This is a genomic window from Streptomyces sp. NPDC030296 (assembly GCF_055572815.1).
In genome coordinates, this window is record NZ_JBVICQ010000001.1 from 726946 (window position 1) to 842288 (window position 115343).

The 115343-nt window shown below is 71.7% G+C and carries 82 protein-coding genes, 2 tRNA genes and 4 pseudogenes (1 of these 88 running past the window's edge); 22 read left to right on the forward strand and 66 right to left on the reverse strand.

Annotated elements, in window-relative coordinates; all coding sequences use genetic code 11:
- On the forward strand, positions 1-2807 hold a 2807-nt coding region (locus ACZ4Z3_RS03070), incomplete at its 5' end, for a transglycosylase domain-containing protein (protein ID WP_468499382.1).
- A 100-nt stretch (positions 2808-2907) separates the two neighbouring features.
- On the opposite strand, the gene ACZ4Z3_RS03075 is transcribed toward ACZ4Z3_RS03070, so the two are convergent.
- Positions 2908-3210 carry a GroES family chaperonin gene (locus ACZ4Z3_RS03075; protein WP_055513294.1) on the reverse strand — a complete coding sequence of 101 codons (303 nt, stop codon included), beginning with the start codon at positions 3208-3210 and terminating at the stop codon, positions 2908-2910.
- A 62-nt stretch (positions 3211-3272) separates the two neighbouring features.
- Positions 3273-3602, reverse strand: coding sequence for a DUF3618 domain-containing protein (locus ACZ4Z3_RS03080; protein WP_055513296.1), 330 nt, complete (start codon positions 3600-3602; stop codon positions 3273-3275).
- A 96-nt stretch (positions 3603-3698) separates the two neighbouring features.
- Between ACZ4Z3_RS03080 and bcp the strand changes: the two genes are divergently transcribed.
- Together bcp and ACZ4Z3_RS03090 are read left to right on the forward strand one after the other, a co-directional pair.
- Positions 3699-4166 carry a thioredoxin-dependent thiol peroxidase gene (gene bcp / locus ACZ4Z3_RS03085; protein ID WP_468499383.1) on the forward strand — a complete coding sequence of 156 codons (468 nt, stop codon included), beginning with the start codon at positions 3699-3701 and terminating at the stop codon, positions 4164-4166.
- A 254-nt stretch (positions 4167-4420) separates the two neighbouring features.
- A tRNA-Leu gene (locus ACZ4Z3_RS03090) sits at positions 4421-4504 on the forward strand.
- A 40-nt stretch (positions 4505-4544) separates the two neighbouring features.
- Here the strand turns inward: ACZ4Z3_RS03090 and rdgB are convergent.
- The 4 genes from rdgB to ACZ4Z3_RS03110 form a co-directional block, all read right to left on the reverse strand.
- Entirely contained in the window at positions 4545-5147 is a 603-nt protein-coding gene (rdgB, locus tag ACZ4Z3_RS03095; RefSeq protein ID WP_468499384.1) for an RdgB/HAM1 family non-canonical purine NTP pyrophosphatase, read from the reverse strand.
- A 47-nt stretch (positions 5148-5194) separates the two neighbouring features.
- Positions 5195-5593: a hypothetical protein gene (locus ACZ4Z3_RS03100; protein ID WP_468499385.1), complete on the reverse strand. Its 399-nt coding sequence runs from the start codon at positions 5591-5593 to the stop codon at positions 5195-5197.
- 175 nt (positions 5594-5768) lie between these two features.
- Positions 5769-6500, reverse strand: a complete 732-nt coding sequence (gene rph / locus ACZ4Z3_RS03105) for a ribonuclease PH (RefSeq protein ID WP_468499386.1) — start codon at positions 6498-6500, stop codon at positions 5769-5771.
- Positions 6501-6609: 109 nt separating this feature from the next.
- Positions 6610-6843 carry a PTS sugar transporter subunit IIB gene (locus ACZ4Z3_RS03110; protein WP_055543041.1) on the reverse strand — a complete coding sequence of 78 codons (234 nt, stop codon included), beginning with the start codon at positions 6841-6843 and terminating at the stop codon, positions 6610-6612.
- Positions 6844-7202: 359 nt separating this feature from the next.
- Between ACZ4Z3_RS03110 and ACZ4Z3_RS03115 the strand changes: the two genes are divergently transcribed.
- A complete protein-coding gene (locus ACZ4Z3_RS03115; protein ID WP_468499387.1) occupies positions 7203-8480 on the forward strand; it encodes a PTS transporter subunit EIIC in 1278 nt (425 codons plus the stop codon).
- A gap of 71 nt (positions 8481-8551) precedes the next feature.
- Here the strand turns inward: ACZ4Z3_RS03115 and ACZ4Z3_RS03120 are convergent, their stop codons facing one another.
- A complete protein-coding gene (locus ACZ4Z3_RS03120; RefSeq protein ID WP_468499388.1) occupies positions 8552-9304 on the reverse strand; it encodes an MBL fold metallo-hydrolase in 753 nt (250 codons plus the stop codon).
- Positions 9305-9655: 351 nt separating this feature from the next.
- Here ACZ4Z3_RS03120 and ACZ4Z3_RS03125 point away from each other — a divergent pair, with 351 nt between their 5' ends.
- Positions 9656-10150, forward strand: a complete 495-nt coding sequence (locus ACZ4Z3_RS03125) for a type II toxin-antitoxin system PemK/MazF family toxin (protein ID WP_468499389.1) — start codon at positions 9656-9658, stop codon at positions 10148-10150.
- Positions 10151-10309: 159 nt separating this feature from the next.
- Here ACZ4Z3_RS03125 and ACZ4Z3_RS03130 read toward each other — a convergent pair whose 3' ends face one another.
- The 7 genes from ACZ4Z3_RS03130 to clpS all read right to left on the reverse strand — a co-directional run bounded on the left by ACZ4Z3_RS03130 (position 10310) and on the right by clpS (position 15271).
- Positions 10310-11260: a PLP-dependent cysteine synthase family protein gene (locus ACZ4Z3_RS03130; protein ID WP_468499390.1), complete on the reverse strand. Its 951-nt coding sequence runs from the start codon at positions 11258-11260 to the stop codon at positions 10310-10312.
- A 16-nt stretch (positions 11261-11276) separates the two neighbouring features.
- Positions 11277-11555 carry a MoaD/ThiS family protein gene (locus ACZ4Z3_RS03135; RefSeq protein ID WP_055516984.1) on the reverse strand — a complete coding sequence of 93 codons (279 nt, stop codon included), beginning with the start codon at positions 11553-11555 and terminating at the stop codon, positions 11277-11279.
- Between the two features lie 116 nt (positions 11556-11671).
- Entirely contained in the window at positions 11672-11767 is a 96-nt protein-coding gene (locus ACZ4Z3_RS03140) for a putative leader peptide (protein ID WP_309474684.1), read from the reverse strand.
- A gap of 147 nt (positions 11768-11914) precedes the next feature.
- Positions 11915-12337, reverse strand: a complete 423-nt coding sequence (locus tag ACZ4Z3_RS03145; protein ID WP_099964791.1) for a M67 family metallopeptidase — start codon at positions 12335-12337, stop codon at positions 11915-11917.
- Positions 12338-12436: 99 nt separating this feature from the next.
- A complete protein-coding gene (locus ACZ4Z3_RS03150) occupies positions 12437-13882 on the reverse strand; it encodes an amino acid permease (RefSeq protein ID WP_468499391.1) in 1446 nt (481 codons plus the stop codon).
- 399 nt (positions 13883-14281) lie between these two features.
- Positions 14282-14884 carry a DUF2017 domain-containing protein gene (locus tag ACZ4Z3_RS03155; protein ID WP_468499392.1) on the reverse strand — a complete coding sequence of 201 codons (603 nt, stop codon included), beginning with the start codon at positions 14882-14884 and terminating at the stop codon, positions 14282-14284.
- Positions 14885-14953: 69 nt separating this feature from the next.
- Positions 14954-15271: an ATP-dependent Clp protease adapter ClpS gene (gene clpS / locus ACZ4Z3_RS03160; RefSeq protein WP_055520955.1), complete on the reverse strand. Its 318-nt coding sequence runs from the start codon at positions 15269-15271 to the stop codon at positions 14954-14956.
- A gap of 112 nt (positions 15272-15383) precedes the next feature.
- Here clpS and ACZ4Z3_RS03165 point away from each other — a divergent pair, with 112 nt between their 5' ends.
- Together ACZ4Z3_RS03165 and ACZ4Z3_RS03170 are read left to right on the forward strand one after the other, a co-directional pair.
- The gene (locus ACZ4Z3_RS03165; RefSeq protein ID WP_468499393.1) at positions 15384-16712 is read left to right on the forward strand and encodes a nicotinate phosphoribosyltransferase; all 1329 of its coding nucleotides are present in this window, start codon (positions 15384-15386) and stop codon (positions 16710-16712) included.
- A gap of 355 nt (positions 16713-17067) precedes the next feature.
- Entirely contained in the window at positions 17068-17655 is a 588-nt protein-coding gene (locus tag ACZ4Z3_RS03170; protein ID WP_468499394.1) for an isochorismatase family protein, read from the forward strand.
- A gap of 226 nt (positions 17656-17881) precedes the next feature.
- Here ACZ4Z3_RS03170 and ACZ4Z3_RS03175 read toward each other — a convergent pair whose 3' ends face one another.
- Together ACZ4Z3_RS03175 and ACZ4Z3_RS03180 are read right to left on the reverse strand one after the other, a co-directional pair.
- The gene (locus ACZ4Z3_RS03175) at positions 17882-18307 is read right to left on the reverse strand and encodes a hypothetical protein (RefSeq protein ID WP_468499395.1); all 426 of its coding nucleotides are present in this window, start codon (positions 18305-18307) and stop codon (positions 17882-17884) included.
- Positions 18308-18430: 123 nt separating this feature from the next.
- Positions 18431-20794 (reverse strand): immune inhibitor A domain-containing protein, encoded by a 2364-nt coding sequence (locus ACZ4Z3_RS03180; protein WP_468499396.1) that lies wholly within the window; start codon positions 20792-20794, stop codon positions 18431-18433.
- A gap of 454 nt (positions 20795-21248) precedes the next feature.
- Here ACZ4Z3_RS03180 and ACZ4Z3_RS03185 point away from each other — a divergent pair, with 454 nt between their 5' ends.
- The gene (locus tag ACZ4Z3_RS03185) at positions 21249-21548 is read left to right on the forward strand and encodes a hypothetical protein (protein ID WP_468499397.1); all 300 of its coding nucleotides are present in this window, start codon (positions 21249-21251) and stop codon (positions 21546-21548) included.
- A gap of 89 nt (positions 21549-21637) precedes the next feature.
- Here ACZ4Z3_RS03185 and ACZ4Z3_RS03190 read toward each other — a convergent pair whose 3' ends face one another.
- Complete coding sequence (locus ACZ4Z3_RS03190; RefSeq protein WP_468499398.1) at positions 21638-22321, reverse strand: RDD family protein; 684 nt, start codon at positions 22319-22321, stop codon at positions 21638-21640.
- 68 nt (positions 22322-22389) lie between these two features.
- Entirely contained in the window at positions 22390-24027 is a 1638-nt protein-coding gene (locus ACZ4Z3_RS03195; RefSeq protein ID WP_468499399.1) for an RDD family protein, read from the reverse strand.
- A gap of 255 nt (positions 24028-24282) precedes the next feature.
- Here ACZ4Z3_RS03195 and ACZ4Z3_RS03200 point away from each other — a divergent pair, with 255 nt between their 5' ends.
- Positions 24283-24696, forward strand: coding sequence for an SsgA family sporulation/cell division regulator (locus ACZ4Z3_RS03200; protein ID WP_468499400.1), 414 nt, complete (start codon positions 24283-24285; stop codon positions 24694-24696).
- A 10-nt stretch (positions 24697-24706) separates the two neighbouring features.
- Here ACZ4Z3_RS03200 and ACZ4Z3_RS03205 read toward each other — a convergent pair whose 3' ends face one another.
- Entirely contained in the window at positions 24707-26113 is a 1407-nt protein-coding gene (locus tag ACZ4Z3_RS03205; protein WP_468499401.1) for an FAD-binding oxidoreductase, read from the reverse strand.
- A 91-nt stretch (positions 26114-26204) separates the two neighbouring features.
- Between ACZ4Z3_RS03205 and ACZ4Z3_RS03210 the strand changes: the two genes are divergently transcribed.
- Complete coding sequence (locus ACZ4Z3_RS03210) at positions 26205-27782, forward strand: tetratricopeptide repeat protein (protein WP_468499402.1); 1578 nt, start codon at positions 26205-26207, stop codon at positions 27780-27782.
- A gap of 228 nt (positions 27783-28010) precedes the next feature.
- Here the strand turns inward: ACZ4Z3_RS03210 and hppD are convergent, their stop codons facing one another.
- Complete coding sequence (hppD, locus tag ACZ4Z3_RS03215; RefSeq protein ID WP_468499403.1) at positions 28011-29165, reverse strand: 4-hydroxyphenylpyruvate dioxygenase; 1155 nt, start codon at positions 29163-29165, stop codon at positions 28011-28013.
- A 123-nt stretch (positions 29166-29288) separates the two neighbouring features.
- Here hppD and ACZ4Z3_RS03220 point away from each other — a divergent pair, with 123 nt between their 5' ends.
- The 4 genes from ACZ4Z3_RS03220 to ACZ4Z3_RS03235 are packed head-to-tail and all read left to right on the forward strand — an operon-like array spanning position 29289 to position 32577.
- Positions 29289-29771, forward strand: coding sequence for an Lrp/AsnC family transcriptional regulator (locus tag ACZ4Z3_RS03220; protein WP_055520818.1), 483 nt, complete (start codon positions 29289-29291; stop codon positions 29769-29771).
- 19 nt (positions 29772-29790) lie between these two features.
- Positions 29791-30438 (forward strand): ABC transporter permease, encoded by a 648-nt coding sequence (locus tag ACZ4Z3_RS03225; protein WP_468499404.1) that lies wholly within the window; start codon positions 29791-29793, stop codon positions 30436-30438.
- A complete protein-coding gene (locus ACZ4Z3_RS03230) occupies positions 30431-31687 on the forward strand; it encodes an ABC transporter ATP-binding protein (protein WP_468499405.1) in 1257 nt (418 codons plus the stop codon). Before ACZ4Z3_RS03225 ends, ACZ4Z3_RS03230 begins: the two co-directional genes overlap by 8 nt.
- Complete coding sequence (locus ACZ4Z3_RS03235) at positions 31684-32577, forward strand: ABC transporter permease (RefSeq protein WP_468499406.1); 894 nt, start codon at positions 31684-31686, stop codon at positions 32575-32577. Before ACZ4Z3_RS03230 ends, ACZ4Z3_RS03235 begins: the two co-directional genes overlap by 4 nt.
- Before the next feature lie 69 nt (positions 32578-32646).
- Here ACZ4Z3_RS03235 and ACZ4Z3_RS03240 read toward each other — a convergent pair whose 3' ends face one another.
- Positions 32647-33447 carry a S16 family serine protease gene (locus ACZ4Z3_RS03240; RefSeq protein ID WP_468499407.1) on the reverse strand — a complete coding sequence of 267 codons (801 nt, stop codon included), beginning with the start codon at positions 33445-33447 and terminating at the stop codon, positions 32647-32649.
- A 72-nt stretch (positions 33448-33519) separates the two neighbouring features.
- Positions 33520-34038, reverse strand: a complete 519-nt coding sequence (locus ACZ4Z3_RS03245) for a MarR family winged helix-turn-helix transcriptional regulator (protein WP_468499408.1) — start codon at positions 34036-34038, stop codon at positions 33520-33522.
- Between the two features lie 57 nt (positions 34039-34095).
- Here ACZ4Z3_RS03245 and ACZ4Z3_RS03250 point away from each other — a divergent pair, with 57 nt between their 5' ends.
- Positions 34096-34959, forward strand: coding sequence for an alpha/beta fold hydrolase (locus tag ACZ4Z3_RS03250; protein ID WP_468499409.1), 864 nt, complete (start codon positions 34096-34098; stop codon positions 34957-34959).
- A 29-nt stretch (positions 34960-34988) separates the two neighbouring features.
- Here ACZ4Z3_RS03250 and ACZ4Z3_RS03255 read toward each other — a convergent pair whose 3' ends face one another.
- The 5 genes from ACZ4Z3_RS03255 to ACZ4Z3_RS03275 all read right to left on the reverse strand — a co-directional run bounded on the left by ACZ4Z3_RS03255 (position 34989) and on the right by ACZ4Z3_RS03275 (position 40169).
- Positions 34989-35630, reverse strand: a complete 642-nt coding sequence (locus tag ACZ4Z3_RS03255) for an IclR family transcriptional regulator (protein WP_055538604.1) — start codon at positions 35628-35630, stop codon at positions 34989-34991.
- A 404-nt stretch (positions 35631-36034) separates the two neighbouring features.
- Positions 36035-37819 carry a DEAD/DEAH box helicase gene (locus ACZ4Z3_RS03260; protein WP_468499410.1) on the reverse strand — a complete coding sequence of 595 codons (1785 nt, stop codon included), beginning with the start codon at positions 37817-37819 and terminating at the stop codon, positions 36035-36037.
- A gap of 232 nt (positions 37820-38051) precedes the next feature.
- The gene (locus ACZ4Z3_RS03265; protein WP_468499411.1) at positions 38052-38441 is read right to left on the reverse strand and encodes a type II toxin-antitoxin system death-on-curing family toxin; all 390 of its coding nucleotides are present in this window, start codon (positions 38439-38441) and stop codon (positions 38052-38054) included.
- The gene (locus tag ACZ4Z3_RS03270; RefSeq protein WP_016826066.1) at positions 38438-38638 is read right to left on the reverse strand and encodes a ribbon-helix-helix protein, CopG family; all 201 of its coding nucleotides are present in this window, start codon (positions 38636-38638) and stop codon (positions 38438-38440) included. Before ACZ4Z3_RS03270 ends, ACZ4Z3_RS03265 begins: the two co-directional genes overlap by 4 nt.
- Before the next feature lie 40 nt (positions 38639-38678).
- Positions 38679-40169, reverse strand: coding sequence for an MFS transporter (locus ACZ4Z3_RS03275; protein WP_468499412.1), 1491 nt, complete (start codon positions 40167-40169; stop codon positions 38679-38681).
- Positions 40170-40431: 262 nt separating this feature from the next.
- Between ACZ4Z3_RS03275 and ACZ4Z3_RS03280 the strand changes: the two genes are divergently transcribed.
- A tRNA-Cys gene (locus tag ACZ4Z3_RS03280) sits at positions 40432-40503 on the forward strand.
- A 95-nt stretch (positions 40504-40598) separates the two neighbouring features.
- Here the strand turns inward: ACZ4Z3_RS03280 and ACZ4Z3_RS03285 are convergent.
- From ACZ4Z3_RS03285 to ACZ4Z3_RS03330, 10 genes are all read right to left on the reverse strand, one after another.
- The gene (locus ACZ4Z3_RS03285; RefSeq protein ID WP_390951043.1) at positions 40599-41162 is read right to left on the reverse strand and encodes an SUKH-4 family immunity protein; all 564 of its coding nucleotides are present in this window, start codon (positions 41160-41162) and stop codon (positions 40599-40601) included.
- Between the two features lie 197 nt (positions 41163-41359).
- Positions 41360-43693, reverse strand: coding sequence for a xanthine dehydrogenase family protein molybdopterin-binding subunit (locus ACZ4Z3_RS03290; RefSeq protein ID WP_468499413.1), 2334 nt, complete (start codon positions 43691-43693; stop codon positions 41360-41362).
- Positions 43690-45579, reverse strand: coding sequence for a (2Fe-2S)-binding protein (locus ACZ4Z3_RS03295; RefSeq protein ID WP_468499414.1), 1890 nt, complete (start codon positions 45577-45579; stop codon positions 43690-43692). Before ACZ4Z3_RS03295 ends, ACZ4Z3_RS03290 begins: the two co-directional genes overlap by 4 nt.
- Positions 45576-46469, reverse strand: a complete 894-nt coding sequence (locus ACZ4Z3_RS03300) for an FAD binding domain-containing protein (RefSeq protein ID WP_055512741.1) — start codon at positions 46467-46469, stop codon at positions 45576-45578. Before ACZ4Z3_RS03300 ends, ACZ4Z3_RS03295 begins: the two co-directional genes overlap by 4 nt.
- Positions 46470-46861: 392 nt before the next feature.
- Positions 46862-48493: a beta-N-acetylhexosaminidase gene (locus tag ACZ4Z3_RS03305; protein ID WP_468499415.1), complete on the reverse strand. Its 1632-nt coding sequence runs from the start codon at positions 48491-48493 to the stop codon at positions 46862-46864.
- A gap of 1 nt (position 48494) precedes the next feature.
- Positions 48495-49346, reverse strand: a complete 852-nt coding sequence (locus tag ACZ4Z3_RS03310; protein WP_468499416.1) for a carbohydrate ABC transporter permease — start codon at positions 49344-49346, stop codon at positions 48495-48497.
- Complete coding sequence (locus ACZ4Z3_RS03315) at positions 49343-50263, reverse strand: carbohydrate ABC transporter permease (protein ID WP_468499537.1); 921 nt, start codon at positions 50261-50263, stop codon at positions 49343-49345. Before ACZ4Z3_RS03315 ends, ACZ4Z3_RS03310 begins: the two co-directional genes overlap by 4 nt.
- A 41-nt stretch (positions 50264-50304) precedes the next feature.
- Positions 50305-51606 (reverse strand): extracellular solute-binding protein, encoded by a 1302-nt coding sequence (locus ACZ4Z3_RS03320; protein ID WP_468499417.1) that lies wholly within the window; start codon positions 51604-51606, stop codon positions 50305-50307.
- Positions 51607-51945: 339 nt separating this feature from the next.
- Positions 51946-52230, reverse strand: coding sequence for a DUF3039 domain-containing protein (locus tag ACZ4Z3_RS03325; RefSeq protein WP_079054731.1), 285 nt, complete (start codon positions 52228-52230; stop codon positions 51946-51948).
- 29 nt (positions 52231-52259) lie between these two features.
- Positions 52260-52832 carry a YqgE/AlgH family protein gene (locus tag ACZ4Z3_RS03330; protein WP_055512729.1) on the reverse strand — a complete coding sequence of 191 codons (573 nt, stop codon included), beginning with the start codon at positions 52830-52832 and terminating at the stop codon, positions 52260-52262.
- Between the two features lie 312 nt (positions 52833-53144).
- Between ACZ4Z3_RS03330 and murA the strand changes: the two genes are divergently transcribed.
- A complete protein-coding gene (gene murA / locus ACZ4Z3_RS03335; protein WP_468499418.1) occupies positions 53145-54491 on the forward strand; it encodes a UDP-N-acetylglucosamine 1-carboxyvinyltransferase in 1347 nt (448 codons plus the stop codon).
- Between the two features lie 270 nt (positions 54492-54761).
- On the opposite strand, the gene ACZ4Z3_RS03340 is transcribed toward murA, so the two are convergent.
- The 10 genes from ACZ4Z3_RS03340 to ACZ4Z3_RS03385 form a co-directional block, all read right to left on the reverse strand.
- On the reverse strand, positions 54762-55043 hold the full coding sequence (locus ACZ4Z3_RS03340) for an HU family DNA-binding protein (protein ID WP_055512725.1): 282 nt from the start codon (positions 55041-55043) through the stop codon (positions 54762-54764).
- A gap of 318 nt (positions 55044-55361) precedes the next feature.
- Positions 55362-56777, reverse strand: coding sequence for an NAD-dependent malic enzyme (locus ACZ4Z3_RS03345; RefSeq protein ID WP_468499419.1), 1416 nt, complete (start codon positions 56775-56777; stop codon positions 55362-55364).
- Between the two features lie 376 nt (positions 56778-57153).
- Entirely contained in the window at positions 57154-59451 is a 2298-nt protein-coding gene (locus ACZ4Z3_RS03350) for a HelD family protein (protein ID WP_468499420.1), read from the reverse strand.
- Between the two features lie 116 nt (positions 59452-59567).
- The gene (locus tag ACZ4Z3_RS03355; protein WP_468499421.1) at positions 59568-60392 is read right to left on the reverse strand and encodes a zf-HC2 domain-containing protein; all 825 of its coding nucleotides are present in this window, start codon (positions 60390-60392) and stop codon (positions 59568-59570) included.
- On the reverse strand, positions 60389-60964 hold the full coding sequence (locus tag ACZ4Z3_RS03360) for a sigma-70 family RNA polymerase sigma factor (protein ID WP_468499422.1): 576 nt from the start codon (positions 60962-60964) through the stop codon (positions 60389-60391). The genes ACZ4Z3_RS03355 and ACZ4Z3_RS03360 overlap by 4 nt, the downstream gene beginning before the upstream one ends.
- 321 nt (positions 60965-61285) lie before the next feature.
- On the reverse strand, positions 61286-61870 hold the full coding sequence (locus ACZ4Z3_RS03365; protein WP_468499423.1) for a CGNR zinc finger domain-containing protein: 585 nt from the start codon (positions 61868-61870) through the stop codon (positions 61286-61288).
- Between the two features lie 301 nt (positions 61871-62171).
- A complete protein-coding gene (locus tag ACZ4Z3_RS03370; RefSeq protein WP_468499424.1) occupies positions 62172-63329 on the reverse strand; it encodes a uroporphyrinogen-III synthase in 1158 nt (385 codons plus the stop codon).
- 136 nt (positions 63330-63465) lie between these two features.
- Positions 63466-64848, reverse strand: coding sequence for a nitrate/nitrite transporter (locus ACZ4Z3_RS03375; RefSeq protein ID WP_468499425.1), 1383 nt, complete (start codon positions 64846-64848; stop codon positions 63466-63468).
- 181 nt (positions 64849-65029) lie between these two features.
- Positions 65030-66778 (reverse strand): fatty acyl-AMP ligase, encoded by a 1749-nt coding sequence (locus ACZ4Z3_RS03380; protein WP_468499426.1) that lies wholly within the window; start codon positions 66776-66778, stop codon positions 65030-65032.
- A 151-nt stretch (positions 66779-66929) separates the two neighbouring features.
- Positions 66930-69164, reverse strand: coding sequence for an MMPL family transporter (locus tag ACZ4Z3_RS03385; protein WP_468499427.1), 2235 nt, complete (start codon positions 69162-69164; stop codon positions 66930-66932).
- A gap of 308 nt (positions 69165-69472) precedes the next feature.
- On the opposite strand from ACZ4Z3_RS03385, the gene ACZ4Z3_RS03390 reads away from it, so the two are divergent.
- Positions 69473-70750, forward strand: coding sequence for an acyltransferase family protein (locus ACZ4Z3_RS03390; RefSeq protein WP_468499428.1), 1278 nt, complete (start codon positions 69473-69475; stop codon positions 70748-70750).
- Positions 70751-70827: 77 nt separating this feature from the next.
- Here ACZ4Z3_RS03390 and ACZ4Z3_RS03395 read toward each other — a convergent pair whose 3' ends face one another.
- Positions 70828-72465, reverse strand: coding sequence for a serine hydrolase domain-containing protein (locus ACZ4Z3_RS03395; RefSeq protein WP_468499429.1), 1638 nt, complete (start codon positions 72463-72465; stop codon positions 70828-70830).
- 193 nt (positions 72466-72658) lie between these two features.
- The gene (locus ACZ4Z3_RS03400) at positions 72659-73411 is read right to left on the reverse strand and encodes a TetR/AcrR family transcriptional regulator (protein WP_468499430.1); all 753 of its coding nucleotides are present in this window, start codon (positions 73409-73411) and stop codon (positions 72659-72661) included.
- 257 nt (positions 73412-73668) lie between these two features.
- On the opposite strand from ACZ4Z3_RS03400, the gene ACZ4Z3_RS03405 reads away from it, so the two are divergent.
- The gene (locus ACZ4Z3_RS03405; RefSeq protein WP_468499431.1) at positions 73669-75198 is read left to right on the forward strand and encodes an MFS transporter; all 1530 of its coding nucleotides are present in this window, start codon (positions 73669-73671) and stop codon (positions 75196-75198) included.
- Between the two features lie 179 nt (positions 75199-75377).
- On the opposite strand, the gene ACZ4Z3_RS03410 is transcribed toward ACZ4Z3_RS03405, so the two are convergent.
- From ACZ4Z3_RS03410 to ACZ4Z3_RS03485, 16 genes and pseudogenes are all read right to left on the reverse strand, one after another.
- Entirely contained in the window at positions 75378-76592 is a 1215-nt protein-coding gene (locus ACZ4Z3_RS03410) for an acetylornithine transaminase (RefSeq protein ID WP_468499432.1), read from the reverse strand.
- Positions 76589-77536, reverse strand: a complete 948-nt coding sequence (gene argB / locus ACZ4Z3_RS03415) for an acetylglutamate kinase (RefSeq protein ID WP_468499538.1) — start codon at positions 77534-77536, stop codon at positions 76589-76591. Before argB ends, ACZ4Z3_RS03410 begins: the two co-directional genes overlap by 4 nt.
- Positions 77537-77595: 59 nt before the next feature.
- The gene (gene argJ / locus ACZ4Z3_RS03420) at positions 77596-78747 is read right to left on the reverse strand and encodes a bifunctional glutamate N-acetyltransferase/amino-acid acetyltransferase ArgJ (protein WP_468499433.1); all 1152 of its coding nucleotides are present in this window, start codon (positions 78745-78747) and stop codon (positions 77596-77598) included.
- Positions 78744-79772, reverse strand: coding sequence for an N-acetyl-gamma-glutamyl-phosphate reductase (gene argC, locus ACZ4Z3_RS03425; RefSeq protein WP_468499434.1), 1029 nt, complete (start codon positions 79770-79772; stop codon positions 78744-78746). The genes argJ and argC overlap by 4 nt, the downstream gene beginning before the upstream one ends.
- A 194-nt stretch (positions 79773-79966) precedes the next feature.
- A complete protein-coding gene (locus tag ACZ4Z3_RS03430; protein WP_055541637.1) occupies positions 79967-80464 on the reverse strand; it encodes an AAA family ATPase in 498 nt (165 codons plus the stop codon).
- A 252-nt stretch (positions 80465-80716) separates the two neighbouring features.
- Positions 80717-81946 (reverse strand): cytochrome P450, encoded by a 1230-nt coding sequence (locus tag ACZ4Z3_RS03435; RefSeq protein ID WP_468499435.1) that lies wholly within the window; start codon positions 81944-81946, stop codon positions 80717-80719.
- A 419-nt stretch (positions 81947-82365) separates the two neighbouring features.
- On the reverse strand, positions 82366-83262 hold the full coding sequence (locus tag ACZ4Z3_RS03440; RefSeq protein WP_468499436.1) for a dimethylarginine dimethylaminohydrolase family protein: 897 nt from the start codon (positions 83260-83262) through the stop codon (positions 82366-82368).
- Entirely contained in the window at positions 83259-83474 is a 216-nt protein-coding gene (locus tag ACZ4Z3_RS03445; protein WP_055516485.1) for an MbtH family protein, read from the reverse strand. The genes ACZ4Z3_RS03440 and ACZ4Z3_RS03445 overlap by 4 nt, the downstream gene beginning before the upstream one ends.
- Positions 83475-83557: 83 nt before the next feature.
- The gene (locus ACZ4Z3_RS03450; protein ID WP_468499437.1) at positions 83558-84871 is read right to left on the reverse strand and encodes a lysine N(6)-hydroxylase/L-ornithine N(5)-oxygenase family protein; all 1314 of its coding nucleotides are present in this window, start codon (positions 84869-84871) and stop codon (positions 83558-83560) included.
- A gap of 83 nt (positions 84872-84954) precedes the next feature.
- The gene (locus ACZ4Z3_RS03455) at positions 84955-85650 is read right to left on the reverse strand and encodes an FMN-binding negative transcriptional regulator (RefSeq protein ID WP_055538566.1); all 696 of its coding nucleotides are present in this window, start codon (positions 85648-85650) and stop codon (positions 84955-84957) included.
- Positions 85651-85773: 123 nt separating this feature from the next.
- On the reverse strand, positions 85774-102108 hold the full coding sequence (locus ACZ4Z3_RS03460) for an amino acid adenylation domain-containing protein (protein ID WP_468499438.1): 16335 nt from the start codon (positions 102106-102108) through the stop codon (positions 85774-85776).
- 6 nt (positions 102109-102114) lie between these two features.
- Positions 102115-105801, reverse strand: a pseudogene (locus ACZ4Z3_RS03465) (amino acid adenylation domain-containing protein); the annotation flags it as partial.
- Positions 105802-105970: 169 nt separating this feature from the next.
- Positions 105971-106894 carry a condensation domain-containing protein gene (locus tag ACZ4Z3_RS03470; protein ID WP_468499439.1) on the reverse strand — a complete coding sequence of 308 codons (924 nt, stop codon included), beginning with the start codon at positions 106892-106894 and terminating at the stop codon, positions 105971-105973.
- A gap of 113 nt (positions 106895-107007) precedes the next feature.
- Positions 107008-111000: an SDR family NAD(P)-dependent oxidoreductase gene (locus tag ACZ4Z3_RS03475; RefSeq protein ID WP_468499440.1), complete on the reverse strand. Its 3993-nt coding sequence runs from the start codon at positions 110998-111000 to the stop codon at positions 107008-107010.
- Positions 110997-111824: a thioesterase II family protein gene (locus tag ACZ4Z3_RS03480; RefSeq protein ID WP_468499441.1), complete on the reverse strand. Its 828-nt coding sequence runs from the start codon at positions 111822-111824 to the stop codon at positions 110997-110999. Before ACZ4Z3_RS03480 ends, ACZ4Z3_RS03475 begins: the two co-directional genes overlap by 4 nt.
- Before the next feature lie 200 nt (positions 111825-112024).
- Positions 112025-113137, reverse strand: a complete 1113-nt coding sequence (locus tag ACZ4Z3_RS03485) for a ParB/RepB/Spo0J family partition protein (RefSeq protein ID WP_468499442.1) — start codon at positions 113135-113137, stop codon at positions 112025-112027.
- Positions 113138-113672: 535 nt separating this feature from the next.
- Between ACZ4Z3_RS03485 and ACZ4Z3_RS03490 the strand changes: the two are divergent.
- The 3 pseudogenes from ACZ4Z3_RS03490 to ACZ4Z3_RS03500 form a co-directional block, all read left to right on the forward strand.
- A pseudogene (locus ACZ4Z3_RS03490) lies at positions 113673-114140 on the forward strand (TetR family transcriptional regulator); the annotation flags it as partial.
- A 48-nt stretch (positions 114141-114188) separates the two neighbouring features.
- A pseudogene (locus tag ACZ4Z3_RS03495) lies at positions 114189-114426 on the forward strand (transposase); the annotation flags it as partial.
- A gap of 6 nt (positions 114427-114432) precedes the next feature.
- Positions 114433-114735: pseudogene (locus ACZ4Z3_RS03500) on the forward strand (SDR family NAD(P)-dependent oxidoreductase); the annotation flags it as partial.
- Positions 114736-114825: 90 nt separating this feature from the next.
- Here ACZ4Z3_RS03500 and ACZ4Z3_RS03505 read toward each other — a convergent pair.
- Positions 114826-115343, reverse strand: partial view of a TetR/AcrR family transcriptional regulator gene (locus tag ACZ4Z3_RS03505; protein WP_468499443.1) — the 3' portion only. 25 nt of this gene lie beyond the right edge of the window; 518 of the gene's 543 nt are visible here — the last part of the coding sequence; the start codon falls outside the window, past its right edge; it ends in the stop codon at positions 114826-114828.

Genomic DNA, 115343 nt, shown 5'->3' on the forward strand with positions numbered 1-115343 from the left:
AGTCCGGCTCGGCGAAGCCCGGCTCGGCGAAGCCCGGCTCGGCGAAGCCCGGCTCGGCGAAGCCCGGCTCGGCGAAGCCCGGCTCGGCGAAGCCCGGCTCGGCGAAGCCCGGCGGCAAGCCCGCCTCCACGGGCGGCGGCACGTCGGGCCCGGCGGCGGCCGGTGACGCCGAGATGACCATGACTCTGGGTGTCACGCGCGCGGGCGCGAAGCCCGGCGGCAAGCGGCCCGGCAGGCCCGGCGGCGCGGCGGCCGCCGGAGCGGCGGGGGCGGCCGGGGCGGCGGCAGCCGGTGGCGCGGCTTCGGCCGCGACCGGTGGCGCGGCGGCCGGCGGGATGCGTGCCGGGAAGGCCGGTGTCACGAGCGGCCTCGCGGCAGCCGGAGCCACCGGCGCGGGGGCCGGTGGGGGCGCGGCGACCGCCGTCGTACCCGCTGTCGCACCCGCCGACGTGCCCGACGTCACCCCGACCGGCGGCGGAAAGGGCAAGAAGCCGAAGCGGCCCAAACGGACCGGGTGGCGGCGGCTGTTCCCGACCTGGCGCATGGTGCTCGGCAGCTTCGTGATCGTGACCATGCTGATCATCGGCGCCTTCGTGCTGGGCTACAACCTGGTCCACATCCCGAAGCCGCAGGAGCTCGCGACCAAGCAGAGCAACGTCTACCTGTACGCGGACGGCACCCAGATCGCCCGCGACGGCGAGGTCAACCGCGAGAACGTGCCCCTGTCGAAGGTCTCCAAGGCCGCCCAGCACGCCGTACTGGCCGCCGAGGACCGCGACTTCTACTCCGAGCCGGCCATCGACCCCAAGGCGATGATCCGCGCCGCCTGGAACACCGCGAGCGGCAAGGGCAAGCAGTCCGGCTCGACGATCACCCAGCAGTACGTGAAGAACTACTACCTGGCGCAGGACCAGACCGTCACCCGCAAGGTGAAGGAGTTCTTCATCGCGATCAAGCTGGACCGCGAGGTCACCAAGGACGAGATCCTCGAGGGCTACCTCAACACCAGCTTCTTCGGCCGCAACGCCTACGGCATCCAGGCGGCGGCCCAGGCGTACTACGGCGTCGACGCCGACGAACTCACCCCCCAGCAGGGCGCCTATCTCGCCGCGCTCGTCAACGCGCCGAGCATGTACGACGTCGTCGCCCACCCGGAGAACAAGGCCGCGGCCGTCGCCCGCTGGAACTACGTCCTCGACGGCATGGTGAAGGAGGGCTGGCTCAAGCAGTCCGAGCGCGCCGGCATGAAGTTCGACATGCCGAAGCAGACCACCACGTCCACCGCCTTCTCCGGACAGCGCGGCTACCTGGTCGAGGCCATCAAGTCGTACCTCATCGAGCACAAGATCATCGACGAGGAGGCGCTGGAGAACGGCGGTGGCTACCGCATCACCACCACCATCCAGCCCAAGATGCAGGACGCGTTCATCAAGGCCGTCGACGACAACCTGATGGACAAGCTCGACAAGAAGAACCGCAAGGTCGACAACTACGTCCGCGCCGGCGGTGTCTCCATCGACCCGAAGACCGGCAAGGTCATCGCGATGTACGGCGGCATCGACTACCTCAAGCAGTACGTCAACAACGCCACCCGGCGTGACTACCAGGTCGGTTCGACGTTCAAGCCGTTCGTGTTCACCGCGGCCGTGGAGAACAACTCCAACAACCAGTCCGGCCAGGCGATCACCCCGAACACCATCTACGACGGTGCCAGCGAGCGCCCGGTCGTCGGCTGGCCCGGCGAGCGGTACGCCCCGGAGAACGAGGACTACGTCGACTACGGCAACATCACGGTCCGCCAGGCCACCGACAAGTCCGTGAACTCGGTGTACGCGCAGATGGCCGTCGACGTCGGCCCCGCGAAGGTCGAGAAGACCGCGATCGACCTGGGCGTGCCGAAGAACACCCCGGACATGAACCCGTACCCGTCGATCGCGCTGGGCACGGCGACCGCGAGCGTGCTCGACATGGCGGAGGCGTACGCCACCCTCGCCAACCACGGCCGGCACGGCACGTACACGATGATCGAGCGGATCACCAAGGACGGCTCGGAGATCAAGCTCCCCTCGGCGGACCCCCAGCAGGCCGTCAGCCGTCAGGCCGCCGACACCACCACCTCCGTCCTGCGGAGCGTGGTCCAGGGCGGTACGGCCACCGCCGCGCAGGCGTCCGGCCACCCGGCCGCCGGCAAGACCGGTACGGCCGAGGAGGACAAGGCGGCCTGGTTCGCCGGCTACACCCCGGACCTCGCCACCGTCGTCTCCGTGATGGGCCAGGACCCCAAGACGGGCGTCCACAAGCCGCTCTACGGCGCGATGGGCCTCCCGCGCATCAACGGCGGTGGGGCGCCCACGGAGATCTGGGCGCAGTTCACCAAGGCGGCCCTGAAGGGCAAGAAGGTCAAGGACTTCGACCTGGAGCTCCAGGAGGGCGCGGACGTGGTCGTGGTGCCCCCGAGCACCCCGCCGGACGAGCCCGGCGCCACCGGTGACGAGGACGACGGCGGCACCACGGGCGGCGAGGAGACCGCGGGCCAGACGGACGGCGGCGCCACGGGCGAACCCACCGACGGGGGCGCCACGACGGGCGGCGGCGACACGACGACGACCGGCGGCGGCGGAGAGACCACCGGCGGCGGACCCACGACCGGCGGCGGGACCGCCGACGGCGGCGCGGCCACCGGGGGCGGGGGCACCGCGGACGGCGGGGCCGCCACCGGAGGCGGGACGGACGGCGGCGGAACGACCGACGGCGGGGGCGGCGGCGGAGACATCGGAGGCGGGACGACGGAGGGGACGTTCCCCTGACGCCGGGAACGTGAGTGAAGCCGGGAGGGGGCTGGTGACGTGGTCACCAGCCCCCTCCCGTGTGTGGCGGGCCACCCGCCGGAGTGCGCTACGGGTCGCCCTACAGGTACAGGCCCGTGGAGTCCTCCGAGCCCTCGAACCGGTCCGCGGCCACGGCGTGCAGGTCGCGCTCGCGCATCAGGACGTACGCGACGCCCCTGACCTCGACCTCTGCCCGGTCCTCCGGGTCGAAGAGGACACGGTCGCCCGGCTCGACCGTCCGGACGTTCTGCCCGACCGCGACGACCTCGGCCCAGGCGAGCCGCCGGCCGACCGCCGCCGTCGCGGGAATCAGGATGCCGCCGCCCGAACGCCGCTCGCCCTCGGCGGTGTCCTGCCGCACGAGCACCCGGTCGTGCAGCATCCTGATGGGCAACTTGTCGTGTTGGCTCTTCTCGCTCACGACCCCGAACCTACCTGTCTTCGTCAGCCCCTGCGGCGTCGAGTGCCGAGGGCGAGCAGCCCCACGACGCCGACGAGGACGAGCGCCACCGGGACGATGCGCTCCAGCCGGGGCGCCCCGTCCTCGTCGACGAGCCGGCCCTTCGCGTCGCTGACCACCCGGTTGACCGAGACATAGGCCTTGCCGAGGGTGTGGTCGATGTTGGAGACGACCTTCGCCCGGGCGTCACCGACAATGGTCTTCGGGTGCACCCGGACGCCGATCTCGTCGAGCGTCTCCGCGAGGGTGTCGCGGCGGCGCTTGATGTCCGCCTCGATCTCGGCCGGGGTCCTGGTGTCCGAGGTGTCCGCCACCGCGCTGCCTCCCGCTGTCCGTCATTGACTGTTTGCGGACAGTCTGTCAGCTCCGCCGGGCCCCGAGGCGTCAGGGCCCACGGTTACGCTGGTCCGATGAGCGAGCGACTCCAGCCCGGGGACGTGGCCCCCGCCTTCACCCTCCCGGACGCCGACGGCAACGAGGTGTCCCTGTCCGACCACAAGGGCCGCAAGGTCATCGTCTACTTCTACCCGGCCGCCCTGACCCCCGGCTGCACGAAGCAGGCCTGCGACTTCACCGACAACCTGGACCTGCTGGCCGGCGCCGGGTACGACGTCATCGGCGTCTCCCCCGACAAGCCGGAGAAGCTGGCCAAGTTCCGCGAGAAGGAGTCCCTGAAGGTCACCCTCGTCGGCGACCCCGACAAGGCGGTCCTGGCGGCGTACGGCGCCTTCGGCGAGAAGAAGCTCTACGGCAAGGTCGTCACGGGCGTCATCCGCTCGACGATCGTCGTCGACGAGGAGGGCAAGGTCGAACGAGCCCTCTACAACGTGAAGGCGACCGGCCACGTAGCGAAGATCATCAAGGACCTGGGCATCTGACCCCACCCGCCCACCCGAGAACGGCTCGCCCCGGAACCCCGGGCACGAGCCGTTCCGCGCCCCATCACCTTGCAGATCGACCATGTCAACGGGAACTGGCGGGACAATCGCCGGGAGATCCTGCGCTACCTGTGCCCCAACTGCCATGCCCTGACGGAGACGTGGTGTCGCCAGAAGAGCGGAGTCCCCCTCGCAGGGCAGCCCGACAGCCCCGTACACTGAGGGCCGCCGGTCGAGCGCGATGACCGTTTTGGGCGGCCGTGATGGAATTGGCAGTCATGCTGGGTTTAGGTCCCAGTGGGTTCACACCCGTGTGGGTTCGAGTCCCACCGGCCGCACACACAGAGAGGGCCGCCCACCGGGCGGTCCTCTCTCGCGTCAGCCCAGCAGCTCCCTCACCACCGGTACCAGTGCCCTGAACGCCTTGCCGCGGTGGCTGATCGCGTTCTTTTCGGCGGCGGTCAGTTCGGCGCAGGTGCGGGTGTCGCCCTCCGGCTGGAGGATCGGGTCGTAGCCGAAGCCGTTCGTGCCGGTGGGGGTGTGGCGGAGTACGCCCCTCAGTCGGCCCTCCACGACGCGTTCCGTGCCGTCCGGCAGGGCGAGGGCGGCGGCGCAGGCGAAGTGGGCGCCGCGGTGCTCCTCGGCGATGTCCGAGAGCTGGGCGAGGAGGAGTTCGAGGTTGGCGCGGTCGTCGCCGTGCCGGCCGGCCCAGCGGGCGGAGAAGATGCCGGGGGCGCCGTGGAGGACGTCCACGCAGAGTCCGGAGTCGTCGGCGACGGCCGGGAGACCGGTGGCCTGCGCGAGTGCGTGCGCCTTCAGCAGGGCGTTCTCGGCGAAGGTGACGCCGGTCTCCTTGACGTCGGGGATGTCCGGGTAGGCGTCCGCGCCGACGAGGTCGTGGGGCAGACCTGCGTCGGCGAGGATCGCCTTCAGCTCGGTGATCTTTCCGGCGTTGCGGGTGGCGAGGATCAGGCGGGTCATGCCCTCAGTATCCCGGCCCTCGCCGGGCGCCGGTCACACGGCGGTGGTCAGGACGTGCAGACGTTCGTCAGTTCCTTGGCCGCGCCCGTGATCCCGCTGATGTCGGGGGTCGCGTCGCCGTTGTTGACGGAGGTCTGGACGTCCTCCACGGCCTTCTGGAGGTCGTCGACGGCCTTGTTGACGTCGGCGTTGTCGGTCTTGTCGCCGATCTCCTTGAGGTTCTCGTCGATGGAGTTGAGCGACTCCTCCAGCTGCGAGGGGTCGTTGGAGGCGTTCTCGACGGCCTGCTGGAGGTCGGACACGCTGTTGGCGATGGCCTCGGCGGTCTGGACGCAGTCCAGGGCCTTGTTCACGGCGTCGCAGCCGGTGGTGAGGCCGGCGGTCAGCGCGACGGCTGCAACGGCTCCGGCGATGGCGGTCGTACGACGTCGGCGGCTCACGGCCATGGAACGGTCCTCCTACTGGTTGCAGGCCTGACGGCCTCCGGTGGTGGTGCGGGTACGGCTTGCGCCGGTGTGGCCGGGCGCACGGTGGTGTGCCGTGCGCCCGTACTCCTAGGGACGCCGCCGGGTGCGCCGTGGTTGCGACCGACGGCCGGTCTTCTTGGGGTGCCCTTTACCTTTAGAGGACCGAGTCGAGCGCCTTGCCCTGGAGGGCGGCCAGGTCGGTGCAGCCGGCGACGGCGAGGTCCAGCAGGGCGTTGAGCTCCTCGCGGGCGAAGGGCTCGGCCTCGGCGGTGCCCTGGACCTCGACGAAGCGGCCGTCGCCGGTGCAGACGACGTTCATGTCGGTGTCCGCCTTGACGTCTTCCTCGTAGCAGAGGTCGAGCAGCGGGACACCGCCGACGATGCCCACGGAGACGGCGCTGACGGTGCCGGTCAGCGGGCGGCGGCCCGCCTTGACGAGCTTCTTGCGCTGGGCCCAGGCGACGGCGTCGGCCAGCGCCACGTACGCGCCGGTGATCGCCGCCGTGCGGGTGCCGCCGTCGGCCTGCAGCACGTCGCAGTCGAGGACGATGGTGTTCTCGCCGAGCGCCTTGTAGTCGATGACGGCGCGCAGGGAGCGGCCGATGAGGCGGGAGATCTCGTGGGTACGGCCGCCGATCTTGCCGCGTACGGACTCGCGGTCGCCGCGGGTGTTGGTGGAGCGGGGGAGCATGGAGTACTCGGCGGTGACCCAGCCCTCGCCGCTGCCCTTGCGCCAGCGCGGGACGCCCTCGGTGACGGAGGCGGTGCAGAAGACCTTGGTGTCGCCGAAGGAGATGAGGACGGAGCCCTCGGCGTGCTTGCTCCAGCCGCGTTCGATGGTGACAGGGCGGAGCTGTTCGGGCGTGCGGCCGTCGATTCGAGACATGGCGATGAGCCTAGCCGCAGTGGCGGAAGGGGCCGCTCCCGCATACGGAGGGCCCCTGCGCGTGGGCTGACGGGGGCCGGCGTTGGGCGGGTCCCGGATCAGCGGTGGATCACATCATGTCCTCGATCTCCGCGGCGATCGGGTCGGCGTCGGTGCCGATGACGACCTGCACGGCGGTGCCCATCTTGACGACGCCGTGGGCGCCGGCGGCCTTCAGGGCGGCCTCGTCCACGAGGGAGGGGTCGTGGACCTCGGTACGCAGCCGGGTGATGCAGCCCTCGATCTCGTCGATGTTGTCGAGGCCGCCGAGCCCGGCGACGATCTTCTCAGCCTTACTGGCCATGGCGATTCTCCCTGTTATACCTGATCTGGTCCGCTTTGCCGTGCGAGGTCGTTCGCGACTGGTCTACACCACCGAACGGGTCCCCGCCAAGCGGAGGACGCGGGCATCGCCCGCACGAAGGCCGAACGAAGGCCGAACGAAGCTCGCCCGACGGCCGGAAGAAGGCCGAGCGACGGCCGAACGAAGGCCGGACGAAGGTCGCACGACATCACGAAGGCATAAAACGGGAATCGCGGGTTCCTAGGCCCACCCCCAGCGTGCTACAACAGGTCTACACCACTGACTGGTGTAGACCTCTCCCGTGCTGCCCTCCCCCACACTCCCGTCCCTGGGCGGCGCCCTGCCTACTGGAGGAAGTTGTGACCACGGCCAGCGCCGCTCCCGCGGCCGCAGACAACAAGGGCCCGACCTGGGGCTCACGCACCATGGCTGTGCTGCAGCGCATCGGCCGCAGCCTGATGCTGCCGGTCGCCGTCCTGCCGGCCGCCGCGCTGCTCGTGCGGCTCGGCACCACGGACATGCTGGGCAGCGAGTCGCTCCCCGGTTTCATCACCAAGTTCGCGAGCTTCATGGCGGCCGGCGGCGGCGCCATCCTCGACAACATGCCGCTGTTGTTCGCCGTCGGTATCGCGATCGGCTTCGCCAAGAAGTCGGACGGCTCGACCGCGCTCGCCGCGGTCGTCGGCTACCTCGTCTTCCAGAAGGTGCTGGCCACCTTCACCGACTCCAACCTCCCCCAGGTGGCCACGGTCGTCGACGGCAAGGTCGTGATGGTGGACGCGGCGGTCAACGCCGGCGTCCTCGGCGGTGTGGTGATGGGTCTGGTCGTCGCCCTGCTCTACCAGCGCTTCTACCGCACCAAGCTGCCCGACTGGGCAGGCTTCTTCGGCGGCCGTCGCCTGGTGCCCATCCTGTCCGCCTTCGCGGGTCTGCTCATCGGCATCGTCTTCGGCTACATCTGGCCGGTCCTCGGTGCGGGTCTGCACCACTTCGGTGAGTGGCTGGTCGGTTCGGGCGCCGTCGGCGCTGGCATCTTCGGTGTCGCCAACCGCGCGCTGATCCCGATCGGCATGCACCACCTGCTGAACTCGTTCCCGTGGTTCCAGGCCGGTTCGTACGAGGGCAAGAGCGGTGACATCGCGCGCTTCCTCGCCGGTGACCCGACCGCCGGGCAGTTCATGACCGGCTTCTTCCCGATCATGATGTTCGGCCTGCCGGCCGTCTGTCTCGCGATCTACCACACGGCCCGCCCCGAGCGCCGCGCGGTCGTCGGCGGCATGATGTTCTCCCTCGCGCTGACCTCGTTCGTGACCGGTGTCACCGAGCCGATCGAGTTCACGTTCATGTTCATCGCACCCGTCCTGTACGCGGTCCACGCCGTACTCACGGGTATCTCCCTGGCCCTGACCTGGGCACTCGGCATGAAGGACGGCTTCGGCTTCTCGGCCGGCGTGATCGACTTCGGCCTCAACCTGGGCATCGCCACCAAGCCGTGGGCCCTGCTCCTGGTGGGCCTGTGCTTCGGCGTCGTCTACTACGTGGTCTTCCGGTTCGCGATCATCCGCTTCAACCTCCCGACGCCCGGCCGGGAGTCCGACGAGGAGCTGGCCGAGCTCCAGAAGGCGGAGGCCAAGTAGCACGCGGCACACGAGAGGCCCCCGGGGATCAGCGCGATCCTCCGGGGGCCTTCTCGTGCGTACGTGCGATGTCAGATCTCGTACGACGTCCGGGGCACGGCCAGCTCCACGGGGCCGTCGTACACGGCGCGGGCGTCGTCGAGGTTGACCCGGGGGTCCGTCCACGGCGGGATGTGGGTGAGCACGAGGCGGCGGGCGCCGGCGCGGGCCGCCGTCTCACCGGCCTCGCGGCCGTTGAGGTGCAGGTCCGGGATGTTCTCCTTGCCGTGGGTGAACGCGGCCTCGCACAGGAAGAGATCGGCGTCGCGGGCCAGTTCGTCCAGGGTGCCGGTGACACCGGTGTCCCCGGAGTACGTCAGGATCCGCCCGTCGTGTTCGATGCGGATGCCGTACGCCTCCACGGGGTGGGCGACCCGTTCGGTGTGGACGGTGAAGGGGCCGATGTCGAAGGTGCTCGGCTTGACCGTGTGGAAGTCGAAGACCTCGCTCATGGAGGAGGCGGAAGGGGTGTCGGCGTACGCCGTGGTCAGGCGCTGCTCGGTGCCCTCGGGGCCGTAGACCGGGATGGGGTCGCAGCGGCCGCCGTCGTGCCGGTAGTAGCGTGCGACGAAGTACGCGCACATGTCGATGCAGTGGTCGGCGTGCAGATGGCTGAGAAAGATCGCGTCGAGGTCGTAGAGACCGCAGTGGCGCTGCAGCTCGCCAAGGGCACCGTTGCCCATGTCGAGAAGCAGCCGGAAGCCGTCGGCCTCTACGAGGTAGCTCGAACAGGCCGATTCCGCGGAGGGGAACGACCCCGAGCAGCCGACGACGGTGAGCTTCATGAGAGCTGGAACCTCCGCGCTGGCGTGAAGTCGTGACAGTCGTGTTGGTCGGTCGTGTCTGTCGGTCGTGACGGACGAACGGGTCGCGCCGACCACGTTTTGCAGTCAGCGGGCTTGCGAAGAACGGACGGGGGTGCGACGAGTGGTGCGGTCCGTCGAGCGTAAGGCGCAAAAGGACGGGTCGCTCCTCCGCCAGGGGCCGTTGTGGGCGAACTCACCTGTGGTGTCACCGGTTCGGCTGGTGGTAGGGCCGTTGGGCCGCGCGTGAGCGGGGGTTGAAGGGGCGCTGAGGGGCGCGGGGGCGTGTGACAGGGCGGGCGTCGGTGGGGGTGCGCCGGTACGGTCGTCCCCATGGACATGTCCTGGTGGTTGGCGCTCGCGGCGGTGATGGCGCTCGCGCTCGTCGCGACGCTGGTCGACGGGTGGGGCCGGTCCCGCCGACCGGGCCGGCGGACGAGCGGTCCGAGGGGTCCGAGGGGGCGTACGCGTCCGCCCGGACGGCCCGGTGACCGGGCCGGCGCGCGGACCGGGCTGCCGCGGCCGCGGCCGTCGGAGATCTGGTGGGCGAGCGTGCCCTTCGAGGACGGGCCCGGGGGCAAGGACCGGCCCTGTCTCGTACTGGCGGTGCGGGGGGACCGGGCCCGAGTCGTCAAGATCACCAGTAAGTACCGCGACGCCCGGGTCGGGGTGATTCCGCTGCCCCCGGGTGCCGTCGGCGACGCGCGGGGCCGCCCCAGCTTCCTGGAGACGGAGGAGCTGAGGGACGTACCGGTACGGGACTTCCGCCGGAAGGCGGGGGTGGTGGACCCGGTTCTGTGGGACCAGGTACGGCACCTGTCCGGCTGACGTGTGCACATGCGTTCAGGCTGAAGGGCGGGCCGCAGGCCCGTTCCCTTCAGAGGCGCGGGGCGGTGACACATGGGGCCGCCGCGTGGGCGCGAACGGCCCCCGCGCACCCGCACCCGCCGACGAACCCCGCACCCCCGACCCACCGGGCGCCCGGCGCTAAGCCCAGAGCTGCCCCTGCAACGTCTCGATGGCCTCCTCCGTCGTCGCCGCCGTGTAGACGCCCGTCGACAGGTACTTCCACCCTCCGTCGGCCACCACGAACACGATGTCCGCGGACTCCCCCGCCTTCACCGCCTTCCGGCCGACCCCGATCGCCGCGTGCAGCGCCGCTCCCGTGGAGACGCCGGCGAAGATGCCCTCCTGCTGGAGCAGCTCGCGCGTGCGGGTCACCGCGTCGGCGGAGCCGACGGAGAAACGGGTGGTGAGGACGGACGCGTCGTACAGCTCCGGCACGAACCCCTCGTCGAGGTTGCGCAGGCCGTAGACGAGGTCGTCGTAGCGCGGCTCGGCGGCGACGATCTTGACGTCCGGCTTGTGCTCGCGCAGGTAGCGGCCCACGCCCATCAGCGTGCCCGTGGTGCCGAGGCCCGCGACGAAGTGGGTGACGGAGGGGAGGTCGGCGAGGATCTCCGGCCCCGTCGTGGCGTAGTGAGCGCCCGCGTTGTCGGGGTTGCCGTACTGGTAGAGCATCACCCAGTCGGGGTGCTCGGCGGAGAGCTCCTTGGCGACGCGCACGGCCGTGTTGGAGCCGCCCGCCGCCGGGGAGGAGATGATCTCCGCGCCCCACATGGCGAGCAGGTCACGCCGTTCCTGGGAGGTGTTCTCGGGCATGACGCAGACGATGCGGTAGCCCTTGAGCTTGGCCGCCATGGCCAGGGAGATGCCCGTGTTGCCCGAGGTGGGCTCCAGGATCGTGCAGCCCGGGGTCAGACGGCCGTCCTTCTCCGCCTGTTCGATCATGTGCAGGGCGGGGCGGTCCTTGACCGAGCCGGTGGGGTTGCGGTCCTCCAGCTTGGCCCAGATCCGGACGTCCTCGGACGGCGAGAGCCGCGGCAGGCGCACCAGAGGGGTGTTGCCCACCGCGGCCAGCGGGGAGTCGTAGCGCATGGGTGGTCAGCGGGCCTCAGGCCATGCCGCCGGCCACGGCCGGCAGGATCGTCACGTTGTCGCCGTCGGACAGCTTGGTGTTGATGCCCTCCAGGAAGCGCACGTCCTCGTCGTTGAGGTAGACGTTGACGAAGCGGCGCAGTTCGCCGCCGTCCACGATGCGGGCCTGGATGCCGGTGTGCCGGGTCTCGAGGTCGGCGAACAGGTCGGCGAGGGTGGTGCCGGCTCCCTCCACCGCCTTCTGACCGTCGGTGTACTGGCGGAGGATGGTGGGGATGCGGACCTCGATGGCCATGGTGTGCGGCTCCTGTCGGGAGTAGTCAGGTCGAGTGGGCGCGCGGCGGCGCGGAGTGCGGGGTCACACGGGTGAGGGCGCCGCGGCTCACGGCCGTACGGCGGCAGGGGTCGGCGTCAACAGATGGCGCTGGCAAGCCTGCACAGGTCGACGTGCAGCCGCGCCACGAGCAGTGCGCCCGGCGTCTTCTCGCTCACGTCGTCAAGAACCATGGACTCATCGTATCGATTCCCGGTCCGGGTCCCGGAATGTGATCCCACATGCCGGACGGATTCGGGCCGCTGGGTGAGACCGCACAGCTCAGCCGGACCGGCGGGGGGCGGGCGCCGGCGCGGAGCGCGGCCATACGTCGAAGGCTTTCAGTACGCCTCCACGATCTGGACCTCCTCCTCCGTCACCTCGCCCTCGACGATGCGGTACGAGCGGAACTGGAAGTCGCCGAGCCCGTCGGTGTCCGCGGTGGAGACGAGGACGTAGTGGGCACCCGGCTCGTTCGCGTAGGAGATGTCGGTGCGGGAGGGGTAGGCCTCGGTGGCCGTGTGGGAGTGGTAGATGACCACCGGCTCCTCGTCGCGGTCGTCCATCTCGCGGTAGAGCTTCAGCAGGTCGCCCGAGTCGAACTCGTAGAACGTGGGCGACATGGCCGCGTTCAGCATCGGGATGAAGCGCTCGGGGCGGTCCGAGCCGGCCGGGCCCGCGACGACGCCGCACGCCTCGTCCGGGTGGTCCTTGCGCGCGTGGGCGACGATCTGGTCGACGAGGGCCTGGGTGATGGTCAGCATGCTCGTCAGGATAAGCAGAGGGCCGCCGCGTACCGAAGGCTGGTACGCGGCGGCCCACATGCCGGGCAGGAGGCCGGTGGGCCTCCCTGGGCGGAGCGGTCAGCCGACCTTCTCCAGGTCCGGGTCGCGGCGGCCGGTGACCTCGGGGTTGCGGGACTTCAGCACCAGCCAGCCGACGCCGAGGGCGGCGGCCCAGCCGGCCATGACGTAGAGGCTGACGCGGGCCTCGTGGTCGTAGGCGATGAGGCCGGTGACGAAGAGGAGGAAGACGATGGCGATCCAGCTGCCCGTCGCGCCGCCCGGGGCGGGGAAGGAGGAGGCGGGCAGGCGGCCCGCGTCGACCGCGCGGCGGTAGCGGACGTGGCTGACCAGGATCATCAGCCAGGTCCAGATGCCGGCGCCGGTGGCGACGGAGACGACGTACTCGAAGGCCTTGTCGGGGACGACGTAGTTGAGGACCACGCCGATGCCCATGAAGAGCACGGAGACCCCGATGGCGAGCGCGGGCGTCTTGGTGACGGACAGCTTGTTGAAGGCCTTGGGTGCCTCACCGCTGTCGGCCAGGGTGCGCAGCATGCGGCCCGTGGAGTACATGCCGGAGTTGCAGGAGGACAGGGCCGCCGTCAGCACGACGAAGTTGACGATGCCGGCGCCGGCGGGGATGCCGATCACCGCGAAGGCCTTCACGAAGGGGCTCACGCCCGGCGCGAACTCGGTCCACTTCACCACGCAGAGGATGACGGTGAGGGCGCCGACGTAGAACAGCGCGATGCGCCAGGGCAGGGTGTTGATCGCCTTGGGGAGGGTCTTCTCCGGGTTCTCGGACTCACCGGCGGTGACGCCGACCAGCTCGACGGCGAGGTAGGCGAACATCACGCCCTGGAGGGTCATCAGGGAGGAGCCGATGCCCTTGGGGAAGAAGCCGTCGAAGGCCCACAGGTTGGAGACGGCGGCGGTGTCGCCGGCGGCGCTGAAGCCGAAGGTGAGGACACCGAGGCCGATCACGATCATGCCGATGATCGCAGTGACCTTGATCATCGAGAACCAGAACTCGATCTCGCCGAACAGCTTCACCGAGATCAGGTTGGCCACGAACAGGACGACCAGGAAGACCAGCGCCGAGACCCACTGCGGGACCTGCGGGAACCAGTAGTTGATGTAGATCGCGGCGGCGGTCAGTTCCGCCATTCCGGTGACGACCCACAGCAGCCAGTACGTCCAGCCGGTGAAGTAGCCGAAGAACGGGCCGAGGAACTCGCGGGAGTACTCCGCGAAGGAGCCCGAGACCGGGCGGTACAGGAGCAGCTCGCCGAGCGCCCGCATGATGAAGAAGATGATGACGCCGGCGACGGCGTACATCAGGATGAGGCTCGGTCCGGCCTTGGCGATGTTCGCACCGGCGTTGAGGAAGAGCCCGACGCCGATGGCGCCGCCGATCGCGATCATCTGGACCTGGCGGCTGCCGAGCCCGCGCTCGTACCCCTCTTCGGAGGCCTCGCCGCGCACGGCGTCCTTGCCGTTGTTGTCGACCTGAGCGGAGGTCATGTGTTGTGCGCCTTTCTCCACGCTGGGCCGATCCGAGTCGTTCGTCGACCCCGGATCGGGTTCCGATCCCCCCGGATGTGATGGAGCTGAGCTGGTTCGCTCGTGCCTGGCCGACGGTCGTCGGCTGGTGGCGCACCCGGTGGACAAGGGTGGTGTCCCCCGGGCGGTCGTGAAGATTTATCACGGCCGCAATCTTGATCGGCGAGGCGTTTTGTGGCACACAACACAGGAAGAAGCGGACAAAGAACCCCCCTGAGGGCATCCCTCACCGCTGTGGTGACACGATCGTTATCCGGATTTGAGTGTCCTCTGAGCGAACGCGAAGCCAACCCGGAAGGGCTCCGGAGGGAACCGTGAGTTCCGCCACCGGCGCCACCGGCACACCCGGCGGCCGGGCGCTCAGGGCATCAGCGTGGTGATCAGCGTCTCCTGGAGCCCGCCCAGCCACAGGTACGCCATCACCATCGGCTTGCGCGGGTCCTCGTCGGGCAGCCGGTAGAGGAGGTCGGTGTCCTCCTCGTCGACGACGTCGAGCCGGGACCCGATGGCGAGGCGCAGGTCGTTGAGGCAGCCGAGCCACCGGCGGGACTCGTCCGCGGACAGCTTGAGCACGGCCCCGCCCTCACCCGCCGCCGACAGCCCGTCGAGGGAGTGGATCACCGCGAGGGCGTTGTCCCGCTTGCCGGCCCGCAGGTCGTTCTCGGTGAAGCGCCGGAACTCGGAGGAGTACGCCCGCTGCTCCTCGGCCTCCTCGGCGGTCGGGGTGCCCTCGGGGTCGCTGTAGGCGTCGGGGAAGAGACGCCTGAGCACGGGGTCCTTGGGGGGCTCGCTCGGACCCTCGGCGAACAGCTCGGCGAGCGGGTCGTCGGGGGCGTCCTCGGCGGGGCCCGGACCGATCAGCTCCAGCAGCTGGACCGCGAGCGAACGGATGATGGAGATCTCGACCTCGTCGAGCGCGACGGCCGCGCCGCCGCCGGGAAGCGGTTCGAAGGTTCCTGGCATCGGGTAGGTCGTTCACTCCGGTCGTGTCGTGTCAGGCCGGGTCGTCCGGCCCGCGGCTGCCGCCCGTGGCTACTTCCGGTCCTGCTGGAGCGTGGCCCACAGACCGTAGCCGTGCATGGCCTGGACGTCGCGCTCCATCTCCTCGCGTGTTCCGCTGGAGACGACCGCGCGACCCTTGTGGTGGACGTCGAGCATGAGTTTGGTGGCCTTGTCCTTCGAGTACCCGAAATAGGCCTGGAAGACATAGGTCACGTAGCTCATGAGGTTCACCGGGTCGTTGTGGACGATCGTCACCCACGGCACGTCGGGCTCGGGTACGGCGAAGACCTCCTCCGCCGATTCGGTCTTCTCGATCTCCATGGGTGCGGCTGCCGTCACACGGCCCATGCTGCCACCACAGGGGGGTCCCCGCACAAACGGGGACCCGTGCGACGGAGGGTCCGTCAGAAAACGGACCCAGAAATCGTCAGATTGACGAGATGGGGGTACGATCCCTGCCATGAACACAGCGGACCTTGGTTTGCCGGTGGATGTCCCCTCGACCGCGCTCTTCACGGACCACTACGAACTCACGATGCTCCAGGCCGCCCTGAAGGCGGGTACGGCCGAGCGGCGGTCGGTGTTCGAGGTCTTCACGCGGCGGCTGCCCGAGGGGCGGCGGTACGGCGTCGTGGCCGGAACGGGCCGGGTGCTGGACGCGGTGGAGAACTTCCGCTTCGACCCCGGTGTCCTCGGCTTCCTGCGCGAGCGCTCCGTCGTCAACGCGGAGACCCTCGACTGGCTGGCGGGCTACCGCTTCAGCGGCGACGTCTGGGGCTACCCGGAGGGCGAGGTGTACTTCCCCGGCTCGCCGATCATGCGGGTCGAGGGCACCTTCGCGGAGTGCGTGCTCCTGGAGACCGTGATCCTGTCCATCCTCAACCACGACTCGGCGATCGCGGCCGCCGCCTCCCGGATGTCCAGCGCCGCCGGGGAACGCCCGCTGATCGAGATGGGCGCCCGGCGCACGCACGAGCTGGCCGCGGTGGCCGCCTCTCGCGCCGCGTACGTCGGCGGCTTCACCTCCACCTCCGACCTGGCCGCGGGCTTCCGCTACGGCATCCCGACCGTGGGCACCTCCGCCCACGCCTTCACCCTGCTGCACGACCGCGAGCGGGACGCCTTCCAGGCCCAGGTGGACTCCCTCGGCCGCGACACCACGCTGCTCGTCGACACCTACGACGTCACCGAGGCCGTACGGACGGCCGTGGACGTCGCCGGCCCGGAGCTGGGCGCGGTCCGCATCGACTCCGGTGACCTGCTGCTGGTGGCGCACCGGGTGCGGCAGCAGCTGGACGAGCTGGGGGCGACCGGCACCCGCATCATCGTGACCTCCGACCTCGACGAGTACGCGATCGCCTCGCTGGCGGCGGCGCCCGTGGACGCGTACGGGGTGGGCACCCAGCTGGTGACCGGCTCCGGGCACCCGACCGCCTCCATGGTCTACAAGCTGGTGGCGCGGGCGGAGTCCGCCGACCCCACGGCCCCGCTGGTGCCGGTGGCGAAGAAGTCCACCGGCGGCAAGACGTCCGTCGGGGGCCGCAAGTGGGCGGCCCGGCGCCTGGACGAGCACGGGGTCGCCGAGGCCGAGGTCATCGGCACCGGGCCCGTCCCGGCGGAGCTGGAGGAGCACCAGCTCCTGGTCCCGCTGGTCAAGGACGGCCGGGTCCTCGCCCGCGAGCCCCTGGACGTCGTACGGGACCGCCACGCGGCCGCCCGCGCGAGGTTGCCGCTGTCCGCGACCCAGCTGTCGCGCGGGGAGCCGGTCCTCCCCACGGAGTACGTCTGAGAGGCGTACGCCGGGAGTGCGTGCCGGTCCACGCGAGAACGAGCAGGCGCGGGCGCACGCGGGGAGCGGACCGGTGTGCGGCAAGCGGGGAGCCGGGGGCGGCGGGCGCACAGAGGGAGCGGACGGGTGCGGGGGCGCCCGATGTGCCCTGGTGTGAGCCGGTCAGCGCCCGCGTGCTCGGCCCGTGCCCCGGTCCACGCCTCGGACGAGCGCCGGACGCCCCCTCCCGAACACCTCCAGAAGTCTCTAGGCTCGGAAGTTCGTAGTCCCGCAGACCGGCCGGGCCCGCACGCTCCCCGCGTCAGAACCCACTCCACACCGACCCAGAGTCGAAGAGTCGAAGGACACCGACACCATGCGCCGCGCCTTGATCGTCGTTGACGTGCAGAACGACTTCTGCGAGGGGGGCAGCCTCGCGGTGGCCGGCGGTGCCGATGTGGCCGCCGCCATCACCGAGCTGATCGGCCAGGCGGCCGGCCCCGGCTACCGGCATGTGGTGGCCACCCGCGACCACCACATCGCCCCCGGCGGCCACTTCGCCGACAACCCGGACTACGTCCACTCCTGGCCGGCGCACTGCGTCGCCGGCACCGAGGGCGTCGGCTTCCACCCGAACTTCGCCCCCGCGATCGCCTCCGGCGCGGTCGACGCCGTCTTCGACAAGGGCGCGTACGCCGCCGCGTACAGCGGTTTCGAGGGCGCCGACGAGAACGGCGTCTCCCTGGCGGACTGGCTGCGCGCCCGCGACATCGACGAGGTCGACGTCGTCGGCATCGCCACCGACCACTGCGTGCGTGCCACCGCCCTGGACGCCGCGAGAGAGGGCTTCCGCACCCAGGTCCTGCTGGACCTGACAGCGGGCGTCGCCGAGGAGACGACGGAGCGGGCCCTGGAGGAGCTGCGCGAGGCCGGAGTGGAACTCACGGGCAAGCCGGTGGTCTGAGCCGCGCACGCCCCAGCGCCGACCCGCTCCCGGCAGCCGCCACCCGGCGCACCCACGGGCCTCGGCACAGTCGGCGCGCCCCGCTCCCGGCACCCGCCACCCGGCGCGCCACCGTCCTGAGACGTCACCAGGCTCCGACCCGGGACGTCACCCGGCGTGTCCCCCGGCGAGCGGCCGCGCCCGGCGACACCGCTCCGCGCAGACGCCCAGCAGACGCCATGCGCCCTCAGACGTGGGCCCGGGGCCTCCTCAGGAGGGCTCGGATGGGGTGCCAGAGTTCCGGGGTCGTGGACGTGGGGCAGACCGCCGACGTGCGCCATATGAGCCCGTCGGGGTGGTGCAGCACCGCCGTGATCTCGTCCGGCGTCGGAGGCGCCGCGTTGCCGCGGAGGTAGATCGCGCGCAGCCCCAGGTTGCGCAGCCGGGTGAGGGCGCGGGCCCGGTTCGCGGCCAGCACCAGCACCCGGACCGAGCCGTCGCCCGCCGGGGACACCCCGGGGAGCCCCCCGACGGGGGCCGGCAGGGGTCGTGCGGGCGCCTCGACCCGGGCGGTCGGACCGGCCGGGACGGGGTCCCGGGGCGCCGGTGCCGGCAGGTTCAGCGCGACGACGACATTGCCGTCCGGCAGTTTGCAGAAACCTCCTGCGGCCATGCAGGTCACACCCCCGTGCGCGTCAGTGTCAATAAGAAGGCCACAGCACGCACCTAAACACGTCCGGCCGCGACCCGCCAAGGGGGTCGCGGCCGGACATGGTCTGACCTGCGGAAATGCTGGTTACTTCACCGCGGGGCCGACCAGGAGCGAGATCGTGGAGCCGTCCTTGGCCTCCTTGACGATCTTGATCTTGGTGTTGGTGTCAGTGATCTTGACACCGCCCGTCGGGTTGGTCTCGTCGTAGTAGGTGTTGGTGTGGTCGTTGAACGTCGACACACCCTTCGACGACGGGATCTTGGTGAGCACGTCGGCCTTGTGCAGCGACAGGCCGTCGGTGCGGTACAGGCTGAACGGCGAGTCGTAGGACTGGATGCGGTTGCGCATCACCGTGCCGTCGGCCCACTTGAGCGCCTTCGGGTGGGAGTCGATCGGGAGGACCAGGCCGACACCCGGGTGGGTGCTGGTGTTGTTGTCCGCCTGCGAGGTGTCCCACTTCCAGATCAGCAGACCGTTCTGGTACGGGTAGTGCTCCACCCAGTCCGGACGCGTGGTCGAGAAGCCGAAGTTGTACGGGCCGACCTTGAGGGTCTTGTCGTACGAGACGTACTGGCGGTTCTCCGCGATGTAGTACTGGTCGTAGTCGTCCGTGATGGACGCGCCGATGCGGGAGAAGCCCTTCGTCGTCCAGGCCGCGTCCGTGCTCTCCGCGTTGTCGGTGAACAGGGCGCCGCCGTCGGCGACCACGGAGATGCGGTCGGCCGCGAAGCCCTTGGGGGCCACGCCGCCGTCCGTCTGGTAGCGGAAGCGCAGGTCGAACTTCTTGCCCGCGTAGGCGTCCAGCGAGTACGACAGCTTCTTGTACGTGCCGGAGGAACCGGTCAGGGCCGACTTGCCGCTGGCGTCCTTCGGGATCGCCGCGCCGTCCACCGTGCCGTCGATCGCGGTCCAGTTGGCGCCGCCGTCCGTCGACACCTCGGTGTAGAGGTAGTCGTACTCGGCCTCGATGTCGTACCAGCCGTCGAGGGTGAGCGCGGCCGACGACTTGCCCGTGAGGTCCACGGAACGGGTCAGCGTGTTGGAGAGGTTGTCACCGCTGCCGCTCCACCACTGGCCTGCGCCCTCGGCGGGCTCGACGATCTCGGTGGTGACCTTCTTCTTGGGCAGCTCGACCACGAGGGCCTGCTTGTCCCACGTGTTGTACGCGGCGAGGCCCAGCTTGTGCGTGGACTGCTTGCCGGCCTTGGCGGTGTCGAAGTTGAGCCAGCCCAGCTGCAGCTTGTCCCAGGCGGTCATGTCGCCGGGCAGGTCACCGATCTCGTTCTTGCCGGTGCCGAGCCAGGAACCGGACGACATCAGGGTCCAGAAGCCCGTGGAGTTGTCGCCGTTGCCGGTGGTGTCGTAGTGGTCCGGCAGACCGAGGTCGTGGCCGTACTCGTGGGCGAAGACACCGAGGCCGCCGTTCTCCGGCTGGATGGTGTAGTCGCCGACCCAGATGCCCGTGTCACCGATCCTGGCGCCGCCGAGCTTGTTGCCCTCGGGGCCGCTCACGCCGGCGTCGGTGCCGAACGCGTACCAGCGGTGGGCCCAGATGGCGTCCGTGCCCTGCGCGCCGCCGCCGGCGGACTCGTCCTCACCGGCGTGCACGATCTGGAAGTGGTCGATGTAGCCGTCGGGCTCGTTGAAGTTGCCGTCGGCGTCGAAGTCGTAACGGTCCCACTGGTCGTACTTGGCGACCTCGGCCTTGATCTGCGCGTCGGTGCGCCCTGCCGCCTTCTGCTGGGCGACCCAGGAGGTCAGACCGTCGCTGACGACGTTCCACACGCTGGTGCAGTTCGACTGGCCGCACTTGTTGTTGCCGTAGCGGGCCTCGTTGTAGGGCACCTTGACCCAGTCCGAGACCGTACCCTCGACCGAGTAGCGGCCCGAGGACTGCTTCTCGTAGTACTTCTTCATCGACTCGGTCTTCTTGCCGGTGCCGAAGTACATGTCCTGGAAGTGCTTGCGGTTGTAGTCCGCCTTCCAAGCCGTGGAGTTGTCCTTCTTGCGGTTCGGCTTGGCGATCTTGTTGTGCAGCGGGCCGGGCGTGCCGCCGTACCGGCTGTCGATCTGGTCGCCGAACTCGACGAGGATGGTGAAGATCTTGTCGGTCTTCTCGCGGCCGAGCTCGACGTACTTGCTCTGGCCCTTCTTGCTCTTGAGCTTCACGACCTTCGAACCGCCACGGTTCTTGACCGTGGCGTCGCCGGATATGACCTGCTTGAGAGCTTCCTCGCGCTGGGCCTCCTGAGTCTTGCTCATGGGGCCTTCGAGGTCATGGTCGTGCTCGCCGTGCCCGGCGTGGTCCGCCGGGTCGTGGCGGTTCGCGGCGGCCGCCGACTTGCCGTTCCCGTCCTGCGCCATCGCGTAGGTCGAGAAGGTGGCCGCGGCCGTCGCCATGGCGACGCTGATCGCCGCCGCCCTGAACGTCCAGGGTCTAGTGGTCACTTGAGGTCCTCCCCCGCGCCCGTCCGCGCGGAGGGGATGTCCTGGTCGTGGAGGAAGTCCGCGCGCGGTATACGCGTGTAGTCAAGTGACGACATTCGACTGGAGTTTCGAGAGAAAAAACAGATCTTGACTTGCACAGGTCAAGGCGCTAACGGCGTCCAGGGGAAGCGCTTGTTCGTTATGCGGACGTTATGTACCGCCGCCAACCGGCGCGCATATGCGTCCACTTCCTGGACTCCATGACTCGGTGCGCCCCCTGTGCCCCCATGCCCGTGGGTCAGGTCACGCTTACCCGTCGTTCCCCTCGGGCACCCTGGCGAATAGAGTCGATTGGCGGAGCGCCGGACGTCGGCGGAAGCCAAGCCGACAGCACTGCTTCACCTTTGATTCGTATCCGCAACCTCCCCTCAGCGCGAGAGGCACGGGGAGACCCCCACCCGAGGACACGATTGCCATGCCTCGTCCGACGACCGCACAGCTCGCCTACGGCTCCTGCACCGTGATCCTTTCCACCCTCGCCATGCTGCTGCTGTCACAGACGAGTTCCGGCGTGGGGATCGCGGTGATCGCCCTCTCCGCCCTCGCCCTGGGCCTGCTCGTCTCCCTGACCGTGCCGCTGCCCAAGCCGGCCGCGGCGAGGGCCTCCACCGTCACCGCCGGGAACCGGGTCAAGGCCCCGGCGACCGTTCCGGCGGGCGCGGCGCCCGAGCCGGTCCGGAAGCGGGAACCGGTGCACGAGCCGACGGCTTCCTGAACGTCTTTCGGCGCCTCATCGGGACGCCGCGCAGAAACATGACGGCGGGCCCGTGTTCCACGGACCCGCCGTTCCGCGTGTGAGTCCGCTCACTCCGTGCTGACCACCACCGTCTTGGCCGCCTTGTCGTGCAGGCCCTGCTTGAACGGCTTGTCGAAGAAGCTCCAGCCGCCCGCGATCGCCGTCCAGACGCAGGCGCAGCAGAAGGCGAAGGGGATCCACAGCACCGCCGCGCGCAGCAGCGAGGTCTGCGTCGAGGGCGTGTTGCCGTCGCTGAGGTTCGCCACCCGCAGCTTCATCACCCGCTTGCCGAGGGTCTGGCCGTTCCTGACCGTGAAGAACGTGTCGTACGCGATGTAGAGGACCGCGGCGAGCACTTCCTGCCCCACGGACCTGCTGAACTCGATGTCGTCGGTGTCGACGGTGTACTGGCTGATCCTGAACGCCCAGGCCAGCAGCCCCACGACGATGCCCACGAGGATCATGTCCATGAGCCGGGCGAGCACCCGCTTGCCGCTGTCGGCGAGCGGCGGCATCCCCAGGAGCGGGTCGTTGGGGAAGGCACCGCCGCCGTAGGGGTCGCCGCCGTAGGGTCCGCCACCGCCGTAGGGCGGCGGCTCGTTGCCGAACGGGGGCGGCTGGCTGCCGTACGGCGGCTCTCCGGGCGGAGTGCCGTGCGGGGGACCGCCGCCCTGGTCCGGCGGAGGCTGCTTCCTGAACGGGTCGTCGTCCGGGGACCGACCGGAGCCGAAGGGCGGCGGTTCACTGCTCATGGCCCGAGTCGACCGCGAACCCCTCGGCTCCGCATCCGGCACGGGGCCGTACGGAGTACGCGGTACGGCTACTCGCCGGCGACGAAGGTGTGGGCCGCCTTGTCGTGCCAGCACTGGCGCCACGGCTTGTCGATCACACACCACAGGACGCCGACGACACCGATGCCGAGCAGACCGGGGACGGTGTGGGCGAGCCAGCGGCGCAGGGACCCGCCGAACGACGGGGGCTCATGGCCCTCGATGTCCCGGACCTCCAGGCGGAGCAGCTTCTTGCCGAGGGTGCGGCCCCACTTGGCGGTGGGCAGCACCTCGTAGAGGGCGCTCACCACGAACAGGACGCCCAGGATGATGCCCAGGTACACCGAGGTCGTGCCGTCGAGCAGCCAGACGGTGACCTTCTCGCCGGAGAGCCTGGCCGCGTCGATCTTCCCGTCGATGTGGTCGAGCGCCTTGGTGCCGAACGGGACGGCGGCCACGGCGGTGACGGAACCGACGATCGCGCTGTCCACGAGGCGGGCCACCAGCCGCCGGCCGAGCCCGGCGGGGCGGGCCTCCGCCTGTCGTCGGGCGGCCGCCTGGAACGGGTCCTCCACCACCGGCTTCCAGGGGGCGACCGGCTGCTCGCCGTCCCCACCGGCCAGCCGGTGCACCTGCTGGGCCCAGGAGGGCTGACCGCCGCCGGACCCGACGGCCATGGGCGTGTCGGCCGACTGCCGGACAGCGGTGGGCTGCTGGGGCAGGCCGGGGACGGGCTGCCCGGTCGGCGGGGCCTGCGGCGTCTGCGCGAAGGACCCGCCGACCGCCGGTTGTTCCGGCTGCCGCGGGGGCGGGGCGGTCGGGGTGAAGGGGCCGGCGGGGGCGGCGGGGGCGGCGACCGCCGGGGACGCGGCGGGCGGCTGCGGGGTGGGGGCGGCCTGCGGGCCCTGCTGCGGTCCGGAGGGCACGGCGGTCGGGTCGGGGGGCGGCGGTGCGGCCGGTGCCGTCGCGGACGACGCCTGCGGGGCGAGCCCCAACGCCTGCTGGGCGGCGGCCTGCGCGCTGGTCAGCGGCGCGCCGAAGACACCCGGGGCCGGGCCCGCGCCCTGTGGACCCGCGCCCTGCGGTCCCGCTGCCGGGGAGTTCGTACGGAACGCCATGGTGCCGTCGGCCCGCGACGCCTCCGCGCCACCGCCCGCGCCGGTGTGGGGGCGGTGGAAGACCACCGTGCCCTCGGGCGCGCCGGTGTCGTCGTCCGCCGGTGGGATGGTCGCCGTGCCGTCCGTGCTCGCCGTGCGGCCCGACTCGGCGGCCGGGCCGGCGGCCTCCGCCGCGAGCGAGACCCGCGGGTCGGGGCCCTGGCCGGTCGGCGGGGGTGAACCCCAGGAGACCCGGCGGTCCTTGTCGCCGCCGAACCCGGTCTGCCGGGAGCGGTCGGCGCCCCACGCGGAGGCGGGTTCGGGGCGGTTGCCGTGCAGGGAGTCGGCGGCGGGACGGCCGGCGGGCCCGCCCGGCTCGGGGTCCTCGTCGAAGAAGTGCGGGCCCGTCTCCTCCACGGCCGGGGAACCGGGGGGCGGGGCGAGCGGTTCGCCGTCGGTGGGCGCCGGACGGCTCGTACCCGGCACCCAGGCGGCGCCGTTCCAGTACCGGACATATCCAGGAATGGAGGGGTCCGGGTAATACCCTTCGCGGGGCCTGTCGTCGCCGGGGGCCGGGGTTGGGGCGCTCATGTCCGTCGTCCCGTATCTGCTCGGGGGTGGAAGAGGGGGCATCCACATCTACCAGACGGGCGCAAGTCCCATGACCGCTGCCGCCGGACCCGACCCTTTCGGGCACGGGATCTGCTACGGGCCGGACCCGCGCCGAAGGGCGTGCGCACGCCCGTCGGGAAAAGTTCCGCGGACCCGCGTAATGAAGAAGGTCCCGCTCCCCTCTCACTCGTACGGGCCCGCATCCGGGCCCCGCACCGGAGAGGAATGACCACCATGAGGCACACCGTCGTGGAACGCGAGCTGGAGCTGCGGCTCGTCCTGTCGCCCGAGCAGGGCGTCCCCGTACCGGCCAAGCTGGGCTACCGCAGCGACGACCCGTACGCCGTCCACATCACCTTCCACATCAACTCCGACCGGCCCGTGCACTGGACGTTCGCGCGGGAGCTGCTGGTGGAGGGGGTGTTCCGGCCGTGCGGTGGCGGGGACGTCAGAGTGTGGCCGGCGAAGGTGTCGGGCCGCGGTGTGGTGCTGATGGCGCTCAGCTCGCCGGGCGGGGAGGCGCTCCTGGAGGCGCCGGCCTCCGCCGTGTCGGCCTGGCTGGAGCGCACCCTGCGGATCGTGCCGCCGGGCTCGGAGTTCGAGATGCTGCGGATCGACGACGGGCTGGCCGAACTGCTCGCCCAGTGAGGCGGCTGTCTCAGAACAGCTTGCCCGGGTTGAGGATGCCCAGCGGGTCGAAGACGGCCTTCACCGCCAGTTGCATCTCCATGCCCACCGGGCCGATCTCCCGCGCCAGCCACTCCTTCTTCAGGATGCCCACGCCGTGCTCGCCGGTGATGGTGCCGCCGAGCTCCAGGCCGAGGGCCATGATCTCGTCGAAGGACTCGCGGGCGCGCCGTGACTCGTCGGGGTCTGTCGCGTCGAAGCAGACGGTGGGGTGCGTGTTGCCGTCGCCGGCGTGCGCGCAGACCCCGATGGTCAGGTCGTACTTCTCGGCGATGCGCTCCACGCCGTCGAGCATGTCGCCGAGCCGGGAGCGGGGCACGCACACGTCGTCGATCATCGTCGTGCCCTTGACCGCCTCCAGCGCGGTCAGCGACATCCGCCGCGCCTGGAGCAGCAGTTCGGATTCGGCCGCGTCGTCCGCGGGGACGACCTGGGTGGCGCCCGCGGCCTCGCACAGCTCCGCCACCGCCGCGAGGTCGGCCGTGGGGTCGGGGGTGTCGAAGGCGGCGAGCAGCAGCGCCTCGGTGGTCTCCGGCAGGCCCATGTTGCCGAGGTCGTTGACGGCCTTCACCGTCGTACGGTCCATCAGTTCGAGCAGCGAGGGGACGTGCCCGCCGGCCATGATCCGGCACACCGCGTCGCACGCGGCGGCCGCCGACGCGAACTCCGCCGCCAGCACCAGCTGCTGGGGCGGCTGCGGCTTGAGGGCGAGGACCGCGCGGACGACGATGCCGAGCGAGCCCTCCGAGCCGACGAACAGCCGTGTGAGGTCGTACCCGGCGACGCCCTTCGCGGTGCGCCTGCCCGTCGACATCAGCCGGCCGTCGGCCAGCACGACGTCCAGGCCGAGGACGTACTCGGCGGTCACCCCGTACTTCACGCAGCACAGGCCGCCGGAGGCCGTGCCGATGTTGCCGCCGATGGTGCACATCTCCCAGCTGGAGGGGTCCGGCGGGTAGGCGAGTCCGTGTTCGCCGACCGCGCGGGAGAGGGCGGCGTTGACGACGCCCGGCTCGACGACCGCGATCCGGTCCACGGGGTTGACCTCGAGGATCCGGTCCATCTTGACGAGGGACAGCACGACGCAGCCCTCCGAGGCGTTGGCCCCGCCCGACAGTCCCGTACGGGCGCCCTGCGGGACCACCGGGACGCGCAGTTCGGTGGCGGTACGCATCACGTGCTGCACCTGTTCGACCGTCCGCGGCAGCACCACGACCGCCGGGGCGCCGGCCTCGCAGAAGCTCGCCATGTCGTTCGCGTACGACGCCGTGACGTCCGGGTCGGTGAGCACGGCCTCCGGCGGCAGGCCGCTGAGCAGTAGGTCGACGAGGTTGCCGGTCGCTTCGTCGCGCGGGGCTTCGATACGGCTCATGATCACAGGTTCGCACTCACGGCCATCGGTGTGAAGGCCGTCGCCGCGAGCCGCCGGGTACGGAATGTGATCGTCGCGAGGACGCACAGTGATCGACATGAGCGGTGTGAGGAACGAGGAGTCGGCGGCGCCGGGGGCGGACGGGAGCCGGGGGAACGGTGAGAAGGGCGCTACCGGGCGGTGGCGGGACGACACGGCGGCCCGGGCCACGCGGTGGCGGGACGCCAACGCCCGCTGGGCGGCACGGTGGTGGGACGGGAGGGCCGGCCGGGTGACGTGGTGGCGCGGCGGGGCGCCCTGGTGGCGGGGGCGGGCGGTGGCCGGGGCGCTCGTGGGGTGTGTCGTGCTCGGGGGCGGGCTGCTGGTGGTCGCGCCGGACGGGGGCGGCGGGAAGGCGGGGCGGGACGCGCGGGTCACGGGCGCGCCGGGTGCGCCCGGTGCGCCGGGTGCGGCGGCGGGGGCCGGGGGGCGTGCGCCGGTGCTGGCGGAGGTGCGGGCCCGGGCGGGCGCCGGGGTGCTGGCCGCCGGGGTGTCGGTCGGGGCGGACGAACTGGCGGTGCTCGTCGCCGACCGTGAGAAGCGGGTGCGGACGCGGCCCCGGGACAGCGCGGCGTGGGCGGTGCTGGGCGCGGCGTACGTGGAGCGGGCGCGGCGCACCGGCCGCGTCTCGGACCTTCCGAGGGCCGAGAAGGCCCTGCGCGCCTCGCTGCGGCTGCGCCCGCGAGGCAACGCCGACGCGCTCGACGGCATGACCGCGCTCGCGAACACCCGGCGCGACTTCCCGGTGGCGGTGCGGTGGGGCGAACGGGCGGTAGAGGCGTCGCCGGGCCGCTGGACGTCGTACGCGCTGCTCCTCGACGCGTACGACGGGCTCGGCCGCTACAGGGCCGTGCGCGGCACCCTGGAGCGGCTCCTCGACGCCGACTCAGGCCCGGCGGCGCAGGCGTGGGCCGCCCGCGTCTACTGGGACCAGGGCCGCCGCGAGGACGCGGCCGCCGCGCTCGCCGACGCGGCGGCGGCCGCGCGGACGCCGGCCGAGGAGGCGGCGCTGTGGGTCCGGGCCGGGGAGCTGGCCTGGGAGCGGGGGGAGCCGGCCGACGCGTCCCGCTACTTCACGGCGGCGACCCGGGCCGACCCGGGCGCGGCGGACGCGCTCGCGGGACGCGGACGGGTGCTGGCGGCGACGGGCAGGCCGGCCGAGGGGGTACGGGCGTACCGGGCGGCGCTCGCACGGCGGCCGTCGGCCCGGGTGGCCCTGGAGCTGGGCGAGCTGTACGGGTCGCTGGGGCGGGTCGGGGCGGCGGCGAAGCAGTACGGGATGGTGCGGGAGCTGGTCCGGCGGTCCGCCGCGGCCGGGGTGAACGAGGCGCTGGTCCTCGGCGCGCTGGAGGCGGACCACGGCGATCCCGCGAAGGCGGTGCGGGTGCTGCGCGCGGAGTGGCGCCGGCAGCCGGGGCTGAAGGTCGCCGACGCGCTGGGGTGGGCGTTGCACCGGGCGGGGTCGCACGAGGAGGCACTGGAGTACGCGAGACGGGCGACGGATCCGGCACGGGGCGGTGAGGTGCGGTCGGCGGTGTACGTGCACCATCGGGCGGAGATCGAGCGGGCGCTGGGCTTGACGGCGTCGGCGCGGCGGCACGAGGAGGAGGCGCGGCGGATCAATCCGTATCTCTAGGGTTCGTCGGCGGGTGCGGGTGGGGGTTGTTCGCGCCCACGCGGCGGAGCCGCATGTGTCACCGCCCCGCGCCCCCTGGAGGGACGGGCCTGCGGCCCGCCCTCCAGCAAAAGCACGGGCGCAGCCCCGCCGCTTTTCAGGGGCGCGGGGAACTGCGCGAGAAACCACGACGAACCCGCGTCCGCCGACGAACCGCGCACCCCCGAGCCACTAGGCGCCCGGCCCGGCCTACAGGTTGCCCCTCTTCTCCTGCTCCCTCTCGATCGCCTCGAACAGCGCCTTGAAGTTGCCCTTCCCGAAGCCCATGGACCCGTGCCGCTCGATGATCTCGAAGAACACCGTCGGCCGGTCCTGCACCGGCTTCGTGAAGATCTGCAGCAGGTACCCGTCCTCGTCCCGGTCCGCGAGGATCTTCAGCTCGCGCAGGGTCTCGATGGGGACCCGCGTGTCGCCGACCCACTCGCCGAGCGTGTCGTAGTACGAGTCGGGCGTGTTGAGGAACTCCACCCCGGCGGCCCGCATCGTCCGTACGGTCCGCACGATGTCGTTCGTGTTGAGGGCGATGTGCTGGACGCCCGCGCCGCCGTAGAACTCCAGGTACTCGTCGATCTGGGACTTCTTCTTGGCGATGGCGGGCTCGTTGATGGGGAACTTGACCTTGAGGGTGCCGTCCGCCACCACCTTCGACATCAGCGCGCTGTACTCGGTGGCGATGTCGTCGCCCACGAACTCCTTCATGTTCGTGAAGCCCATGACCCGGTTGTAGAACTCCACCCACTCGTTCATGCGGCCGAGTTCGACGTTGCCGACGCAGTGGTCGATGGCCTGGAACGTGCGCTGGGCGGGCGGCTCGACCATGGGGTCGGCGGCGACGTAGCCGGGGAGGTACGGGCCGTCGTAACCGGTGCGCTCGACGAGGGTGTGCCGGGTCGTGCCGTACGTGGCGATCGCGGCGAGGACGACCGTGCCGTGCTCGTCCTTCACCTCGTAGGGCTCGGCGACGGAGCGGGCGCCGTGCTCGATGGCGTACTCGTAGGCGCGGCGGGCGTCGGGAACCTCGATGGCGAGGTCGATGACGCCGTCGCCGTGTTCGGCGACGTGCTCGGCGAGGAAGTGGCCCCAGGTGGTGGTGGCCTTGACGACCGAGGTCAGGACGAACCGGGCCGAGCCGTTCTCCAGGACGTAGCTGGCCGTCTCGCGGTTGCCGGTCTCGGGGCCGGAGTAGGCGACGAGCCGCATGCCGAAGGCGGTGGAGTAGTAGTGGGCGGCCTGTTTGGCGTTGCCCACGGCGAAGACGACAGCGTCCATTCCCTTGACCGGGAAGGGGTCGGCCTGCCGAGCGGTGTCAGGGACGGGGTGCGTGTGCGCAGAGGTGGCTGCCATGGCCGCAGGCTCCCCCCGATCCCGCAAGGTGCGCAATAGTTCGTGTCATGGCTGGACAATCTGCACAGCCATGGCCCCATACTCGGGCTGGTTCTGTACAGGATGCTCACCTCGGGAGGGCTCATGGCGATCGATCATCTGGACGGGCGGCTGATCGTGCTGCTGGCGCGCGAGCCGCGCATCGGGGTGCTGGAGATGTCGCGGCGGCTGGGGGTCGCGCGGGGCACGGTGCAGGCGCGGCTGGATCGCCTTCAGTCGAATGGAGTCATCCGCGGCTTCGGCCCCCAGGTGGATCCAGCGGCGCTCGGCTACCCGGTGACGGCGTTCGCGACGCTGCAGATCCGGCAGGGTCAAGGCGCGGACGTCCGGGCGCACTTGGCGACCGTGCCGGAGGTGCTGGAGCTGCACACGACGACCGGCAGCGGCGACATGCTGTGCCGGCTGGTGGCCCGTTCGAACGCCGATCTCCAACGGGTGATCGACCGGGTCGTAGGTTTTGATGGCATCGTCCGGGCCGCCACGGCGATCGTCATGGAGAACCCCGTTCCGCTGCGGATCATCCCGCTGGTGGAGCAGGCGGCGGAGGACCGGGAGACGACGACGTAGCCGACTGGGGGTACGTGCGGTGGGTTTCTGGGACTACGTGGGCAGCTACCGCGAGAGGCTGCTGTTCGACGCGTACCAGCACGCCAGTGCCGTACTGCAGTGCGTGGTCGTGGCGACGGTCGCCGGGGTGGCGATCGGCGTCGTCACCTACCGGCGGGAGTGGGCCGCCGGCCTCGCCACCGCCACGACCTCGGCGGTGCTCACCGTTCCCTCCCTCGCGATGATCGGCCTGCTGATCCCGGTGGTGGGACTGGGGGTGGCCCCCACGGTGATCGCGCTGACGTTGTACGGACTGCTGCCGGTCGTGCGGAACGCGATCGTGGGGTTGCGCGGGGTCGATCCTGCCCTGGTGGACGCTGCGAAGGGCATCGGGATGTCCCGGGCGCGGCGGCTGCTGCGGGTGGAGCTGCCGCTCGCCTGGCCGCCGATCCTCACCGGCGTCCGGGTCGCCACCCAGATGCTGATGGGCATCGCCGCGATCGCCGCGTACGCCTCCGGGCCGGGCCTCGGCAACGAGATCTTCCGCGGGATCGCCTCCCTGGGCAGCGCCAACGCGCTCAACCAGGTGCTCGCGGGCACGCTCGGCATCGTCGTCCTCGCGCTGCTGTTCGACGCCGGGTACGTCCTGCTCGGGCGGCTGACCATTCCGAGGGGGATCCGTGGCTGACACCGGCGCCGCCATCGAGCTGGTCGACCTCACCAAGCACTATCCGGGCAACCCTCGACCCTCCGTCGACGGCGTGACCTTGCGCGTCGACGCCGGCGAGACGGTCGTGTTCGTGGGGCCCTCGGGATGCGGCAAGTCGACGACACTCAAGATGATCAACAGGTTGATCGAGCCGTCCAGTGGATCCGTCCGGATCAACGGTCAGGACGTCACCCGACTTGATCCGGTCAAGCTGCGCCGCGAGATCGGCTACGCCATCCAGTCGTCCGGCCTCTTCCCGCACATGACGGTCGCCCAGAACATCGCCCTCGTGCCGCGTCTGGCCGGCTGGTCCGGGCGACGGGTCAAGGCGCGGGTGACGGAGATGCTGGAGTTGGTGGGGCTCGACCCCGGCGAGTTCCGCGACCGGTATCCGCGCCGGCTCTCCGGGGGCCAGCAGCAGCGGGTGGGCGTGGCGCGGGCGCTGGCCGCCGATCCACCTGTCCTGCTGATGGACGAGCCGTTCGGCGCGGTGGACCCGGTCACCCGGGGCCACCTCCAGGACGAGCTGCTCCGGCTCCAGCGCGAGCTGCGCAAGACCATCGTGTTCGTCACGCATGACGTCGACGAGGCGATCAAGCTCGGCGACCGGATCGCGGTCCTCGGGGAGCGGTCGCGGATCGCCCAGTTCGACACCCCGGAGGCGATCCTCGCCCACCCCGCCGACGACTTCGTCTCCGGGTTCGTCGGGAATGGCGCCGCCCTGAGGCGGCTCGACCTCACCCGCCTGAGGGACTTGGGCGTCATCGGCTGCCCGACGGCGCATCAGGGGGAGCCGATCCAGCAGGTCCGGGGCCGGCTGCGGGCGATCGGCGCCGACGAGATGCTGCTGCTGGACCGGCGCGGTCTGCCCATCAGATGGCTGCGGCGGGAGGACCTGGCGCACATCGAGGGGCCGCTCACGGAGGCCGGGACCCCGGTCGGCGGGACGGTGACCAGGGACGCCACGCTCCGGGAGGCCCTGGAGGCGGTACTGACTGACAGCGCGGGCCGGGCCGCGGTCACCGGCCCGAACGGCGTGTACGCGGGCGCCGTCCACCTGGAGGGCCTGATCGACACCGTGCGCGGACTCCTGGCCGCCGACCGCAGACACGCGCGGGAGCACCAGGAGGAACGGGAGGCGACCCGAACCGAGGGTGGAGCCACTGAAATCCCGGAGGCCGGCATCGCCGAGGAACCGGAAGGTGACGCCGTGGGGAGTGCGGGATGAGCGCGCCGCCGGACGCGGCTCCCGATGCGGATGCCACGTCAACCGCCCCCGGTACCCCCGTCGCGCCCGCGTCGCCCCACTCGTCCGATCCCTCGTCCGGGCCTCCGGACGGGTCGCCCGGAGAAGCCTCTCCCCCGTACGAGACCCGCCCTCTCAGGATCACCTGGCGGAAGCTCACCCTGCTGCCGAGCCTTCTCGTGGTCGTCCTCCTCAGCACCTGGCTCTGGTTCCGGCACGCCGAGCTGGACGCGATCTCCGCGAACGCCCTGGCGGACGGGCAGGCGTGGCTGGCCCTGCGGCAGCACATCGCGTTGACCGCCGTCTCCACCTTCTTCGTGCTGGTCATCGCCCTCCCGCTGGGCGTCCTGCTGACCCGGCGGAGGTTCCGAGCGGCCCAACCCTTCGTCCGGGCCGTCGCCAACGCGGGGCAGGCCACGCCCGCCATCGGTCTGCTGGCGCTGCTGGTGATCTGGCTCGGCATCGGACGGACGGCGGCCCTGATCGGCATGATCGCCTACGCCGTCCTGCCGGTCCTGTCGAACACGATGGCCGGTCTCAGGGCGAACGACCCGACGCTCCTCGAAGCCGCCCGGGGCATCGGCATGTCACCCGCGGAGGTGCTCGCCCGCGTCGAACTCCCGCTGGCCGTGCCGCTGATCCTCGCGGGCGTCCGCACGGCCCTCGTCCTGAACGTCGGCACGGCCACCCTCGCCGCCTTCGGCGGGGGCGGCGGCCTCGGCGTACTGATCACCACCGGCATCACCAACCAGCGCATGCCCGTCCTCGTCCTCGGCTCGGTCCTCACGGTGGCGCTGGCCCTGCTGGTGGACTGGCTGGCCTCGCTCGCGGAGGTGCTGCTGCGGCCGCGGGGCCTGGAGGAGGGCCCATGAGCCCGGTCGGGCCGGCGCCGCGTACGGCCGGGTGCGCGGCATCGCCTCCTGAACCGCGGCCGGTCGGGGTCAGCAGCTGGGGACGGACCCCTTGCCGGTCTCCAGGGCCACCAGGGAGCTGACGGCGTTCTTCAGCGTGGTCACCGGGATGAGCCTGAGCCCCTTCGGCAGCTCGGCCTTCGCGTCGGCGCACTCGGCCTCGGGGACCAGGAAGACCGTGGCGCCGTCACGGCGGGCGGCCTGGGTCTTGAGGGGCACCCCGCCGACGGCACCGACCTTGCCGGAGCCGTCGATGGTCCCCGTACCGGCGATGACCCGGCCGCCGGTGAGGTCGCCGCCGCTGCCGTCGCCGTCGAGCTTGTCGACGATGCCGAGGGAGAACAGCAGACCGGCGCTGGGGCCGCCGACGTCGGCGAGCCGCAGGGTGACCTTGACGTCGTCGGCGTCCTCACCGAGGTACGCGAGGGCCGCCTCGGTGGCGGTGTCCTGGGACTCCTTCATCTCGGCCGCGTTGTGCTCCTCGATCTCCCGCACGGAGTCGCCGCTCGGGTAGACCGCGTCGCGCGGCATGACGGCCCGGTCGGTGCGGAACCAGTTGTCGAGCACGTCACCGAGGTCGACGTCGGCGTCGGGGCCCGTCGCCACGATGGTCGTCATACGCAGTTCGCCGGTGGTCCGCCGGGTCTGCGCGCCGGAGATGGTGATCACCGGCTCGCCCTTGTTCTCGCCGAGGACGTTCGCCGTCATGCCGGGCTGCGCGATGGTGAAAGGCAACGGTGCGAACGCGACCGTCGCGAGCAGCCCCACGACGGGCACGGCACAGACGGCTACGGCGGCGGGACGCGAAAGACGGGAGAGGCGAGAGAGCACGGAGTCAATCTAACGCGACGCGCGGTTCCGGCCAGGGGGCGGTGGGCGCGGACCCGGTCAGGGTGCCGGAACTCACTTCCCGTCGGCGTCCTCGAAGACCGCGAGCATCTGGGTGAGCACATGCACACAGGTGTCGATGTCCGCGCCGGTGATGTCGCCCCCGACCCGCGCCATCAGCCGGCTCTCACGGGCGATGAGGTCGTCGATGGCGGTGCGCCCGGCGTCCGTCAGCCTGATCAGGGACGACCGCTGGTGGGCCGGGTTGGGGACGGCCTCGACGAGGTCGCCGTCCGCCGCCTCGTTGACCATCCGCTGCACGAACTGTCGGCTCACCGCCAGCGACCGCCCCATCTGCGGCACGGTCAGCGGGCCCCTGGCCCGCAGCAGCTCCAGTACGGCGCGTACGCCGATGGAGAGCCCCACGGTCGGCGCCTTCAGCTCCACGGCCTTGGTGACCCGGCGGTACAGGGGGCCGAGGACGGCGAACACCTCGTACAGCCGTCCGGCGAGGACCTCGGGCGGGAGCGGCCGGTCCTTGTCGGTGTCGTGGGCGGCTCGACCGGTCTCGTTGTCGCTGTCGTTCTGCGTCACCCGACCAGGATGACACCTGGGTTGCCATTCCTCTCGCAAGATGACACCTTAGTTGTCATGACTGATGCCTCTCAGGTGTTCACGTTCGCATCCGGCGACGGCCCGCTCGCCTACGGCGACACCGGCACGGGCCTCCCGCTGGTCCTGCTGCACGGCGGCTTCACCGATCGCCGCATGTGGCGCGAGCTCGTTCCGCCGCTCTCGGCCCACCACCGAGTGATCACACCGGACGCGCGCGGGCACGGCGCCTCGGCCAACGCGAGCAAGCCGTTCCGGTTCACCGACGACCTGGCCGCGCTGCTGCGGCACCTCGACACCGGCCCGGCCGTGTTGATCGGCATGTCGATGGGCGGGGGCATCGCGGTCGACACCGCGCTGGAGCACCCGGATCTCGTACGGGGCCTCGTGGTCAGCAACGTCGGCACCAGCGAGCCCGAGTTCACGGACCCGTGGACGAAGGACTCGGTCACCCGCTACTACGGCGCGCTGACGGCCGGGGACATCGAGACGTGGCTCGACGTCGCCGCCGAGGCGGTCGTCGGCCCTTACCGCACCGCGGACGACGTGGACGCCGAGCTCGTGCGCCGCGTGCGGGAGATGAACCGCGACACGGTCTCCAAGCACAGCCTCGGCGAGACGGACTGGCACGTGCCCGTGACGGACACCTGGGCGCGGGCCGCCGCCATCACGGTCCCGGTCCTCGCGGTCAACGGCGCCCTCGACGCCCCCGACCTCATCGCCATGGCCGAACGCCTCACCACCACGGTCGCCGGCCCCGGTCGCGCCGTATCCATCGAGGGCACGGCCCACTACGCCAACATGGAGCAGCCGGAGACCTTCGCGAAGCTGGTCCTGGAGTGGCTGGAGGCGCTGGAGGCGCCGGCCACCCCGGAGACGTCGCAGGGCGAGCGCCGGCCGTAGGACAGGCGGGGCTCGGCCCGCCGCCCCTGTCAGCGGAGCGCGTCGGCCACCTCCCGGGCCGCGTCCATCACACGCGGCCCCACCCGCTCCGGCACCGCGTCGGCCAGCATGACGACGCCGACGCTGCCCTCGACACCGTTCACGCCGAGCAGCGGCGCCGCGGCACCGCTCGCCCCGGCCTCCAGCTCACCGTGGGTGAGCGCGTACCCGGGCCAGTCCCCCGGCTGCTGGCGGGCCGACAGGATCGCGCGTCCGGCGGCCCCCCGGTCCAGCGCATGACGGAATCCGGCCCGGTAGGCGACGTGATAATCCGTCCACGTCGGCTCGACGACAGCCACGGCCAACGCTTCGGTGCCGTCGACGAGGGTGAGGTGCGCGGTGGCACCTATGTCCTCGGCCAGGGACCGCAGTGCCGGCAGCGCGGCCTCCCGTACCAGTGGATGCACCTGGCGGCCAAGGCGGAGCACACCGAGCCCGACCCGGGCACGTCCGCCCAGGTCACGTCGTACGAGGGAGTGCTGCTCCAGCGTGGCGAGCAGACGGTACACAACGGTCCGGTTGACCCCGAGCTTGTTGGACAGCTCGGTGACGGTCAGCCCGTGGTCGGTGTCGGCGAGAAGTTTGAGGACACGCAGTCCCCGATCCAGCGTCTGAGAGGTCTCCGCGGTCACGACGCCCACTCCTTCGTGGTGAGGGCGGCGGCCCCCTTCGCGAGGGATGCGTCACCGGTCCCGTCGGCGACGCGCTACAGAGGCCGCCGATCGGCTGGACCCGGTTGGCTTCCGGGCGGAGTCGCTTCACGGCTGCGCTCCGCGGCGGCGCTGCCACGGGGCGTTTGCGTAGCGGGACAGTAGACGAGCCGGTTCGCTGAGCGGAAGACTCCGTCCAGAATCCGGTCAAGGAGCGGTACGGACTACTTTGATTTGTCGCGAAATGTAAGGGCGCGGCTCACAGGGCACACACAGCGCGCCGCCCGGCGCGCGGGCCTCCCCACGCGCCGTGCGATCAGCTGTCATCCGCCCGTGCGATCAGCCGCCGTCCGCCCGTGCGACCGACGCCCCGCCAGGCGCCGCCGTCACTTCATGCGGGTGGCCCACTCCTGAACCTTGGCGATGCGCTGCCGCAGCTGCCCCGCCGTGGCCTCGGCGCTCGGCGGTCCGCCGCACACCCGCCGTACCTCGGTGTGGATGACGCCGTGCGGCTTGCCGCTCTGGTGGGAGTAGGCGCCGACCATGCTGTTGAGCTGCTTGCGCAGTTCGAGGAGTTCCTTGTGGGTGACGACGGGCCGCCGGTCGGCCGGGAGCTCGACGAGGTCGGCCTCCGCGTCCGGCTTCCGGCGGCTGTGGGCGATCTGCCGGGCCTGCCGCTTCTGGAGCAGCAGCTGCACCTGGTCGGGTTCGAGGAGCCCCGGGATCCCGAGGTAGTCCTGCTCCTCCTCGCTTCCGGGGTGGGCCTGCATACCGAACTCGGCGCCGTTGTACATGACCCGGTCGAAGACCGCGTCGGACTCCAGCGCCTCGAACGGCAGCATGTCCTGCTCGCCGGTGTCCTCGTCCTGCTGCCGCTCCGCCTCGGCGAGGAGCTTCTCCTCCTCGGCGTACGGGTCCTCCTCGCCGCCCTTCTTGGGCTTGTCGAGGACGTGGTCCCGTTCGCGCTCCATCTCGTTGGCGAAGCCGAGAAGGTCGGGCACGGTCGGCAGGAACACGGACGCGGTCTCGCCGCGCCGCCGGGACCGCACGAAACGCCCGACGGCCTGCGCGAAGAAGAGAGGGGTGGAGATGGTGGTGGCGTACACCCCGACCGCGAGCCGGGGCACGTCGACGCCCTCGGACACCATGCGGACGGCGACCATCCACCGGTCGGTGTTGTGGCTGAACTCGTCGATGCGGTTCGAGGCGCCGGAGTCGTCGGACAGGACGAGGGTCGCCGAGTGGCCGGTGATCTCCCGGATGAGCTTGGCGTAGGCGCGCGCCGACTCCTGGTCGGAGGCGATGACGAGGGCGCCCGCGTCCGGGATGGCCTTCCTGACCTCGGTGAGCCGCTGGTCGGCGGCGCGCAGCACGCTCGGCATCCACTCGCCGCGCGGATCGAGCGCGGTGCGCCAGGCCTGGCTGATGGCGTCCTTGGTCATGGGCTCGCCGAGCCGCGCGGCGATCTCGTCGCCGGCCTTGGTGCGCCAGCGCATGTTGCCGCTGTAGGAGAGGAAGATGACGGGCCGCACGACGTTGTCGGCGAGCGCGTTGCCGTAGCCGTAGGTGTAGTCGGCGGAGGACCGCCGGATGCCGTCCTGCCCCTCCTCGTACGTCACGAACGGGATGGGGTTGGTGTCGGACCGGAAGGGCGTACCGGTGAGGGCGAGCCGCCGGGTGGCCGGTTCGAACGCCTCCAGGCAGGCCTCGCCCCAGGACTTGCTGTCGCCGGCGTGGTGGATCTCGTCGAGGATGACGAGGGTCTTGCGCTGTTCGCTGCGGTTGCGGTGCAGCATGGGGCGCACGCCGACACCGGCGTAGGTGACGGCGACCCCGTCGTACTCCCTGCCGAGCGGCCCCGCGCTGTACTCGGGGTCCAGCTTGATCCCTATCCGCGCCGCCGCCTCCGCCCACTGCTTCTTCAGGTGCTCGGTCGGCGCCACGACGGTCACCTGCTGCACGACGTGGTGGTGCAGCAGCCAGGACGCGAGCGTCAGCGCGAAGGTGGTCTTCCCGGCGCCGGGCGTCGCGACCGCGAGGAAGTCCCGCGGCTGCTCCTGGATGTACTTCTCCATCGCCCCTTGCTGCCAGGCACGCAGCTTGCTGGCGGTACCCCAGGGGGCGCGGCCGGGGAAGGCGGGTGAGAGGTGGTGGTTCGAGGAAGCGGTCATGGGCGCGGGCCCGGAGGGCCCTCCGTTGAGGGTGGCGGTGGGCGACGGGCGGGAGGTAGTCACGGTCTCCGGTCTGTGATCTGTGGTCGGGCGGCTCGGTGGGGTAGCGGCGAGCGGCCCTGCCACAGCGGCTCGGCCGGCTCGGCTACGTATGACAACCGGGCCACCCTACCGGCGGCGGGACCGGGTCAACGCGCCTACGACACCCGCTCCCCCGGCGATGGGATCCACCTCACACCGGCGGCTCGGCCAGCCCCCGCAGCACCTCGGAGATGGCCTTGACCTCATCCATGTCGCCGGTGGCCACGGCGATCACCAGACGTTCGGCGGCATCGATGTCCGGTTGGAGCTGTGCACCGTTCATGGCCAGGAAGACGACGCAGGACGTCCACGCCGTGCGCTTGTTCCCGTCGACGAAGGGGTGGTTGATCGTGAGTGACTGGAGGAGCGCCGCCGCCTTGTCGAACAGGTCGCTGTACGCCTCCTGTCCGAACATCGAGGCGGAGGGCCGGTGCACGGCCGACTCCAGCAGACCCGCGTCACGAATGACGACGTCCTGGTCATCGACGGCGAGTTCGGCGATGGCCAGGACGTCTTCGGCCGACAGGTAGACATACGTCACTTGAGCCGCTCCAGCAGTTCGGCCCACTTTGCGGTCTGCTCCTTGGCCGCCTTGCGGACCAGCGCCTCATGAGCGGTCCGAGCAAGGTAGTCGTCCACAGCTCTGAGCAGTATGGCGTGCATGCTGACACCCTCTTCCTCGGCACGCAGCTTGAGTGCTTCCGTCTGGTCATCACGGAGACGCAGGTTCATAGCCATACCAAAACAGTACCACCCAATGGGGCCACAGTGGTACCACCTAGGTCCTCTCCCGTAGCCGCGTCGTCACCCAGGCGCCCAGGAGGGCCACGGCCGCCATCGGCAGGAACACGGCGCTGAACGCGGCCGGGTGGGAGCCGCTGCCGGAGGCCGTGGTGGCCGTGTGGCCGGCCGCGCCGCCGCCGAGCGCGGCGAAGGCGGCGCCCCCTGCCGCGAGGAGCAGCGCGTTGGAGAGGCCGTCGGAGATCTGGAGCGCGGCGGAGTTGGTGCCTGCCTCCTCCGGGGCGGAGAGCTTGAGCAGCAGGACGCTGGTGGAGGAGATGACGAGGCCCATCCCGAAGCACCCGAAGGCCCACGCGACGGCCACGGTCCACACCGGCACCGACTCGATCAGCACACTCGGCACGGTGACGATCGCCGCCGCGACCACCACCATTCCGGTCGTCATCAACCGCTCCCGGTACGGCTCCACGCGCGCCCGCGCCTGCACCCACGACCCCAGCGCCCAGGCCCCGCCGCCCGCCGCGAGCGAGAACCCGGCGAGCGTCGGCGACAGCCCGCGCTGGGTGACCAGCATCAGCGGTACGAACGACTCGGCCGCGATGAACGACCCCGCCGCCACCCCGCGCAGCAGCACCACGGAGGGCAGCCCCCGCACCGCCCGGTACGTCCCCCTCGGCAACAGCCCCAGCACGGCCGGCACCAACAGGGCCACGCCGACCGCGGCCGGCACCACCGACAGCCACCGCAGGTCCTGGGCCGCGTACTGCAGGAGCCCGGCCCCCACCGAGATACCGAGGGCGAGCCGGATACGGCGGCGGTCGAAGGAGGGGGACGGAGAGGGGGCGCCTGCCGGGGTGTCGGGGCCGGTCGCCGGGCCGCCGACCGGTCCCGATGCCCGGCGCCGCATCTGGGGCAGCGCCAGCCCCAGCGGCAGCACGACCAGGACCGGGATGCCCACGAAGACCCAGCGCCAGCCCAGTTGTTCCGTGACGGCGCCCGCGGCGAGGGGGCCGACGACGGAGGGGATGATCCAACTCGCGGCGAACCCCGCCATGATGGACGGCCGCAGCCGCTCCGGGTACGCCCGCCCCACCACCACGTACAGCGCGACGATGACCAGGCCGCCCCCGAGTCCCTGGACGGCCCGGCCGACGATGAACAGCCACATAGCGCCGGCGGTGCCGGAAAGGAGCAGTCCGGCGGCGAACGCGGCGATGCCCGTGGTCAGCGGCCCGAGCGGCCCCCGCAGGTCCGACCACTGCCCGGACAGCACCATGCCGAACAGGCTGGTGGTGAAGTACGCGGAGAACACGAAGCCGTACGCCGAGACCCCGTCCAACTCCCGTGCGGCGACCGGCATGGCCGTCCCCACCGCCATCGCCTCGAACGCGATCAGCAGCACGACGGAGACGATGCCGACGCTGAGCGCCCGGTAGGAGCGCCCCAACACCCCCTCCGCACGCTCGCCGAGAACAACCGGATCAGCATCCTGCGCAACGCCCGTGCCACGCGGCCTCAGAGCACCCATGCCCGCCAGCGTAAGGGGCATGCCCGACATTGACCCCTGTCCGGAGTCCCGCATCCCGTGCGACCTTGGTCGTACGCCCCCGTCCCTACTCCCTCACGAACCCCGAACACCCCACCCCACGCCCTTTCATGAACGGCGTATGGCAGTCCCGTTGCGGCCCCCACGCACCCCTTGAGCCCCGCCGACTCCCCCGCCTACGGTCTGTACATCGAGTTCGAGCAATCACCCGAAGTTCCCCGAAGCACCGTGATTGCCCCAACCCGGCCGTGTGCCCGAGTGGTTTAGGGACTCGCCTGCAAAGCGAGTTACGTGGGTTCGATTCCCGCCACGGCCTCCGCGGGAAAGACGGCCGGCCGCTGTGAAGCGGTCGGCCGTTGTCGTGGTCGCCCGGGGCGGGGCGAACCGCTCCCGCGGGCCCCAGCGGAGCGGTCAGCCGTCCGCGCAGGCCTCGTTGCGGAGGGTTTCCACCCAGCAGCCCGTCGCCGTCTTCTCGCGCTTCTCCCGCTGGAGGAGCCAGAGGGTGAAGGCGAAGGTGGAGATGTCGGCGTTGAGCGGGCAGAGCGTGGACTCGGGCTCGCTCCAGTTGAGGGCGGCGCCGGTCGTGCCGTCGAGGACGACGCTGTTGCCCTCGACGAAGTGGCCGAGACGGATCAGTCGGGTCGCCTCGGCGGGAAGCCGGTCGGCGGGGAACCCGGGGCGTTCGTGCGCGTAGTACTCGGCGAGGGTCGGCAGCGGGATGTCCGTGTCGAGCTGGAAGAGGGCGTGCTCCTCGGGCAGGCCCATGTCGCGCAGGAAGCGGCGGGTCGGCTCGTGCGTGAGCGTCGCCGGGAAGTCGAAGTCCTCGAAGCGCCACACCTTGCTCTGGCCGAACTCCTCGTCCAGCAGCAGGGCGGGCAGGTCCAGTGCCAGTCCGGACAGTGTCGCCGGTCCGGCGGTCACGGTCAGGTCCGTCAGGTCGTTCAGGTCCGTCAGGCCCATGGTCCCCATCGTCATCGTGCTCTCGGCTCCCCCCAGCACATGGTGCGCGGCGCGCTACCCCCCGGCAGGGGACAACACCGCACCGCCCAGCGGTCGTTGCCGTCCCACTCCCAGAACCTTACGCCGCCCCACTGACAACGCCGGCCGCACACGCGAACACCAGCCAACGAGCTTCCGACGGGGACCGGTCGGCAAGGCACCACCAGGACCGGTCAGGCCCCCGTCACCACCGCCGCCTGCGGCCGGATCGGCAGGCGGTTCACGGGGCGGCCCGTCGCGGCCCGGACGGCGGAGGCGATGGCCGCCGGTGAGGTGACCACCGGCACCGCGCTGGCCGCCTTCGCGCCGAAGGGGGCCACCACGTCCCGCTCCTCCACCAGCTTGACGATCTGGATGTCGGGGGCGTCGAGCGCGGTCGGCAGGGAGTAGCCGGTCAGGTCGGGGTGGCGGATCAGACCGCGCGGGGTGCGCAGGTTCTCCGTCAGCGCGATGCCGACGCCCTGCGTGACACCCGCCTCGATCCGGGCGTTGAGCTGCGCGGGGTTGAGGACCCGGCCCACGTCCTGGGCGACCGCCAGCTCCACGACCCGTACGGAGCCGAGTTCGATGTCGACGTCCACGACCGCGCGGATCGCGCAGAAGGCCATGCCCACGAACGCGTCGCCCTGGCCCGCGCCGTCCAGCGGCTCGGTGGGATGCGGGCGGCACTGCGCGGTGGCCCACAGCTCCTTGCCGTCGAGCGCCTCCGCGACCGTCGTCGACAGGACACCGTCGTACGACGTGATCTTGCCGTCGGTGATCTGGAGCAGCTCCGTGGACATGCCGAACTTGTGGGCCAGCGGCTGGAGCAGCTGGGTGCGGACCATCTTCGCCGCGCGTTCCACCGCGCCGCCCGACACCCAGGTGTGGCGGCCCCGGCAGCCGGCGCCCGCGGGGGGCTGGTCGGTGTCGACCTGGGCGATGTGGACCTCGTCGATGCCGAGGGTCTCCTGGACGATCTGCCGGGCGAGGGTGGAGAAGCCCTGCCCGGTGTCGACGGCGGCGCACAGCACGGTCGCGATGCCGTCGTGGACCTTCACGGTGGCCGTGGAGACCTCGTCGGCGCCCTCCGCGCCGAGCATGTGGACCATGCCGAGGCCGTAGCCGACGCCGCGCCGGACCGCGCCCGGCTCGCCCGCGCCCTCGGGGCCGCCCGGCAGCAGCCACTCCTCCTCGGGGGTGTCCTTCGGCAGCGCCGGGAGCGGGAACTCCCGGACCGCTTCGAGGAGTTCGGCGACCGGGGCCGGGCAGGTCACGGACTGCCCGGTCGGCAGCACGTCACCCGTGGACATCACGTTGCGCATGCGCAGCTCGGCCGGGTCGAGGCCCAGCTTCTTGGCGAGCTTGTCCATCTGCGCCTCGTACGCGGCGCACACCTGCATGGCGCCCTCGCCGCGGACATGGCCGGAGGGCGGGTTGTTGGTGCGGACCACCCACCCCTCGATGAAGGCGTTGGGGACGATGTACGGGCCGCAGGCGAACGACACGGCCGCGGCCAGGGCCTCGGACGAGGTGTCGGCGTACGCGCCGGCGTCGAGCAGGATCTGCGCCTCGACCTTGACGAGCCTGCCCTCGGCGTCCGCGTGGTGGCGGTAGCGCAGGAGCGTCGGGTGCCGGTGCGCGTGGCCCAGGAAGGACTCCTCGCGCGTGGCGGTCAGCTTGACCGGGCAGCCGGTCTTCAGCGCCAGCAGCCCCAGGGGGAGCTGGAAGCCCTGGTCCTCGCGGTCGGCGGTGGCGCCGGGCACCCCGGTGACGACGATCTTCACGCGGTCGGGGGCCAGGCCGTACACGGCGGCGGCGGTGTCGCGGTCGGTGTGCGGGTCGGTGGAGCCGAGGTACAGCTCGACACCGCCGTCCGGGCGGGGCACGGCGAGGCCGGCCTCGGCGCCGATGGGGGCCGGGTCCTGGCGGCCGATGCGGTACTGCCCCTCGACGACGATCTCGCCGGAGGCGTCGGGGTCGCCGTGGCGCAGCGGGATGTGCCGGATCAGATTGCCGTCGGGGTGCAGGGGTTCGGCCTCGAAGGCCTGCTCCGGGTCGATCACCGGGTCGAGCACCTCGTACTCGACGATGACGGCGGCGGCGGCCATCCGCGCGGTGTCCGGGTGGTCGGCGGCGACGGCCGCGATGGGCTCGCCGTGGTGGCGTACGACCTCGGAGGCGAACACCGGCCGGTCGATCTTGCCGCGGCCGTGCAGCGGGGTGCCCGGCACGTCCTCGTGGGTGACGACGGCCCGGACGCCGGGCATCTCGCGCGCGTGGGACGTGTCGATGGACACGATGCGCGCGTGCGGGTGCGGTGAGCGCAGGACGGCCGCCCACAGCAGGCCCTCGGCCCACAGGTCGGCCGCGTAGGGGAAGGTGCCCTCGGACTTGGCGCGGGCGTCGGCGGACGGCAGGGACACGCCGAGCCCGTGCGGCGGTGCCTCCGGTGCGGGCGCGGCGTCCCCGGCGGTGCCTGCGGTGCTGGTGATCGCGGGCGTCGCGGTGGCTGCGTCGTTGCTCACGCCTGGCCTCCGTCCTGGCCGAACGACTGGTCCTGATCGTCGAAGTTCCGGCCCTGACCGCCGTAGGTGTCGTCATGACCACCGAACGACTGGCCCTGACCGCCGTACGTGTCGCCCTGGCCCCCGAACGACTGGTCCTGGCCTCCGAAGCTCTGGCCCTGACCGCCGTACGTGTCGCCGTGACCGCCGAACGACTGCCCCTGACCGCCATAGGAGTCGTCGTGACCCCCGAATGACTGGTCCTGGCCACCGAACGACTGGTCCTGGCCCCCGAAGCTCTGGCCCTGACCGCCGTACGTGTCGCCGTGACCGCCGAACGACTGCCCCTGACCGCCGTACGTGTCGTCCTGGCCGCCGAAGTGCAGCCCCTGACCGCCGTACGACTGGCCGGGGTCGTGCGGGGCCGGGGGCGGGGCCCCCTGGGCCTCGTAAGCCGCCGGGTTGACGCCGCCCGCGCCGGGGCCCGCCTGGTGCGGGATGCGTGCCTCGTCGGTGTCGGCGCCGGTGTCGCTGTCGCCGACCGCGTGCGACGCGCGTTCGGCGACGACGTCGCGGACGGCCGCCAGCACGCCGCGGTAGCCGGAGCAGCGGCAGAGGTTGCCGCACAGCGCCTGGCGGGCCTCCAGCTCGGTGGGCGCCGGGTTGCCCTCCAGGAGGTCGTGCACGGTCATCGCCATGCCGGGCACGCAGAAGCCGCACTGGACGGCGCCGCACCGGGCGAGCGCCCGCTGCACGTCGGAGGGCTGTCCGTCGACGGCGAGTCCCTCGACGGTGCGCACCTCGCTGCTCGCCGCGGTGACGGCGGGCACCAGACAGGAGGCCACGAGGCGGCCGTCGACCTGGACGTTGCAGGCGCCGCACTCGCCCTGGGAGCAGCCGTCCTTGGCGCCCGCGAGGCCGAGCCGCTCGCGCAGCACGTAGAGCAGCGACTCGCCGATCCAGGCGTCGGTGACGGGCCGGTCGGCGCCGTTGACGCTCAGGACGTACGAGGCGAGGGGGTGGTCGTCGTGCGGGGGCGGGGTGGGCTCGGCGGCCGGGTCCGCGGCGCCCGAGTCCTCCGCGCCGGACGTCTCCGCGTCGGACGCCTCGGCGGGCGTCTCCGCCTCCTGCGGGTCCGTGGGGTCACCGTCGGCCTCGGCGGCCTGCTCGGCGCTCCCGGCGGGCTCCTGGGCGCCCTCGGGGGCCTCGGGGGCCTCCTCGGCGGCGTCGGGGGCCGGCGCCTCGGCGGGAGCGCCGGAGGGCTCCTGGGGGGCCTCGGCGGGCGCGTCGGCCGGGGGTTCCTCGGTGGCGCTCTCCTCGGCACGTGCCGGGGGCGGCGGCGCGGTCCACGCGGTGCCGATCTGCTCGGTCGCCCAGGGTGCGGGGGCGCCGCCGGGCAGGGTGGCGGGCGGGGTGCCGCCCCACTGCTCGACCAGGGCCGAGGTACTGAACTCGCCCGATTCGTCCGGAAGGTCACCTCCGGCGACCGGGATCGACCACTCGCCGGTCACGTCGTGACCGCGTGCGGCGCCTTCCTGCGCGGCGGGCTCCTCGAACGTCCACTGCCCGGTCGAGCCGGGGTCGTACGTGAACCCGTCCTGCGCCGGGGGCTGTTGCTGTCCGGCGTTCGGGTCGTGCCACTGGGCGCCCTCGGCCGGCATGGCCCAGGAGCCCGTGCCGGACGGGTCGGTCCCGGCGGCGGGCGGGTTGGCCGCTATGGGCGGCGGCACATAGCCGTGGCCGGGTGCGGCGAGGGGGCTGTCGGCGGCGAGCAGCGCGTCGATGCCCCCCTCGGGGAGCTGAACGAAGGTGGTGGCGCCGTCGTCGTAGTCGCCCTGCGGCAGTCGCTCCCAGCCGCTCTGGCCCCCCTGCTGCCCGGTGCCCTCTCCGTGCTGGTCGTCGGTCACGACAGCGCCCTCCCCAGTGCTCGTCGGGCCAGCGCGGCGACGGTGCGCCGCAGGTGCAGTACGGCGGGCGGAAGCGGTGGCACGGAGCCGTCGACCTCGGGGGCCGGGTCCGGGATGCAGGCGGCGGCGACGTACTCGCCGAAGGCCTGCAACGCCTCGGGGACCAGGGTGCGCTCGCCGTCCCAGTCGATCAGCCCGGCGACCCACGCCTCGGCGTCCAGCGGGCGCAGCGGCATCGGCGCTATGGCGCCGACGGCGCACCGCACACCGCGCCGGGCGGGGTCGAGGACGAGGGCGACCGAGGCGGCGGCGCGGCCGGGGCCGGTCCGCCCGGTGGCCTTCAGGAAGACCTGGGGGGCGTGCAGCAGCGGCACGCGCACGAACCCGATCAGTTCGCCGGGGCGCAGCATCTCCATGCCGGCCAGCAGATGGGAGACGGGCATCTCACGGCGGGCCCCGCCCGGTCCCGCGATGACCAGCGTGGCCTCCAGGGCGGCCAGCACCGGCAGCGCGTCCCCCGTGGGGGCGGCCGTCGCGATGTTGCCGCCGAGGGTGCCCGCGTTGCGGATCTGCGGCGGTCCGGCGGCGCGCGCGGCCGCGGCGAGCGCCGGAATGAGCGCCGCGAAGTCCGGGCGCCCCATCCGGGCGTGTGTCAGCCCGGCGCCGAGCAGGGCGTGTCCGTCCTGGTACTGCCAGCCGCGGATCTCGCTGATCCTGCCCAGCCCGACCAGCGCGGCGGGCCTGAGCTGCCCGGAGTTGACCGCGGTCATGAGGTCCGTGCCGCCCGCCACCGGAACCGCCCAGGGCATGGCGGCGAGGGCCGCCACGGCCTCGTCGAGCGAGCCGGGCAGGGTCACGGCCTGCGCCGCCTGCGGTGCGTGCGTGGTCAAACCGGCTGCCCCTTCCCGCTGCCCCACCGTAGGGCCTGTCTTACGGATCACACCTGGAGACGGGGCTCGCTGCGCGCCCCGCTCACCGGCCATCATCCGGCACCGTTGCCCGAAGCCGGCATGATCCGAACGACAGACCCTGGTCCGCCTGTGTTGCCGTACGGTACGTGCTGACAGGGTGGACGTGGCAACTCTGGCACATTCTCGCGAGGCCCGAACGCGGGGGTCCGCTAGGAGGCATTCGCCCACCTCACCTCAGGGATGGTCCGTTTTGGTGCAGGATCTCCCCACCGGTTCTTTTTGCTGACCTTCGGCGATTTATACGCCTCTTGTTCCAGGTGAGGGCCACCTCACGGGGCATCGGCTTTCGGACGCGCGTGCGCGCCGCCGCCTCACACGTTCGGGGGCGCCCCCTCGATCGGGCGTCCGAGCACGCCGGGCCGCCGCTGCCACGGGCGGGGTCCGCCGGGCGGCCGATAACCGACCCCCAGGGCGTCAAGTCGGCGATAGTGGGAGGTCATCCGCCGCTCGAAGTCGGCGAAGTCCCGCTCGGCGGGCGCGGGCAGCCGGCTCCAGGCCACCTCGGCGAAGGCCGCGAGCCGCGGGAACGCCTGGTAGTCCACGCGCGCGGGGTCCTCCATCACCTCGGTCCACACATTGGCCTGGGTGCCCAGCACGTGCCGCGCCTCCTCGAGCGTCAACTCCGGTGGAACCGGCTCGAACCGGAAGACGTCCTCCAGGGTGCGCACATAGCCGATCGGGACCGGTTCGTCGGGGCCGTCGTGCTGACGGTGGTCCAGGTAGACGTGCTGCTCGGGGCACATGACCACGTCGTGGCCCGCGCGGGCCGCCGTGACGCCGCCCGCGTAGCCCCGCCAGGACGACACGGCCGCACCCGGCGCGAGGCCTCCCTGCAGGATCTCGTCCCATCCGATCAGGCGACGTCCGCGCGCCGTCAGCCAGTTGTCGAAGTGCCGGACGAACCACGACTGCAGGCCGTCCTCGTCCGTGAGTCCGAGTTCCCGGATGCGCGCCTGCGCGGTGGCCGAACGCTTCCACTGGTCCTTGACGCACTCGTCGCCGCCGATGTGCACGAACGTCGAGGGAAAGAGTTCCAGGACTTCCTCCAGGACCCCTTCGTAGAAGCGCAGGGTGGTGTCCGTGGGGGCGAGGACGTTTTCGTTGATGCCCCAGGTGTCCCAGACGGTGAGGGAGGCCGTGTCGACGACATCGGTGTTGCCCAGTTCCGGATACGCGGCGATCGCGGCCTGGCTGTGTCCCGGGATGTCGATCTCGGGGACCACGGTGATATGCCGTTCGGCGGCGTAGGCGACGATCTCGCGGAGGTCGTCACGCGTGTAGTGACCGCCGTGCGGCTTCTCCTCCCACAGCGGTGACGCCCTATGACCGAATTTCGTACGGGCCCGCCAGGAACCGACCTCCGTCAGCCTCGGGTATCGCTCGATCTCGACCCGCCAACCCTGGTCGTCCGTCAAGTGGAAGTGGAGGACGTTGAGTTTGTGCGCGGCCATCAGATCGAGATAGCGCAGCACCTGGTCCTTGGGCAGGAAGTGCCGGGCGACGTCGAGCATGAGGCCGCGCCAGGCGAAGCGGGGGGCGTCCTCCACGGTGACCTCCGGGAGGTCCCATTCCCGGCCGGGCCGCAGGGGCGCCCGCCGGTGGGCGTCGGGACCGAGCAGTTGCCGGAAGGTCTGCGCGCCCCAGAAGACGCCCGCCGCGCTGCCGCCCTGGATGAGGTGGTCGGCGCCGCCGGTGACCACGCGGTAGCCCTCCGGCGGCAGGTCCGGCTCGATGCCGAGCACGAGCCGGTGGGCGGACCCGCCGCCCTCGGTGAGGGCGTATCCGGTCGCCGCGCCGACCGTTTCCCGCAGCCGGCGCGCGACGCCCTCGGTGCCGGGGCCGGCCACCAGCCGGGTCCCCTCGTCCAGCCGGCCCCGGCCGGAGCCGTTCCGTACGAGGCGTCGCGGCGCCGGAATCAGTTCCGTTCCGTCGAGTTCCGTCATGTCACTCCTTGACCGCTCCGCCCAGTCCGGAGACCAGCCGTCGCTGGACGAGCACGAAGAAGACCAGCACCGGAATCGTCATCACCGTGGACGCCGCCATGACGCCGCCCCAGTCGGGTTCTTCCGGCTTGAAGAAGACGAGCAGGGCCATCGGCAACGTCGACCGGGAGGTGTCGCTGATGATGAAGGACTTGGCGAACAGGAAGTCGTTCCAGGTCGAGATGAAGGAGAAGACGCTGGTGGCGACCAACCCCGGCAGGACGAGTGGGAAAAGGATCTGCCACAGGAATCGGGAACGGCTCGCCCCGTCGAGTTGGGCGGCCTCCTCCAGGGACTCCGGTACGGCCTTCACAAAGCCCCTCAGCATCCAGATCGCGAAGGGCAGGGAGAAGGCGATGTGGGGCAGGATCAGCGCGCCCAGGGTGTTGAGTTGACCGGCGTCCCGCATCAGGAAGAACAGAGGGATGGTGAGCGCCTCCACGGGCACCGTCTGGGCGATCAGGAACATGATCAACAAGGTGGTCCGGAAACGGAAGCGGAATCGGGTCACCGCCGTCGCCGCGAGAAACGCGATCAGCGCGGAGGCGATCACCACGGCGCAGGCGACGACAACGCTGTTGAGGAAGTAGCGGCCGAATTCCTGCTGCCCGAGGACCCGGCGGAAGGAATCCAGTGTCGGCTCAAGGGTCCAGGGCCGGGTCTCGGCCGACTCGATCTCACCCGCCGGTCTGACGGCGCTCAACACCATCCAGTACAGCGGGAACGCCACCACGGCCGCGATGACCAGCGCGGACGCCTCCGCGGCGAGCCGCCGGGGCCGTCTCGGCCGCCGCCGGAATCCCGTCGCGTTCACAGCTCCTCCCCCTGTCCACGGAGCAGCCGCAAATACACCAGGGTGATCGCCAGCAGAATCACCAGCATCACCACGCCGATCGCCGAGCCGAGGCTGTACTCGGAGGCGGCGAACGCCTTTTGGTAGGCGTACACGTTCAGTACGAGGTTCTGGCCGGCGATACCGCCGCCGCCCGTCATCACATAGATCTGGGTGAAGACCTTGAAGTCCCAGATGATCGACTGAATGGTGACGACGACGAGGATCGGGCGGAGCATCGGGGCGAGCACCGACCGCCAGATCCGCCACTGCGAGGCCCCGTCGAGGGCCGCCGCCTCCAGGACCTCGGACGGGACGGCCCGGATGCCCGCGTAGACCGTCACCATCACGAACGGGAAGGAGCACCACACCACTTCCAGCAGGACGAGGAAGAAGGCGCTGTACCGCCCGTACGTCCAGGAGTGGTCGCCGAGCCCGAGCACCCGGTTGACGGGGCCGAAGTCGGGGTCGAACAGCAGCAGCCACACCGTCGAGCCGGTGACCGCCGGGGTCGCCCACGCGCCCAGCGCGGCCAGCATCAGCGCCAGCCGAGGCACGGCCCGCACCCGGGTCAGCAGCACGGCCAGGGCGCAACCGACGGCCAGCGTGGACACCACACAGGCCGCGGCGAAGCCGACGGTGGCCAGCAGCACCTGCCAGAACTGGGCGTCCGAGAAGAGTTCGGCGTAGTTCCCGACCCCCCGGAAGGAGGTCGGTTCGCCGCCGCTGACCTGCGCCTGGGTGTACTCCAGCAGGGAGATCAGGCCGAGTTGGCCGACGGGATAGACGAGCAGCGCGCCGAGCACGACGAGCGCGGGGGCGAGATAGAGCCAGGGGGTCCAGGCAGCGGCGGCCCGCGGGCGCGCGCGGGGGTGCGGGACGGCGGAACCGCCTCGCACCCGCGAACGCACCGTGCCACCCGGGCTGGTGGGCACCGGCGTCACCCGACGGAGCTGAACGCGTCGTTCATCCGGTCCGCCGCGTCCTCGGACGCCTCGTCCACGTCCTTCTTGCCGCTGACGACCTCCTGGAACATCGTCGGCAGCACCTGCGACGCGTCGACCTGGGCCCACGCGGGCGATACCGGCACGAACCTGGTCCCCGAGGACAGCGTCTTCACGAACGGCTCGATGAACGGCTCCTTCTTCGCCGCCTCGGCCCGGACGTCGGTGTACGTCGGCAGGAAGCCCATCGCGTCGAAGAGCGCGCCCTGGGTCCGCTTGGACGCGAGCCGCTTCATGAGGTCGACGGCGAGCGTGCGGTGCGTGGTGCTCCTGAGGACGCCGATGTTGTTGCCGCCCGCGAACGCAGGCGCCACCGAACCGGACTTCACCCCCGGGAGCGGTACGACCGCGTACTTGCCCTTGACCTTCCCGGCCTCCACGGCGGCGTGGCTGAAGTCCCCGCCGATGGCCATGCCGGCCTTGCCCGCGGCGAACGCGGTGACGGTGTCGTTGCCGCCCATGCCCGCGCACTTGGCGGCCGGGCAGTTGTCGTCGCCGAACAGCGAGGTGTACGTCTCGATGCCCTTGCGGGCGGCGGCGCTGTCGATGGTGGAGGCGTACGAGCCGCCCCGGCCCTCGGCTATCTCGCCGCCGTTGGCCCAGACGAAGGGCATCGCGCCGTAGGTGTACGCGCCGCCGACGACGAGGCCGTACAGCTCGGGCCTGGCCGCGCGGATCCGCTGGGCGGCGGTCGTCAGCTCGTCCAGCGTCCTCGGGGGCTCCAGGCCGAGTTCGTCGAAGACGTCCGTGCGGTAGTACAGGGCGCGGACGCCCACGAAGAAGGGGGCGCCGTAGACCTTGCCGTCGACGGTGACGGAGGTCCTGGCGGTGGGGTCGGAGTCCTTGGAGTCGGCCCAACCGTTGAACTCCGTGGTGACGTCGGCGAGTCCGCCGTCCTTGACGTAGCCGGCGGTGTCCGTGTTGCCGTACTCGATGACGTCGGGGGCGCTCTCGGGGTCGTTGAAGGCGGCCTTCATGCGTTCCGCGCGGGTCTCGACGGGGATGTACTCGACCTTGACCTTCGCGCCGTCGTGCGCCTTCTCGAAGGCGGCGACGACCTTGTCGACGACCTGCTCCTTCGGCGCGTTGCTCACCTCCCGGAAGAGCCAGAGCCGCAGGGTGCCGGTTTTGTCGTCCTTCGCGGCGGACGAGTTGTCGGACGTCCCGGGAGCGCAGGCGGTGAGCCCCGCGAGGGCGAGGGCCGCCATGGGGGCGACGAGTCGGGCGGCGAGCTTCATGGCGCGTGGTCCTCCGGAGGGGGGTGCGGAGTGTTGCATTCTCTGCAACGGGCGTTCTGCTCTCTACAACACACCGGAGGCTATGGAGTACATGAACATGACCACAAGAGGTCTCGACCAGTTGTGACCAAGAGGGCGCCTGATGACTTCGGGGGTCAGTGTCGTCGCGCTTTCCCGACGAACCGGGCCCGCGGGCCCGAGCCTTGGGGCGCGGGGAACTGCGCGAGAAACCACATACCACCCGCACCCGCCAACGAACGCGCACGGCGCAGCAGCGCGGAGGCGCAGCAAAGACCGCGGTACCCGCTTCCGGGGCACCGCGGTCACATGATCCGGCCGCTACTTCTTGCCGCCGCCCTCGTCGTCCCCGCCACCCGCGCCGAGCGAGTCGAAGATCTCCTTGCACATGGGGCACACGGGGTACTTCTTCGGGTCGCGACCCGGTACCCACACCTTCCCGCACAACGCCACGACGGGCGTGCCGTCGAGCGCGCTCGCCATGATCTTGTCCTTCTGGACGTAGTGGGCGAAGCGCTCGTGGTCACCGTCGCCGTGCGACACCTGCGGCGTCGGCTCGACGAGGGTCCCCGTACCAGTACCGCGCTCGGGCTCAAGAGTGCTCATGCCGCCAAGGGTACTGGGGCTCGCGCGCATCAGTTGAGCGAAGGGTCGTCGGGGTACGTGGCCACCATCGCGAGTTCACTGCGCTGGCGGCGCAGGACCTCCCGCCAGAGCCGTTCGGGCGAGGGGGACGACACGTCGCCGGGTTCCGACTCGACGACGTACCAGGCGCCCTCGACCAGTTCGTCCTCCAACTGGCCGGGGCCCCAGCCCGCGTAGCCGGCGAAGATCCGCAGCGAGCCGAGCGCCGAGGCGAGGAGCTCCGGCGGGGCCTCCAGGTCGACGAGCCCGATCGCGCCGTGGACGCGCCGCCAGCCGAGCGGGGCCCGGTCGACGGGGCCGCCGCCGGGTATCACGGCGACGCCGAGCGCCGAGTCCAGGGACACCGGGCCGCCCTGGAAGACGACCCCGGGTTCGCCGGCGAGTTCCGCCCAGCCCTCCAGGATGTCCCCGACGTCCACCGGGGTGGGGCGGTTGAGGACCACCCCGAGCGAGCCCTCCTCGTCGTGGTCGAGGAGCAGCACCACAGCGCGGTCGAAGTTCGGGTCCGCCAGGGCGGGCGTGGCCACGAGCAGCCGCCCTGTGAGCGAGGACACCTCGGTCATGCCAGACATGATCCCGCATCCTGCCCGTGCGCGGGGAGCCAATGCCGGGAGCGGAGTGAACGCAGCTCAGGGCGCACCGGTGCGGAGCCCGCGCACAGCCGGTTCGGTGACCCCATGTGCCCGGCCGTGGACGGTTCGTGTTGTGGCGAACTCATGACGTGTCTGAGAAGTACTCGGGCTTACGGAAGGGGGGTGGGCGGCGTTTACGCTAGCCCTTCCGGCCCACGCCGAAACGGCTCCCGCACAACGGGAAAACCGGTCGGCCCCCCACGCCGTAACGCCCTCTGCCCTACTCCACGGAACGCGAGATTCATGACCGTCAACGGCTCTGACGACGTACTGCTTGTACACGGCGGCACCCCGCTCAGTGGCGAGATCCGTGTCCGCGGTGCGAAGAACCTCGTACCCAAGGCCATGGTCGCCGCGCTGCTCGGCAGTGGTCCGAGCCGGCTGCGCAACGTCCCCGACATCCGCGACGTGCGGGTGGTGCGTGGACTGCTCCAGCTGCACGGCGTGACGGTCCGCCCTGGGGACGAACCGGGCGAGCTGGTGATGGACCCGACGAACGTGGAGAGCGCGAACGTCGCCGACATCGACGCCCACGCGGGCTCCTCGCGCATCCCGATCCTGTTCTGCGGCCCGCTGCTGCACCGGATCGGCCACGCCTTCATCCCCGGTCTCGGCGGCTGCGACATCGGTGGCCGGCCGATCGACTTCCACTTCGAGGTGCTGCGGCAGTTCGGCGCGAAGATCGAGAAGCGGGAGGACGGCCAGTACCTGGAGGCTCCGCGGCGGCTGCGCGGTACGAAGATCCGGCTGCCGTACCCGTCGGTCGGCGCGACGGAGCAGGTGCTGCTCACGGCCGTCCTCGCGGAGGGCGTGACGGAGCTGTCGAACGCGGCGATCGAGCCGGAGATCGAGGACCTCATCTGCGTCCTGCAGAAGATGGGCGCCATCATCGCGATGGACACCGACCGCACGATCCGCATCACCGGTGTGGACTCGCTCGGCGGCTACACCCACAAGGCCCTCCCGGACCGTCTGGAGGCCGCCTCCTGGGCGTCCGCCGCGCTGGCGACGGAGGGTGACATATACGTCCGGGGCGCCCAGCAGCGTTCCATGATGACGTTCCTGAACACCTACCGGAAGGTGGGTGGCGCGTTCGAGATCGACGACGAGGGCATCCGCTTCTGGCACCCCGGCGGCCAGCTGAAGTCGATCGCCCTGGAGACGGACGTCCACCCCGGTTTCCAGACCGACTGGCAGCAGCCGCTGGTGGTGGCCCTGACGCAGGCCACGGGCCTGTCGATCATCCACGAGACGGTCTACGAGTCCCGGCTGGGCTTCACGTCCGCGCTGAACCAGATGGGCGCGCACATCCAGCTCTACCGAGAGTGCCTCGGCGGCTCCGACTGCCGCTTCGGGCAGCGGAACTTCCTGCACTCCGCGGTCGTGTCGGGCCCGACGAAGCTCCAGGGCGCCGACCTGGTCATCCCCGACCTCCGCGGCGGCTTCTCGTACCTGATCGCGGCCCTCGCCGCCCAGGGCACGTCCCGCGTCCACGGCATCGACCTCATCAACCGCGGCTACGAGAACTTCATGGAGAAGCTCATGGAGCTGGGCGCGAAGGTCGAGCTGCCGGGCAAGGCGCTCGGCTGACGCCGCGGCCGCGCGGCCCCGCCACCACACACGGCAGCGCCGCTCCCTGCCGGGGGTCCGGGGGTCGCCCCCCGGACGGACACAGCATGGAGAAGCTCATGGAGCTCGGCGCGAAGGTGGAACTGCCGGCAGGCACTCGGCTGACGCGCTGCCCGTCGGGGTGAGGCGCTGCCCGAGAAACGCCTGTGGGGCGGTCTCCCGGTGTCGGGAGGCCGCCCCACTGGCGTTACCGGGCCTCGTACGCCGCCGTGCGGCATACGGGCGGCGGGATCACTTGCCCTTGGCGGCTTCCTTGAGCTTGCTGCCCGCGGAGACCTTGACGCTGTAGCCGGCGGGAATCTGGATCGGGTCGCCGGTCTGCGGGTTGCGCGCGGTGCGAGCGGCACGGTGGGTGCGCTCGAAGGTCAGGAAACCGGGGATGGTGACCTTCTCGTCGCCCTTGGAGACGATGTCACCGACGACGTCGGCGAACGCGGCCAGCACGGCGTCGGCGTCCTTGCGGGTCACCTCGGCGCGGTCGGCCAGCGCGGCCACCAGCTCACTGCGGTTCATTTTGTTACTCCCGTGTTCTTCTTGCCGTTGAGGCGGACCCGGGTCCGTCGTCAGACCCTCGCGCCCAGGGACGCATCCTGCACTCACCTGCGGCGGGAAAGCCAATCCGGCACCCATGGGAGTCACACGAACACCCATGGGAGTCACACCAAAAGCGCCATGTCCACGCCGGTCCCGCTCGGCCCGCCACGACGGCGGACTGGCCGCCACCCTAGGCGTACGTACGGCCCGGACCCCAGCGACGCGCCGGGATCCGGGCCCATCGTGGTGACTGTCACAGTACGGCCGGAGCCGCTGTCAGGCCACCCTCGACCGGGGTCAGGCGGTGGCGCCGGCGGCCTTCGCGGCCTCGCGGACCGCGCCGGCGACCGCTCCCGCGACCTTGTCGTTGAAGACGCTCGGGATGATGTAGTTCGGGTTCAGCTCGTCCTCGGTGACGACGTCGGCGAGGGCCTTCGCTGCGGCGATCATCATCTCCGTGTTGACGGTGCGGGACTGGGCGTCGAGGAGACCGCGGAAGACACCCGGGAAGACCAGCACGTTGTTGATCTGGTTCGGGAAGTCGGAGCGGCCGGTGGCCACGACGGCCGCCGTCTGACGGGCCACCGCGGGGTCGACCTCGGGGTCCGGGTTCGCGAGCGCGAACACGATCGCGTTGTCGGCCATGGCGGCCACGTCGTCGCCGTCGAGGACGTTCGGGGCGGAGACGCCGATGAAGACGTCCGCGTCGCGCACGGCCTCCTTCAGCGTGCCGGTGAGGCCCTCGGGGTTGGTGTTGTCGGCGATCCAGCGCAGCGGGGAGTCGGCGGCGGCGTCGACCAGGTCCGCGCGGTCGCAGTGCACGACACCGTGGATGTCGGCGACGACGGCGTTCTTCACACCGGCGGCGATGAGCAGCTTGAGGATGGCCGTACCGGCCGCGCCGGCGCCGGACATGACGACGCGGATGTCGCCGATCCCCTTGCCCGCCACGCGAAGTGCGTTGGTGAGTGCGGCGAGCACGACGATCGCGGTGCCGTGCTGGTCGTCGTGGAAGACGGGGATGTCGAGGGCCTCGCGCAGCCGGGCCTCGATCTCGAAGCAGCGGGGCGCGGAGATGTCCTCCAGGTTGATGCCCGCGAAGCCGGGGGCGATCGCCTTGACGATCTCGACGATCGCGTCGGTGTCCTGGGTGTCGAGGCAGAGCGGCCAGGCGTCGATGCCGGCGAACCGCTTGAAGAGGGCCGCCTTGCCCTCCATGACGGGCAGCGCGGCCTTGGGACCGATGTTGCCGAGACCGAGGACGGCGGAGCCGTCCGTCACGACCGCAACGGAGTTGCGCTTGATGGTGAGGCGGCGGGCGTCCTCGGGGTTCTCGGCGATCGCCATGCAGACGCGGGCCACACCCGGCGTGTAGATCATCGAGAGGTCGTCACGGTTGCGGATGGGGTGCTTGGACGCCATCTCGATCTTGCCGCCGAGGTGCATCAGGAACGTACGGTCGGAGACCTTGCCGAGCGTCACGCCCTCGATGCCGCGCAGCTGCTCGACGATCTCGTCGGCGTGCGCGGTGGAGGTCGCGGCGATGGTGACGTCGATGCGGAGCTTCTCGTGGCCGGAGGCGGTCACGTCGAGGCCGGTCACCGAGCCTCCGTGGGACTCGACGGCCCCGGTGAGCTGGGAGACCGCGGTTCCGCTCGCGGGCACCTCCAGCCGGACCGTCATCGAGTAGGAGACGCTGGGCGCCGTTGCCATGGCCGACTTCCTCTGCTTTCGCTACTGCGTTTGTGCGTTTTGCCGTCCGATCGTCGCACCTACCACCGAGTAGGCGTTAGCCCGGTGGGATTGAGAACGTTTTGTTCTCAACAGAAAGAGGTCCACGTCACAGGGACGTGGACCTCTCGCGTACCACTCGCGTCTGAGTGGCACCGACCCGCCATGCTCGCCTCGCGGCAAGTGGTCGCTCTGAGCGACGAAGGTTGGGCCCGGGGGCTTGGATCGAGCCGGTGCCGTATTCAGGTTAACAGGGCGCCCGCCAACTCGGGGAGTTGCTGATGCGTCAGCGGGTTCTTAAGGGGCGCGGGGAACTGCGCGAGAAGCCCCACGCGCCCGCAGCCGACCGACTACCCACTCAGTCCCGCAACAGGTCGGGGACCCCGTCCGCGTCCGGGTCGTCCCGCTCCGCCGAGACGACCGTCAGCTGCTGCGTCGCCCGGGTGAGTGCGACGTACAACACACGCAGCCCCGCCGGGCTCTCGTCGGCGATCTCCGCCGGGGAGACGACCACCGTCGCGTCGTACTCCAGGCCCTTCGCCTCCAGGCTGCCGAGGGCGACGACGCGGTCGCCGAGGCCGGCCAGCCAGCGCGCGGCCTCCTCGCGGCGGTTCATCGCGACGACCACGCCGACCGTCCCGTCGACGAGGTCCAGCAGCCGTGCGGCCTCCCCGCGGACCGTGCGGGCCAGGGTGTCGCGCTGGGCGGTGACGAAGCGGGGCTCGACGCCGGTGGAGCGGACCGCGGACGGGGACTCGGAGCCCGGCATCGCCAGCGCCAGCACCTTCGCCGCCAGTTCGGCGATCTCGGCCGGGTTGCGGTAGTTGACGGTGAGGGTGAAGCGGCGGCGCGGGCGGGTGCCGAGCGCATCGTCGCGGGCCTCGGCCGCCTCGTCGGGGTCGGACCAGGAGGACTGCGCGGGGTCGCCCACGACCGTCCAGGTGGCGTGCCGGCCGCGGCGGCCCACCATGCGCCACTGCATCGGGGTCAGGTCCTGCGCCTCGTCGACGATGATGTGCGCGTACTCGGTGCGTTCCTGGGCCAGCCGCTCGGCGCGCTCGCGCTGGGTCTCCTCGCGCACCGGCATCAGCTCCTCCAGGCCCGTGAGCTGGTCGAGCGGGTCGAGTTCGCGCTTCTTGCGGGGGCGGGCGGGCATGCCGAGGATCGCCTGGAGCTCGTCGAGCATGGCGACGTCGTGGACCGAGAGGCCGTCCCGCTTGAGGGAGCGGGCGACCCGGCGGACCTCGCCGGGGTTGAGGACGCGCCGGGCCCAGCGGCCGAGGCGGCGCTCGTCGGCCATGGCGGTGAGGACCGCGCGGGGCGTCAGCTCGGGCCACCAGGCGTCGAGGAACGCGATGAAGTCGTCCTCGCTCGTGATGTCCTCGTCGAAGGAGGAGCGGAGCTCGGCGGCGAGTTCGGGGTCCGTGTGCCGTCCCGCGGCGCCCGAGCGGTCCCACAGGGCGTCGAGGAGGAGCTTTCGGGCGCGGGGGCGCAGCAGGTTGACGGGGGCCGTGCCGCCGAGCGCGTTGCGACGGACGTGGTCCAGTTCCTCGGCCTCCAGCTCCAGCCGCCGGCCGAAGGCGACGACACGCAGCCGGGTGGGCGCGTCGCTCCGCTCCAGCGCGCCCCGGGCGGCCTTCCGCAGCACCTTGAGCATGCGGTACGAGCCCTTGGCGCGGGCCACGGCCGGGGAGTCGTACAGGGTGGCCTCCACGCCGTCGACGAGGGAGCCGATGGCGCGGATGGCGACCTGGCCCTCCTCGCCGAGCGAGGGCAGGACGCCCTCGGTGTACGCGACGAGCAGCGGGGTCGGGGAGACGATGAGGATGCCGCCCGCGTACCGACGCCGGTCCTGGTAGAGGAGGTACGCGGCGCGGTGCAGGGCGACGGCCGTCTTGCCGGTGCCGGGCCCGCCCTCGACGTACGTCACGGAGGCGGCGGGGGCGCGGATCACCAGGTCCTGCTCGGCCTGGATGGAGGCGACGATGTCCCGCATGGTGTGGCTGCGGGCCTGGCCGAGGGCGGCCATCAGTGCGCCGTCGCCGATGACGGGCAGCTCGTGGCCGTCGAGGCGCGCCGTCAGCTCGGGGCGCATCAGGTCGTCCTCGACGCCGAGCACCCTGCGCCCCTTGGAGCGGATGACGCGGCGGCGGACGACCCGGCCCGGGTCGACGGGGGTCGAGCGGTAGAAGGGGGCGGCGGCGGGGGCCCGCCAGTCGATGACCAGCGGCGCGTACTCGGAGTCGAGGACACCGATGCGGCCGATGTGCAGGGTCTCGGCGATGTCGGCGGTGTTGTCGGGGCGGACCGCGCCCTCGGCGGGCTCGACGGCGGTGTACGCGCCGTCGGGGCCCTTCTTGCCGTCCTTGCCGAGGAGGAGGTCGATACGGCCGAAGAGGAAGTCCTCGAACTCGTTGTTCAGCCGGTTCAGATGGATGCCCGCGCGGAAGACCTGGGCGTCCCGCTCGGCGAGCGCGCCGGGGGTGCCGACCTGGCCGCGCTTGGCCGCGTCGTTCATCAGGAACTCCGCCTCGTGGATCTTCTCCTCGAGACGCCGGTACACCCGGTCCAGATGTTCCTGTTCGACGCCGATCTCCCGCTCACGGACGGAGTCGTGAGCGGAGTCGAGCGTTTCCTGCTGAACCTGAGCGGCCACCCGGGCCCCCTTCTGACGTGCTGGGCAGCCGTCCACCGTACGCGACGGTAGCCCTCCGGGGGAACAGCCGGTGCCCCGCGCCCCCGAAAGACGAGGGGACGCGGGGCACCGGTCGGTTACGCCTCGACCTGGACCAGCTTCTTGCCGGAGAAGGTCAGGACCTCGAAGTGGTCGATCTCGTCCGGGGTGAAGGCGGCGCCGCCCTCGACGTAGAGCGGGTTCCTGGCCTGCTCCGTCTTGGCGTTCTTGATGCCGTAACCCCAGGTCGGGACGGACCAGGAGGTGACCGTCTCGCGCTCGCCGTTCTTGCCGACGGCGATCAGCGAGCACTTCTCCGGGCCCTTGACGTTCTTCAGCTCCAGGACGGCGTGGGTGCCCCACGCCTTCTCCTGGGTGGCGACCGTCGCGCTGACCTGGCTGGCCGCGTCCGTGGACGAGACCTTGTCCTTGGACGTGATCCCCATGAAGGCGTCCTTGGCCGGGTTGGCGGCCAGCGGCGTGGCCGTCTTGCCGTCGTCGCCTCCGCCGGCCGTCGCGAACACCGCGGTGGGACCCGCGATGATCGCCGCGATACCGGCCGCCAGCATGAAGAAGTTGCGCCGGCTCTTCTTGGCCCGGTGCTGGACGACCTCGCCGACCAGCCGGTCCGAGAGCTTGGTGCTCGGTTTCGCCGCCAGGGACTCGCCGATCGCCGGTGTCCCCTGCGCCGCGGGCAGATCGGCGAGGGCGGCCAGCATGGGTTCCATGCCGGCCAGCTCGTCGAGCTGCTGACCGCACCACTCGCACGTGGCGAGATGGGCCTCGAATTGTGTGGCCTCGGCGTCGTCCAGTATCCCGAGGGCGTACGCGCCGACGGTTTCGTGGATGTTGTCGCCGGAACCTTGGGCTCCTTGCACAGACCCGGGCATTCCCGGTCCATACCCCCCGTAGATGTTGCTCATGCCGTCACCCCGCGCTCCTCCAGAGCCAGCTTCATCGACCGCAGGGCGTAGAACACCCGGGAGCGGACGGTTCCACTGGGGATGCCAAGCGTCTCGGCCGCCTCATTGACCGTACGCCCTTTGAAATAGGTCTCGACCAGGACTTCCCTGTGGGCAGGGGTCAGGTCGTCCAGCGCGTCCGACAGTGTCATCAGCCACAACGCCTTGTCGATCTCGTCCTCCGCGGGGATGACCTCCAGCGGCGACGGGTCGACCTCCTGCGGCCGGGCCTGCCGGCTGCGGTGGCCGTCGATGACGATACGGCGTGCGACCGTCACCAGCCAGGGGCGTACCGATCCGGTCGCTCGATCGAGCTGACCGGCGTTCTTCCAGGCCCTGATGAGAGTTTCCTGCACAACGTCCTCGGCGCGTTGGCGGTCGCCCGCGACCAGACGCAGCACGTACGCGAGCAAGGGTCCAGCGTGCTCGCGGTACAGCGCGCGCATCAGCTCCTCGTCTGGCTCTGAGGGCTGCGACGCGCGATGTCGTGCCCTGTGCGGGCGGTCATCGGCCACAGCGGAATCCTTGCGCACGGCTACCTCCGGTGTCCGGGGGTTCCCCCAGTCGGTCGCTCACATCGGGATACGTAGGTAACCAGTTGTGTGTTCAGAGTTGAGCCACAACTTTCTCGATTAAACGCGGGGTTGGTGGGACCCCTGAGGGACAAGAGCGCCCAAACCGGTTCCAAAACCTGCGCCGGAGGGCGGGAATTGTGAAGATGTGGATCTCACGGTGTGAAAAACAGCACTGCTGCTTCTTTACGCGAGCGGGCCGCTTGCCCAACTGCTAGGCGGTGCAAGGGGGATGGGCAATCCGCCGCCAAGCGGGGAGAAGTGGGGCGGAAGGTACGCGGTCTACGCGCGTGAAAGGGCCGCGCGGCGGCGATGCCGGGCCACGCGTTCGCGGTTGCCGCAGATCTCGCTGGAGCACCAGCGGCGGCGCCGGCCCCGGGACGTGTCGACGTACACGAGGGGGCAGTTGTCGCCGGCGCACTGGCGCAGGCTCGCGCAGGCGACGGGGTCGGTGAGCAACTCGACGGTGTCGCGGGCGACGACCGCGAGGAGGGCGGCGCGGTCGGGGGTCTGCGCGAGGGCGCGGACGAGGACGCCGGTGTCCGTGCGGACGGCCCGGAGGGCCGGGGGCGCGGGTCTCGCCAGGTCGTTGATCCGGGCGAGGGAGGCGTCGTACGCGTCGGGGTCGGGCCGGGTGCTGGGGGACGCCGCCGGGTGGACCAACCCGGCTATGTGGCCGCGCAGTTCCCGGAAGGCGGGGAGCCAGTCGGGGGTGATGTGGTCGAGGGGGGTGTCCACGGGGACGAGGGCGGCGGTGGTGATCCAGCGACGCAGGTGTGCGGGGGTGGTGAGTTGCTCCTCGGGGTGGGTGGTGGCGAGGAGGTCCAGACAGAGATGGCCGCAGTCGAAGCGGGGGGTGTAGGACATGGGCCTGTCACCGCCTAGGGGTCACCGCGTCGGGGGGGCTCAGGTGTTCGTACCCGCTGCGGTGCGGTGTCGCACTTGGGCGGGCCCCTATGAACTCGGGGGCACTGTTGTCGGGCGACTGCGGGTGGTGCGTGGTTTCTCGCGCGGTTCCCCACGCCCCTGAAGGAGCGGGCCTGCGGCCCGCCCTTCATGAAAAGCACGGGGCGCAGCCCCGGGCGCTTTCCAGGGGCGCGGGGAACCGCGCGAACACCCCCACTCACCCGCAGCCGCGCCCGCCAGAACCACCCGCACCCCCGGGTTACTAGGCGCCCGGCGTCCCGTACTTCGTGTCGGCGGCCGGGTCCAGCGCCAGCCGGTACCCCCGCTTCACCACCGTCTGGATGAGCTTCGGCGCACCCAACGCCGTGCGCAGGCGGGCCATCGCCGTCTCCACGGCGTGTTCGTCGCGGCCCGCGCCGGGGAGGGCCTTGAGGAGTTCGGAGCGGGGGACGACCCAGCCGGGGCGGCGGCCCAGCGAGCGGAGCAGGGACATGCCGGCGGGCGGCACGGGCCGCAGGGCGCCGTCGACCAGCACCGCGTGGCCGCGGATCTCCACACGGTGGCCGGCGATGGGCAGGGTGCGGGCGCGGGACGGGAGTTCCTGGCAGAGGAGTTGGACGAGGGGGCCGAGGCGGAACCGTTCGGGCTGGACGGTGTCGATGCCGTGGGCCTGGAGGGGAAGGGCCGTCACCGGGCCGACGCAGGCGGGGAGGACGTCGTGGTGGAGGGCGTTCAGCAGTTCCGGGAGGAGCCCCTTGGCCTCGGCGCGGGACAGCAGCGAGGCCGCGGCGGGCGCGCTGGTGAAGGTGAGGGCGTCGATGCCGCGGCCGACGGTCGCTTCGAGGAGGCGGTCGACCGGGGTGAGGTCCTCCGGCGGCAGCCAGCGGTAGACGGGGACGCCGACGACCTCCGCTCCGGCGGCCCGCAGCGACTCCACGAAGCCGGGGAGGGGTTCGCCGTGGAGCTGGACGGCGATGCGGCGGCCCTCGACACCGTGCTCCAGCAGCCGGTCCAGTACCTCCGCCATCGATTCGGAGGAGGGGGACCACTCCTCGGTGAGGCCCGCGGCGCGCACCGCGCCCTTCACCTTCGGTCCGCGCGCCAGGACTTCGACGCCCCGGAGGCGGTCCAGGAGGGACTCGCCGAGGCCCCAGCCGTCGGCCGCCTCGATCCAGCCGCGGAAACCGATGGCGGTGGTGGCCACCACGATGTCGGGTGCCTGGGCGAGGAGGTCCTTGGTGGCGGCGAGCAGTTCGCTGTCGTCGGAGAGCGGCACGATGCGGAGGGCCGGCGCGTGGAGGACGGACGCTCCGCGGCGCTGGAGCAGGGCCCCCAGTTCGTCGGCGCGGCGCGCGGCTGTCACGCCCACCGTGAACCCCGCCAGGGGGCCGTGGTCTGGTCGCTGCTGTTCGTCGTACATGGCTCTCGTCCCGCCCGAGTCGTAGTACCTGGCTCTGGCACCTACATGCCGAACGAGCCTGTCAACGCTGCGTGACAGGCTCGGTTCGGGTTGATGTCGCTGGTGTTACGTCGCACGTCTCACGCCATGGGTGATGTCACACCTCGGCGTAGCTGAGCTGCGGCTTCGCCTCCGTCTCGGCGGTCGCCGTGACCGCCTGGCCGGCCGGCCGGCGAAGGTATACGGCCCAGGTCACCGCGAAGCAGAGCCCGTAGAAGGCGAGGAAGCTGATGAAGGCGCCGGTGCCGGAGCCGACCGTGAGGAAGGACTGGCGGAAGGCCAGGTTGATGCCGAGGCCGCCGAGCGCGCCCACCGCGCCGATGATGCCCATGGTGGCGCCGGAGAGACGGCGTCCGTAGGCGGCGGCCTCCTCGCCCCGCAGCCCCTTGGCGAGGGCCTTGGCCTGGAAGATGCCCGGGATCATCTTGAAGGTGGAGCCGTTGCCGAGGCCGCTGAGGACGAAGAGCGCGATGAACGCCGTGGTGAACAGCGGCAGCGACTTCTGCATGGAGGCGATGACGATGACACCGGTGGCGCCGGCCATGGCGACGTAGTTCCACAGCGTGATCTTCGCGCCGCCGTACTTGTCGGCGAGTGCGCCGCCCACGGGCCGGATCAGCGAGCCGAGCAGCGGGCCGATGAAGGTGACGTACGCGGCCTGCAGGGGCGTACGGCCGAACTGGGTCTGCAGGACGAGGCCGAAGGCGAAGCTGTAGCCGATGAAGGAGCCGAAGGTGCCGATGTAGAGGAAGGACATGATCCAGGTGTGGGCCTCCTTCACGGCGTCCTTGGCGGCACCGGTGTCGTTCTTCACGGAGGCGATGTTGTCCATCCTGAGCCAGGCGAGGACCGCGGCGAGGAGGATGAACGGGATGTAGATCCCGAGCAGGACGCGCGGGCCGCCGCTGGCGCCGATGACGGCGAGACCGATGAGCTGCACGACCGGGACGCCGATGTTGCCGCCGCCCGCGTTGAGGCCGAGCGCCCAGCCCTTCTTCCGCAGCGGGAAGAAGGCGTTGATGTTGGTCATGGAGGAGGCGAAGTTGCCGCCGCCGATGCCGGCGAGCATCGCGCAGATCAGGAACGTGTTGAACGAGGTCCCCGGTTCCATCACCACGAAGGCGGCGACGGTCGGGACGAGCAGCAGGCTCGCCGAGACGACCGTCCAGTTGCGTCCGCCGAAGATCGCCACCGCGAAGGTGTACGGGACGCGCACGATGGCGCCGACCAGGGTGGCCATCGACACGATGAAGAACTTGTCGGCCGGGGTGAGCCCGTACTCGGGGCCCATGAAGAGGACCATCACCGACCAGACGGTCCAGATGGAGAAGCCGATGTGCTCGGAGAGGACCGAGAAGATCAGATTGCGGCGGGCGACCTTCTCGCCGGTCTCGTTCCAGAAGGTCTCGTCCTCCGGATCCCAGTGCTGGATCCAGCGGCCTCCCCTACTGGCAGCGGGGGCTGTGCTCGGGGCTGTCATGACGCCTCCACGGTTCTCCGGGCTCGAACTTGCTGGGGGGATGGCTTATGCGTCCGAAGGTAGGGAGGGCGCGTTTCCGTGCTGTGGCACCGGGTGACCGGAAAGGAACTTTGCTCTCACCGCGCCGTGGGCCCGCCGGTGAGGAAAGCGCTCACCCGGCCGGGCCCCGCGGCGCACCCGCTCAGTCAGCCACAACCCCCAGTGCCCCGTCCAGATAGAGCTTGCGGCAGCCCCTGCGCTGGACCTTCCCGCTGGTGGTACGGGGCAGGGCACCCCTGCGTATCACCACGACCTCGTCGACCCGCAGCCGCTGTCCGTCGTGCACGGCCGCCCCGACGCGTTCGCGCAGCTCGCCCGCCCCGACCTCGCGGAGGACCCGTCCGTCGGTCTCGACGACCACCACCAGCCGTTCCCGCTCCCCGTCGTCCACGGAGAACGCCGCCGCGCAGTTCGGCCGCAGCCCCGGCACCGCCGACTCCGCGGACAGCTCGATGTCCTGGGGGTAGAAGTTGCGGCCGTTGCGGATGATGACGTCCTTCAGGCGTCCCGCGACGAACAGTTCCCCTTCGTGGAGGAAGCCCAGGTCGCCCGTCCGGAGACAGGGGCTCGCACCGCTCTCGCCGGCGACGCGGCCTCCGAACGCCTCCTGGGTCTCCTGCGGGCGTTCCCGGTAGCCGAGGGCTACGCACGGGCCGTTGATCCAGATCTCGCCGAGGCGGCCGGGTTCGCGGGGTGTGCGCGTGGCCGGGTCGATCACGCGGACCCGGGTGGTCGCCGAGGGGAAGCCGGAGCCGACCAGCGGCTGGGCGTCGGACGCCGTCTCCGCCACGATCTCCAGGCGGCCGTCCTTGAGGGCCGTCGAGGACACCCACAGCACGGTGGGCGGCCGGTCCGCGGGGCTCGCCGTCGCCTTGAGGGTGTTCTCGGCCAGCCCGTAGCCGGGGGTCATGGCCTCGGGGGCGAACCCGTACGGGGCGAACGTCTCGGTGAAGTCCCGCACCGCCCGCCAGCGCACCGGTTCGGCCCCGTTCGCCGCGACCCGCCACGAGGAGAGGTCCAGGTCGACGTCCCCGGCGTCGCGCAGGGCGCTCACGCACAGCTCGTACGCGAAGCTCGGTGCGGCGGCGTGCGTGCCCCGGTAGGTGGAGAGGGCCTCCAGCCAGCGCAGCGGGCGGCGGATGAAGGCGGCCGGCTCCATGAGGTAGGCGGGGATGCCGGAGCACAGGGGCAGCAGGACGCCGAACAGCATGCCCATGTCGTGGAAGAGGGGCAGCCAGGAGACGACGACGCCGTCGCGACCGGTGGGCCAGATGTCCTCGGTCTCGGAGACGTTGGCGAGGAAGTTGGCGTGGGAGACCATCACGCCCTTGGGGTCCCCGGTGGAGCCGGAGGTGTACTGCAGCAGGGCGATGTCGTCGGGGAGCGGGGCAGGGCCGTTCCAGTCGACCGGGGTGGTGGGCAGGGCCTCGGTGTCGACCAGGGTGAGGCCGGCCAGTTCGGGGAGGTCGGCGAACTGCCGCTCCAGGTCGGCCTTGAGGGCCGTGGTGGTGAGGATGGTGGTCGTGCCCGCGTCGTCGGCGATCCGGCGCAGCCGCTGGACGCCGCGCCGGCGGGTGGGGACCTGGACGGGGGCGGCGGCGACCCGGGCGTACATGCAGCCCAGCAGCGACCTGATGAACTCCAGGCCCGAGGGATACAGGAGCAGGGCGCTGTCGCCCGCTGCGAGCCCGGCCGCCGCGAGGGCCGCGGCCCGGGTGTGGGCGTCGGTCTCCAACTGCCGGTAGGTGAGGGAGCCGTCGGGGGTCTCGCCCTCGCGGAGGTGGATGTACGCGATCTCGTCGGGCTGTCTGACGCTGCGCAGGTGCAGGGCCTCGGTCACCGTGGTGACGAAGGTGGCGCGGGGCGGGATGAGCGTGCCGGCAAGAGCCATGGTGATGGTCCTTTTCTTCGGTCGTGGCTGAGGTGCGACTTCAGGAAGGGACCGCGACGGTGGGGGTCGGGAGGGGGCCGAGGCGTGCGCGGGGTGGGGGCCCTGCCCGGCGGCCTGGGGAGCCGCCGGACGGGGCCGTCGTTTCGGTGGGTCAGTCCACGAGGGACGGTTCGCGCCGGCGCTGGTGCGGGACCGCCCCGCGCCGGCCGGTGGCGAGCTTGGCGCCCTCGACGTCCATGTCGGGCAGGACGGCGTCCAGCCAGCGGGGCAGCCACCAGGCGGAGCGGCCGAGGAGCGCGAGGACGGCGGGCACGATGGCCATCCGGACGACGAAGGCGTCGAAGAGGACGGCGACGGCGAGGCCGAAGCCGATCATCTTGACGAAGTCGTTGGCGTCGAGGATGAAGCCGGAGAAGACGCTCGCCATGATGATCGCGGCGGCGGCGACCACCCGGCCGCCGTGCCGGAAGCCGGTGACGACCGCGTCGCCGGGGTGCTCGCCGTGGACGAAGGCCTCACGCATCCGGGTGACGAGGAAGACCTCGTAGTCCATGGCGAGACCGAAGACCACGCCGATCATGAAGATCGGCATGGTGCTCATGATCGGTCCGGGCTGGTCGATGCCGAAGACGTCCTTGAGCCAGCCCCACTGGAAGACGGCCACGACGGCGCCGAGTGCCGCGGTCACCGACAGCAGGAACCCGAGGGCCGCCTTCAGCGGGACCAGGACCGAGCGGAAGACGAGGACGAGCAGGACGAAGGCGAGTCCGACGACCAGGCCCAGGTACGGGACCATCGCGTCGTCGAGGGTCTCGGAGAAGTCGATGAACAGGGCGGTCTGGCCGGTGACCAGGACGGTCGCGCCGATCTCCTTCTCGAATCCGCCGGCGGCGGCGCGCAGGGAGTGGACCAGCTTCTCGGTCTTCGCGTCGGTCGGGCCGGTCGTCGGGATGACGTTGACCATCGCCGTGTCGCCCGCCTTGTTCACGGTGGCGGGGCTGACGGAGGCGACACCGGCCCGGTCGGCGAGGTCCTTGCCGACGCGCTCGGCGGCGGCCTTGGCGTCCTTGGCCTCGACGGTCAGGAGCAGCGGGCCGTTGAAGCCGGCGCCGAAGGAGTCCGACAGCATGTCGTACGCCTTGCGCTGGGTGGTGTGCTCGGCCATCGTGCCCTCGCCGGGCAGCCCCAGCTCCAGGCTCGCCGCCGGGACGGCGAGGGTGCCGAGGCCGATGACGCCGAGGAGCAGGACGGCGACCGGGTGGCGCAGTACCCAGCCGGCCCAGCGGGAGCCGAGGTTGGGCCGGGCCTTGGCGGCGCGCTTGGCGGCCTTGCGCTGCCGGCGGGCGCTGAGCGGCTTTCCGGAGATCTTCTTGCGCTCGCGGCGGGGCAGCGACTTGAAGGGGGCGTAGCCGAGGAGCGCCGGGACGAAGGTGATGGCGATGAGCACGGCGACGGCGACCGTGCCGGCCGCGGCGAGGCCCATCTTGGTGAGCATCGGGATGTTGACGACGGCGAGGCCGGCGAGGGCGACGATGACGGTCAGGCCCGCGAAGACGACGGCGGATCCCGCGGTGCCGATGGCGCGTCCGGCGGCCTCCTCGCGGTCCCGGCCCTCCAGCATCTCGGAGCGGTAGCGGGAGATGATGAACAGGGCGTAGTCGATGCCGACGGCCAGGCCGATCATCAGGGCCAGGGTGGAGGTCGTGCTGGACAGGCCGAGGGTGGAGCCGAGCGCCGTGATGCCGCAGATGCCGACGCCGACACCGATGACGGCGGTCAGCAGGGACATGCCGGCGGCGACCATCGAGCCGAAGGTCAGCAGCAGGACGACGGCGGAGACCAGGATGCCGAGGGACTCGGCGTTGTTCTTGGCGGCCTCCACGGCGACGGCGTCACCGCCCGCCTCGACGGTCAGTCCGCTCGTGCGGGCGTCGGCCGTGGCCTCGGTGAGGGCGTCCTTCGCCTTGTCGGTCAGCTCGGTGGCGGCGACCTCGTAGAGGACGGTCGCGTAGGCGGTGGTGCCGTCCTTGCTGACGGCACCCGCCTGGTAGGGGTCGGCGACGCCCTTGACCAGGGGCGCCTCGGCGAGGTCGGCGAGGAGCTGCTCGACCTTGGCCTTCTGGGCGGGGTCGGAGACCTTGCCCTCGGGGGCGCGGACGACCACGCGGGCGGTGGCGCCGTCCGCGCTCGCGTCCGGGAAGCGCTCCTTGAGCAGGTCGAAGGCCTTCTGCGACTCGGTGCCCGGCATCGAGAAGGTGTCGGCGGGCGGCGCGGGCGCGGCGGAGGCGGCGTAGCCCACGCCGACCAGGATCAGCAGCCACAACAGTGTTGTCCGGCCTCGCCGTCGGAAGGCGAGTCGGCCCAGTTTGTAGAGGAACGTAGCCACGGCGAAGGGGACTCCCGTCGGGTTCGCTGGGTGGGGGGTCGGAAACTCCGAAAACCCAGGCACCTTAACAAACCGCGTGAGCGGTTTGGTCATTGCAGGGAAGTGTGCGGATCAAACACTTGAACATCCGCATGGCTTCGGGCAGTTGGGTTCTGCCGCAGATGGCCAGGCCAGAGCACCCAGGGGAAGGTCACGGCTGGAGCGGAGGGCGAACGACCACTTTTCGCCAATCTGGAAAACCGCGTGAGCGGTTTGTTAGCGTCCCGGCCAACGTCAGCACCGCCCTACCGAACGAGAGGCCCTTCGCCGTGACCACTTCCCTGGACAGACCTCGGCCGGCACCGCCGGTCAGCGCCGTGCCCGGCGCCAAGGAGTCCCCCGTACGGGCCGAGCGGACCTTCGAGCCCGCGGTGGACGGCCTGCGCGCGATCGCCACGCTGATGGTGCTCGTCGCACACCTCGCGCAGTGGACCGGGGCGCTCATCGACAAGACCGGCAAGCCGGGGCCCTTCGCCCCGGTGATGACGGGCTTCCTGGTGGCGATCCCGATCTTCCTGATCATCAGCGGCTATCTGCTCTACCGCCCCTGGGCCGACGCCGCGCTCGGCGGGCGCAAGGCGCCGAACACGCTGCACTACTACTGGCACCGCGTCCTGCGCATCTTCCCGGCGTACTGGCTGTTCATGGTCACCGCGCTGCTGGTGTTCAACCGGGAGCAGCTCGGCGACGGATGGCGCACGCTGCGGCTGCTGACCGTGCAGCACGTGCAGAACTGGGCGGACCTGCGCACCGATCCGGGCATGACCAACTGGGCGCAGACCTGGAGCCTCGCCACCGAGGTGCACTACTACATCGCGCTGCCCGTGGCGGCGTTCGTGCTGCACCGGGCGCTGAAGGCGACCAAGAGCCTGAAGCTGGCGGGGGCGCTACTCACCGCGGTGATCGTCGCCGACTTCACCTGGCTCGTCGCCACCAGCCCGTCGAGCCCGCTGGGCCCGCCGTCACTGTGGTGGCTGCGCGGCTACCTCGGGTTCCTGGCGGCGGGGATGCTGCTCGCGCTGGTCGCCGCGAAGGCCCGGACCGGCCAGCGGCTGGCGTTCGTGGAGTTCGTGCGGAACAACCCGTGGGCCTTCTGGGGTGCGGCGGCCGTGGCGTTCGCCGTGTCCAACACGGACTGGGCGGGCAGCATCGCCTCGATCGTGCTCACCAAGGAGGAGGCCGCCCTCAAGTACGTGTGCCACATGGTGGTCGCGGTGGGGCTCGCGGCGCCGTTGCTGCTGGCGCAGGGCAGCGGGCCGGAGCGGTTGCTCTCCCGGCCGACGCTCGTGTGGCTCGGGCGGAACTCCTGCGGGATGTTCCTGTGGCACCTGATCATCATGCAGGTCACCGTCTGGTACCTGATGGACAGTGACTTCGGGCAGCTGGGGACGGGGGCGTTCTTCGCTCTGCTGCCGTTCGTGCTGGCGCTGTCGGTGCTGGCCGGCTGGCTGTCGTACACGTTCGTCGAGATGCCGCTGCTGAGGCGGTTCCGCATCCGGTCGCACCGGCCGATCGCGGAACCGGAGAAGCGAACGGCCCGCGTGTGAGCGTGCGCCACGACGTCGGGCGCCGGTCCCACAGGGGGACCGGCGCTCGCGTGTCACCACCCGGCGCCCCCGGGCGGTCACGCCGTCTTCGGGGCCGCCCGCATGCCGATGTACGCGCACTTCGTGCCGTCGGCGAGGGTGGAGAAGACCACCGGCATCCAGTCCTCGGTGAAGGAGGCACCGCCGCCCGCGCCGGCGAAGACCGTGTCGGAGAGGGGGACCAGCTCCATCTCCAGGTCCGGGGAGTAGCCCGCCATGCCGTCGACGAAGGCGTACACCAGGTGCGGCCTGCCGTCCCGCTCGGAGACGGTGATGAGGACGCCCTCACGCTTGTAGGTGCCGGCCCAGGGCGTGATGTCGACGGCGGGCGGCTGCTCGGCGGGGGCGAACGGCGCCGGCATGGTCACACCTGCGAGGTCGGCGAGGAGTTCACGCAGGAGGTCGGCGTACAGCAGACGGGAACCGCCACCGTTGGTGAGGAGGGCGACGGCGACACCGGCGCCCGGCACCACCCGGAGGTAGGCGTACTGGCCGATGGAGGCGCCGTCGTGGCCGAAGCCGGGCACGCCGTCCCAGTCGTAGAGCGTCCAGCCGAGGCCCCAGCCGTCGGCGCTCACGGTCCACTTGTCGGGCACGTCCGTCTCGCGCTGCTGCATCGCGGCGACCGAGTCGGGGCCGAGGACACGGGTGCCGTCGGCCGCCCTGCCGCCGTCGAGGTGCAGCTTGGCGAAGCGGACGAGGTCACCGGCGGTGGCGCAGACGCGGGCGGCGGGGCCGGCGGCGCGCGGCATCAGGTCCCAGGCCGGGGCGAGCGTCTGCTCACCGTCCGGCCCGGCGAGATGTCCCATCGCCGCGCGGAACGGCAGGACCTCCTCGGGGAGCGTCATCGTGTGGGTGAGGCCGAGCGGGGTGAGCAGCCGGTCCTTGAGCGCCTGGTCCCAGGTGGTGCCGGTGAGCACCTCGACGATGCGGCCGAGCACCACGTACCCGATGCCGCTGTACGACACGGCCGTGCCCGGCGGGCAGTCCATCGCCACGCCCTTGGCGGCCTCGACGTACTTGGCGAGGCTGTCGTCGCCGCGCCCGGTGTCGAGGTGGAAGTCGCAGGTCAGGCCGCTGGTGTGGGAGAGCAGCATCCGGGTGGTGATGACCTTGGTGGCCTCGGGGTCGATGGTGGCGAACTCCGGGAGCACGGAGACGACGGGTGCGTCCAGGTCGAGGTCGCCGGACTCGACGAGCTGCATGATCAGGGCCGCCGTGTAGACCTTGGCGATCGAGCCGAGCTGGAAGACGGAGTCGGTGGTGGCCTCCACGCCGGTCTGCCGGTTGAGGACGCCGCTGGCCAGCTCCTGCACCTCGTCGTCGACCACGAAGGCGAGGGTCGCGCCGGGCACGTCGTGCTCCTCGCGCAGTTCGTCGAGGCGGCGCTGCCAGTGGCCGAGATCGACACGACGGCCGGTGGCCAGCTCGATCACGTCGGCGACGGCGGCCGGGGCCTCGGCGGTGGTCACGGGGGCCGCCGCGGGCTCGGGGTCGGGCGCCGGATGCGGCCTGCCGAAGGTGTCCTGGGTGGCGTCCCAGGAGCCGGAGGCGCCCTCCATCCGCCAGGTGCCGGTCAGCCCCCAGCTGTCGCTGGCCTCCCAGCTGCCGGTCGCCCGCCAGGTGCGGAGGTCGTTCCACTTCGAGCCCTGCGTCTGCTGCGCCTTCTTCGACATGGCGTGTCCTTTGGAGGGTTGGGATACCGATGGCCTTGCCCCGACCAAACGTTGTGCGGAGTGATGAACACTGTACGGAGTGCGCACAGTGTGCGCAAGCCCGTACGGCGTTCATAACCAGCCGATGAAAAACCGCCCACGGCCGGGGGTGAACGCCGTGGACGGTTCGCGGAACGCGCGGGTCGGGGACCGGTCAGCCGGCCTCGGCCCCCTTGCGGGAGCCCTGGTCGAGGCGGGACTGGAGGCCGTCCAGCACCCAGTCGAGGCCGTAGCCGAAGTTGTCCACGAGGACCTCGGACGAGCGGCCGCCTTCCTGCGCGGTGTAGCGCCGGCGGAGGTGCGGATAGTCGCGGGTGGCCTGCTCGACGGCCGGCCACACCTTGCGCGTCCAGTCCTCCTGACTCTGCCCGCTGCGGGCGAGCATCGTGAGCCAGGCGGCCTCGCTGGTGGTCATGCCGATCACATAGGCGAAGAGGATCCGCACCACGTGGTCGGCCTGCTCCAGATCGAAGCCCGCCTCCTCCAGCATGGCGAGCATGCCCTCGGTGAGCCGCATCGAGTTCGGCCCCAGGGAGACACCCACCTCGCCCAGCATCGGGGCGATCCAGGGGTGGCGCAAGATCGTCGAACGAACACTGTGGGCACAGGCCGACGCCGCCCCCCGCCAGTCCTTCGCCGCGTCCGGACCGGGCACCTCCATCTCGCCGTAGACATGGTCCACGACCAGCTCGATCAACTCGTCCTTGCTCGCCACGTGCGAGTACATCGAGGTCGCGCCCGCGTTCAGCCGGGTGCCGAGGCGGCGCATGCTCAGCGCCGCGGCGCCCTCCTCGTCCAGCAGCCGCACCGCCTCGGCCACGATGACCTCCCGGCTCAGCGCGGGTTGCTCGCGCTTCTGGCGGCGCGGGCGGGTCCACACCGACTGGATCACCTGGTTCTCGGACATGCGGCCTCCTCGTCTTTCCGGGCTTCAGGGTAACGGCATCTGGAAACACCGTACGGGGCTTGCGAACACTGTACGCCTCTCGTACGGTGTTCGGCGAGCGCACGTCGTACGGGAATCGGCGGCTCGAAGCGGTCATTCGCCACCGGCGGCTCGAAGACGTCCAGTACGGGCGGCGTGAAACCGACTGGATAACAAACCGCGTTGCTGGTTTTATTGAGGTCCGGAGCAGCCCCACACTCTGTTCGAAAGGTTTCGTCATGGAAGTCGACGTCACGGAGCGTCATCCACGCCGCTGGCTGATCCTGATCGTGTTGTGCCTCAGCACGCTGGTGCTGGTCATCGACAACATGGTGCTGACGGTGGCGGTCCCACCGATCGCCGAGGACCTCAAGGCGAGCGCCCAGGACATCCAGTGGATCCTGGAGTCGTACATGCTGGTCTTCGCCGGTCTGCTGCTGACCGCGGGGAGCCTGTCCGACCGGTACGGCCGCCGCAAGGTCATGATCATCGGCCTGACGGTGTTCGGGGCCGCCTCCGTGCTGGCCACCTGGGCGGGCAGCGCGGACATGCTGATCTTCGCCCGTGTACTGATGGGCATCGGCGGCGCTCTGCTGATGCCGAGCACCCTGTCCATCCTCATCACGGTCTTCGACGAGGACGAGCGGCCCAAGGCGATCGGCGCGTGGAGCGCTGTGGCCATGATCGGGCTGGTCGGCGGGCCCGTGTTCGGCGGTGTGCTCATCGCCCACTTCTGGTGGGGCGCCGTCTTCCTCATCAACATCCCGATCGCGGCGCTCGCCATCGTCTCGGCGCTGGTGCTGATGCCGGAGTCCAAGGGGCCCTGGCGCAAGCCGGACCCGGTCGGCACGGTGCTGTCCGTCATCGGTATGACGGCGCTGGTCTGGGCGATCAACGAGTGGCCGAAGGACGGCATCACCCACCCCGCCACGCTGACGGCGGCCGTGGTGGCCGTGGTCGCGCTGGTCTCCTTCGGGATCTGGGAGACCCGGATCCCCGAGCCGATGATGCCCGTGGCGCTGTTCCGGAACCGGGTGTTCACCGGGTCGAGCTTCTCGCTGGTCCTGCTGACGTTCGCCAACGGCGGTCTGATGCTGGTGCTCACGCAGTACCTCCAGTTCGTGCTGGGCTACTCCCCCACGAAGACCGGCCTCGCCTTCATGCCCGCGGCCGTCGCCTCGCTCGTCTTCAACGGGGTCGGCGCCGCGCTCGCCAAGAAGATCGGCAACCGCGCGCTCGCCGTCTCCGGTCTCCTGGTCATCGCCGGCGGGTTCGCCACGCTGTCGACGCTGTCCCCCGGGGACGGCTTCGGGACGCTGTCGGTGGCGATGGTGCTGATGGGCGCGGGCGCGGGTCTCGCGATGCCGGCGGCGATCGCGGCGCTCATGGGGGCGGTTCCCCAGGAGCACGCGGGTGTCGGTTCCGCCCTCAACGACACCATCCAGCAGGCGGGTGCGGCCTTCGGTGTGGCGGTGCTCGGTGCGGTGCTGTCCAGCACGTACACCTCCGAGATGCCGGACTCCGCGCCGGCCGCCGCGCGGGAGACGATCGGCGAGGGGCTCGCCGTGGCCGCACGGACGAACGACGCGGGGCTGGTCTCGACCCTGCACGAGGCGTTCACCGACGCGGTGTCCAGCAGCTTCACGGTGGGAGCCGCGGGGGTCGTGGGCGCGGCCGTGCTGGCGCTGTTCCTGATGAAGGGGGCGGGCAAGGGGGAGGCTGCGCCTGCGGGTGAGGAGAAGAAGCCGGAGGTGGTGGGGGTTCACTGAGGTGGCGAGATCGTGACGACGGCGGGCTCCACGGGGGTACTCCCGTGGAGCCCGCCGTCGTCTTCGGGGGGTGTTTGCGCCTTTGAGCTCGGGAGGTTCTGAGCATGGGCGACCGCGCGTAGTTCGTGGCTTGTCGCGCCCGCGCGGCGGAGCCGCACATCGGCACAGCCCCGCGGCCCCTAGCCCGGCCCGGACCGCGTTTCGTCCAAGATGGACGGGAGTCGGTGTACGAACCGGTCCGCGTCCTCCTCCGTCAGGATCAGCGGGGGTGCCAGGCGGATCACCTTCGGGGTTGCCGCGTTGATGAGGAAACCCGCCTGCTGGGCCTGCTGTTGGGCGTGCGCGGCCCTCGGTTCACGCAGGGCGATGCCCAGGAGCAGGCCCGCGCCGCGGACTTCGGACACCAAGGGGTGCGCCAGGGCCTCGATGCCTGTACGCAGCCTCTCCCCCACTCGCTTCACGTGGGCCAGCAGTCCCTCGGTCTCGATGGTCTCCAGGACCGCCAGGGCGGCCGCGCAGACGATCGGGTTGCCGCTGAACGTGGAGCCGTGGGTGCCGGGGGCGAGCAGGTCGGCCGCGGGGCCGAACGCGAGGGTGGCGCCGATCGGGAGGCCGCCGCCGAGGCCCTTGGCCAGGGTGACGACGTCCGCCTCGACGCCCTCGGCCTGGGCGGCGAACCAGTGGCCGGTGCGGCCGATGCCGGTCTGCACCTCGTCGAGGACCAGGAGGGTGCCGGTGGCCTCGGTGATCTCACGGGCCGCCGTCAGATAGCCGGGGGGCGGGACGACCACACCGTTCTCGCCCTGGATCGGCTCCAGGATCAGCACCGCGGTGTCCCGGGTGACCGTGGCGCGCAGGGCGGCCACGTCGCCGTACGGGACATGGTCGACCGGGCCGGGGAGTGGGGCGAAGGGGTTGCGTTTGGCCGGCTGGCCGGTGAGGGAGAGGGCGCCCATGGTCCGGCCGTGGAAGCCTCCGGCGGCGGCCACCATGTGGGGGCGGCCCGTCAGCCGGCCCATCTTGAAGGCGGCCTCGTTGGCCTCGGCTCCGGAGTTGGAGAAGTACACGCGGCCCGCGCGGCCGGAGAGTTCGAGGAGGCGCTCGGCGAGGGCGACCGTCGGCTCGGCCACGAAGAAGTTGGAGATGTGGCCGAGACCGGCCGCCTGCCCGGTGAGGGCGCGCAGGATCGCCGGGTGGGCGTGACCGAGGGAGTTGACGGCGATCCCGGCCAGCAGATCCAGGTACTCACGGCCGTCCGCGTCCCAGACACGGGTGCCCCTGCCGCGCACCAGCGGCAGTCGCGGGGTGCCGAAGTTGTCCATCATCGCGCCCTGCCAGCGGCGGGTGAGGTCGCCGGATGCGCCGGGTGCGGTGTTGGTCGTATCGCCGCTCATGCGGCCGCCTCCATTCGGGCCGTGGCTGCCGAGGACTCGTTCTCGTCGGGCACGACCATCGTGCCGATGCCCTCGTTGGTGAAGATCTCCAGCAGGATCGAGTGCTTGACCCGGCCGTCGATGACGCGGGCGGTGCGCACCCCGTTGCTGACGGCGTGCAGGCAGCCCTCCATCTTGGGGATCATGCCGCTGGCCAGGCCGGGCAGCAGATCGCGCAGTTCGCTCGCGCTGAGCCTCGGGATGACCTCCTCGCTGTGCGGCCAGTCCGCGTACAGGCCCTCGACGTCGGTGAGGATGAGGAGCATCTCGGCGCCGAGCGCGGCGGCGAGGGCGGCGGCCGCGGTGTCCGCGTTGACGTTGTAGACGCCGCCCTCGGCCGCGTCCTTGGCGTCGGAGCTGCGGGCGATGGAGGAGATGACGGGGATGCGGCCGTTGTCGATCAGGGCCTGGACGACTCCGGCGTCCACGGTGGCGACCTCGCCCACGCGGCCGATGTCGACCGGTTTGCCGTCGACGTCGGCGTAGCACTTCACGGCGGTCATCAGCCGGGCGTCCTCGCCGGTCATGCCGACGGCGTGCGGTCCGTGCTCGTTGAGGAGGCCGACGAGTTCGCGCTGGACCTGGCCGGCGAGGACCATGCGGACGACGTCCATGGTCTCGTCGGTGGTGACCCTGAGGCCGCCGGTGAAGTGGGACTTGAGGCCGAGGCGTTCGAGCTGGGCGCTGATCTGCGGACCGCCGCCGTGCACGACGACGGGGTTCAGGCCGGCGTGCCGCAGGAAGAGGATGTCCTGGGCGAAGGCCGCCTTGAGGGACTGGTCGACCATGGCGTTGCCGCCGAACTTGATGACGATGGTCTTGCCCCGGTGGCGGGCCATCCAGGGCAGTGCCTCGACCAGCGCGTGGGCCTTGGGCAGCGCCTTCTGTCTGCGGTCGGCGGCCATGCCGGTGGGGGTGAGAGGGCTGTCGGGTCCGGCGTCGGCGCCGGTTCCTATGGGTGAGGTCACGACGAGTACTCGCTGTTCTCGTGGACGTACTGGGCGGTCAGGTCATTGGCCCAGATCACGGCGGACTCGGTGCCGGCGGCGAGGTCGGCGGTGATACGGACCTCGCGGCCGCTCATGTCGACCAGCGAGCGGTCCTCGCCGACCGAGCCGCCCTTGCAGACCCAGACGTCGTTGATGGCGACGTTCAGGCGGTCCGGGTCGAAGACGGCGGAGGTGGTGCCGATCGCGGACAGCACCCGGCCCCAGTTGGGGTCCTCGCCGTGGATGGCGCACTTGAGGAGGTTGTTGCGGGCGATGGTGCGGCCCACCTCGACGGCGTCGGTCTCGCTGTCGGCGCCGGTCACCTCGATGCGGATGTCCTTGCTGGCGCCCTCGGCGTCACCGATGAGCTGCCGGGCGAGGTCCGCGCAGACGGCGCGTACGGCCTCGGCGAACTCCTCCTCGGCGGGGGCGACTTCGGCGGCCCCCGAGGCGAGCAGCAGGACGGTGTCGTTGGTCGACATGCAGCCGTCGGAGTCGACGCGGTCGAAGGTGGTCCGGGTGGCGTCGCGAAGTGCCCTCCCCAGTACGGCACTTGGCAGGTCGGCGTCGGTGGTGATCACGGCCAGCATGGTGGCGAGGCCGGGGGCGAGCATGCCGGCGCCCTTGGCCATGCCGCCGACGGTCCAACCGTCGCCCTGGTACACGGATGTCTTGTGCACGGTGTCGGTGGTCTTGATGGCGATGGCGGCCTTCTCGCCGCTGTGCTCGGACAGCTGCCCGGCGGCCGTCTCCAGCCCCGTGAGCAGCTTGTCCATCGGCAGCCGTACGCCGATGAGGCCGGTCGAGGCGACCGCGATCTCCTCGACGCCGCGGCCGAGCAGCTCCGCGGCCCGCTGCGCGGTGGTGATCGTGTCCTGGTAGCCCTCGGGGCCCGTGCAGGCGTTGGCGCCGCCGGAGTTGAGGACGACCGCCGACACATGGCCGTCGGCGAGGGCCTCGCGGGACCACTGGACGGGGGCGGCCTGGACGCGGTTGGAGGTGAAGACGCCGGCGGCGGCCGACCGCGGCCCGTTGTTGACCACGAGGGCGAGGTCCGGATTGCCGTTCTGTTTGATTCCGGCGGCGACGCCCGCCGCCGTGAAACCTTTCGCTGCGGTGACGCTCATGGTGCGACTCCGATCGTGGAAAGCCCCAGGTCCTCGGGGAGCCCGAGGGCGATGTTCATGCTCTGGACGGCACCCCCCGCGGTGCCCTTGGTGAGGTTGTCGATGGCGCTGATCGCGATGATCCGGCCGGCCGAGGTGTCGAGGGCGACCTGGATCTGAGCGGCGTTCGACCCGTACACGGCGGCGGTGGCGGGCCACTGCCCCTCGGGCAGCAGCCGGACGAAGGGTTCGTCGTGCAGTGCCTTCTCGTACGCGGCGCGTACGTCGTCGGCGGTGGTCCCGGGCTTCGCCTTCGCGCTGCAGGTGGCGAGGATGCCGCGGGGCATGGGCGCCAGGGTCGGGGTGAAGGAGACGGAGACCGGCTCCCCCGCGGCGGCGCTCAGGTTCTGCATCATTTCAGGGGTGTGCCGGTGTTCACCACCCACGCCGTACGGGCTCATCGACCCCATCACCTCGGAGCCGAGGAGGTGCGGCCTGGCCGCCTTGCCCGCCCCGGAGGTCCCGGACGCGGCGACGACGACGGCCTCGGGTTCGGCGAGAGAGGCGGCGTACGCGGGGAAGAGGGCGAGCGAGACGGCGGTCGGGTAGCAGCCCGGCACCGCGATCCGGTTCGTGCTCCGCAGCAGCTCGCGCCCACCGGGCAGTTCGGGCAGGCCGTAGGGCCAGGTGCCGGCGTGCGGGGAGCCGTAGAAGCGTTCCCAGTCGGCGGCGCTGCGCAGCCGGAAGTCGGCGCCGCAGTCCACGACCAGGACGTCCGGGCCGAGCTCCCGGGCGACGGCCGCCGACTGGCCGTGCGGCAGGGCGAGGAACACGACGTCGTGGCCCCTCAGCACCTCGGTCGTCGTCGGTTCCAGCACCCGGTCCGCCAGGGGCGGCAGATGCGGCTGGAGTCCGCCCAGCGGCTGCCCGGCGTTCGCGTTCCCCGTCAGGGCGCCGATCTCCACCTCCGGGTGCCCGATCAGCAGGCGGAGAAGTTCACCTCCCGCATATCCGCTCGCTCCGGCTACGGCTGCTCGCACTGTCATGACCCCTCCCGGATTGGCATGGGTTGCCGTTGTAACCGGGTCCGGAGCACCCCAACAAGGCATTCAGTCATGTTCATGACAAACAAGCGGGGCCGTTCCTCCCCGCCGCGCACAGCGAACGGGGCGGCGGCGCCGACACGGCACCACCGCCCCGCCGACCAGGCGTTCAAGGGTTCCACGGGCGATCGCGGGGCTCAGCTCACCAGCCGCATCGGACCTCCGTACACCGCCTCCACATGCCCGAATCCCTCCCCCGGCAGACCGGGCGTCGCGTCGACCGTCTCCGCGTACTGGAGGCGTACGACGTCGTCGGGGACACGGCGTTCCGGCGGGCGCCGGGCGTTGCGCTCCAGACAGGTCTCCAGCGGCGTGGTCATGATCAGCGCGGCCGCGGGGACCCGGTGCCGGCCGGCGATGTCGAGCAGTTTCGCCCGCACCACCCGGTCGGGGCCGTCGGCGTCGACGACCGTCGTCAGCCGGCGCGCCAGCCGCGCCTCCAGCACCTCGCCCAGGACGTGGACCGCCTCGTCCGTGGCGTCCTCGTCGATCGGGTCGTCGCAGATCCGCTCCCGGAACTCGTCCAGCTCCAGCACCGCGCTCGGCGGCCAGGCTCCGGCGAGCGCGCTCTTCCCACTGCCCGCCGCGCCCAGCAGCACGATCAGAACCGGGTCGGGCAGAACGGCGTCGGCCATGGCTCGTCTCCTCTCGGATCTGGTGGACGAGCCGGGTGCGTACCGCCGAGGAGCCCGTACATGACCGAACGGCCCGCTCCGGGCGGGCCGTTGATCAGGGTGTTCGAGAAGTACGGGGATCTGTACGGGGATGTCCAAGGGATGTGAACCCGGCCCCCACGTCTGTCCGTCAAGGATCGACCAGGGGTGGGTGTTCAGTCCAGGTGTTCGGACCAGGTGTGCGGGCCCGGTGTGCGGGCCCGGTGTGCGGCGTCAGAGGCGCACCGGGAGCGACACCAGGTGGATGCCGTCGCCCGGCATCGCCACGTACTCCAGTGCCTCGCGGTCCACGGCGAGGGTCAGGCCGTCGTTGCGGACGAACAGGGTCTCCAGGACCACCTCGGCCTGGAGGCGGGCGAGGGCGGCGCCGATGCAGAAGTGCGGGCCGTGGCCGAAGGCCATGTGGCCGACACCGCGGCCGAGTTCACGGCCGAGGTCGAGCTTGTCGGCGCCGCCGGGGAACTCGCGCGGGTCGTGGTTCACGCCGAGCAGCGCGGCCGTGACCACCTCGCCCTGCTTGACCGGCATACCGCCCAGCTCCAGATCCTCGGTGGCGTACATGGGGGCGCCGATCGGGACGGGCGTGGTGAAGCGGAGGAGCTCGGGGACCGCGCGACCGGCGAGCAGCTCGGGCTCCTCGCGCAGCCGGGCCAGCTGGTCGGGGTGGTCGAGCAGGGCGAGGATCGCGTCGGCGATGAAGTGGGCGGGCGGCATGATGCCCGTGTTGATCAGCAGCAGGAAGATCGCGACGATCTCGGTCTCGCCGAAGTCGCCCTCCTCCTGGCTCACCCGGATCAGCTCGGAGATCAGGTCGTCCGAGAGGGCGGCCGTGCGCTCCTCGATGAGCTTCTTGCAGTGCTCGACCATGCCCTTGAGGGCCGGGATGAACCGCTCCGGGTCACCCGAGATGTAGTCGCGGATCCACGCGCAGATCTGCGGCTGGTCGGCCGCGTCGACGCCGATGAGTTCGCAGACGCCGAAGCCGGCGAGCGGGTGGCTGAGGTCCTCCAGGAGGTCGGCCTCGCCCTTGGCGGCCATCGCCGTGTACAGGTCGTGGGTGATCTTCTCGATCTTCGGGCGCAGGGCGTTGATCCGGCGGGCCGTGAAGGCGCGGGTGATCAGGGTGCGCATCCGGGTGTGGTCCTCGCCGTCGGCCAGGACGAGGATGCCGAGGTAGTCGCGGTACTCCGCGGGCAGCCCGTACGCCTCGATCATCTGGTCGGCGATGCTCGGGCCGTCCTGGCCGGGGAGTTTGTGGTTGTCCCGCACGAAGCGGGGGTCCGTGAGGGCGGCCTTGGCGTCCTCGTAGCGGGTCAGCAGCCAGACCGGGGTCTCGACGTCCGGGAGGGTCACCCGGACGAGGGGGGCCTGCTCGCGGAGGCTGGTGAAACCGCCGGGGGTGCTGACGAACTTCGAGGTCAGGCTGAGGACTTCCTGGGACATGAGGTCTCCGTCCGTGGCTCCGGGCTGCGGGCTGGCGCTGGCTTGGGGTTTGGCTTGGCGTTGGGCTTGGCGTTGGCTTGAAACATACCGGGACAGCGGTATGTTTCCTACCTCGTTCAACTGCTCGGGGGGATGGGGTTGTTGGGCATGAGGAAGGGCCGCGCGGCGGGGGTTCGCTGCGCGGCCCTTCTTGGGGTGGGTTCGTGGTTCGCGGGAGAGCTCGGGGGGGTGGGGTGCGTCGGCGGGTGCGGGTGGGTGGGGGTTGTTCGCGCAGTTCCCCGCGCCCCTGAAGGAACGGGCCTGCGGCCCGTCCTTCATATGAAAAGCACCGGGCGCAGCCCGTGCTTTTGAGGGGCGCCGGGAACTGCGCGAGAAACCACAACGAACCCGCACCCGCCAACGAACCGCGCACCCCCGAGCTATGAGGCGCCCGGCCCCAACTCCAGCGTGCAGGACTTGACCCCTCCGTCTCCCCTCACCAGCTCCGACAGATCCAGCAGCAGCGGACGGAAGCCCCGCTCCCTGAGCGCCGGCGCCACCGCGTCCGCCGTCTCCGGCAACACGACATGCAGGCCGTCGCTGACCGCGTTGAGCGCCAGCGACGCCGCGGCCGGCTCGTCGACCAGGAGCGCGTCAGGGAAGAGGCCGGCCAGCACATCCCGGCTGACCTCGGTGAACGCCGCCGGGTGGTACATCACCTCGTCGCCGTCCAGGACGGCCAGCGCGGTGTCGAGGTGCTGGAAGCGGGGGTCCGCCAGCTCCAGGCTGATCAGGGGGCGCCGGAAGAAGTCGAGCGCCTCGCGGTGGGCCTCGGGGGCGCTGCCCACCTGGCGGCCGGCGAGGATCCAGCGGTCGGTGACCAGGACGTCCCGCGCGCCCTCGTTGGCGTGGACGGCACCGCGTACGTCCGTGAAGCCGTGCGTGCGGAACCAGTCCAGGTACGCCGGCTCACCCGCCGGACCGCCCCGGCGCGCCCCCAGCACCCGGCCGTCCACGACCGCCGCGGTCGCGGCCGCGCGGACCGCGTCGGGCAGTCCGGGAAGCGGGCCGATCAGCCGGACGTCGTGGCCGAGCGAGAGGTAGAGGCTGTAGAGACGGCCCCACTGCATCAGGGCCCGCCGGGACGTGAGGGGGGCGGAGGACCGGTCGGTCCAGGGGCGGTCCGCCTCCACCGCGTCGAACGGGTACGGCTGGCACATCAGGTACCGGCGGCGGGTGGCGGTGCGCTCCCCGCGGCGGTACGCCGGCCGGAGGGGGGTCCGGCGGCGCACCGCCGCGCGAGGGCGGGCGAGGACACCCTCGCGGCGGGCGCTCATGCGCCGGCCATCGCCTCGCGGAGGCTCTTGGGTCGCAGGTCGGTCCAGTGCCGCTCGATGTAGTCGAGGCAGTCCTGGCGGCCGGCGTCGCCGAACACCACCCGCCAGCCCGCCGGGACCTGGGTGAAGGTCGGCCACAGCGAGTGCTGCTCCTCGTCGTTGACGAGGACGTGGAAGGTGCCGTTGGCGTCGTCGAACGGGTTGGTGCTCATCGCGGTTCAACTCCCTCTCGTGGGACGTGGATCGGTGGTGGTGGGACGGTCGTGCCCAGTCGGTCGTGCCCAGACGGTCGTGTTCAGACGGTCGTGTGCTGGCGCGACGCCAGGTCGATGGCGATGGCGTCGGCGATCTCGCCGCTGCGGATGGCGATGTTGGACAGCAGCGAGGAGGCGAGGCCGTGGGTGTGCTCGGTGCCGCCCTGGAGGTAGATGCCGACGTTCAACTCGGGCTTCGTGACGAGGCGGTAGTCGCGCTCGACCCTGAGGCGGCCCTCGTCGTCGCGGAGGCAGTACGGCGCCAGGTCGCCCAGGAGGGCGGTCGGGTCCATGGAGTCGTAGCCGGTGGCGAAGACGATCGCGTCGACGTCGAGGTCGTACACCGAGTCGTCGCGCACGGAGTGCATGGTGAGCCGGGCCCCGTCGGCCCTCTGGTCGACCCGCTGGACGCGGGACAGGTTGAGCAGGTGGAGGCGCTTGATCCGGGCCACCTCGTCGTCGTACGCGCGCTGGTAGAGGTCGCGGATGACCTCGTCGTCGGCGACGCCGTAGTTGGTGTTGCGGTGGTAGCGCCAGAACGACTCGCGGGTGCGGTCGGTGCCGCCGTAGTAGTCGTCGACGGCGTCGGCGTCGAAGATGCGGTTGGCGTAAGGGGTGTCGTCGGCGATCGAGTAGCCGTACGACGGCATGATCGCGTAGACCTCGGCGTCCGGGATCGTGTCGTAGACGAACCGGGTGATCTCGGCGGCGCTCTGGCCGGCGCCGACGACGGCGAACCGGCGGACCCGGCTCCGGTCGAGGGTGTTGAACCGGCCGAGGAACTCGGAGCTGTGCCAGACGCGTTCGCCGCGGTCGACGCCGTCGGGCATCCTCGGGACGAGGCCGGTGGAGATGACGAGGTTGCGGGCCTCGACGAGGCGGGTGCCGCCGCGCGGGCCGTTGTCCCTCACCTCGACGCGGACGGTGTCGACGGGGCCGCCGGCGTGCCCGTCGGGCAGGTGGACCGCGTTCACCTCGGAGTTGTAGGTGACACGGTCCGAGAAACTGGACTCGGCCCATTCGAGATAGTCGTGGAACTCGTTCCGGGTGGGGAAGAAGTTCTGGTTGTTCACGAACTGCGCCAGACGGCCCGCGGCATGCAGATAGGCGATGAAGCTCCACTGGGAGGCCGGGTTGCGGAAGGTCGCCAGATCCTTCAGGAAGGAAATCTGCATCTTGGTGTCGGGAAGCAGCATGTTGCGGTGCCAGCCGAGGGACGGCTGCTTCTCGAAGAAAGCCGCGGTGAGCTGCTTCTCGTCCTTTCCGCGCTGCTCCTCCAGCGCGATGGCGAGCGAGAGGTTGGCCGGTCCGAAACCTATTCCCACGACCTCGTACGCTTCGGTGTTCGCTTCCATGAATTCTCCCGCAAGTGGTGTGCTGGAAAGGTACGTTGCGCCTTTTTGGAGCGTCAACGGCGGTACTGGGTGGACAGTTGAACTCAGTGGTGGACGGGGCAGCCCTTGATGGTGCCGGTCTTCTCCATGCGGTCCATGAGTTCGGCCGTCTCGCGGTACTGGCTGGAGTCGCGCAGGGCGAAGTCCTCGCGGACCCGCTCGCGGATCTCCTCGTCCTGTTCCTGGCTGAGCTTGAACATGCCCTCGGCGCCGGTGATCTCGACGCGGAAGGCGCCCACCGCGGGCAGGATCGTCGCGAAGTAGTCGATGGAGCGGGACATGTCCCAGGCCTTGGCGGCGCCGAAGTCGCGCTCGTACGCCTTGACGGTGTCCTTGCAGACCTCCAGGGAGTCCTCACCGGGGGCGGCGGCCTCGATCTTCTCGAAGACACCGTGGACGTGGACGGAGGTGAAGTCCCAGGTGGGGGCGGCCGGTGTGATGTCGTAGACCGTCGGCGACACATAGGCGTGCGGTCCGGTGAAGGTGATGAGGACGGGGGTGCCGTTCTCCAGGGCCGTCCAGTGCGGGTTCTCCCGGTTCATATGGCCGATGAGGCGGCCGCCGGCCAGGTTCTCGGTCCATGCGCCGGTCCACTCCGGGTCGCGGATCACGGGGAGGTGGGTGGCGTACGGGTCGGCGTCGGCGGGGCCGTTGGACACCAGCAGGGCGAAGGGGTTGAGGCGGATCAGCTCGGTCATCCACGAGCCGTCCGGCTCCCGGTACGGATCGGGAACGAACATTCGGACCTACCAATTCTCGGCGCGGGCGCTTTCTGAGGGTTTTTCCGTCCCCGGGGCGTTCCTTGTGGGTGCGCCCCGGGGACGGATTCGCGGGGACCGGGGGGTAGGGGTCCCGCGAGGGGGTCAGGACGGTTTGCCGTCCCGGGCCTTGTCGAGCTCGTCGAGCTTGTGGCCGATGACTTCCGCCATTCCGGCGGCGTGCGCCGGAAGGCACATCTCGTGGTGGGTGCTGGGGACGTCGTACGCCGTCAGCTCGCCGTCGACGTACGGTGCCCACTGGTCCGTGTAGGGCGCCTCGGGGTTCAGCGTCGCGTTGAAGAAGAGCACGTCGCCCGTGAAGACCGGCGGTGTGAAGTCCTTCAGCAGTTCGACGTGGTGGACCACGAACTCCGACGAGGTCTCCAGGAGGCTTTCCTGGTCCGTTCCGCCGGCGTTCCCGCCGAACTCTCCGACGAATGCGCCGAGGAGGGTGCGCACATGGGCCAGTTCGAGTTCCGGATCCTTCGCGAAGTGGCCGCTCGGTGCCGCGTCGAGCAGACCGAGGAGGGCGACTTCGTGGCCCCTGCGCTGGAGTTCCGCGGCCATCGCGTGGACGACCGCCCCGCCGAAGGACCAGCCGATCAGATGGAACGGTCCCTCGGGCTGAATCGAGAGTATCTCCGTGACGTAATCCGTCACCAGGGATTCCAGCGAATTCGGCAGGGAATGCGACGGCGAACCCTGCTCCGGGGAATTCCCGGCCGCCCGGTCCCGCACGGCGGACCACGCGGGCGACTGGATGCCGTACGCGGGCCGGTCGGCGGGCAGGTGCCCGGCGAAGGACAGATAGGGCCAGGCGAGACCGCCGGTGAGGTGCACGAACCACAGGGGTTCGCGCTCCCCGCCGGGCTTGATGGTCAGGACACGGGCGAACGGGTCGGTGTTCTCCCCCACCGCCTGCGTGCCGTGCGCGGCGAGCCCGGCCACCGTGGGCGCCTGGAACACCGCCCGCATGGGCAGCGACCAGCCGAGTTCCCGGCGGACGCGGCTGACGAGCCGGGCCGCGAGGAGGGAGTGACCGCCCAGGGAGAAGAAGTCGTCGTCGATGCCGACCTTCTCCAGGCCGAGGACCTCCGCGAAGAGGGCCGCCAGGGCCTCCTCCCGGCCGGTGCGCGGCGCCCGGTACGCCTCGCCGGTGAACTCGGGCTCGGGCAGCGCCCGGTGGTCGAGCTTGCCGTTCGGGGCGAGCGGCAGCCGGTCCAGGTGCACGAACGCGGAGGGGACCATGAACTCCGGGAGCCGCCCGGCGGTGTGGGCCCGCAGCTCGTCGGTGTCGAGGTCGGCGCCGGGCACCACGTAGGCGACGAGCCGCCGGCTGTTCCCGTGAGGCCTCGCGACGACCACGGCCCGGTCGACGGCCGGGTGGGCCGTCAGGGCCGCCTCCACCTCGCCGGGTTCGACGCGGAAGCCGCGCACCTTGACCTGGACGTCGCCGCGGCCGGCGTACTCCAGCTGCCCGTCGGTGTTCCAGCGGGCGAGGTCGCCCGTGCGGTACATGCGGGAGCCGGGCGGGCCGAACGGGTCGGCGACGAACCGGTCCGCGGTCAGCTCGGGGCGTCCCCGGTAGCCGCGTCCGACGTTCCCCGCGACGTACAGCTCCCCCACCGCACCCGGCGGTACCGGGGTGAGCCCCGGACCGAGGACGTACGCCCGCATGTTGGCGAGCGGGGCGCCGATCGGGGCGCTGCCCGTGGCGTCGCCCACCTCGGCGAGGGTGGCGTAGAAGCTCTCCGTCTGGCCGTACGCGTTGATCACGCGCACGTCGGGGAAGACCTCCCGGACCCGGCGTACGAGCCCGGAGGGCAGGCCCTCGCCCGCGAAGACCAGGGTGTCGACGGTGGTGGTGCCGGCGAGCTGGTCGACGAGTTCGGCGAAGACGGACGGGACGGTGCTGATGACGGAGCCCTGCCAGCGGTCCCGCTCCCCCAGGGCGAGCACGTCGCGGACGATCTCGACGGTGCCGCCGTGGGCGAGGGTGGTGAACAGCTCGAACACCGAGACGTCGAAGTTGACGGAGGTGCCCGCGAGCATCCGGCGGCCGGGGGCGATGCCCACCGGACCGGCCAGCCTCAGCACGCCGTTGACCACGTTGGAGTGCGTGATCGCGACGCCCTTCGGGGTGCCCGTGGAACCGGAGGTGTACATCACGTACGCGAGGTTCTCCGGGTGGACCGGGCGGCCGAGGTCGGTGTCGTCGGCCGGGAGGACCAGCTCGTCGACGTACAGCTTCGGCACGGTCGTCGGGGGCAGCACGCGGACCGTCCCCGAGTCGGTGAGGACCAGCTGGGGCCGGGCCTCGCCGAGGATGTACTCCAGGCGGTGGCTCGGGTACTTCGGGTCGATCGGCAGATAGGCGCCGCCCGCCTTCAGGACCGCCAGCAGGGCCACCGCCAGGCCCTCCGTGCGGGGCAGGGCCACCGCGACCACGCTCTCCGGGCCGACGCCGTGGGCGACGAGCTCCCGGGCGAGCCGGTTGGCCGCCGCGTTCAGCCCCGCGTACGTCAGCGTCGTGTCGCCGTACTCCACGGCCGGCGCGTCCGGGGTGGCCGCGACCTGCCGCTCGACGAGTCCGGCGACGGTCAGCGCCGGGGTGTTCGCCTGGGTGCCGCTCAGTTCCGCGAGCCGCTCGTGCTCGGCCGGTTCGAGGAGGTCGACGCGGCCCACCGGGACCGACGGGTCGGCTGCCATCTGCCGCAAAACCCGCACGAGCCGCCCGCCGAGCGCCTCGACGGTCACCCGGTCGAAGACGCCCTGCTGGTACTGGAGCACCAGCTGGAGGTGCGGGTCGGCGGCCGCCATCACCGTCAGCGGGTAGTGCGTGCCGGAGAAGGGGCGGATGCCGGTGAAGGCGATCCCGGCGGCGCTGTTGGCGGAGTCGATGCCCTCCTTGTCCACCGGGAACGACTCGAAGACCACGAGGGTGTCGAAGAGGGTGCTCAGCCCGGTCGTCCGGTGGATCTCGCTCAGCCCGTGGTGATGGTGGTCGAGGAGCGCGGCCTGGCGCCGCTGGAGCCCGGTGAGCAGGTCGGCGAGGGTGTCGCCGGGGCCGTACTCGACGCGGACGGGCAGCGTGTTGATGAAGAGTCCGACCATCGAGTCCACGTCGGTCACCGTCGGCGGCCGCCCGGAGACGGTCGCGCCGAACACGACGTCCGAGCGGTTCGTCAGCCGGCCGAGGACGACCGCCCACGCGCCCTGCACGAGCGTGTTGACGGTGATGCCGAGTTCGGAGGCGCGGCGGTTGAGGGCGCGGGCCTCGTCGAGCGGCAGCCGTACGTCGAGCTGGCCGACACCGGGGTCACCGCCGTCCGTGGCCGTGTCCGTCTCCGTGTCGCCGGCCGGGACGGGGGGTGCGAGGAGGGTGGGTTCCTCCACGCCCGCCAGTTCCGCCGCCCAGGCGCGGGCCGTCTCCGCCTCGTCCTGGCGGGACAGCCAGGTGAGGAAGTCCTTGAAGCCGCGGGTGCGGGGCAGGACGGCCGGGTCGCCGGCGGAGCCGTACAGGTGGAGCAGGTCCTGCATGAGGATCGGGAAGGACCAGCCGTCGAAGAGCACGTGGTGGGCGGTGAGGACCAGTTCGGAGCGGTCGTCGGTCATCCGGACGAGGGACAGCCGCAGCAGCGGCGGGGCCGCCGGGTCGAAGTGGGCGGTGTGGTCCTCGGCGAGGAACCGCTCGAACGCCTCCTCCCGCTCCTGCTCCGGGAGTGCGCGCAGGTCGACCTCCCGCCAGGGGAGGCGGACGCCGTCCACGACGGCCTGGACCTGCCGCCCCGCCGAGTCCGTCACGAACGCGACCCGGAGGTTCGGATAGCGGTCGAGTACGGCCTGGCCCGCGGCCCGCATGCGCCCCGGGTCGATCCGGCCGGACACATGGAACGCGATCTGCATCTGGTACGCGTCGTGCGCCGCGTCGTCGTCCAGGAGGGACTGGAAGAGCAGGCCCGACTGGAGCGCGGTGAGCGGCCAGACGTCGGTGAGACCGGGGTACGTCTCCTCCCACTGTTCGATGTCCCGCTGGGTCACCTCGACGAGGGGCAGGTCGGAGGGGGTGAGCCCGCCGGCCTTCGGGTCCTCGGTGACATGGGTGGTGATCGCCTTCAGGGCGTCCGCCCAGAGGGACATCAGGTCCTCGACCTCGGTGCGGGTGAGGACGCCGGCCGGGAAGCCGACGGAGGCGTCCAGCTGGGCGCCGAGGTCGGTGTCGATGACCGCCGAGTTGATCTCGACGGTGGTCATGGCGGGCATCCCGCCCAGGTCCGGGGAGAGGGCCACGTCGGGGAGCTGGGTCCAGCCGAGGTCGCGGAGTTCCTCCGGCATGTCGGCGGAGGAGAAGCGGCCGAGGTAGTTGAACCCGATCTGCCCGGCGGCGCCGAGAGCGCCGAGGCCGGCCGCGGTGCCCTCGTTCAGGTAGCGGAGCAAGCCGTAGCCCAGGCCCTTGTCCGGGATCGCGAGGAGTTGCTCCTTGACGGACTTCACCACCGCGCCCGTCGTGGCGCCGCCCTCGAACGCCTCGTCCACGTCGAAGCCCGTCGTGTCCAGGCGGACCGGGTACATGCTGGTGAACCAGCCGATCGTGGAGGACAGGTCGGCGCCGGGGACGACGTCCTGTTCGCGGCCGTGGCCTTCGAGGCGGACCAGGGTCGACGGCTCCTCCACTCCCCTGCCGCGGCGCCACTTGGTCACCGCGAGGGCGAGGGCCGCGAGGAGGGCGTCGTTGACGCCGCCGTGGAAGGCCGCCGGGACCTTCGTCAGGAGGGCCTCGGTGGCCTCCACGGGGAGGCGCAGCGAGACGTGGTCCATGGTGGAGCGGGTGTCGGCGGCCGGGTCCAGCGGGCGGGAGCCCAGCAGGGGGTCGGGGCCGTCGAGGATGCCCCGCCACAGCTCCAGTTCGGCCGAGCGCTCCGGGGAGCCGGCCTCCTCGATCAGGGCGTGCGTCCAGCGGCGTACGGACGTGCCGACCGGCGGGAGTTCCGCCGTGCCGCTCTCCTTCAGCTGCTTCCACGCCTCGGCGAGGTCGGGGAGCAGGATGCGCCAGGAGACGCCGTCGACCACCAGGTGGTGCAGGGCGATGAGGAGGCGGCCGGGAATCGCCGGGTCGGCCGGGTCGAACCACACGAACTGGGCCATCACCCCGGCCGCCGGGTCCAGTCGGCCGGTGGCCGCGTCGAGTTCGGCGGCGGCCGTGCGCAGCCAGGTCTCGTCCCAGGTCCCGTCGCAGGCGACGCGCCGGATCAGTGAGGCGGTGTCGGTGGAGCCCGCCGGGGTGACCTCCAGGCTCGCGCCGGTCAGCCGGGACCGGAGCAGGTCGTGGCGGTCGAACACGGCGTCGAGTGTGGCGATGAGGCCGGACCGGTCGATGCCGAGGGGCAGTTCCAGCGGGAGGGACATCGAGAAGCGGTCGAAGTCGCCGCCGAGTTCCAGCATGTACTGGGCGATCGGCAGCAGCGGCAGGGTGCCCGTGCCACCACCCTCGAACTCCTCCAGGAGCACGGCGGTGCCGGTGGTGCGGGCCACGCGGGCGAGTTCGGCGACCGTGCGGTGCTCGAAGATCTCACGCGGGCTGACCTCGACGCCCTGGGCGCGGGCCCGGGTGACGACCTGGATGGAGCGGATGGAGTCACCGCCGACGGCGAAGAAGTCGTCGTCGATGCCGACGCGGCCGTGGCCGAGGACGTCGGCGTACACGGCGGCGAGGATCTCCTCCTCCGGGGTGCGGGGCGCCCGGTACTCCCCGCCGCTGAACTCCGGTTCGGGCAGCGCCTTGGTGTCGAGCTTGCCGTTCGGGGCGAGCGGCAGCCGGTCGATGACGACGAAGGCGGCCGGGACCATGAACTCGGGGAGCCGGTCGGAGACGAAGGAGCGCAGGTCGCGTGAGGTGAGTCCGGCGGTGAGGTCGAAGTCGGTGCCGCCGAGCTGTCCGGCGCCGTCACCGCCCGTGCCCGCGTCGGCCGGGACCACGTATCCGACGAGCTGCTTGGTCCTGCCGTGCTCGCGGACCACGACCGCCGCCCGGGCGACGCCGGGGTGCGCGGTGATCGCGGCCTCGACCTCGCCGGGCTCGATGCGGAAGCCCCGCACCTTGACCTGGGAGTCGGCGCGTCCCGCGTACTCCAGCTGCCCGTCGGCGTTCCACCGGGCGAGGTCGCCCGTGCGGTACATGCGGGAGCCGGGCGGGCCGAACGGGTCGGCGACGAACCGCTCGGCGGTCAGGTCGGGCCGGCCGCGGTAGCCGCGGCTGACGTCACCGGCGATGTACAGCTCGCCGACCACACCCACGGGGGCCGGGGTGAAGCCGGGGCCGAGGACGTAGGCCCGCATGTTGCCGAGCGGGGTGCCGATGGGGGCGCTGCCGGTGCCGCCGGACGCTCCCATGCCGTTCGCGGTGTGGGTGGTGGCGTAGAAGGACTCGGTCTGGCCGTAGGCGTTGACGACGCGGACGCCCGGGATCTGCTCCCGCATCCGCTCCACCAGGGCGGTGGGCAGGGCCTCGCCGGCGAAGACGACCGTCTCGACGGTGAGGCGGCCGGCGAGCTGGTCGAGCAGCTCGGTGAAGGCCGACGGCACGGTGGAGATCATCGTGCCGTTCCAGCTGTCGCGTTCGCCGAGGACGAGGACGTCCCGGACGATCTCGGCGCTGCCGCCGACGCTGAGCGTGGTGAACAGCTCGAACACCGACACGTCGAAGTTGATCGAGGTGCCCGCGAGGATCCGCGAGCCCTTCTTGACGCCGACCCTCGGGATCAGCCGCAGGACGCCGTTGACGATGTTGTGGTGGCTGAGGGACACGCCCTTCGGCACACCCGTCGAGCCCGAGGTGTACATGACGTACGCCAGGTTCTGCGGGTGGGCGGTGACCGGCAGGTTGTCCGGGGAGCGGTCGGTGAGGTCGAGCCGGTCCGCGTACAGCTTCGGGAGCTCCGTGTCGGGGAGCACCGGGGCCGTCTCGGTGTCCGTGAGGACTAGGGCCGGGGCCGCCTCGGTGAGGATGTGGTCCAGGCGGTGGCTCGGGTACTTGGGGTCGATCGGCAGGTAGGCGCCGCCCGACTTGAGGACGGCGAGCAGGGCGACCGCGAGGTCGGCGGTGCGCGGCAGGGACACCGCGACCAGGGTCTCGGGGCCGACGCCGTGGGCGACCAGTTCGCGGGCGAGCCGGTTGGCGCGGGCGTTCAGCTCCCAGTAGGCGAGCGTGGTGTCGCCGGAGACGATCGCGACCGCGTCCGGGGTGGCGGCGACCTGCTTCTCGACGAGTTCGGCGACCGTGAGGTGCGGGGTCGGCTCGGCGGTGTCGTTGAAGCGGCGCAGCACCTGGTCGCGTTCGGCGTCGTCGAGGAGGTCGACGGTGCCGACGCGGGCCGCCGGGTCGGCGACGAGCTGGCGCAGCACCCGCACGAACCGGTCGGCGACACGCTCGGCCGTCTCCCGGTCGAACAGGTCGGTGGCGTACTCCAGCAGGCCCTCGACCTCGCGTCCGTCCGGGCCCGTCACCTCGGTGAGGTTGAAGAACAGGTCGAACTTGGCGGTCCCGGTGGGCGTCGGCACGTACGCGACGTCCAGGCCCGGCAGGTCGAAGTCGGCCTGCGCGAAGTTCTGCCAGGCGAACATGACCTGGAACAGCGGGTGGTAGGCCGTGGACCGCTCGGGGTTGAGCAGTTCCACCAGGCGCTCGAAGGGCGCGTCCTGGTTGGCGTACGCGGCAAGGGCCTTGTCGCGGACCTGGGCGATCAGCTGCTCGAAGGTGGGGTTGGCGAACAGTTCGGCGCGCAGCACCCAGGTGTTGACGAAGAACCCGACCAGGTCGGCGAGGGCCTCGTCGGTGCGGCCGGCGATCGGGGAGCCGATCGGGATGTCGTCGCCGCCGCCGAGCTGGTGCAGCAGTACGGCGAGGACGGACTGCATGACCATGGACACGGTCACGTCGTGCTCGCGGGCCAGCTTCTCCACGGCGACCAGGAGGTCGTCGTCGAGGCGGAAGTCGAGCATCTCGCCCCGGTAGCTCGCCTTCGGCGGGCGCGGCCGGTCCACGGGCAGCCTGAGCGGCTGCGGTACGGCGGCCAGTTCGCGCCGCCAGTACGAGGACTGCGCGGCGAGCACGCTGTCCGGGTCGGTGGCGTCGCCGAGCAGGTCCCGCTGCCAGAGGGTGTAGTCGGCGTACTGCACGGGCAGTTCGGCGAACTCGGGCGCGAGGCCCTCGCGGCGGGCCGCGTAGGCGGTGGAGATGTCCCGGATCAGCGGGGCCATGGACTCGCCGTCGCTGGCGATGTGGTGGATGAGCAGGGTCAGGAGGTGCTCGCCCGGTCCGACGCGCAGGATGCCGGCCTTGACGGGGATGCCGTGGGCGAGGTCGAAGTGGTGCCGGGCCGCGCGGGCGACCGCGTCCGCCACGTCGTCCGCCGCCACCTCGACGACCGGGACGGGCAGGCTGTACTGCCCCGGCTCCAGGACGACCTGGTAGGCGGTTCCGTCGGTGTCCTCGGCGTACACGGTGCGCAGGCTCTCGTGGCGGGCCACGACGTCCCGGATCGCCTCGGCGAGCGCCTCGGTGTCCAGGTCGCCGGTCAGCCGCAGCGCCATCGGGATGTTGTACGTCGCCGAGGGGCCCTCGAACCGGTCGATGAACCACAGCCGGCGCTGCGCGAACGACAGCGGCAGCTTCTCGGGGCGGGTGCGCAGGCGCCGCAGCGGGGTGCGGACGGTGTCGCCGGAGGACAGCTGGGCCGTCAGCTCGGCGACCGTGGGCGAGCCGAAGACCACCTTGATCGGGATCTCCACGCCCAGTTCGGTGCGGATACGGCTGATCAGCCGGGTGGCGAGGAGCGAGTGGCCGCCCAGGTTGAAGAAGTTGTCGTCGATGCCGACCTCGTCCACGCCGAGGACCTCGGCGTACAGCCGGGCGAGGATCTCCTCCCGCTTGGTGCGCGGCGCCCGGTAGGGCACCCCGGCGAACTCGGGGGCGGGCAGCGCGGCCCGGTCGAGCTTGCCGTTCGGCATCAGCGGCAGCCGGTCGAGGACGACGTAGGCGGCCGGGACCATGAACTCGGGCAGCTTGCGGGCCGCGTGGGCGCCCAGCTCGTCGGCGTCCACCGCGTCGGGCGCGGTGGGCACGACGTACGCCACGAGGACCTTGCCGGCGTTGGTGCCGCGCCCGTTGCGGGCGATCACCGCCGCCTGCGTCACCTGCGGGTGGGAGGCGAGGGCGGCCTCGACCTCGCCGGGCTCGATGCGGAAGCCGCGCACCTTGACCTGGGTGTCGCCCCGGCCGAGGTACTCGATCTGTCCGTCCTCGGTCCAGCGGGCGAGGTCGCCGGTGCGGTACATCCGCGAGCCGGGCTCGCCGAACGGGTCGGCGACGAACCGGTCGGCGGTCAGGTCGGGCCGTCCGCGGTAGCCGCGGCCCAGGCTCCCGGCGACGTACAGCTCGCCGACGGCGCCCGGCGGCACGGGCGTGAGGCCCGCGCCGAGGACGTACGCCCGCATGTTGGGCAGCGGGGTGCCGACGGGCGCGCTGCCCGTGCCGTCCCACTCGGCCGCGTCGAACGTGGTCGCGTAGAAGCTCTCCGTCTGCCCGTAGGCGTTGACGACGCGGACGCCGGGGAACGCCTCGCGGACCCGGGAGACGAGCGTCGACGACAGGGCCTCGCCCGCGAAGACGACCGTGTCCATGGAGGTGCGGTCGGCGATCTGGTCGAGGAGCTCCGCGAACGCCGACGGCACCGTGCTGACGACGGCCCCGCGCCAGTGGTCGCGCTCGCCGAGGACCAGGACGTCCCGGACGATCTCCGCCGTGCCGCCGTGGACGAGCGTGGTGAACAGCTCGAACGCGGAGACGTCGAAGTTGATCGACGTACCGGCGAGAACCTTCGAGCCGGCCTGGATGCCCATGCGGGCGGCGAGCCCCAGCACGCCGTTGACGATGTTGGCGTGCGTGATGGCGACGCCCTTGGGGGTGCCGGAGGAGCCCGAGGTGTACATCACGTAGGCGAGGTTCTGCGGGTGGACCGGGCGGCCGAGGTCGCTGTCGTCGGCCGGGAGGTCGAGCTCGTCGACGTACAGCTTCGGCGTGTCGGTGTCCGGCAGCACCGCGACCGTCTCCGCGTCCGTGAGGACCAGGGTCGGGCGGGCCTCGCCGAGGATGTACTCCAGGCGGTGGCTCGGGTACTTCGGGTCGATCGGCAGATAGGCGCCGCCTGCCTTCAGGACCGCCAGCAAGGCCACCGCCAGGTCGGCAGAGCGGGGCAGGGACACGGCGACGACCGTCTCCGGGCCCACCCCGCGGTCGACGAGGAGCCGGGCGAGCCGGTTGGCGCGGGAGTTGAGCTGCTCGTACGTCGTCCGGGCACCCTCGTGGACGAGCGCGATCGAGTCCGGGGTCGCCGCGGCCTGCTTCTCGATGAGCCGGGTGACGGTCGTGTCGGGGCGGGGCGCGGTGGTGCCGCTCAGCTCCAGCAGACGCTCGTGCTCGGCCGGCTCCAGCAGGTCGACGAGACCGACCGGCAGGGCAGGGTCGTCCGCCAGCTGCCGCAGCACGAGGGCGAGGCGAGCCGCGTACGACTCGACGGCGGTCCGGTCCAGGACGTGTTGCTGGAACTGGAGGGCGAGCCGCAGGTGCGGGTCGGCGTCCGCCATCACGGTCAGCGGGTAGTGGGTGCCCGTGGAGGGGCGGATGGTGGTGAAGGCGATCCCGGCCGCCGCGTTGGCCTCGTCGAGGCCGGCCCGGTCCACCGGGTAGGACTCGAAGACGACCAGGGTGTCGAAGAGGGTGCTGAGGCCGGTGCTCTGCTGGATCTCGCTCAGACCCTGGTGGTGGTGGTCGAGCAATGCGGCCTGCCGTGCCTGGAGCGCGGTGAGGACGTCGGCGAGGGAGTCGCCGGGGGCGTACTCGACGCGGACGGGCAGCGTGTTGATGAACAGGCCCACCATCGAGTCGACGTCCGGCACCGCCGGGGGCCGCCCGGAGACGGTCGCGCCGAACACGACGTCCCGGCGTCCGGTGAGCCGGCCGAGCAGCACCGCCCAGGCGCCCTGCACCAGGGTGTTGACGGTGACGCCCAGTTCCGAGGCGCGGCGGGTGAGCCTGCGCACCTCGTCCAGGGGCAGGGGCACGTCGACGGAGCCGATGCCCTGGCTGCCGGTGGCGGGGGCGCCGCCCCGCACGAGCAGGGTGGGCTCCTCGACGCCCTCCAGTTCGCGGGCCCACGCCTGCCGGGACGCCTCGTGGTCCTGGCGGTCGAGCCAGGTGAGGAAGTCCTTGAAGCCGCGGACGCGGGGCAGGACCGAGGGGTCGCCGCCGGAGCCGTACAGGTGGAGGAGGTCCTTCATCAGATGCGGGAAGGACCAGCCGTCGAAGAGGACGTGGTTGGCGGTGAGGACCAGCTCGGAGGTCTCGCCCGTCATCCGCACCAGGGTCATGCGGAGCATCGGCGGGACCGCCGGGTCGAACGCCTGCGCGTGGTCCGCGGTGAGGAACCGCTCGAAGGACTCCTCCCGCTCCGCCTCGGGGAGGTGGGTCAGGTCGATCTCCCGCCAGGGGAGTTCGACGCCGTCCACGACGACCTGGGCCTGGCGGCCGGCGGAGTCGGTGACGAACGCGGCCCGCAGGTTCGGGTGCCGGTCCAGGACGGCCTGGCCCGCGGTGCGCATGCGCTCCGCGTCGACCTCGCCGGTGACGTGGAACGACATCTGCATCTGGTAGGCGTCCCAGGAGTCGTCGTTCAGCATCGTGTGGAACAGCAGGCCGGACTGGAGGGCCGTGAGCGGCCACACGTCGGTGAGGCCGGGGTAGGTCTCCTCCCACCGCTCGATGTCCTGCTGGGTGACGTCCACGAGGGGCAGGTCGGAGGGGGTGAGACCGCCGGCGTCCTCCTGGCCGACGTGCCGGGCGAGGGCGGTCAGGGCGGCGAACCACAGGTCCACCAGCTCCTCGACGTCCTCCTTCTCGAAGAGGGTCGCCGGGAAGCCGATGCCGGCGTCGAGCTGGGCGCCGTCCTCCGTGTCGACGACCAGGGAGTTGATCTCCAGGGACGACATGGCGGGCATGTCCTCGTCGAGGGGCGCGGAGAGCTCGCTGAGCTGGGTGAAGCCGAGGCCGCGGAGGTTCTCGGGCATGTCGGCGGAGGAGAAGCGGCCGAGGTAGTTGAAGCCGATCTGGCCGGTGGAGCCGAGCGCGTTCAGGTCGGCCGCGGTCGCCTCGTTCAAGTAGCGCAGCAAGCCGTAGCCGAGGCCCTTGTCCGGGATCGACAGGAGCTGTTCCTTGACGGCCTTCACGGCGGCTCCTGCCGCCTTGCCCCCCTTGAACGCCTCGTCCAGGTCGATGCCCGCGACGTCCAGGCGGACCGGGTACAGGCTGGTGAACCAGCCGATCGTGGAGGACAGGTCGGCGCCGGGGACCACGTCCTGTTCGCGGCCGTGGCCCTCCAGCTTGATCAGGGTGGAGGACTCGTAGACGCTCCGCGCGCGCCGCCACTTGGTGACGGCCAGGGCGAGGGCCGCGAGGAGGCCGTCGTTGACGCCGCCGTGGAAGGCGGCCGGGACCGTGGTGAGGAGGGCCTCGGTGACGTCGGCGGGGAGCTGGACGCGGACGAAGTCGAGGGAGCCGCGGGTGTCGACGGCGGGGTCCAGCGGACGGTGCGAGAGCAGCGGGTCGGGCCCGTCGAGGACACGCTTCCACAGGTCCAGCTCGGCCGTGCGCTCCGGCGAGCGGGCCTCCTCGATCAGGGCGTGCGTCCAGCGGCGTACGGACGTGCCGGTGGCCGGCAGCTCCGCACGGCCCCGCTCCTTGACCTGCTGCCAGGCGGCGGCGAGGTCGGGCAGGAGGACGCGCCAGGAGACGCCGTCGACGACCAGGTGGTGCAGGGCGATGATCAGGCGGCCGGGGGCCTCCGGGTCGGCCGGGTCGAGCCACACGAACTGGGCCATGACCCCGGCGGCCGGGTCCAGGCGGCCGGTCGCCGCGTCGAGTTCGGCGGCCACCAGCTCGTCAGCGGCCTGCGGGCCGTCGCAGGCGACGCGGCGCAGCAGCGTGCCCGCGTCCACGGTGCCCGGCGCGCCGACGATCATCCGGCGGGCCCCGGCGTCGAGCCGTGAGCGCAGGATGTCGTGGCGGTCGAGGACGGCTTCGAGGGTGGCGACCAGGCCGGCGCGGTCGATGCCGAGCGGGAGTTCGGCGAGGACGGCCATGGAGAAGCGGTCGTGGGAGCCGCCGAGTTCCAGCATGTACTCGGCGATCGGCAGGAGCGGGAACGCGCCGGTGCCGCCGCCCTCGTACTCCTCCAGGACGACGGAGGCGGTCGACTGCTCGGAGGCGACGGCGGCCAGCTCCGCGGCCGTCCGGCGCTCGAAGATCTGCCGGGGGGTGACCTCGACGCCCTGGGCGCGGGCGCGGGAGACGACCTGGATGGAGCGGATGGAGTCGCCGCCCACGGCGAAGAAGTCGTCGTCGACGCCGACGCGTTCGAGGCCGAGGACCTCGGCGTACACCTCGGCGAGGATGCGCTCGCGCTCGGTGCCGGGGGCCCGGTAGGCGCCCGCCGTGAACTCCGGCTCGGGCAGCGCCTTGCGGTCGAGCTTGCCGTTCGGGGCGAGCGGCAGGCGGTCGAGGACGACGAACGCGGACGGGACCATGAAGTCCGGGAGCCGCTGCCCCACGAAGGCCCGCAGGTCGGCGGTCTCGACGCCGGCGCGCAGGTCGGTGCTGGTGGAGTCGCTGCTGTAGGCGGGCACGACATAGCCGACGAGCTGCCTGGTGGTGCCGTGGGCGCGGGCGACGACGGCGGCCTGGGCGATGCCGGGGTGCGCGGTCAGCGCGGCCTCGACCTCGCCGGGCTCGATGCGGAAGCCGCGCACCTTGACCTGGGTGTCGCCGCGTCCGAGGTACTCCAGCTGGCCCTCGGCGTTCCAGCGGGCGAGGTCGCCCGTGCGGTACATGCGGGAGCCGGGCGGCCCGTACGGGTCGGCCACGAAGCGGTCGGCGGTCAGCTCGGCGCGGCCGTGGTAGCCGCGCGCCACGTTGCCGGCGACGTACAGCTCGCCCGCCACGCCCTGCGGCACGGGGGTGAGGCCGGGGCCGAGGACGTAGACGCGCATGTTGCCCAGCGGGGTGCCGATGGGCGCGCTGCCCTCGCCGTGCCAGCGGCGGCTCTCGTCGATGGCGAACGCGGTGGCGTAGAAGCTCTCGGTCTGGCCGTAGGCGTTGACGATCCGTACGTCGGGGAACGCCTCGCGGACCCGGGCGGCGAGCGTCGAGGAGAGCGCCTCGCCCGCGAAGACGAGGGTGTCGACGCTGGTGGTGCCCGCGATGTGGTCCATCAGCTCGGCGAAGACGGAGGGGACGGTGCTGACGAGGCTGCCGTTCCAGCCCTCGCCGCGGGCCGCGCGCTCGCCGAGGACGAGGACGTCGCGGACGAGTTCGACGGTGCCGCCGTGGGTGAGCGTCGTGAAGATCTCGAAGACCGACACGTCGAAGTTGATGGAGGTGCCCGCGAGGGTCCGTGAGTCCTTGCCCATGTCGACGCGCTCGGCGAGCTGGAGGACGCCGTTGACGATGTTGTGGTGGGAGAGGGAGACGCCCTTCGGGGTGCCCGTCGAGCCCGAGGTGTACATGACGTACGCCAGGTTGTGCGGGTGGGCGCCGGTCGCGGGGTTCCCGTCCGGCCGACCGGACAGGTCCAGCTCGTCGACGTACAGCTTCGGGGCGTCCGTCTCCGGCAGCACCGCGACCGTGTCGGAGTCGGTGAGGACCAGGTGCGGGCGGGCCTCGCCGAGGATGTACTCCAGGCGGTGACTCGGGTACTTGGGGTCGATCGGCAGATAGGCGCCGCCGGACTTCAGCACCGCGAGCAGCGCCACCACGAGGTCGAGGGAGCGCGGCAGGGACAGCGCGACGACCGACTCGGGGCCGACGCCGTGCTCGACGAGGACGTGCGCCAGCCGGTTGGCGCGGGCGTTGAGCTCGCCGTACGTCAGGGAGGTGCCCTCGTGGACGACGGCCTCGGCGTCGGGGCTGAGGGCGACCTGCTCCTCGACCAGCCGGGCCAGGGTGACCATCGGGGTCTGCTCGGCGGTGGCGTTCATCTCGACGAGGAAGCGCCGGCGTTCGGCCGGGTCCAGGGTGTCGACGGCGCCGACCGGGAGGGCCGGGTCGGCCATCAGCTGCCGCAGGACGCGGACGAAGCGGGCGCCGATGGACTCCGCCGTGGACCGGTCGAACAGGTCGAGGGCGTACTCGATGGTGCCGCGCGCGCCCTGCCCGTCGTGGTGCCGGGCGATGTTGAACTCCAGGTCGAACTTGGAGGTCTTGGTGTCGAGCTGCTCGAAGTCGAGGCGGGCTTCCAGACCGGGCAGGTCCAGCTCGGGGCGGGTGATGTTCTGCCAGGCGAACAGCACCTGGAACAGGGGGTTGTAGGCGGTGGAGCGCTCGGGGCTGAGCCGGTCCACCAGCATCTCGAAGGGGGCGTCCTGGTTGTCGTAGGCGTTCAGGGCCCGCTCGCGGACCTGCTCCAGGACGTCCTCGAAGGCGGGGTTGCCGTCCAGGCGGACCCGCAGCACCCAGGTGTTGACGAAGAAGCCGACCAGGTCGGCGAGGTCCTCGTCGCCGCGGCCCGCGATCGGGGAGCCGATCGGGATGTCGTCGCCACCGCCGAGCTGCTGGAGCAGCACCGCGAGGACGGACTGCAGGACCATCGACACGCTCAGTCCGCGCTCGGTCGCCAGTTCCTCGACCTGGGCGAGGAGTTCCGGCTCCAGCTCGAACTCGACGGTGTCGCCGCGGTGGCTGGCCACCGAGGGGCGGGTGCGGTCCAGGGGCAGCTGGAGCGGCTGCGCCAGGCCGGCCAGCTCGTCCTCCCAGTGGGCGAGCTGGCGGGAGACCAGGCTGTCGGGGTCGTTCTCGTCGCCGAGCAGCTCCCGCTGCCAGAGCGCGTAGTCGGCGTACTGGACGGGCAGTTCGGGGAACTCGGGGGCGCGGCCCTCGCGGCGGGCCCGGTAGGCGAGGCTCAGGTCCCGCAGCAGCGGGGCGCCGGACTCGCCGTCGGCGGCGATGTGGTGGAACAGCATCAGCAGGACGTGCCGGTCCGGGGCCTGCCGCAGGATGCGGGCGCGGACGGGGACCTCGGCGTACAGGTCGAAGGTGTACGAGACGGCCTCGGCGATCGCCTCGGGGAGCCGCTCGGGCTCGACGTCCACGACGGGGATGTCGGGCCGGATCTCCTCCGGCGGAAGTATTCGCTGGTAGGGGACGCCGTCCTCGTCGTAGAGGATCGTGCGCAGGCTCTCGTGGCGGCCGATCACATCGCGGATCGAGGCGGCGAGGGCGCGGGTGTCGAGCTCTCCGGTGAGGTGGAGGGCGAGGGGCACGTTGTAGGTGGCAGAGGGGCCCTCGAAGCGGTCGATGAACCAGAGCCGACGCTGGGTAAACGACAACGGGATCACTTCGGACTACTCCTTGTTCATTCTGCGCAGACGGGGCCTGCTCGGGCTGGACGCGGGGGATCCGGCGGATCCGGCGGCCGCGGGGGCAGCCGCGATGTGGTCGGCGAGCTGGGCGAGGGTGGGGCTGGAGAAGATCGTCTTGATGGACACCTCGGTACCGAGCTGCTTGCGGATGCGGCTCTTGATCCGCGTCGCCAGCAGCGAGGTCACGCCCAGGTTGAAGAAGTTGTCGTGGACGCCGATGCGTTCGGGCTCGGTGCCGAGGACGTCCGCGAACAGGTCCCGCAGGGCCTGCTGGGCCGAGGGGAGGGGACCGGAGTCGGCGGCCGCCGTCGCGCTGTCCGCCGTGCTGTCGGTGGCGCCGTCCGCCGCGGTGTCCGCCTTGCCGGCGGTCGCGGTGTCCGCCTTGCCGGCCGTCACGGTTTCCGTCGCGGCGATCGGCTCGCCCAGGTCCAGGGCGCCCACCGGGTGGGCCGGGTCGGCGGCCAGGGTGCGGAGCACGGTGTGGAGGCCGTCGGCGATCCGGTCGGCGGTGGCCTGGTCGAGCACCCCCCGCTGGTACTGGAAGGTGAGCCGCAGCCGGGGTTCGGTGTCGGCGATCAGGGTGAGCGGGTAGTTGGAGCCGCCGAGCGAGCGGGTCCCGTCGAGGGTGAGGCGGGCGGCGGCAGCGGCCTCGGCGAGCGCGGACTCGTCGGCGGGGAACGCCTGGTAGACGAGCAGCGTGTCGAAGAGGGCGCCGAGACCGGTGGCCTCGTACAGACCGCTCAGGGACTGGTGGTGGTGGTCGAGCAGCTCGGTCTGCCGGTCCTGGAGGCCGGTCAGCAGGGTGCCGAGCCCGTCCTCGGGGGCGTACCGCACCCGTACCGGCAGGGTGTTGATGAACAGCCCGACCATCGACTCGACGCCGGGCAGCCCCGGCGGCCGGCCGGAGACGGTCGCCCCGAACAGCACGTCGTCACGTCCGGTGAGCCGACCGAGGACGACGCCCCAGGCGCCCTGGACGAGGGTGTTGAGGGTGACGCCCAGCTCCCCGGCGCGCCGGACCAGCGAAGTGGCCTCCTCGTCGGTGAGGGGGACGGCCGCCGTGCCGACCTCGGAGCCGGACGCCTGGTCGCGGGCGACGGCGGTGCCGGCGAGCAGCGTCGGGCGGTCCACACCGGCGAGTTCGGCGGCCCAGGCCTCCGCCGCCTCCCGCTGATCCTGCCGGGCCAGCCACGCGAGGTGGTCGCGGAAGCCGCGCACCGGCGGCAGGGGCGCCTGGTGGCCGTGGGAGGCGTACAGGCGGAGCAGGTCCCGGGCGAGGACCGGCTCGGACCAGCCGTCGAGGAGCGCGTGGTGGAGGGTGAGGACGAGCGCGGCCTGTTCGGCGCCCAGCCGGATCAGCGTCATCCGCACAAGCGGCGGGGTGGCGAGGTCGAAGGGCACGGCCTGGTCCTCGGCGAGGAACCGCTCGAACGCCTCCTCCCGCTCCTCGGGCACCAGGGTCCGCAGGTCCAGCTCCTGCCAGGGGAGCTGGACACCCTCCACCACCAGCTGCACCAGATCGCCCTGGGTGTCCGGGGCGAAGGCGGCGCGCAGCGCGGGGTGCCGGTCGAGCAGGCCCTGCCCGGCCTCCCGCATCCGCGCGGGGTCGACCCGGCCGGAGAAGGTGAACACCGTCTGCATGCGGTACGCGTCGTAGCCGCTGTCGCTGAGCATCGACTCGAACAGCATCCCGGACTGCATCGGCGTCAGGGGCCACACGTCGGACAGGTTCGGGTGGCGCTCGCGGAAGGCGGCCAGGTCCTCGTCGCTCAGCTGGATCAGAGGGCCCGGCACATCGTCGTACGACTCGCTGGGGGTGCCCGCGTACGGGGCGAGCCGGGCCACCGTGCGGTGGGTGAGCAACTGCCGCTGGGTGATCTCCAGGCCCCGGGCGCGGGCCTCGGCGACCACCTTGACGGAGCGCAGCGAGTCACCGCCGATGGCGAGGAAGTCGTCGTCGGCGCCGACCCGCTCCAGGCCCAGCACCTGGGCGTAGACCTCGGCGAGGACCCGCTCCCGCTCGCCCTCGGGCTCCCGGTACTCCCCTCCGGTGAACACCGGCTCGGGCAGCGCCTTGCGGTCGAGCTTGCCGTTCGGCGACAGCGGAAGCGTGTCGAGGAACATGAAGGACGCCGGGACCATGAACTCGGGCAGCCGCTCGGCGGCCAGGGCCTTCAGCTCGTCGGCGGTGACACCGGCGCCGGGCGCCGCGCCGGCCGGGCCGCCGTCCGCGACGAGGTAGGCGACCAGCTGCCGCCCCTCGTGGGCGACGACCGCGGCCTGCCGTACGGCCGGGTGGGCGAGCAGCACGGACTCGATCTCGCCGAGTTCGATGCGCAGCCCGCGCAGCTTGACCTGGTGGTCGGTGCGCCCGAGGTACTCGACCTCGCCGTCGGCGGTCCACCGGGCGAGGTCGCCGGTGCGGTACATCCGCGTCCCGGCGGGCCCGTACGGGTCGGCGAGGAAGCGGTCGGCGGTGATCTCGGGGCGTCCCAGGTAGGCGCTCGCCAGCTGGACGCCCGCGAGGTACAGCTCGCCGGGCTCGCCGACCGCGACGGGCCGCAGCTCGGCGTCGAGGACGTACAGCCGGGTGTTCCACACCGGCTTCCCGATCGGTACGGGGCCGTCGGCGGCGGTGTCGCAGGGGTGGTACGTGACGTCGACGGCGGCCTCGGTCGGCCCGTACAGGTTGTGCAGCTCCACGCCCGGCAGCAGCCGGCCGAACTCCCGTACCGCCTCGCGGGGCAGGGCCTCGCCGGAGCAGAAGACCTGGCGCAGGCCCGTGCGGCCGGACGCGTCGGGCCCGTCGAGCCCGGCGAGGAACACCTGGAGCATCGACGGCACGAAGTGGCAGGTGGTGACGGACTCTTCACGGATGGTCCGGGCCAGATAGGCGGGGTCCTTGTGGCCGCCGGGTTCCGCGACGACGATCGCCGCGCCCTCCCGCAGCGCCCAGAAGAACTCCCACACGGACACGTCGAACCCGGACGGCGTCTTCTGGAGCACCCGGTCGGCGGCGGTGAGCGGATACTCCGCCTGCATCCACCGCAGCCGGTTGTCGATCGCCGCGTGCGGGACGACGACGCCCTTGGGGCGGCCGGTGGAGCCCGACGTGAAGATGATGTACGCCGGGTGGCCGGGTGTGACGGCCGGCGTGGGATCGGTGTCCGGCAGCCCGTCGAGAGAGGTGTCGTCGAGGGCGACGACGGTGATGCCGTCCGGCACCGGCACCCGCCCCGCGGTGTCCGCGACGACGCAGGCCGGGCCGGTGTGCTCCAGCATGTAGGCGAGCCGGTCGGCCGGGTAGTCGGGGTCCAGCGGCAGATAGGCGCCGCCCGCCTTCACCACGGCGACCAGGGTGACCAGCAGCTCCAGGGAGCGCGGCACGGCCACCGCGACCGGGGTGCCGGGGGTGACGCCGAGGGCGGCCAGATGGTGGGCGAGCCGGTTGGCGCGGGCGTTGAACTCGGCGTATGTCAGGGTCTCGGAGCCGAAGACCAGGGCCGTCGCGTCCGGGGCGCGCCGGACCTGCTCCTCGATGGGGGCGACGAGTGTGGTGACCGGCAGCTCACGGCCGGTGTCGTTGAACTCCTCCAGAACCAGGGCGCGTTCGGCGCCGACTGCCTGACGGGCCGACTCCACCTCCGCGGAGCGCTGTTGGCCGGTCAATTTCCACACCTCTTCTCTCACTGGATTTCCCGGACTCCGGGAATTGCGCGAATGCGGAACAAGAGTCCGCGAATCGCAAGGAAAAGACGGAACAAAGTGGGATCACAAAGGGGATTGCAGGTGGATTGCAACGACCCTAATCGGCCGCTTAATTGGCCAACAAGGTTGTTCAACCGACCAATTGAGCCGCTTGTACGGTGAATTCACCGGCGTGCGAGACGCCTGCCCGGGAATCGTTCGCGAGCCGTCGCAGGACGCCCGCGAGCCGGTCGGCGGTGTCCCGCGCGGCCTCGGTCCCGAACAGTCCGCGCCTGCCGCACAGCCGCAGCTCCAGCGGGCCGGGGTCGGCGCGCATGACGAGGGTCAGCGGCGGCTGCCCGTGCTGGATCGCCCGGACGCCGGTGACCGTGACCCGTCCGGCGGCGGGCACGGGGGCACCGGGGGGCGGGGCGCAGAGGTCGGCGCCGCCGAGCACGACCTCCCGGCGTCCGGCGGCGCCCGCGAGGACCACCGTCCAGGCGCCGCGTACGACGGTCTCCAGGTCGACGCCGAGCCCCAGGGCCCGCAGGGTGAGCCGGCCGGCGTCCGCCGCGGTCAGCGGGACCTCGGTCTCCTCGGCCGGCGGCTCGCCGCCCCGGGCGCGCGCGGTGCCGGGAACGGCGTACGCGCGCAGCAGGTCCCGCAGCAGGGCGCTCAGGGTGACCTCGTCGTGGTGCTGCTGCCGGGCGGTGAGCACCAGCAGATGCCGCTCCCAGGCCAGCCGGACGAGCGCGGCCCGCTCCGGCGGACCGGGGGAACCGACACTCCCCCGGTCCGCGGCGAGCACTCCGTCCAGCGCGTCGGTCCGCTCCCCGACGGTCAGCACCCCGAGGTCCAGCTCCCGCCAGAACGGCTTCCGCCCGCCCCGGTCCAGCACCCCCTTGACGGCGCCCCGCATGCGCACGGGATCCACCCACCCGGCCATGTGCACCACAAGCTGCAACGGCCCGGTGTCCGGGGCGAGGAGGAGGGTGGACGGGGCGTCCGGTGCCGAGGCCGCTTGGGAGGCCGCCACCGGGGAAGGTGCCGGGGCCTCCGGTCGGCGCGAGGCCATCGATGGCACCGCCCGCGCCGGGACCGCCGGCTGAACCACGCTTGCCCGGGCGGCCGGTGAAGCCGCCCCCGCCGCCCCCGCCGCCCCCGGTAAGGGTGCCGGGCTCCGCCGGGTCATCGTGCGGCTCCCGCCGCTGTGGGCGTGACCGCCTCGGTCGTCGCCGTGGCCGCCTCGGTAGTCGCCGTTGCCGCCGCCACCTTCGTCGCCATGCCCTGGACCGTCGGGTTCTCGTACAGCTCGTGGGTGCTGAGGCGGACGGCGAGTTCGGTGTCGACGCGGGCCAGCAGGCGGGTCGCGCGCAGGGAGTTGCCGCCGAGGTCGAAGAAGGACTCGTCGCGGCCGACGGTCTTCTGCCCGAGCACGTCGGACCAGATCGCGGCGATCCGCTGCTCCAGCTCCCCCTCCGGCGGGGTCTGGGTCCGCCGGCCGAGGGCCGTCCGGCGTGGCGCCATGTCGAGCAGCAGCTGGGTCGTGTCGACGGCCCCGCTGCCGTCCTTGGGGATACGGCTGACTTCGAGGAGCCGTACCGGCACCGGTAGTTCGGCGAGGGCGGGGGCGAGCGCCGCGTGCACGGCGGCCGGGTCGGCGCCGTCCTCCTCGTCGGTGGTGTACGCCACGAGCACCTCGCGCACGCTCAGTTCGTCGGGCGCCAGCTCGCCCACGACGAAGGGGTTCCGGGCGTCGAGCCCGATGAGCTGGTAGTGGTACGGCAGTGCCGTCGCGGTGAGGAAGCAGCGCAGGCCCCGCTCGGGGTCGATCGCCCGGAAGCCGCGTCGGCGCGCGGGCGCCGTGGACTGCCCCTGGCTCATGCCGACGTCGTCCCACATGCTCCAGGCGAGGCAGCGCACGTCCCGGCCGCGCTCGTGGTGCCAGTGGTCGGCGAAGCCCACGAGGAACGCGTTGGCGGCGGAGTACGCGCCGAAGGAGTGCCCGCCGAACTCGCCGTTCACGGAGCCGAAGAGGACCAGGGAGGCCTCCGGGCGGCTCTCCAGGACGTCGGCGAGGGCGAGCGTGCCGGCGACCTTGGCCGCGTACTGGGCGCGGAACCCGTCCTCGGACTCGCGGGCCAGGGTGTGCCGTTCGAGGTTCTGCCACTGGTCGGAGACATCGGCGGCGGCCAGGTGCAGGACACCGTCGAGGGGGCGTCCCCAGCGCTGCTCGGCGGCGCTCACCGCGGCGTTCAGCTGCTCGGGGTCGGTGATGTCGGCCTGCCGGTAGGTGACCTCGCCGAGGTCGGTGAGGTCCCGCAGCCGGGCCGCCTTCGCGCCCTCGGCGGGCGACCGGCCCACCAGGAGCAGCCGGGCACCGTAGGCGGCCAGCAGATAGCCGGCGAGGTCGCTCGCGATCCCGCCGAGACCGCCGGTGACCAGGTACAGCCCGCCCGGCACCAGCGGCGGCGCGACCTCGGCCTCCGTCTCGTCGTCGACGGGGCGCAGCCGCGGCTGCCAGCGCAGGCCCTCGCGTGCGGCGACCACCCCGGTGTGGGTGGGGTCGGCGAGTTCGGTGCGTACGGCGCGGGCCCACTGGGCGCGGTCGGCAGGCAGGTCGAGCTGGCGCACGGTGATCAGCGGGTTCTCGGCGGCGGCCGTGCGGACCAGCCCCGGCAGGGCGCACACGCCGAGGTCGACGCGGTCGCCGGGCCGTACATGGGCGGCGCCCTCGGTGAGGACGAGCAGCAGCGGGGCGCCGAACTCGTCGAGCACCCCCATGAGGGCGGTGAGCTGGGTGCTGACGGCGGTGACCCGGGCGGCGGGCTCGGCGTCCTGGCCGTCGAGCGGCCAGGCGAACACCACCGAGTCGATGGGCCCGTAGTGCGCGGTGACGTCGGTGAGCACCCGGCGCAGGTCCTCGGGGTCGCCGGGCGCGACCCGGTAGCGGTCGAGGTCGACCTCCGCGAAGGAGCGGCCCCGTCCGACGACCACGGCGGGTTCGTCGTCCAGGCCGAGCGCGGCGAGCTGCTCCTCCTCGGCGAAGACGACCCGTGTGCCGCAGTCTGCGGAGAACACCAGCCGGGAGGAGCCGCTGTCGGCGGGGGCCTGCGCGGCGGGCAGCCGCGACCACTGTCGGCGGAAGAACCACGTACCGGAGTCCTCGGTGTCCTCCTCCTCGTCGGCGAGGCGGTCGGCGAACCGTCCGGCGCGCAGGTCGGCGACGAGCGCGGCCCGCTGGATCTTGCCGCTGGCGGTCTTCGGGAACTCGGCGTCCGTGACGGGCACGACCACGTCGGGGGCGATGCCCGCCTCCCGGACCAGGGCGGCCCGTACGTCCTGGAAGGTGCGGGTGAGCGACTCGGCGTCCCAGCGCACCGGCACGAAGAAGATCACCAGCCGGTCGGAGCCCTCGCCGGGCTCGCGGACCCCGGCCGCCGCCGAGAACGTGACGCGTACGCCCTCGACCTGTTCGACGACGCTCTCCAGTTCGTGCGCGGCGAAGTTGGCGCCCCGCACGATGATCTGGTCCTTCTTCCGCCCGGCGATGACGAGCGATCCGTCCCGCACGAAGGCGAGGTCCCCGGTGCGGAACCAGCCGTCGTCGGTGAACGCGTCCCGGTTGGCCTCGGCGTTGCCGTGGTAGTGCCGCAGCATCGTCACACCGCGGATCTGGAGTTCGCCGACCCGGTCCCGCGGCAGCGTCCGCCCCTGGTCGTCGACGACGCGGACGGTGACGCCGGGGATGGGCCCGCCGACCTCGGTGAACGCGACCGCGTCGGCGCCCTTGCCGTCGACCGACTGGTAGACGAGGTCCCCGTCGAGGGACGCCTGCGAGACGACGACCGTCCCCAGCTCCCGGTCGTCGCGGCTCTGCCGGGTGTAGGTGACGCCGGAGCACGTCTCGGACATCCCCCAGCACGGCACCATGGCGTCCGCGCGCAGCCCGTGCGGGGCGAGCAGTTCGAGGAAGCGGTGGCTGGTGGCGGCGACGACGGGCTCGCCCGCGTTGACGAACTCCCGCATCCGCGACAGGTCCCAGCTCCGTCGGCCGATCTCGTCGGCACACTCGTTGACCAGGTTGTACGCGAAGTTCGGCGCCCAGGTGTTGGTGACGCCGTACCGGTCGATCCAGTCCAGCCAGAGCAGCGGGTCGCCGAGGACGTCGTCGATGCGCCCGTTGACGTGCCGGCACCGCAGGAACACGTCGCGGACGTTGTAGTAGACCATCGTCACGTGGTCGAGCGGCATCCAGATGAGGCTGACGTCCTCGCTGGTGTGACCGCGTGCCTGGATCACCGCCCATTCGCGCGCGGCGACGGAGGCGTTGGTGTGCTGCACGCACTTGGGGACGCCGGTGCTGCCCGAGGTGAGCAGGTTGATCACCGGCGAGTCCTGGGTGGTCGCGAACCAGTCGGAGTCCCGTTCATGACCGAGGAGTTCACCGACGCGGAGGATCCGCAGGTCCGGCTCGCCCCACAGGGTGTGCAGCGCGCCGAGCGCCGGTGCGGTCGCCCCGTCCGTGAGGATCACGGGCCGGTCGAGCAGCTGCCACGCGTTGTGCAGCTTGCGGGTGGTCTCGTTGTGGCTCTCGTACGTCGTCGCCACGGCCACCGGCGTCGGTACGAACCCGCCGAGCACACAGGCCCAGAAGGCGGTCATGTACGCCCGGTGGTCCCCGAACTGGAAGAGGGCCGCGTCACCGGGGGCGAGCCCGGCCGCCCGCAGCCCGGCGAGCACCCGCTCCGCCTCGACGAGCAGGTCGGCGTAGGTCTGGAGGTCGGGCTCGCTGCCCTTGCGCAGATACAGGGTGCCCTGCTCGGGGGCGAGTTCGGCGGCCTGCCGCAGCCCCTCCTGAAGGGTGGTGGGCGCCCCCTCGGGGATGCGCAGCTCACCGCCGAAGGTCTCGGAGGAGGGCCGGTCGGAGAACGATGCCGACGCCGTCTGCGGTGCGGTCGATGCCTGCGGTGCCTGTGATGCCTGTGCTGTCTGCGGTGCCTGGGACGTCTGGGGCGTGTCCGCCCCCTCCCCTCCACTGTCGACGGTCCGTGCCCCCTGCCGTACGACGACGGCGGCGTCACGCACGCCGGGTATCGCCCGGGTGGCGGTGGCGAGGCGGGCGGCGACGGCGGGGTCGAGGCCCGAGGTGAGGTCGGGTGTGTGGGGTGTGTGGGTCATCGCGCGCTCCCCGCGAGTTCGGGTGCCGGCCGGGAGGACGCGGCGTGGGACGGGCCGGTGAGGGTTTGGTCGGTGAGGACCTGGCTGAGGTGGGCGACCAGTTCGGTCGGGTCGTGGAGGAAGTAGAAGTGGCCGCCGGGATAGAACCGGGTGTGGAAGGCGCCGGTGGTGTGCGCGGCCCAGCCGTAGAGGGTGTCCTTGGGCGCCCGCGGATCCGCGTCGCCGCTGAGCACGGTGATCGGGGTGTCCAGCGGCTCCCCCGGTTCGACCCGGTGCCGCTCCCAGAGGGTGAAGTCGGCGCGCAGCGTGGGCAGCAGGCCCGCCATGACCTCCTCGTCCTCGGCGATCTCGGGCTCGATCCCGCCCAGCCGGACGACCTCGGCGCCGAGTTCCTCGTCGGAGAGGGTGTGCATCACCGGGATCCGGCCGACGATGCCGGGCGCTGGCTGCGCGGACAGGAACAGCCGGCTGGGCCGGGGCCCGCCCTTCTCCCGCAGCGCCTTGGCGACCTCGTACGCGAGCGCCGCGCCGCCGGAGTGCCCGAAGAAGGCGAAGTCCCCGTCGAGGAAGGGCCGCAGCGCCTGCGTCAGCACCTTCACCAGGGGCCCCACCTCGGTCACCGGGTCCTCGGCGATCCGGTTCTGCCGCCCCGGCAGCTGCACGGCGGCCAGCTCCACCTCGGCCGGCAGCAACCGCGCCCACTCCCCGTACGCCCCGGCCCCGGCCCCGGCATGCGGAAAACAGATGAGCCGCGTCCGGGCCCGGGGCCGCCGGGCCCGCCAGATCCAGGGGGTCTCGACAAGAAGATCGGGATGATCAGTCATGGGGTTTCCTCCGTAAGAAGGTGCTCTTCGAAAAAGCTCGCCGGAAAAGAGGCGCGCTGGAATTCCGCGCCGCCCGCAGCCGGCCCCTGAGGGGCACGGGGCACTGACACCATGCGGCTCCGCCGCGTGGGCGCGACCAGCCACGAACAGCCCGCACCCGCACCGCGAGAAAAACCCCACGGCGGCAAGGCGCGCAAAACTCAACCCCGCCGCATCTCCAACTCATTGGCCAGCCGCAGCCAGTGGTCGGCGCATCGCCGCGCCGCCTGCGCCAGCACCGGCGCCCGATGCCCCGGCACACTCCGCGCCAGCCGCTGCCACTTCGCCTCGTCGCCGATCGAGTGGACGCTGAGCATCTGCAGCAGCATCCGCCCCGCCTCGGTCCGCAGCGACGGGTCTTTGCAGATGTTCGGCAGGATCAGCCCGATCGCCGCCGCCGACAGATGCGCCGTTCCGCGACCGCCGCCGGCGGCCCGCACGGCCCCGCGCCCCGGCTCGTCCCTCGCGGCGACCCGCCTGGCGGGCGGCGCCTGCGGCACCGGGTCCTGCCCGCGGCGGATCCGGTCCCGTACGTCCTTCGCCGTGGCGGTGGCGATCCCGGCCCGCTCGGCGATCTCGCGGAGCGACGCCGTGGGGTTCACGGCGATGACCTGGCTGGCCCGCAGCCGCCCCTCGGTGGCCTGCAACGGCCGTACCCGGCCGTCCCGGCCGACGCGGGGCGCGTTCAACTGGTCGGTTCGGCTCGTTGAACGGCGCCGGATCGCCGCGACCGTGCTCGGCGCGAGCCCCGCGTTGGAGGCGATACGGCGGTCGGACCAGTACGGGTGGGTGGTGAGGATGCGCTCGGCCGCCGCCGCGCGGTCGGCCTGGGACAGGGGCAGGCCGTGCGCGATGTTCAACTCGACGGACAGGGCGAAGACCTCGTCCTCGTCGCCGTCGAAGTACTCGACCTCGATGGTCGTGGCACCGCGCAGCCGGGCCGCGGCGAGCCGGTGCATCCCGTCGATGACCCGCATCGTGGGGTGGTGGACCAGGATCGGCGGCAGCGGTTCCTCCTGCTCGGCGAGGGTCCGCACATGGTCGCGGTTCTCGCCGCCGAGCCGGGGGGAGTCGGACGCGCGGAGCACGTCGACGTCCACGACGCCCGTCCGCCGCGCCCGGCTCCCTCGGTCGCCGGCCGGTCCCCCGCGGTCCCCGGCGGGGGCGGCGCCGGGCTGCGACACCCCGGCGCCCGCCGCGACGGCCAGGCGCAGGCCCGGCCTGGGCCCTTCCCGGCGGTCAGTGGTTTCGACGTGAGCGCCTGAGACGTTCATGACGTGTTCGCTCCTCCCCGTACGGGCGGGCCACAGCTCTGCTTTCCCCCGTGGCCCTCTCAACCGTCCCGAGAAACATACCAGGGGCGCGGATTTTTTTACCCCCTCGTAGCCGACTTCCTCACGACCACCCGCACCACGCGCTCGCATCAGAACCCGACAAACAGGCATGAAAACGGCCCGCAGCCGCGCCTCGGGGGATGTAGGCACGGCTGCGGGAGTCTGTTTCAGCGCGGAAACGGGCGATTTCCCCGGGGGATCACCCCGAGCCCGTCGCTTCCGTCGATAGAAACATACCGGGTTGCTGGTTTGCAACACCTCGGCGCGGCACACCTCCCCCGCGGTAGCTGAATGCACGCTTCCGTCGCACCCCGCCGCGGGAGGCGCGCCCCACTTGCCGAGTTCGACCCGATAAGGCGAAGTAGAAAAGAAACCGTACGGTTGGTTTCATGGGTTGGCATCCACCATCGACAAGGTCCCCGAGGAGCCCACCGTGCTGAAACAGGAACGCGCCCTGCACACCCGACACGCCCTCGTGCGCTCGGCCGCGGAGGTCTTCGAGCGGCACGGGTACGTGCGGGCGAAGCTGGCCGAGATCAGCGCCGGTGCCGGGGTGAGCCCCGGAGCACTGCACTTTCACTTCGAGAACAAGGCGGCGGTGGCCGCGACGGTCCAGGCGGTGGCCGCGGAGAACCTGCGGCGGGCGGCCCGCACCGCGACCCGGCGGCCCGACCTCGACCCCCTGCGTCGCCTCACCGACGCCTCGTACGCCCTGGCCGAGCGGCTCCGCCAGGACGTGGTGGCCCGGGCGGGCTCACGGCTGAGCGGCGACGAGGCGTGCCGGACGGAGGTGGATCTGGGCGCGGAGTGGCGGGCCTGCGTCCACGGGTTGCTCACCGAGGCGGCGGCCCGGGACCTGCTCGCCGGCGGCGTCTCCCGCGCCGACGCGACGGCGTCCGTGGTCGCGACCACGACTGGTCTGGAGGTCCTGGGCCGCACCGATCCCGAGTGGCTCTCCCCCACGACGCTCGCCCGTGTCTGGCGCGTCGTCCTGTGGTCTCTCATCGAGCCGTCCGCGCCCGCCTCGCGTCCGGCGAGCACGAGCGAGGTGGCGAGGCTGTCCGAGCCGCCGCCGACGCAGGTGCAGGGGCGACCGCGGTTGCGCGACCGGCAGGCCCTGTGCGGCCGTCCTGCACACCGGCGTCCAGCCTGAGTGCCTGCCCCAAGAGCTCGGCTTCGGCTCGGGCATGACCTGCTGGCGCCGCCTGACGGCCTGGAACGAGGCGGGCGCCGTCAACGCGTGCATGCCCGGAGCCATCCACACGAGCCTGCAGAGGCACACCTCCGGGCGCGGCAGCGGGCTGGCCCTCGAACATCTGATCAAGACGGTCGAGCAGGGAGCGGCGACCTCCGTCCTGCTCGCCGCCTCACCGCTCCTCGACGGCGTGGGTGGCCGCCACTTCGCCGACTGCAACGAGAGCGACGTCGTCGACCGCCGCACCGGCACCTTGCACGGCGTCGCCCGCTACGCCGTCGGCCCGGTCAACGCCGGGCGCCTGTGGGACCTGTCGCGGAAACTCCTCGCACAGGCCCGCTGAGTACCTCTGCCGGGACACGACCGCCTGCCATCGTCAGCACACGTCGTCACCCGGTCTCCGGCCGGTCTTCGACTGATCTCCGACCGGTCCTCAGCGCTGCGGCTGTGCGCACAGCCCGTCGAGGATGAGCGCGAGCATGCGGGGAGCGCGGTCCTCGGGGACGGCGGCGGCACGCCAGAGCGCGCCGGTGAGCTGGAGGAAGTCACCGGGGTCGGCGTCCGCGCGGATGCTCCCGTCCTCCTTGCCGGCGTCGAGGAGCTCGGTGATGGCGGTGATGACTGGGCCGTAGCTCTGTTCGCTCATCGCCTGGTGCGCGCTGGGGCTGAGGGCCTCGCCCAGGCCGTGCTTCCTGCGCATGGCCTCGACCAGGTCGAGCGTCCAGGCGCGCAGCGCCTCCAGGGGCGGCATCCGGTCGAGCAGGTCGGGCACGGTGCCGGTGATGCGGGTGACCTCGTCCTGATAGACGGCCAGGACCAGCGCCTCGCGGGTGGGGAAGTTGCGGTACAGCGTGCCGGGCCCGACGCCGGCGCGCTGGGCGATCTGGTTCAGCGACGTGCCGCCGTCCTCGCCCAGCGCCTCGCGGGCGGCAGCGAGGATGCGCGCCCTGT

What these genes read in the sequence shown, in the direction of transcription:
- argB (WP_468499538.1), bottom strand. Translation starts at nt 77,536, where the DNA reads ATGGCCGCCGACCGCAGACAGAAGGCGCTGCCCAAGGCCCACGCGCTG.
- clpS (WP_055520955.1), bottom strand. Translation starts at nt 15,271, where the DNA reads ATGGGCCGTGTGACGGCAGCCGCACCCATGGAGATCGAGAAGACCGAA.
- ACZ4Z3_RS03320 (WP_468499417.1), bottom strand. Translation starts at nt 51,606, where the DNA reads ATGAAGCTCGCCGCCCGACTCGTCGCCCCCATGGCGGCCCTCGCCCTC.
- ACZ4Z3_RS03190 (WP_468499398.1), bottom strand. Translation starts at nt 22,321, where the DNA reads ATGAGCAGTGAACCGCCGCCCTTCGGCTCCGGTCGGTCCCCGGACGAC.
- ACZ4Z3_RS03355 (WP_468499421.1), bottom strand. Translation starts at nt 60,392, where the DNA reads ATGAGCAACATCTACGGGGGGTATGGACCGGGAATGCCCGGGTCTGTG.
- ACZ4Z3_RS03430 (WP_055541637.1), bottom strand. Translation starts at nt 80,464, where the DNA reads ATGGCCGACGCCGTTCTGCCCGACCCGGTTCTGATCGTGCTGCTGGGC.
- ACZ4Z3_RS03410 (WP_468499432.1), bottom strand. Translation starts at nt 76,592, where the DNA reads ATGAGCGGCGATACGACCAACACCGCACCCGGCGCATCCGGCGACCTC.
- argJ (WP_468499433.1), bottom strand. Translation starts at nt 78,747, where the DNA reads ATGAGCGTCACCGCAGCGAAAGGTTTCACGGCGGCGGGCGTCGCCGCC.
- ACZ4Z3_RS03405 (WP_468499431.1), top strand. Translation starts at nt 73,669, where the DNA reads ATGGAAGTCGACGTCACGGAGCGTCATCCACGCCGCTGGCTGATCCTG.
- ACZ4Z3_RS03130 (WP_468499390.1), bottom strand. Translation starts at nt 11,260, where the DNA reads ATGCGCTACGACTCCCCGCTGGCCGCGGTGGGCAACACCCCTCTGGTG.
- ACZ4Z3_RS03210 (WP_468499402.1), top strand. Translation starts at nt 26,205, where the DNA reads ATGAGCGGTGTGAGGAACGAGGAGTCGGCGGCGCCGGGGGCGGACGGG.
- ACZ4Z3_RS03435 (WP_468499435.1), bottom strand. Translation starts at nt 81,946, where the DNA reads ATGTCCCAGGAAGTCCTCAGCCTGACCTCGAAGTTCGTCAGCACCCCC.
- ACZ4Z3_RS03125 (WP_468499389.1), top strand. Translation starts at nt 9,656, where the DNA reads ATGGACATGTCCTGGTGGTTGGCGCTCGCGGCGGTGATGGCGCTCGCG.
- ACZ4Z3_RS03270 (WP_016826066.1), bottom strand. Translation starts at nt 38,638, where the DNA reads ATGGCTATGAACCTGCGTCTCCGTGATGACCAGACGGAAGCACTCAAG.
- ACZ4Z3_RS03330 (WP_055512729.1), bottom strand. Translation starts at nt 52,832, where the DNA reads ATGACCGAGGTGTCCTCGCTCACAGGGCGGCTGCTCGTGGCCACGCCC.
- argC (WP_468499434.1), bottom strand. Translation starts at nt 79,772, where the DNA reads ATGACAGTGCGAGCAGCCGTAGCCGGAGCGAGCGGATATGCGGGAGGT.
- ACZ4Z3_RS03275 (WP_468499412.1), bottom strand. Translation starts at nt 40,169, where the DNA reads ATGGGTGCTCTGAGGCCGCGTGGCACGGGCGTTGCGCAGGATGCTGAT.
- ACZ4Z3_RS03145 (WP_099964791.1), bottom strand. Translation starts at nt 12,337, where the DNA reads ATGCTGACCATCACCCAGGCCCTCGTCGACCAGATCGTCGCCCACGCG.
- ACZ4Z3_RS03475 (WP_468499440.1), bottom strand. Translation starts at nt 111,000, where the DNA reads ATGACCCACACACCCCACACACCCGACCTCACCTCGGGCCTCGACCCC.
- ACZ4Z3_RS03485 (WP_468499442.1), bottom strand. Translation starts at nt 113,137, where the DNA reads ATGAACGTCTCAGGCGCTCACGTCGAAACCACTGACCGCCGGGAAGGG.
- ACZ4Z3_RS03200 (WP_468499400.1), top strand. Translation starts at nt 24,283, where the DNA reads ATGAGGCACACCGTCGTGGAACGCGAGCTGGAGCTGCGGCTCGTCCTG.
- ACZ4Z3_RS03120 (WP_468499388.1), bottom strand. Translation starts at nt 9,304, where the DNA reads ATGAAGCTCACCGTCGTCGGCTGCTCGGGGTCGTTCCCCTCCGCGGAA.
- ACZ4Z3_RS03100 (WP_468499385.1), bottom strand. Translation starts at nt 5,593, where the DNA reads ATGGCCGTGAGCCGCCGACGTCGTACGACCGCCATCGCCGGAGCCGTT.
- ACZ4Z3_RS03375 (WP_468499425.1), bottom strand. Translation starts at nt 64,848, where the DNA reads ATGACAGCCCCGAGCACAGCCCCCGCTGCCAGTAGGGGAGGCCGCTGG.
- ACZ4Z3_RS03260 (WP_468499410.1), bottom strand. Translation starts at nt 37,819, where the DNA reads ATGACCGCTTCCTCGAACCACCACCTCTCACCCGCCTTCCCCGGCCGC.
- ACZ4Z3_RS03325 (WP_079054731.1), bottom strand. Translation starts at nt 52,230, where the DNA reads ATGAGCACTCTTGAGCCCGAGCGCGGTACTGGTACGGGGACCCTCGTC.
- ACZ4Z3_RS03285 (WP_390951043.1), bottom strand. Translation starts at nt 41,162, where the DNA reads ATGACGATGGGGACCATGGGCCTGACGGACCTGAACGACCTGACGGAC.
- ACZ4Z3_RS03450 (WP_468499437.1), bottom strand. Translation starts at nt 84,871, where the DNA reads ATGGAAGCGAACACCGAAGCGTACGAGGTCGTGGGAATAGGTTTCGGA.
- ACZ4Z3_RS03075 (WP_055513294.1), bottom strand. Translation starts at nt 3,210, where the DNA reads ATGCTGCACGACCGGGTGCTCGTGCGGCAGGACACCGCCGAGGGCGAG.
- ACZ4Z3_RS03455 (WP_055538566.1), bottom strand. Translation starts at nt 85,650, where the DNA reads ATGTTCGTTCCCGATCCGTACCGGGAGCCGGACGGCTCGTGGATGACC.
- ACZ4Z3_RS03400 (WP_468499430.1), bottom strand. Translation starts at nt 73,411, where the DNA reads ATGTCCGAGAACCAGGTGATCCAGTCGGTGTGGACCCGCCCGCGCCGC.
- ACZ4Z3_RS03110 (WP_055543041.1), bottom strand. Translation starts at nt 6,843, where the DNA reads ATGGCCAGTAAGGCTGAGAAGATCGTCGCCGGGCTCGGCGGCCTCGAC.
- ACZ4Z3_RS03220 (WP_055520818.1), top strand. Translation starts at nt 29,289, where the DNA reads ATGGCGATCGATCATCTGGACGGGCGGCTGATCGTGCTGCTGGCGCGC.
- ACZ4Z3_RS03395 (WP_468499429.1), bottom strand. Translation starts at nt 72,465, where the DNA reads ATGTCGAAGAAGGCGCAGCAGACGCAGGGCTCGAAGTGGAACGACCTC.
- ACZ4Z3_RS03165 (WP_468499393.1), top strand. Translation starts at nt 15,384, where the DNA reads ATGAACACAGCGGACCTTGGTTTGCCGGTGGATGTCCCCTCGACCGCG.
- murA (WP_468499418.1), top strand. Translation starts at nt 53,145, where the DNA reads ATGACCGTCAACGGCTCTGACGACGTACTGCTTGTACACGGCGGCACC.
- ACZ4Z3_RS03155 (WP_468499392.1), bottom strand. Translation starts at nt 14,884, where the DNA reads ATGCCAGGAACCTTCGAACCGCTTCCCGGCGGCGGCGCGGCCGTCGCG.
- hppD (WP_468499403.1), bottom strand. Translation starts at nt 29,165, where the DNA reads ATGGCAGCCACCTCTGCGCACACGCACCCCGTCCCTGACACCGCTCGG.
- ACZ4Z3_RS03470 (WP_468499439.1), bottom strand. Translation starts at nt 106,894, where the DNA reads ATGGCCTCGCGCCGACCGGAGGCCCCGGCACCTTCCCCGGTGGCGGCC.
- rdgB (WP_468499384.1), bottom strand. Translation starts at nt 5,147, where the DNA reads ATGACCCGCCTGATCCTCGCCACCCGCAACGCCGGAAAGATCACCGAG.
- ACZ4Z3_RS03380 (WP_468499426.1), bottom strand. Translation starts at nt 66,778, where the DNA reads ATGGCTCTTGCCGGCACGCTCATCCCGCCCCGCGCCACCTTCGTCACC.
- ACZ4Z3_RS03175 (WP_468499395.1), bottom strand. Translation starts at nt 18,307, where the DNA reads ATGGCCGCAGGAGGTTTCTGCAAACTGCCGGACGGCAATGTCGTCGTC.
- ACZ4Z3_RS03445 (WP_055516485.1), bottom strand. Translation starts at nt 83,474, where the DNA reads ATGAGCACCAACCCGTTCGACGACGCCAACGGCACCTTCCACGTCCTC.
- bcp (WP_468499383.1), top strand. Translation starts at nt 3,699, where the DNA reads ATGAGCGAGCGACTCCAGCCCGGGGACGTGGCCCCCGCCTTCACCCTC.
- rph (WP_468499386.1), bottom strand. Translation starts at nt 6,500, where the DNA reads ATGTCTCGAATCGACGGCCGCACGCCCGAACAGCTCCGCCCTGTCACC.
- ACZ4Z3_RS03170 (WP_468499394.1), top strand. Translation starts at nt 17,068, where the DNA reads ATGCGCCGCGCCTTGATCGTCGTTGACGTGCAGAACGACTTCTGCGAG.
- ACZ4Z3_RS03345 (WP_468499419.1), bottom strand. Translation starts at nt 56,777, where the DNA reads ATGGCAACGGCGCCCAGCGTCTCCTACTCGATGACGGTCCGGCTGGAG.
- ACZ4Z3_RS03235 (WP_468499406.1), top strand. Translation starts at nt 31,684, where the DNA reads ATGAGCGCGCCGCCGGACGCGGCTCCCGATGCGGATGCCACGTCAACC.
- ACZ4Z3_RS03250 (WP_468499409.1), top strand. Translation starts at nt 34,096, where the DNA reads ATGACTGATGCCTCTCAGGTGTTCACGTTCGCATCCGGCGACGGCCCG.
- ACZ4Z3_RS03480 (WP_468499441.1), bottom strand. Translation starts at nt 111,824, where the DNA reads ATGACTGATCATCCCGATCTTCTTGTCGAGACCCCCTGGATCTGGCGG.
- ACZ4Z3_RS03365 (WP_468499423.1), bottom strand. Translation starts at nt 61,870, where the DNA reads ATGTCCTACACCCCCCGCTTCGACTGCGGCCATCTCTGTCTGGACCTC.
- ACZ4Z3_RS03195 (WP_468499399.1), bottom strand. Translation starts at nt 24,027, where the DNA reads ATGAGCGCCCCAACCCCGGCCCCCGGCGACGACAGGCCCCGCGAAGGG.
- ACZ4Z3_RS03135 (WP_055516984.1), bottom strand. Translation starts at nt 11,555, where the DNA reads ATGGCCATCGAGGTCCGCATCCCCACCATCCTCCGCCAGTACACCGAC.
- ACZ4Z3_RS03370 (WP_468499424.1), bottom strand. Translation starts at nt 63,329, where the DNA reads ATGTACGACGAACAGCAGCGACCAGACCACGGCCCCCTGGCGGGGTTC.
- ACZ4Z3_RS03150 (WP_468499391.1), bottom strand. Translation starts at nt 13,882, where the DNA reads ATGACCTCCGCTCAGGTCGACAACAACGGCAAGGACGCCGTGCGCGGC.
- ACZ4Z3_RS03185 (WP_468499397.1), top strand. Translation starts at nt 21,249, where the DNA reads ATGCCTCGTCCGACGACCGCACAGCTCGCCTACGGCTCCTGCACCGTG.
- ACZ4Z3_RS03305 (WP_468499415.1), bottom strand. Translation starts at nt 48,493, where the DNA reads ATGACGGAACTCGACGGAACGGAACTGATTCCGGCGCCGCGACGCCTC.
- ACZ4Z3_RS03440 (WP_468499436.1), bottom strand. Translation starts at nt 83,262, where the DNA reads ATGAGCGCCCGCCGCGAGGGTGTCCTCGCCCGCCCTCGCGCGGCGGTG.
- ACZ4Z3_RS03140 (WP_309474684.1), bottom strand. Translation starts at nt 11,767, where the DNA reads ATGGTTCTTGACGACGTGAGCGAGAAGACGCCGGGCGCACTGCTCGTG.
- ACZ4Z3_RS03340 (WP_055512725.1), bottom strand. Translation starts at nt 55,043, where the DNA reads ATGAACCGCAGTGAGCTGGTGGCCGCGCTGGCCGACCGCGCCGAGGTG.